Below are 115343 nucleotides of genomic sequence, written 5' to 3'. Positions count from 1 at the left end.
CCGAACTGCGCAGGGCCGAACTCCCGCTGGCCGCCCTCGGTCTGCTGACCAAGGCTGTCGACACCCGTTTCACCTTCCATTTCGCCAGCAACAGCGCGCTGGAGACCAACTGCGCGATAGCCGACGTACGGCAGGACTCGGCCGAGATATGGGCCGGCCTCAAGTCCCCGATCACCGCGCAGGAGCAGATCGCGGCGAAGCTGGGCCTGCCGGTGACCGCGGTCAAGGTCCACGTCACCGAAGGCGGTGGCTCCTTCGGCCGCAAGCTCTTCCACGACGCCGCCGCGGAGGCCGCCGAGATCTCCAAGGCGATGGGCAAGCCGGTCAAGCTGATGTGGCATCGCACCGACGACTTCCGGCAGGGCCGTACGCACCCCATGTCGACGTCGCGCGTGAGAGCCACCTACGCGCTCGGCCAGGTGCTGACCTACGACCAGCGCCACACCTCCGTGGCCACCGACTTCGGTCACGGCGTCGGGGAGATCATCACGTCCGAGGTGGCGCAACTGCCGGTCGGTGGCCTCACCTTCTCCGAGACGATCTTCACGCTGACCCAGCAGACGCCCTACAACTTCGGCGTCGTCACCCAGCTGCTCAGCGAGACCGACCAGGGCTTCAACACCGGCTCCATGCGCAACATCTACTCGCCCAACGTGCGGTGCGCGCAGGAGCTGGTGGTGGACGAGCTGGCGAAACGGCTGGGCAAGGACCCCTACGGCTTCCGCCGCGAATTCCTCAAGGACGACCGGGCCCGGGCCGTCCTCGACAAGGTCGCCGAGGTCGGCGACTGGGGCCGGAGCATGCCGGCGGGCACGGCCCAGGGCATCGCCGTCCACCCCGAGTACCACGCGTGCGTGGCGGTCCTCGCCGAGATCGACTGCCGCCCCGGGACCACCGGACGCAAGGTGCCCGACGCCTTCACCGGGCCCCGTGTCACCAAGGTCGTGTGTGCCGTCGACGTGGGCCTGGCCGTCAACCCCCGTGGACTGCAGGCCCAGATGATGGGCGGCATCATGGACGGCATCGCGATCACGCTCACCTCCGGACTCCACCTCGACAACGGGCACTTCTTGGAAGGCAGTTGGGACAACTACTTCTACACCCGGCAGTGGAACACGCCGCCGGAGCTGGAGATCGTCGTCATGCCGCCGACCACCGGCTCTCCGGGCGGCGCGGGGGAGCTGGCCGTTGCCGGCGCGATGGCCGCGGTGGCCTGTGCCTACGGCCGCGCCACCGGCACCATGCCGACGACCTTCCCGATCAACCACGGTGGACCGCTCGGCTTCGAACCGCTGCCCACCACACCGCCGATCCCCGCGTCCCCCACCGACGGTCTCAGCCGCGCCTTCTAGGAGTCCCCGTGCCCGAACACACCTTCATCCTCAACGGCAGAGCCGTGACCGTGGACATCGAGGACGACGTACGACTGCTGTGGGTGCTCCGGGACGTTCTGGGCGTGACCGGACCCAAGTACGGCTGCGGACTGGGCGTCTGCCAGGCCTGTACGAGTCACATCAACGGCAAGGCCTTCAACCCCTGCTCGGTTCCCGTGAAGGACCTGCGCCCGACGGACGAGGTGACGACCATCGAGGGGCTGCCCGGCACTGTCGGCAAGGAGCTCCATCCGATGCAGGAGGCGTGGCTGGAGTACGACGTCGCGCAGTGCGGCTACTGTCAGCCCGGCCAGATCATGGCCGCCGTCGCGAAGGTCCGGGCGGCGCGGGAGGAGGGCCGCGAGATCAGCGAGGCGGACCTGGACGAGATACGCAACGTCTGCCGGTGCGGCACGTATCACCGCATCCGTGAGGCCATCGAGGCGGGCGCGAAGATGTTCTGAGCCGAGGTCCGGTTCGTGCCGGCGAGCCGGGCCCGGGGCGGCACGGCGGATCTGGCTCGCCGGCGACCCGGTCCCGGTTCACAGGGCGAACAGACGGGCCGCGTTGTCGTGGCACACCGCCCGAAGCCAGTCGTCCCCCAGGTCGAGACGGGCCAGCCCCTCCAGGGCGTGGGCATAGGAGTAAGGGATGTTGGGGAAGTCGGTGCCGAGCAGGATCCGGTCGCCGAGGTCGGTCAACCGCGAGAGCTCGGCCGGGGGGAACGGCGCGACCTCCTCGCTGAAGTCGGTGAAGGCCATCGTGGTGTCCAGATGGACGTCGGGGTGGCGATCGGCCAGATCGAGGAAGTCCCCGTATTCGGGCATCCCCATGTGGGCGATGATCAGGCGCAGCTTCGGGTGGCGTGCGAGCAGCCGGCCGACGGGTTCGGGGCCGGTGTGCTTGCCCGGCACGGGCCCCGAACCGGAGTGGATGACGACGGGGATCCCGGCCTCCGCGAGCAGGCCCCAGACCGGCTCGAGCAGTTCGTCATTGGGGTCGTACGCCCCCACCTGGACGTGGGACTTGAAGACGCGGGCGCCGTTCTCCACGGCTTCGTGCACGTACCGCGCGGCCTCCGGCTCCGGGAAGAAGGTGGCGGTGTGCAGGCAGTCGGGGGTGCGGGCGGCGAACTGGGCGGCCCATGAGTTCAGCCACGCTGCCATCGCGGGTTTGTGCGGGTAGAGCATCGCGGTGAAGGAACGCGCGCCGAAGCCGCGCAGGGTCGCGATCCGCTCGTCCTCCTCGGCCCGGTAGGCGATGGGCCAGGGCCGGCCGACCAGGGGCCCCACGGAGTCGAAGTAGGCCCACACCTTGTCCATCACCCGGGTCGGCATGAAGTGGGTGTGCACGTCGATCAGGCCCGGCAGGCCGAGCTGTGACCAGAACGCCGTCACGCGCTCGGCATCGGTCATCGCCACATCGCTCCCTCCGCTCTCAGCCGGGACTGTACTCGCCCGGCGACCCGGGGCCCGCCGCGGTCTCCGGTCCGGGGGATCGACACGCCTCGGGTCTGGAGGGAAGCGGCTGTTCACACCAGATGGTCTTGCGGTCCCGGGCATGGCGGGTGCCCCATCGCTGGGTCAACTGCGCGACCAGCAGCAGACCTCGGCCGCCCTCGTCGAAGGTGCGGGCCCGTCGCAGATGGGGCGCGGTGTTGCTACTGTCGGAGACCTCGCAGATCAGGGCGCTGTCACGGACCAGCCGTAGATGGATGGGTGGGGCGCCGTAGCGGATCGCGTTGGTTATGAGTTCGCTGACCACCAGCTCGGTCACGAACGACGACTCCTCGAGCCGCCAGGCCTTGAGCTGCTCGGTCACGAGGGTGCGGGCATGTGCCACGTGCTCCGGCTCGGCAGGGATGACCCAGCTCGCGACCTGGTCGCGGGTGAGAGCCCGGGTCCGGGCGAGCAACAGCACGACGTCGTCCTCGGGAGGGCCGGTCAGCAGCGTGTCCATGACGCGGGAACAGGCGGCTTCCAGCGACTCCGCCGCGGGCGCCAGCGCTTGGCGCAACAGGGCGAGGCCCTCGCTGATGTCCCGCCTGCCGGAGTGCACCACGAGTCCGTCGCTGTACAGAGCAAGGGTGCTGCCCTCCGCCAGTTCGAGCTCGATGTTCTCGAAGGGCAGATCCGCCACCCCGACGGGTGGCCCGCTCTCCCCGGCGACGGGCTCCACCGTGCCGTCCTTGCCGATCAGGAAGGGCAGTGGGTGACCGGCGCTGGCCAGAGTGCAGTGACGGGAGACCGGGTCGTACACGGCGTACAGGCAGGTCGCGCCCCGCTCCCCGCTCGTGTCCCCGTCGCCCAGATGGACGACGAGGTCGTCGAGATGGGTGAGGAGCTCGTCGGGTGGCAGGTCGACGTCGGCGAGGGTGCGTACCGCCGTGCGCAGGCGCCCCATGGTGGCGGACGCCTGGATGCCGTGACCCACGATGTCGCCCACGACCAGCGCCACGCGCGTGCTGGACAAGGGGATGACATCGAACCAGTCCCCGCCCACGCCCGCTCGCGTGCCGGTGGGGAGATAGCGGTAGGCGACGTCCACGGCAGGCTGCTGGGGTGGTTGCTGCGGCAGCAGAGCGCGCTGCAGGGTGAGCGCGCTCTCGCGTTCGTGGGTGTACCGGCGGGCGTTGTCCATGGCGACGGCGGCTTTGACGGCCAGCCCTTCGGCGTCGGAGAGGTCCGGCGGGCCGAAGGGTGTGGAACGCGAACGCCAGAACGTGACCATCCCCAGCAGGGCGCCCTGCGTGACCAGAGGGACGATGATCATCGAATTGATCCCGGATCCGTGGAGCCTGCCCGCTTCCCGCGGCTGGTCGGAGCCGAGCGTGCAGGCGCTGAGATCGCCCACGAGTACCGCCTCCCGCAGGAAGCGGGGGCCTCGTACCGGCGGCTGGGGCCGTTGGAGCACGGTGCCGACAGGATCCAGCGGGACGTCGTCGTGGATGCCGCCGAGGGCCGCGCGTTGCAGGGGCGGTGAGTCGCCGACGGGCGCGGGTTCCGCGCTGCGCAGTACGGACACCACGAGGTCCACGGTGGCGAAGTCGGCGAAGCCCGGTACGGCCACATCGACCAGTTCCTGAGCGGTGCGCATCACGTCCAGGGTGGTACCGACCGCCATGCTCGCCTTGTAGAGCAGCTTGACGCGTCGGTACGCCTGCCGTGCGTGTCCAAGACTGGCCTCCAAGGAGTCGGCCATGGTGTTGAAGGCCGTCTCCAGCCGGCCGATCTCGTGCCTGCCGGTCATCGGCATGCGGGCGCTCAGGTCGCCCGAGGCGAGCCGTGTGGCCACGGTTGCCGCCTTGCGGACGGGCCGGACGACGACCCGGGTGACGTATCCGGAGTAGCCGGCGATGATGAGGATCGAGCATCCGGTACCCGCGGCCGCCACGGCTTTCGCCCGTCCCGCGCTCGCGTCGGCGGCGGCCTCGCGTGCCGTGACGTCGGACTGTTCCACCGCGACGTATCGGCGCAGAAGGTCCCGCAACGCGTCGATCCTGTGCTGGCCTTCGAGGGTTGCCTCCGGGCTGCCGGCCTTCGGGTCCCCGTGCCGCGCCTCGTCGATCAGAGGAGTCGAGTACTGGCCGATGAAGGACTGGCCGGCCCGGCTGATCTGCTGCGCCAGGTTCCGTTCGGCGAGGGTGCCGCTGGCGCGTACGAGGTCTTGGGCTTGCGTGGGGAAGCGGGCCTGCGCGGTCTTCCACATCTCGAGGAACTGGGGCTCTCTGGTGATGATGAAGCCGCGCTGGCTCGAGTCGACGTCGAAGATGAGGGAGGAGACCCGTCGGCTCTGGGCGAGAGCGGCATGGGACTGTCGTTCTGCCAGCCCCGTCTCGCGCAGGTTGTCACCCGACCAGATGAAGAGCGCGAAGATGGCACTGATCAGCACCGCGAGTAGCCCACTTGCGATGGCCGTCACCTTGGCGAGACCTCGTTGTGTTCGCCTGTCGTGCTTGTGCCTGGGCATCACATACGCCTCCTCTTCCCCGCTGCCGTGCCGTCCCTTGACTGGTCAGCGGTTGAGAAAGCTCGGAATGACGTTGTGCTACTGCTTGGTTCTGCGTCCCTTCGCTTCATCGGGCTGCGGGGTAAAGCCGCTGCCGGGTGCATCGTTCTCGCCTGTCTCCTTTGCTGCCTCTGCCGTTTGATGCCTCTGCCGTCCACGGGTCCTTCACGGGCGGGCGGCGGAGCGGTCCGCGGCTCCCGCTCCCCTGCCGAGGGAGGTCGCCGCCCGTCACGGACCTTCGGTCACAACGGCTCGTCTCTGCCCGCCGGGCGACCGGTTGGACGTCATCCATGTGTGCGGGGACTGCTGCGGCAGGGTCGGGGACGGTGAGGGCGTCTCCTGCTCGTGCTCGCCCGCCCTGAGACGGTGCACGACCAGGGCGGAGAGATCGTCGTCGTGGCTGTCGCTGTAGGTGGCCAGGTCGTGGTCGAGGCTCTCCAGGAGCTGGCGCGGCGGTTGTGAGGCCCACTGCCGGATTCGCTGTGTGAACGGGTAGAAGGTCCCGGTGCGGTCCCGGCTCTCGGTGATGCCGTCCGTGTAGAGGAGCAGGCGGTCCCCGACCGTGAAGGGAACGACGTCCACGTGGTAATCGCCGCCGAGGAGGCCCGCCATGTTGATCGGCGGTGACGGGGCACTGGGTTCCAGTTCGTGCATCTCGCCGTCGTGCAGCAGCAGCGGGGCAGGATGGCCGCAGTTGAGCAGTCTGACGACATACTCACTGGCGGGGATCTCCACGAGCAGCGCCGTGATGAAGTGCTCGCCGGCGTCCTGGCCGACGGAGTCCTCGTAGTAGTGGTTCATATGGGATTCCAGCTCTTGCGCCAGCGCGGGCAGATCCGGCGCCTGCCGGGCGTGCGACCGGAAGGACCCGAGGATGGCCGAAGCCGCGTCGACGGCCGGAAGTCCCTTGCCCTGCACGTCTCCGAAGAGCATCCGGACCCCGTGCGGGGTGCGGTACGCCTCGTAGAAGTCTCCGCCGATCCGGGCCTGTGCGGCGCTTGCCCGGTAGAGCCCGTCGATGGTGACCTCCGCCCAGTGCTGGGACATCGGCCCCAGCAGTGCCCGCTGTGCCGTGTCGGCCACAAGGCGGACCTGGGCGAGAGTGCGTTCCTGCTTCTGTCGCTCCCGGCTGGCGTGTACACCAGCCAGGGTGATCACCGCGAGCGCACCGAAGGTGACCATGCCCGGTGTCTCGAAAAGGGCATGGTCGGCGTCTACCAGGGCCACGCCGACGCCCACGGCCAGGATCCCGATCCCAAGGGTTCCGACGGCCGAGAAGGTGGCGGCGGCCAGCGCGGGGGCCGCTCCCAGCAAGCGGTAGACCATGATGTGGTCGTCGAGGGCATTGGCGACGACCACTGCCACTATGACCAAGGGAGGGTTCAGCAACGCCGGCCTGAACCGTCGGGCGGCCGTGTTCGGTGGACTCCTGAAGCGTGCGAGGTCTTGGCCGAGCGGGCGAGTCGCGCGTCTGATGGCCGCGAGGACCGCCTTGGTCTCAGGGACCATCGTTCATCCCCAGTTCGCCGGAGCCCCGTCGAAGGCGCGTCGGATTGGGGCGGGTCGGCGTCATGCATGCCGTCGGATCGCTCATGTCTGCACGTCCAATCCGGTGCGAGGGAGCCGCGCGGCAGCGGTCGCTCCTGGAGACCGGAGCTGAGTCTCACGAGCACTTGAAGACTTGTGTCCCTATTTGCCGTGCTGCTTCCCTGTTACGCTAATTTGGAGTGATTCAAGTGGCTAGAGAAGTTCACTCTATTTTAGGAATCTTTGGTGTTCTCTATGTGTAGTCTCTGGAATGACTCCAGAGCGGACGGACCTGAGAGGAACAGGACCGCAGCGATGCGGTCACCCAAGGTCGCCACCTCGGCGGAGATCATCATGAATCGCACCCCCCGGACCACAGTGGACGCGCCCACCACCACGGTCGACCCCATGGCCGACGCCGCGATCCGGCTGCAGCGGGCCCAGCTCCGGGTCACCGCTCCACGTATGGCCGTGCTGGCCGCCGTGGAGGAACTCGGCGGTCACTCCGATGTGGACTCGATCCGCAACCGAGCACAGGGCGTGCTCGGCCGTCTCTCCCTCCAGGCCACCTACGACGTCCTGCGCGTCCTCACCGAAGCCGCTCTGCTGCGCTGCACCCACATCGCCGGCCATCGCGCGCGCTATGAGGTCGACAGGCACGACAATCACCACCACTTCGTCTGCCGGACCTGCGGCTGCGTCGTCGACGTCGAGTGCGTGATCGGCGCCGCACCCTGTCTGGAGCCGCAGCTTCCCCCCACCTACCTGATCGGCGAGGCCGCGGTGACCTTCTGGGGCACCTGTCCCGACTGTTCCGCCCGGGCGGAAGGGGACGGTCCCGCGAATGACCTGCCTGAGGGCCCGGCCACCGGCTGAGGGGACCGGCGCGGCACCACGATCGAGGGCATCGCCGCCGGACCGCCTCCGGTGGCGATGCCCAGCCGCTGCGACCCCCGGCCGGCTCTGCCCGCTCGGTCGACGCAGCCGCGCGATGGCAGAGCGTGACCGCCCCTCAGATGGGCACGCCCCGACGCGAGAAACCGTGCACAGGGGACGTGCAGTGCTGCCAGGGTTTGGGCACTCGTCACGCTGAGAGGAAGAAAGCGCGGTCGACCACGGTCGTCACCGGTGCGCGAGCAGACGCCGTCGGGCGTCCAGTGGCCGACGGACGGCGACACCGGTGGATCAGGTCTGCTGACCGTGCGTGACGACACGGGGGTGATGACAATGCGGTCCGACCACCCCGACCAGCCCGGCGACCGCCGGCCGTCAGGGGCGGACGAACGACTGCGCATCACTGGGATCCTGCGGACCGCCGCCAGAGGTGTCGATGTACGACGGGTTCCCGCAGCCCTGTGCCACGCCTGTCTGGGGCTGCTGCCGATCAGCGGCGCCTCCGTGTCGATCGCCGGTGGACCAGGTGTGCGGGCCACCTGGTGTGCCAGTGACAGCACGGCCGCCCGGCTGGCCGAGGCCCAGTACACCCTGGGGGACGGCCCGTGCCAGACGGCGCTGGATCGTGCCGCCCCGGTGCTCGCCGCGGACCTGGGCCGGGGGCCGGATGCCCGCCGCTGGCCTTTCTTCGCCGATGAGGCGGTGCAACTGGGTGTGCGTGCGGTGTTCTCGCTGCCGCTCGGCGTCAGCGGCGCGGCGATCGGAACGCTCGACCTCTATCGCGAGACGGCCGGACCGCTGTCGGAACGTGAACTGAGGATCGCCCTGTGTACGCGGGACGCGGTGACGCTCGCGGTGCTGAACCTGCAGCCGGTGCATGAGAGCACCGGGCGGGGAGCCGAGGACGATGTCGCGTCGTGGGTGGATGCTTGTGAGGCCGACCACAGCGAGGTCCATCAGGCGGTCGGGATGGTGATGATGCAGCTCAATGCGGATCCCGGCCAGGCGCTGGACCGTATGCGGGCCCGTGCGTTCGTTCAGGGTCGTACGGTCAGTGAAGTGGCCCGGGACGTCGTCTCCCGCAGGCTCGGCTTCGGGCCGGAGCCGAAGGGCAGTCACGGCCAGGACAGCGGTCGGCGTGGCTGTGGTGGCGACGGACGGGGGCGGTGAACGGTGATCGCCTGAACCCGCCTCACGTGCTCGTCGACGTCACGGCTGTCGCCCTTGCCGTACGGGGCCTGCATCGAACGGCGGCAGAGCCCCTGTCCACAAATTGCGGTGGACAGAGGCCCGCCAGGCGCCAGTTCGTTCGTGAGGAAGGTCAGCTGTTCGCGTTCAGCGCGGGGTAGTAACCGCTCGAGTGGCCGGTCGCGGTCGGGTGGTACGACTCCCAGCTCGGTGAGACCACCAGGGAGTGCAGCCAGCCGTCGCCGGAGCACAGCTCATGCCCGCTGAAGCCGTTGCGTACGTCGCCGAAGACGAAGCCGTGCGCGGCCGCGCGGCTGGCGATGACGTTGTCGAGGACGTCGGCGGCCTCGTCGATCTTGCGGTGTTTGGTGTCGCTGAGACCGACGCAGAAGACGTTGAGGGTGTACATGTGCGGGTAGCCCAGCACGACCACCTTGGCGTTGGGCGCCTTGGCGCGGATGGCGTTGTAGGTGGCGTCCAGACGGGCGGGAAGCGTGTTCTGGGCGTAGCTCTCGGCCTGGCTGACCCGGTTGACGCAGTCGGAGTCGGAGCCGGCCACGCAGGTGGTCATGACATCCGAGAACCCGGCGTCATTGCCCCCGATGGTGAGGGAGACGAGTCCGGTGGAGGAGTTCAGCGGGCCGAGCTGATTGTTCGTCACATCGGTGGTGACTGCGCCCGAGCATGAGGTGTCGGCGAACGAGGACGGGGCGTGGGCGTTCTTCCACAGGTACGGGTAGGCGCTGAAGCTGCGGTGGCAGGAGCCGCTCGAACTGTCGTAGTTACCTGCGCCGTTACCGGCCGAGTACGAGTCTCCCAGGGCGACGTACGCGGGCCCGGCAGCGTAGGCCGGACCACCGATGACCAGGCTGAACATGATCGCGACGCTCAGCGTGGCAAGAGCTGACAGCGACTTGATGCGTCTCACGGAACCTCCCGGAGCGGGAATGCTGGCTCTCATTTGGTACAACCAGCAACGACTCAGCGGAAGTGTTCATGTCAAAGATTCTTTGCGCGTAGACACCCCGTTCATGCCAGATAGGCGTGTGATTCGGCCAACGGGCCTGAAGCGTACGGTTGAGATGTGCCCAGCTCGGAAGTGCAGCTCAACGAGGCCGAGTCGGGGACTGATTTGGCGTCAGTTGCGGAGTCCTTCCAGCGTGTCGCGCCAAGACTGCCGGGGCCGCCCGACGGGCTGCGCCGGGGCGCTCCTACCGCCGGGGCCCCGCGGTTCAGGTCGAACGGCGGCAAGCCGCAGGGCGTTTCAGGACGTGGACCTGGCCCTGCTGACCACGACCGGCGCCGGCATCGTTTCGGCTCGGCGCCTCGCGACGCTCGCACACCCTCAAGCTCCACTTGAGGCAGAGGCTTCACTCAAGAGGAGCAGCAGGGAGCGTGCGGTCGGGGAGCTGAGGCGCCGTCGGCCGCCCGGACGTGCGGAGCACGCCCGGACGTGCGGAGCGGCCATCGCCCGGCCTGGCTCGAGCCGGACCGGCCGGACGTCTCAGTCGGGCGCAGCGCGCGAAGCGTCACGGTCGGGCTTGCTCGGCTCCGACCCGGCGGTCGCCGGTGCCGGAAGCTTCTTGGCCGGACGGCGACTGCGGAGCAGCAGCCGTCTTGCGGGACGCTCCACCGCCTCGTACAGGACCCAGGACAGGCCGAGCGACACGGTGAACGCGACGGCGGTGGCGGCCAGGGCCCCGAGCAGGCCGAAGCGCGGCGAGGTGCCGAGCAGATCGGTGCCCGCCCGCAGAACCAGCAGGTGGACCATGTAGAAGGCGAACGAGAGTTCGCCCAGCCGTACCATCCGCCGATTGCGCCACAGCGAGGGCAGGTCGTGCAGGTCCGCGACCGCGGCTGCCGGGATGAGCAGAGCGAAGCCCACGATGGTGCAGGTCGTGGCCGGATACCCGGCGGTGACCTGCGGGACGAAGAAGTAGCCGATGAGGGCCAGCGCAAGAGAGGCCTCAAGGCCGGGTCCACGCCAGCGGCCGAGCAGCACCAGCCGGGCGAGGGCGGCACCGAGGACGAACTCGGGCAGTCGAGCGGCGGGGAAGGAATTGAGCGGCTGGCCCAGCGTGTCGTGCGCGTCCGCCCAGGCCAGGGCAAGTACCGCCAGCACCGATCCGCCGGCCACGGCCGCCGCTCCCCGGGTGCCGACGCGGCGCAGCAGAAGGACCAGCAGCGGGAAGGCCGCGTAGAAGAAGGCCTCGCAGGTCAGCGACCAGCTGACCGGGTTCAGCGTCTGCCACCACGGGCGCCACCAGGAATGCACCAGAAGCACATTGGCCAGTGCCTGGGTCGGTGTCGGTCTTGCCTGATGGGCCAGCGTGTAGGCCATGAACAGAGCGATCACGACGGTCGCCAGATGGACCGGGTAGATACGGGCGAAGCGCCGCCGCCAGAAGGCGAGGGCACGGTCGTTCGGCCGCACCGACCACATCAGTACGAATCCGGACAGCACGAAGAAGAACGACACACCGTTCGCTCCGGCCCCGAACGCCCACGTCATGATGTGGTCGCCGGTGCCTGAGAAGTAGCCGAAATTGCGCACGTGCAGTCCGAAGACCAGCAGCGCGGCCACCCACCGCAGTCCGGTGAGGGACGGCAACACGGGCACCGGCGGAGGAGCCTTGGCGCGGGTCGCGGTGGCCGACGGGTCGCGCACCGCCTTGGTCGCCGTCGTCATCGAGTCACCTGCCTGGGGGCGTTTGTACATGGCATGGAGGGGCACCTTGCCCGCTCGCCGTTTTTCAATCCGGTCCCGTAGGCAATGTCACACTGGCGTGGACGAGTACCGAAGCTGCACGTCGGCGTTTCTCCAAAGGTCCGAAAAGGGCCGGGCGGCCGGAGCCCGCTGTGGACCCGGTCCGGCCGGACCGCGCACGGGGCGCGTCCGGCACATGACCAGCGGCGGGGGAGTCTCGTGGGATTCCTTGCGGACGGACCGGGCCGCGCCTGTGACGAAACCGGTTCGGCGGAATCCGCTACTCCTCAGTTGGCGGCGGAGGCGAGCATGTCCAGGGAGACCTGCCACAGACGGGCGGCGCTCCGCTCGTCCAGGGCGTAGCCGGCCACGCCGCGGCGAAGACCGGGCTGGTGCGGACCGGCCTCGTTACAGTCCTCGAAGTACCTGCCGGTGACGCCTGCCACCAGTGGGGATGCGGCGAGCAGAACAGACGTGGCGGCGCCCTGCTCGATGTTCTTCACGGACACCCCGGAGTTCTTGCCGGGCTCGAAGGACGCCGGGGCGTTGGTCGGGGTGCCGATGTGCCGGGCGAGGTTGGTCTCGGCGATGCGCCCCGGGTTGAGCGCGTTGACGCTGATGCCGTCGTCGGCCCAGCGCTTCGCCGCCTCCACCGCGAACAGGATGTTCGCCGTCTTGGACTGGCTGTAGGCGGCCCAGGCGTCGTACGGGTCCCGTTCGAAATGGATGTCGTCGAAGCGGACGTCCCCGTTGATGTGCCCCACCGAACTGACGACGACGACGCGTGCGCCGTCGGCCGCCTTGAGTGCGTCGTGCAGACCGGTCGTCAGAGCGAAGTGCCCAAGGTGGTTGGTGGCGAACTGGAGTTCCCACCCCGCGGCGGTACGGGTCTCGGGGGAGGCCATCACTCCCGCGTTGTTCACCAGAATGTGCAGCGGGCCACGCCAGTCCGCGACGAATGCCCTGATCGACGACTGGTCGGCCAGGTCCAGCGGCGAGACCAGGACCCGGTCGTTGCCCGTGCCGGCGCTGATGTCCTCGGCGACCTTCTTACCCGCTTCGAGATCGCGTACGGCGAGGGTCACCTCGGCCCCCGCGGCCGCCAGGGCACGCGCGGTTTCCACGCCGATGCCCGAGGACCCTCCGGTCACGATCGCCCGGAGGCCGGTGAGATCGACACCTTTGACCACCTCGGCGGCGGTGGTCTGGGCGCCGAACGGTGTGGTGATGCGTCCGTCGTCGGTCATGAAGTTCAGCCTTTCCCTGTGTCCCGCCGCCTCGCGGCAGGGCCCGGAATCCTTCCGGGTGACTCCATGGAATCAGCCGAAATCGCTGGTCAGAGGGCCACAAGGGGCACGCTCCGACCGGGGGTCCAGCAGTACCCCTTTCGCCGGCCATCCGGGCGGTCCGGCGGCGTAGCGTGGCACGCATGAGTGCACACGATGCTGCGACCGGCGGCCACATGAGCGAGCTCGGGGAGTTCCTTCGCACCCGCCGGGCGAAGATCTCACCGGTGCAGGCCGGCCTGCCCCCCGCCTCCACGGTCCGTCGTGTGCCGGGGCTGCGTCGCGAGGAGGTCGCCCAGCTCGCCGGTGTCAGCGTCGACTACTACGTACGTCTGGAACGCGGACGCGGAACCAACGTCTCCGATGCCGTCCTCGACGCCGTCGCACGGGCGCTGGGACTGAGCGGCGACGAACGCAGTCATCTGTTCGCTCTGGCGAGGCCGACCCGGCGCCGGCCTCGTCCGCTGCCGCCGCAACGGGTGCGCCCCGCGCTGTACCGGCTCCTGGACAAGCTGACCGACGTACCGGCGCTGGTCATCGGCCGCCGCACCGACGTCCTGGCCACCAATCGCCTGTTCCGGGCCCTGTACACGGACTTCGACGCACTGCCCCGGCGAGAGCGCAACATGGCGCGGTTCATCTTCCTCGACGATGCCGCCCGCAGCCTCTACGACGACTGGGAGGGCATCGCCCGCTCGAGCGTCGCCGCCCTGCACCTCTACGCCGGTCAGCACCCGCACGACCCGCAGCTCGCCGAACTCGTCGGTGAACTGTCGCTGAAAGACACCGACTTCCGGACCTGGTGGGCCGATCACGACATCAAGCGCCGTACGTACGGAACCAAGCACTTCCACCATCCGCTGGTCGGCGACCTGACCCTGGACTACGAAGCGCTGGCCGTCACCGGCGACCCGGACCAGATCCTCGGCCTCTACACCGCTGAACCCGGCAGCGCGTCCGAAGAGGCTCTGGGCCTCCTCGCGAGCTGGACCGGCGAACCACTGGTGGACCCGCACCCGGCCGCCTGACGACCGCGCCCGTCGACGTGCAGAGGCGGCGGGGCCCCGAGCGCCGGTGGCGCCCGGGGCCGGGCGATGGCGCCTCCGGACGCCGAAGCGTCCGACTCGGCCTCGCCGACCGCGGTTCACAACACGCGTTGACGGCGCCCGAGCCAGGTCTGTGCGACGACCACGACCGCCAGGAACGCGCCGCTGACGACCTGTTGGTAGGCGGAGTCCAGGGAGCCGATCTGGTTGATCACGTTCTGGATCACCTTCAACAGGGCCACGCCGACGAGCGAGCCGCTGATGAAACCGAACCCGCCCGTGAGCCACGTGCTGGCCTGCCGTGGTGACAACCGCGCGGTGTACACGCAGATCTCGGACATCGAGGGCGAGCTCAACGGCCTGATGACGTACGACCGCAAGGTGATCAAGCCCGACGTGGGGCGCCTGAAGGCGGCCCACCAGGCGCTGATCGACGACGCGTCACGGGCGGTGCCGGCGGGCTGCGCCTGACGAGCGATGTCGGTGGGGTGCGTCTGACACCCAGGCAGGACCGGCCTGCGCCTCCCCGCTGGGCCCCCTGCCCCCGCCCCCAGGCGTGACGGTCCCGGGCCCGGCCGGCTCGCTGTTTCGACAGCGCGCCGGCCGGGCCCGGACGTTTCTCCGTCTTTCAACGATGTACAGATCGCCTCTCCGCGCCGTGCCCACGAGTGAACGCGCGGTGCAAGGAGGCGGTAGAGCCCTGCATCGTCATCTTGCTTCAAGGAGTGCGCGAGTTGCTCTCGCAGAGACGTGACCCTGCTTCACATCTTGACGCCTCTGGTTCAGACCTTTAGGTTCACAGGTCGCCAGCGACTCAGATATGCGCCTCGCGTTCAGCTGGCTGAACCGAGTTTCGCCGTTCCCCCCACCGTCAGTCGCTCGGGAAAGGCTGGAAACCCCCATGGTCGAACCAGAGCTTCCAGTTGACCGCGCAGTGACCCCGCTCTCCTCCCGACTCCTCGGAAGGCCCCCCACATGACCCGTTCCAAGATCCTCGCAGCGGCGACCGTCGCGTGTGTCGTCGGCGCGCTGGCGGTCTTCGGCGGTGGCAGCGCCGACGCCGCGGACCCGAACGTCGCGCCCGGCGGCAACTTCGACCTGTCGATCTGGCAGTTGCAGGAGCCGGTCGGCTCGCCGGGCTCCCCGACCACCATCCCGTCGTCCCGGCTCCAGGGACCCAACGGCTACCAGGACGCCTACTTCTACACCGACTCGCGCGACGGTGCGATGACCTTCTGGGCCCCGGAGAAGGGCGTCACCACGCCCAACTCCCACTACGCCCGCTCGGAACTCCGGGAGATGAACCGCGACGGCAGCGCCGCGAACTGGTCGCTCAGCGGCACCCACCGGTTGAACGCCACCCTGCGCGTGGTGTCGGTGACGTCCAACGTGTGCGTAGGGCAGATCCACCTCGGCACCGGGGGTTCGTCCACCAAGCCGCTCCTGGAGCTGTACTACCACTCCAACGGCGACATCGTGCTGGGCACCGAGAACTCCCCGTCCGGCGGCCAGACACTGCACACGGTGGGGCACGTGTCCATCGGCAAGACCTGGCGGTACACCATCGGCGTCTCCGGCGGGAACACCATCGACCTGACGGTCAACGGCAGTACCACCCACTACGCCATCCCGTCGTCCTTCAAGCCGTACAAGCAGTACTTCAAGGCCGGCTCCTACAACCAGTCGTCCTCGGACAGCACCACCAAGGGAGCCAGGGTCGCCTTCTACGGACTGACCGTCTCCCACAGCTGAATCGACCGCACGGACGGGGCCGTTCCCCACTGCCTGTGCGGCTCACACGCGGCAGTGGGGAGCGGTCCCGTCCGCCTGCCGCCTCACCGCACCGACGCGGCAGGCGGACGCTCGCGCAGAGCGCCGTAGCCGATGAAGTACGCCGGCACCCGTTTGACCCACGGTGACGTGGTGAGCAGGTCGCCCACCCGCTCCGCCCGCCTGGCGTTTCCGAGGGGCGGCCGTCCCGCGAACACGGGCGCGATGACCCGCGCGTGAGCGATCCGCTGCAGTGCCTGCGTCGCGGCCGTGGTCGCCCACCGGCGCCGCTGAACGCCGCGTACGTCTTTTACGCCGACCGCACCCCTGCGCAGCGGTTCGACCAGATACCGTGCGGCGGCCACCGCGTCCTCCACGGCGAGGTTGATGCCGATGCCGAAGACCGGTGACATCGCGTGGGCCGCGTCGCCGATGCACAGCAGGCCAGGGCGGTGCCAGCGCCGGAGGCGGTCGAGCCGTACGTCGAGCATCTTCACCTCGTCCCACGACCGCAGCGCATCCGTCCGGTCCGCCAGCCAGGGCACGGCTCCCGAGAACTCGGCCATGAACCGGTCGAGTCCGGCGGCGCGACGCTCGGCGTCGGTCCCCTTGGGGATCAGCACGGCACACTGCCAGTACTCCCCACGGTCGATCAGTGCGGTGAGGATCCGGTCACCGGCACCTCCCACCAGGCCCTGCGGGTCGCCTTCCCGTCGTGGCAGCCGGAACCACCAGGCGTCCATGGGACAGGTGAACTCCTGCAACCCCAGTTCGGGCCTGGACCTGGCCAGCGAGCCCCGGCCGTCGCAGGCCACCGTGAGAGTGGCCCGCAGTTCCCCGGTGCGGCCGTCCTGCGTGCGGTACCGCACGCCGGTGACCCGTCCGCGTTCCAGCAGGAAGGACGTCGCCTCGGTGTTCATGCGCAGAGAGAAGGACGGCTCCTTGCGTGCCTCGTCGGCGAGCAGGTCGAGCAGATCCCACTGCGGCACCATCGCCACGTAGTTGTACGGGCCCGGCAGGACGTTGATGTCCGAGACGGTGATCAGTGACCCTTCCGCGCCGAGCGGCAGTTGCACGGTGTCCACCCGACGTTGCGGCAGACGGGAGAAACGCTCGGCCAGACCGAGGTCGTCCAGCAGCGCCAGAGTCGAGGGATGGACGGTGTCACCGCGGAAGTCGCGCAGGAAGTCGCCGTGCTTCTCCAGGACCGTCACGGCGACGCCGGCCCGGGCCAGCAGCAGACCGAGGACCATTCCGGCGGGCCCGCCGCCCACCACACAGCACGTCGTCTGCTCCATCGCAGCCCTTCCCTTCGTTTCCGTTCGCTTCCCATTGCTTCGCTTCGGGGACATCCGCGTCGCACGCCGACACCAGGTGAATCCCCAGTCCGCGACGTGTCGTCACATACGACACTCTCGCGGCCCGGCGGCCCCGGCACTGGCCCATACGAGTGATCCACCGCGCGGCAGGGTGAACGACGTGTCCTTGCGCCCCGCGCCGACGGCGACCAGCCGCTCGCGACCACTAGCGTCCCCCCTGTGTCGCTGAGCTACGCCTTTGTGAATCTGAAGCCCGGAGTGGGAAAGACGACCAGCGCGGTCTGGTTGGCCCACGCACTTCACGAGTCCGGTATCTCACCCCTTCTGGTCGACAGTGACCCCGCCTCCTCGGCGTTGCGCTGGAGCGAGTTGGCGGGTGGCTTCCCGTTTCCTGTGATCGCCCTCCCGGTGGGTGATGTGCACCGGCGCGTGAACGACTTCCTCGGCCACCGGCAGGCCGTGGTGTTCGACGCCCCGCAGATGGAGGACCACGCGCACATCGCCCGCAGCATCATGAGATACGCGAGCGAGTGGATCGTGCCGGTGACCCCGGCCCCCATCGAGCTGGACCGCATGGCACCCATCGACGGTGAGATGGGCGACGTGCAGTCCCTGCGCGCCCGGCCGGCCCGTGCGGCCGTCCTGCTGAACCGCACGAATCGTGCCGACGCCACGCGCACCGGTCCCGATGCCGACGCGCGCGAGGCCCTCACCGAGCGGGGATTCGACGTGCTGTCCACCCATATTCCGCGGCTCGACCTGTACGCCCAGTCATTCGGCGGCCCCGTCGAGGTCAAGGGCTCGGCGTACATGGACCTCGCGGACGAACTCATCAAGCGTCAGGACAAGGCGTGAACCAGCGCAAGGACACCTACCGAGCCGCCCTGCAGCGCGAACCGGACGCTGCCGCACCGCGTCCCGCCAAGGTCACCCGCCTGCACACCCGATACGTGCGGGTGACCATCGAGCTCGACACCGCCCTGTCACGGGACCTGATCCAATGGGTGGGGGCTCCGGTGTCCGCGATCGCCCGCGCAGGTGCCGCGGTACTGCGACCTCTGCGCGGCACCACCTGACGGGGCAGGAACCGGGGCCGCACCCCGCTTGAGCAGGGCGTCATCGGGGCACGGGTCATGGCGCCCCTCCAGGGGGCGAGTCGGACCCGTGCCCGCGCGGCCCGTCCCCGTTCACAGTCACAGGGCCAGCAGGGCCTGTTCCACGACCTCGGTGAGTGCCGGGTGGATGTACAGCACGTCCCGGGCGATGCGGTCCACTGTCAGGTTCAGCGTCATCGCCTGGATCAGGGGCTGGATGAGTGTCGCGGCCTGTGTGCCGATGATGTGTGCGCCGAGGATCATGCGGTCGTGAGGGTTCGCCAGGACCTTCACGAAGCTGGTGGTGTCCTCCAGCGCCCATCCGTACGCGGTCGCCGCGTAGTCGTGGACACTCACCAGGTACTCGATCCCGCGACGGCGTGCCTCCTGCTCGGTCAGTCCGGCACTCGCGATCTGCGGGTCGGTGAAGACGGCATGCGGGGTGATCTTGTAGGGGAGCGTGTGGAGGTCCTGCGGATGGAGGACGTTGTGCCGCACGACACGCGACTCGGCATTCGCCATGTGCTTGAGCTGGAAGTGATTGGCCACGTCGCCGAGTGCCCAGACCCCCGGCACCGAGGTGCGGTAGGCGCTGTCGGTCGTGATGTGGCCCTGTTCGTCGAGTTCCAGGCCTCCGGCGGCCGCGTCCAGGCGGTCGGTGTTGGGCCGGCGGCCGACGCTGACCAGTAGCGCCGCGGCCCTGACGACATGCTCGCCGTCCGGACACGACACGGTGAGTGTCACGCCCTCCGGGCTCGGTTCGACGGAGGTGACCGCGGCGTCGAGAAGCACGCGGTGGCGCCGCGACGCGAGTTCGGTGAACCGCGCCGAGATCTGCTCGTCCTCCCCGGTCAGCAGGCGCGGCCCCCGCTGCACGATCGTGACATCGCTGCCGAACGCGCCGAAGACATGGCTGAACTCGGCCGCGATGAAACCGCCGCCGATGACGGCCAGGGATGCGGGCACCTCGTCGATCCGCATGATGGTGTCCGAGGTGTGGTAGGCCACGGAGTCGAGGCCGGGGATGTCCGGCACCACAGGTCGTGACCCGACGGAGATGACGAACGTGTCGGCGGTGATCCGCTCGTTTCCGACCTCGAGCACCTTCGGCGCGACAAAGCGTCCTTCCTCGGTGTAGACATCGATGCCGTTGTTCCTGCGATACGTCAGCGCGCTGTCATGCAGCGGATCGATGCGGTGGAAGATCCGGTCGCGGATGGCGGTCCAGTCCACGTGGTCGACGCTCGCGTGGACACCGAGCCGTGCTGACGCCCGCGCGCCCCTGGCCGCGTCGGCCGCGAGGACGAACATCTTGCTCGGAATGCAGCCTCTGTTGAGGCAGGTGCCGCCGAAACGGTCGGGTTCCACGACGGCGGTGCGCAGACGGGCGAGTTCATCGCCGAGCAGCATGTTGCCGGTGCCCGCCCCCACGACCACGAGATCGTAATGCCGCACGCCCGTCCACCTTCCGTCGGTGAGATGTGTGGCCTTGCAGCGCATGGCTGTCTGGCGGGACCGTGCATCATCTCGACCCGGGTTCCGGCCTCACCACAGCTTCCGAACACATACGTTTTGAGTATTTATCACGGAAAACGGTGCGTCTGTCGGCAATGCCGCGCGAAACATGGCCCGACCCCCGTGCTGGTGGCTGTGTCCGGCACACGGACGAGTCCCGGGCGTGGAGGAGATGCCGGCCGCCCAGGGCAGGCCGCGTTCCTCCGGGCCCGGACGCAAGCCGATGGCGTGACCGGAATCCGGCTTCAGGGCAGGGCGATGCCGTCCAGCTTTCCGGCCTTGGCGTCGTCGACGAGCGACGAGAACTGGTCGGCGCTCATCTGGACGCGCTGGCCGAAGTCATCGGTGAGCACGATCCGGCGGTCGGACGGTGCGTTCGGGTCGACGAACAACTGTGGACAGCCGCAGTTGCAGTTGCCGCAGAACGTGGCGACGGGCTCCAGCCCGCTGATGTCGGTCATGCTTGCTACCTCCGTGGGCGTGCCGTTGCGGCGCGCCGGTGTCCGGGACCGGCGGTCGCGGGGACTGCCCGAGGGATACCCGGAGTGACGTGGGAAGACGCGCGTGTCACCCGTGTGCCGGGGCGCCGCAGGAAGGGGGCGGCGTGCGCTCGCGCCCCCGGCCCTCGCACTGGCCCGCATCACGCCAGGTGGATTGAGTGCGACGCCGGGCGAGAAGTCGTACCCACGCATGACGACGGTCCGTTCCCGAGTGGCCCGCGCCCGGGCGACCCTGATGGATCTGCTGCACGAGGCGGACGAATTCGCCGCACCGGCGCGACCTGAGCCGGCTCGCGCGCGGCGTCGGAGCCGGACGGCCGGCACCGACACCCCGGGAGCGCCACTCCCGGAGCGACTGACGGGTGGCCTACTTGGCCGGAGCGAACACCCGCTGGGCCGCGACCGCGGCGCCGCCTCTGGCCCACTCCTCGAACGGCAGTGGCCGGACCACGAGGTCGCAGTCCGCGGCGGCGCCGAACGCATGGGCGGCGAAGGTCTGCCGGATCTGGTCGGCGAACAGGTCGTAGGAGGCCACGCCCTCACCGGAGATGATGATCCGTTCCGGGCCGATGAGGTTGGCGACCGAGGCCAGCGCCAGGCCCATGGCATGTCCGGCGCGGGCGAAGACCGCCCCGACGGCCGGGTCGCCGGCGTGCGCGCGTCGTACCGCCTCGTCCATGGTCAGTGCGGGGTCGACGGCGGCCTGGCGGGCCTGTTCGATGATCGCGTGTGTCGAGGCGACCGCCTCGACACAGCCGGTGTTGCCGCAGGTGCAGATGCGGTCGCTGCCGCCCACCGGGAGGTGGCCGACCTCGCCCGCCACTCCGTGCGCGCCCGACACCACCCGGCCGCCGATCGAGAGCCCGGCGCCGATGCCGGCGCCGACGGTGACCAGGGCGAAGGACGACAGGCCGGCGCCCGCGCCGAACCACTGTTCGGCCACGGTCAGGGCCCGTACGTCGTTCTCGATGACCGTCGCGATCCCGGTGGCCGATTCCACCAGCTGGGCCAGTGGCACCCGGCGCCAGTTCAGGAAGGGGGAGTACTGCACGGTGCCGGTCTGTCCGTCCACGTCGCCCGAGATGGTCACGCCGATGCTGTGGATCGCGTCGGCCTCCTCCAGGCCCGCCGCGGCCCGCAGTTGATCCACCAGCCCGGCGATCGCCAGCACCACGGTGCCCACGTCACGCGAACTCAGGGCGGTGCGCCGGGAGGTGAGCGGCTGGGCGGTCAGATCGGCCAGTACGCCGATGAGTTCGTCCCCGGTGACCTTCACCCCGGCGAAGCGGGCACGTTCCGCCCGTACGGCGATCGGCGTCGCCGGACGGCCGTTGGCCCGCTCCACGGGGCGGCCGGCCTCGGTGATCCAGCCGTCGGCGATCAGCGGAGTGGCCGCCTTGGTGACGGCTCCCGCCGACAACCCGGTCCGCCGTCCGATCTCGGCACGGCTGAGGGGGCCGTGCTGCAGCAGCGTCTGGAAGACCAGGACGGCGGCGGGCGGCTGGTCGGCAAGGGTCATGCCGTGACCATACATTTCTTGAGGAAACTAAGACAAGGGGCCAGTCATCCCATCTATACGCCATCGCGGTAGGGAAAATGCCTCGCTGTACAGACTTTCCGAAGAAGACATCGGATTTATTGGTGCCGACTATGTTGACGCTGGAAGGAAAGCCTGGCTACATTCGCCGCACTCCTCGCCGGAGCGGGCTGGACGGTGTCGCGCCGGGGAGGAGCGAGGCCACTCGTCCCTGACGGTCTCAGCTCTCCCTCGGTGGTGCTCCGGGACGACCACCGCCGAGGGGTTCCCGGCACCCCCGATCCCTCAGGCGGGAAGTCCGCCTGCAGTCGCGCCCAGACGGAGTACATCCATGGCTCGTCAAGCTCGACCCGCACGTCTCACGCTCGCCTGTGCCACCGCACTCGCGGTGGCTTTCGCCGTGCCCGCCGCCGCGCGGGCCGCCGATCCCGAAGTGTCTTCCGGCCCCCAGGCCTCCGCCGCCGCGCCCGTCGTGGCCGCCAAGCCGTACATGGGCTACAGCACTTGGAGCCTCGAATCGACCAACTTCCCCGGTTACGGCGGGGAGAACTGGCTCACCGAAGCCCATGTGCTGCAGCAGGCCGACGTCCTGGCATCGAAGCTGAAGTCCCACGGCTACGACCACGTGAACGTGGACGCCGGCTGGAACGTCGACAACGGCAAGAACGTCGGCGACGGCTACGCCCGTCCCACCGCGGATCTCAAGAAGTTCCCCCACGGCATGAAGTACGTCGGGGACTACCTGCACAAGAAGGGCCTGAAGTTCGGCCTCTACCTGGCGGTCGGCCTCTACCAGGACTACTACAACAACGGCAACACGCCGATCTACAACGCTCCCGGCTGCACCACCAAGGACATCGTCTACCCGGACCTGCGCAAGACCAGCGGCTGGGACAACGTCTCCTACCAGCTGAACTTCGCCAGCCCCTGCACCACCAAGTACATCCAGTCCGAAGCCGACGAACTGGCCAGCTGGGGCGTGGACTTCCTCAAGATCGACGGAGTCGGACCCGGCTCCAACCAGGGTGACGAGGCGCACAACAACGTCCCCGACATCAAGGCGTGGCACACCGCGCTGCAGAACACCGGCCGTCCCATCGAGTTCATCCTGTCCTGGTCGCTCAGCCACAACCAGGCGGACGTCTGGAAGGCGAACTCCAACGGGTGGCGGGTCGACACGGACGTCGAGTGCTACTGCGACACGCTGGTGACCTGGAACAACTCGGTGAAGCAGCGCTGGAACGACGTCGTGCAGTGGATACCCGACGCCGGTCCCGGGCACTGGAACAACCTCGACTCCCTCGACGTCGGCGCCGGTCCCCTCGACGGCATCAACGAGACCGAGCGGCAGAGCTACATGACGCTCTGGGCCATCGAGTCCGCCCCGCTGTACATCGGTGACGACCTCACCAAGCTCGACTCATACGGCCTCAAGCTGCTCACCAACGACGAGGTCATCGCGGTCGACCAGGCGGGCAACCCGGCCAAGCCGGTCAGCCAGGACACCCCGCAGCAGGTCTGGTACGCCCGTAACGCGGACGGCAGTTACACCGTGGCGCTGTTCAACCTCGGCGGCGGCTACTCGGACGTGACCGCCGACTGGAGCGACCTGGGCATCAGTGGCAAGGCCGCGGTCCGCGATCTGTGGAGCCACAAGAACCTGGGTTCGGTCGGCGGTTCCTTCACCGACAACCTGCCCCCGCACGGCTCGCGTCTGCTGCGGATCACGCCGCCCAGCACCGGCAAGAACCCCGCGGTCCCGCTCGCCGTGCACGGCACCGCCTCCACCGCGACCAGCGTCTCGCTCGCCTGGGACGCGGTGAACTCGGGCACCGCCAACACCGGTTACGACGTCTACGCCAACGGGTCGAAGGCCGCCACCGTCACCGGCACCTCCGCCACCCTCAGTGGCCTCAGCGCCGGCACCGGCTACTCCTTCACCGTGGTCGCCCACGATGCCAAGGGGCACGAGTCCTCGCCCAGCAAGGCCGTGGCGATCACCACGCCCGCGGCAGGCGGACCGGTCTCGTACGAGGCCGAGGCGCCCGGCAACACCCTCAGCGGCAACGCCTCCCTCTCGGACTGCTCCGAGTGCTCCGGCGGCAAGAAGGTCGGCAACCTCGGCTACACCGGATCGGTGGCCATCGGCAACGTGACCGCGCCCAAGGACGGCACGTACCTGATGAAGCTCGACTACACCGACGGCTCCTCCGGCCGCACCGTCGTCGTCACCGCCAACGGCAAGTCCTTCCAACTGCCGCTGCCCGGGAGCAACGACAACAACTGGGGCCGCCCGCAGTCGATCACCGTGCCCGTGCAGCTGAAGGCGGGCGCCAACACGATCACCTTCGGCAACCCCTCGGACTACGTGTCCGACGTGGACCGGATCACCCTCTGATCAGCCGTCCGGCTCCGACCCGTCTTCCATCCGTCTGACACCGAGGAGAGTGTGCCGTGGTGGTCACATCACAGGGCAACCCCACGACGCCGGCCACACCGTCGTCCGCCGCCGTGACCACCACGGCCGCCGCCTCGACGAAGCCCCGCAAGATCCGAATGACCCGTCAGGTCCGCAAGCCGCATTCCCCCACCACGACCCGGTCGGCGGCGGCCCGCCGCCGGGACCTGCCGGTCGCACTGCTGCTCATCCTCCCCGCCGTCGCCGGATTCGCGGTCTTCTTCGCCTATCCGACGCTGCGCGGCATCTACCTCAGCTTCACCGACTTCCACGTCCTCAGCCCGCCGCAGTGGGTGGGACTGGCCAACTTCCGCGAGATGTTCGGTGACGACGTCTTCTGGCACTCGCTGTTGGTCACCGTCTACTTCGTCGTGCTGTCCGTCGGCTTCGGCACCCTGGTCTCGCTGGCGACGGCGGTGGTGCTGCATCGGGTGACCCGGTCGTCAGCGCTGCGCGGCGTGATCCTGCTGCCGTTCCTGATCTCCAACGTCATCGCCGCCCTCGTGTGGCAGTGGATGCTCGACCCGACCCTCGGCATCATCAGCATTGTCATCAAGCATCTGACCGGCCACTCCATCCTCTTCTTCGGCAGCGGGGGATGGGCGATCCCCTCGCTCGCCGCGATCAGCGTCTGGAAGTGGATGGGCTACTACGCCCTGCTGATCTTCGCCGGTCTGCAGACGATCCCGCCGACCATCTACGAGGCCGGCCGGGTCGACGGAGCGAGCGAAGTGCAGATGTTCCGTCGGCTGACGGTCCCTCTGCTGCGGCCGATCCTGGTCATGGTGGTCGTCCTGACCGTGATCAACTCCTTCCAGGTGTTCGACATCGTCCAGGTCACCACCAAGGGTGGCCCGGCCAATGCCTCGAACGTGCTGCAGATGTACATCTACGACAAGGCCTTCCGGCAGTTCGACTTCGGTTACGCCGCCACCATGTCGCTGGCCCTGTTCGCGCTTCTCATCGCGGTCACCTTCACCCAGCTGCGGCTCGCCCGCGCCGACGAATCCGACCTGAACTGAAGGAGGCCGACATGGCTGTCAGCATCACTCCCGGCCAGGCGGCCGTCCTGCGCCGCCGGCCCCGGCAGGACACCCGCAGGCTCTCACCCGGCAGGATCGCTGCCTGGATCTACCTGGCCGTCGTCGTGGTGGTCACCCTTTTCCCGTTCTACTGGATTCTGCGCACCGCGCTGTCGAACAACTACCAGTTGGCGACCGACCCGTCCTCACCACTGCCCGTGGGCTTCACCTGGGGGGCGTTCGAACGGGCCCTGGGCATCGCCTCCACCGCGCAGGCCCAGGCCCAGGGTGGCTCCGGCGCCTCCCTCGACATCGCGCTCTACCTGCGCAACTCGTTGATCTACGCGTCCGTTCAGACGGCGCTGATCGTGCTGCTCTCCGCGGCAGCCGCCTATGCCTTCTCCCGCTTGCACTGGCGTGGCCGCAACCTGGTGTTCAACATTCTGATCAGCGCCCTGATGGTGCCCGGCGTGTTCACGCTGCTGCCCAACTTCGTCTTCGTGAAGGATCTCGGGCTGACCAACACCTTCGCCGGACTGATCCTGCCCGGCGGCCTCTTCCAGGCGTTCACGCTCTTCTTCCTGCGGCAGTTCATGCTGGGCCTGAGCAGCGAAGTCGAAGAGGCCGCGATCATCGACGGCGCCGGACCGCTGCGGATCTTCTTCCGGATCATCCTGCCGATGTCGTCCGCGCCCATAGCGACCGTGTCCCTGCTGATGTTCGTCAACGCCTGGAACGACTACTTCTGGCCGCTGCTCATCACCAACGGCCCGGACGTGCAGCCGCTCACCCTCGCGCTCGGTGTCTTCAAGCAGTCCTCGCCACAGGCGGCGCCGGACTGGGCGGGCCTGATGGCCGCCGCCCTCATCGCGGCCCTGCCGATGCTGCTGCTCTTCGTCGCCTTCGGCAAGCGCATCGTCAACTCCATCGGCTTCTCCGGCCTCAAGTAATCCACGGCAGCACACCTCGATAGGACGGCACAGCCATGCACCCCACCGACCTGGTGCTGAAGTGGCCCGCGCCCGCGGGCCGGTGGACCGAGGCCGCCCCCGTCGGCAACGGCCGGCTCGGCGCGATGGTCTTCGGCGGCGCCCACCGGGCCCGGATCCAGCTCAACGACTCCACCGTGTGGTCCGGCACCCCCGGCGGCCCGGCCGCCGCCCTCGCCGAGGTGCGCGCGGCCGGTGCCGGTCCCCAGCGGCTCGAAGAGGTCCGCGCCGCGATCCGCTCCGGCGACCAGGAGCGGGCCGAGGCGCTGCTGATGGCCTTCGAAGGGCCGTACAGCCAGGAGTACCTGCCCTACGCCGACCTCTGGCTGACGGTGGAGGGCGGCGAAGAGGCCGACTACCACGGCCGGACCCTCGACCTCGACTCCGCGGTCGCCGAGGACGGATTCGGCCTGGACGGCACGACCGTCCGCCGCCGGGTCTGGGCCGATGCCGTCGCCGGGACCCTGTGCACGGCGGTGGACGCGGACGGCGGCACCGTGGACCTGCGGGTGGAACTGTCCACGCCGCTGCGTGAGGTCCACCGTTCGTCCACCGTCCGTAGCCTGACCCTGGGCGTGGAGATACCGGTCGACGGAGCGCCCGCGCATGAACCCGGTGTCGCCGAACCACTGCGGTACGCGGACGGACCCGTCGACGGCTACGACCCCTTCGGTGCCCTCGCACTGGCTCTGACCACTGACGGCGAGGTGACCGCGGCAGACGGCAGCCTCCTCGTCCTCGGCGCCTCCCACCTCCTGATCACCCTCGCCAGCTCCACCAACGCCGCCCTCCACTGGAAGGGACAGGCCACCGTGGACCGCGCCACCCACCTGGCCACCGCGACCGCGGCGGCCGAGCGGGCCGCCGCCCAGGGCGCCGGCAGCCTGCTGAAGGCACACGAGGACGAAGTGCGCGCCCTGCTCGGCGGCACCGCCCTGCGCATCGGCTCGCGTCGCGCCGGCACCTACGACGTGGCACGCGACATCCTCAGCGGGGACGACGAACTCCTCACCGCCACCGTTCTGTTCCAGCTCGGCCGCTATCTGCTGGCCTGCGCCTCCCGCCCGCACGCCGGGCCTCCGGCCAACCTCCAGGGCATCTGGAACGCCGACCTGCGGCCGGCCTGGTCCTCCAACTACACCATCAACATCAACACCCAGATGAACTACTGGGGCGCGGAAGCGGCCGGTCTCGCCTCCTGCCACGAGCCGCTGTTCGATCTGCTCGACCGGCTCGCCGCGGGTGGCACCGAGGTCGCGCGAGAGGTCTACGGCACCCGTGGCTGGGTGGCACACCACAACACCGACATGTGGGGCTGGGCGCTGCCGGTCGGCATGGGCCACGGCAACCCCTCGTGGGCGATCTGGATGATGGGCGGCACCTGGCTGTCCCAGCACCTGTGGGACCACTACGAGTTCACACGCGACCTCGACTTCCTGCGGAACCGGGCCTGGCCGCTGCTCAGTGGCTGCGCCGAGTTCCTGCTGGACTGGCTCGTCGACGAGGGCACCGGTTTTCTGGACACTATCCCGTCCACCTCACCGGAGAACCTCTTCCTGGACGCCGACGGCACCCCCAGGTCCCTGACCCGCTCCTCGGCCATGGACATCGCGCTGATCCAGGCCACCTTCGACCGCACCCTGCAGGCAGCCGAGATCCTGGCCCTGGACAGCCCGCTGACAGCCGAGATCCGCGCCGCCCTGCCCCGCTTGCGGCCACCGCGGATCTCGGCCGGCGGCTGGCTGCAGGAGTGGGCCGACGACCTGCCCGAGGCCGACCCCCACCACCGTCACCTCTCCCAGCTGATCGCTCTGCACCCCCTCGGTCTCATCGATCCGGAGAGGACGCCCGAACTGGCCCGGGCCGCGCTGAAGCTGCTGGACCGGCGGGGCCCCGGCGCCATGGGCTGGTCCTGGGGGTGGAAGATCGCCCTGCGGGCTTGGCTGCGCGATGCCGCGACGGCCCGCTCCCTCCTGCTGGAGGCGAGTCGCCCGCTCGACGGCGATCCCGGCACCGATGCCCCGGTCGACGGCTCCCGCTGGGGCGGGCTGCTGCCCAACCTCTTCTCCACCCACCCGCCCTTCCAGATCGACGGCAACTTCGGCTTCATGGCCGCCCTCACCGAGATGGTGCTGCAGAGCCACACCGGCACCGTCCATCTGCTGCCCGCCCTGCCCGCGCAGTGGCCGGACGGCCAGGCCACGGACCTGCGCTGCCGCGGCGGTCTCGCCGTCGGCTTCACCTGGAGCGACGGCGCCCCGAACTCGGCCACCGTGCGCCGGATCGCCGGCGACGGCGCCGAGCCGGTCCGGATCCGCCACGGGGAGCGCGTCGCCGAGGTCCGTATCCCGCTCGGCACCCAGGTCACGCTCGACGCGGACCTGCGCCAGCGGGGGGAGCCGGTGCCGTGCTGACGGAGCAGGATGTGCCCGAGCTGTTCTCCTACCGCAGCACCTACCGCGAGCCGGCGGACTTCGACGTCTTCTGGAAAGCCACCCTCGCCGAGGCACGCGCCGATCAGGCAGCCGTGCTGGAGCTGACGTCCGTGGCGACCGGTCTGGAGACCGTGGACGTCTACGACGCGGTCTTTCCCGGCTTCGCCGGCCATCCGGTCCGCGGCTGGCTGCGCATGCCCCGGCAGCGGACCGGGCCACTCCCCGCCGTCGTGCAGTTCCACGGCTACGGCAGCGGACGCGGCGCACCGATTGACGATCTCCTGTGGGCCTCCGCCGGGTACGCCCACCTGCTGGTCGACACCCGGGGACAGGGAGGCGCATGGGCGGGCGGCGGCGCCACCCCCGACCCGGTCGGCAGCGGCCCCGCGTATCCCGGCTTCCTCACCCGCGGTATCGAGGACAAGGACACCTACGTCTATCGGCGGGTGTTCACCGATGCCGTCCGCGCCGTCGAGGCCCTGCGCAGCCGCTCCGACCTCGTCGACGCGGCCAGGGTCGCCGTCGTCGGCCCGAGCCAGGGCGGCGGCATCGCGCTCGCGGTCGCCGGACTCGTACCCGACCTGTCGGCCGCCCACTTCCAGGCGCCCTTCCTCTGCGACATCCGGCAGGCCACCCGGCTCACCGACGCGGATCCGTACGCCGAGCTCATCGGCTATCTGGGGGCCCGCCGCGACCGGGTCGAGCAGACGTTCCGCACGCTGAGCTACTTCGACGGACTGGGCTTCGCCCGCCGGGCCACCGCTCCGGCCTGGTTCTCCGCGGGGCTGCGCGACGAGGTGTGCCCGCCGGTCACCGCGATCGCCGCCTACCAGGCCTACTCCGGGCCCAAGCAGCTGCGTCTGTGGGAGTTCAACGGCCATGACGCCGGCGGCCCCGAAGACCTGGTCATGGCCCTGAGCGCGTTCGGCGCGCTCCTCAAATCGTCGTCCCGTCCGCAAGCGTCGCCGTCCCACGCACCCCCCGTGCCACCCCGAAAGAAGGAACGATGAAAAGAATCAAGGGCATACGAAAGGCCGTCGCCCTGGGCGCCACGCTCACTCTGGCGGCAGTGGTCTCCGGTTGTTCCTCCGGCTCCTCCAGCGCCGGCGGCTCCAAGACCGTCAACTGGTGGACCTGGGACGACAAGCAGGCCGCGGCCTACCAGGTGTGCGCCACGGACTTCGAGAAGGCCAATCCCGGTGTCACGGTGAAGATCTCCCAGTACAACGTGAACGACTACTTCACCAAGCTGACCGCCGGGTTCGTGGCCGGCAACGCACCCGACGCGTTCCAGAACAGCGTCCAGTTCTTCCAGGCCTACGCCTCCCAGCACCAGTTGATGCCGCTGGACAGCTTCATCTCCAAGGACAAGTTCGACCTGTCCCGTTTCTCGGTGGGCGTGGACGCCTGGAAGTTCACCGACAGCAAGCAGTACGCGCTCCCGCTGGACTGGGCGGCGACCGGCATCTACTACAACGCGGACGCGCTGACCAAGGCCGGGTACACCAAGCAGGACGTCGACTCGCTGAACTGGAACCCCGACAACGGCGGCACGCTCGGCAAGATGATCGCCCACATGACCATCGACTCCAAGGGCCGGCGCGGCGACCAGCCGGGCTTCGACAAGTCCCACATCAAGACCTACGGCTACGGACAGGTCGCGGCCAAGGACTTCATCGGCCAGACCACATGGAGCCCTCTGGTCGACACCACGGGCTGGCGCCTGGGTGACAAGCCCACCTGGCCGACGGTGTTCGACTACAGCGACCCGCGGTTCGTGAAGACCATGGACTGGATCCGCTCCCTGACGCAGAAGGGCTACGCGCCCAAGATCGGCGACTTCGCCAACAGCGTCAGCGACGTCGACCTCCTGGCGTCCGGTAAGGTCGCCATGGAAAGTGCCGGCTCGTGGGAGGCCGCGACCTTCGTGAAGCTCCCGGGCCTCAAGGTCGGCATCGCGCCCACCCCGTACGGCCCCGACGGCAAGACCCGGGCCGTACTGAGCAACTCCAACGGCAACAACATCTGGGCCGGGACGAAGAACCCGGACCTGGCCTGGAAGTGGATCTCCTTCATGGGCTCCGAGTCCTGCCAGTCGAAGGCGTCGCAGACCGGCACCTTCTTCCCCTCGATCCCGGCCGCCATGGACGCGTCGGCCAAGGCCCTGGCCGCCCACGGCGTGGATCTGTCCGTGTTCACGGACATGATGAAGAACAATGTCCTCTACCCGTCCCCGGTCTACGGCAACGGCGCCGCCATCCAGGACGCGTTGGAGCCGCTGTTCGAGGCGTACTTCGCCGGCCAGAAGAACGACTCCGTCTTCAACGACATGCAGGACAAGAGCAAGACGCTGCTCGCGCAGCACTGAACGTCCGACAGCAACTGGTGACCGGACGCCGGACGCGGCCCACGACCAGGGAGCGTCCGGCGGACCGGACAAAGGGAAAGGGCTCTGTATGTCCGACACCACCCCGGGGATCCTCGCCCTGCGCGCGGCCGGCACCTCACTCGTCGTGGAGCTCACCGAGCCGGTGCCAAGAGTTCTGCACTGGGGGGCCGACCTGGGCGAGCTGTCCGAGGAGGGACTGGCTGCCCTCGCGCTGACCGACGAGCCCGCCGTGCTCAACAACTCCATCGACATCCCGCGACGCTTCACCGTCTGGCCCACGGAGGCGGACGGCTGGTCCGGCACCCCGGCCCACGAGGGCCACCTGGCCGGCACCTCGGCCGCGCCCCGGCTGAGCCTCGCCGAAACCTCCTACCGACCCGAGGCCGAAGGCGGCGAGCTGTCCCTGCGGCTCACCGACCCCGGAGCCGGACTTGACGCCACCGTCACCTATCGGCTGGAGCCCTCCGGAGTGCTGGGCGTGCAGACCCGGATCACCCGGCGGCAGGACGCCGACCCGGCGCCCTACGACCTCGCGCAGGTCACCACCCTGCTTCCGCTGCCCCGCCGGGCCGGGGAGATCCTGGACTTCACCGGCAAGTGGAGCCGGGAGCGCTCCCCCCAGCGCCGCCCGCTGGCCTACGGCACCTACGCCCGGCAGGTGCGGCGGGGCAAGCCCGGCCTTGACTCGCCGTACCTCGTGGCGGTGGGCGTGCCCGGGTTCGGTTTCCGCGAGGGCGAGGTGTGGGGTGTGCACATCGCCTGGAGCGGCGACCAGCGGTATCTGGTCGAGCAACTGCCGGAGGGCGCCGGCGCCCACGCCGCGGTGCTCGGCGGGGGAGAGCTGCTGCGGGCCGGGGAGATCCGGCTCGCCCCGGGGGAGTCCTACACCACGCCGGTATGCCACTTCGCCTGGTCCGGCCAGGGGCTCGACGGACTCGCCGGCCGCTTCCACGCCCTGCTGCGCGCCCGGCCCGCCCACCCGCGCACCCCCCGCCCGGTGATCCTCAACAGCTGGGAGGCGGTCTACTTCGACCACGACCTGGACCGCCTGCTGCGGCTGGCCGACAAGGCCGCCGAGGTCGGTGTCGAGCGCTTCGTGCTGGACGACGGCTGGTTCCGCGGGCGCCGCTCGGACCACTCCGGGCTGGGCGACTGGACCGTGGACCCCGTGGTGTGGCCCGAGGGGCTGACCCCGCTGGTGGACCATGTGCGTTCGCTCGGCATGGAGTTCGGGCTGTGGGTCGAGCCGGAGATGGTCAACCTCAATTCGGACCTGGCCCGGGAACACCCCGAATGGGTGCTCGGTCCGGCCCGCGGAGTCGGCCCGTCCTCCCGTCATCAGCACGTCCTGGACCTCTCCAACCCCGCCGTGTGGGACTACCTGCTGGGTGCGCTGGACGCACTGGTGGAGAAGTACGGCATCGCCTACCTGAAGTGGGACCACAACCGGGAGCTGCACGAGGCCGTGCACGGTGACGCCGACCGCCCGGTCGCGCACGCCCAGGTGCTCGGGCTCTACCGGCTGCTCGACGCCCTCAAGGAGCGCCACCCCGGGCTGGAGATCGAGAGCTGCGCCAGCGGCGGCGGCCGGATCGACCTGGGGATCCTCGCCCGTACCGACCGGGTGTGGGCCTCGGACTGCAACGACCCGGTGGAGCGCCAGGCCATTCAGCGCTGGACCACCCAGCTTCTGCCGCCCGAGCTGATCGGCGCCCACGTCGGCGCGGCCACCAGCCACACCACCGCCCGGATCAGCTACGACAGCTTCCGGCTGGCCACAGCCCTGTTCGGGCACACGGGCATCGAGCAGGACATCACCCGGTGCACCCCCGAGGAACTCGCCAGGCTCACCGCCTGGACCGCGCTCTACCGGGAACTGCGGCCCCTGCTGCACGGAGGCCGCACCGTCCGCGCCGACCTCGCCGGCGACGCGACACTGCTGCACGGGGTGGTGGCGCACGACCAGTCCGCCGCGCTGTACTGCTGGGCGCGGGTGGCCACGTCCCCCGAAGGCCAGTCCGGCCGCGTACGCCTGCCCGGACTGGCCGCCGATGCGACCTACCACGTCAGGGTCCGTACGGAACTGGGTCTGCCGTCCCTGCATCAGACCTCGGGCCCGGCCTGGCTGCCCCAGGCACTCGAGGGCGGGCTGACCCTGCCCGGCGCGGTCCTCGCGGTCGCAGGACTGCCCATGCCGAATCTCAACCCCGACCAGGCGATGCTGCTGGAGGTCAGGCGGATCGGCGAGCCCGCCCAGGGCTGACGCCCACGGGCAGGGGACGGGAGCGGGGCAGGGCCTCTGCCGAGAGGCCTGCCTCGCGTACATCGGGCACAGTGATGAGCGGGCGATGTCTGTGTCGCGGCGATACCCGGCGGCGTGCCCGACGTCGTGCGGACGCCCACACCGGCCACCGTTTCGACGACTGCGGCCGCGGCGAGCCGGGGACCGCGGACAGCGGCAACCGGGAAGTCATGAGCCAGAACCGAAGCGGTCCCCCCGCCGGTCAGCCCGGCGACGGCCCTGACAGACGGCAGGGACGGCGGCGATCGGTCGCCCGGGTGACGCGGGTGCTCTCTCCCCGCGGTGCGCTGGCCCTGAAAGAGGTCGACGGAGCCTTCCTCTTCGCGCTGCGCGCGGCCCTGGCCATGGCCATGGTGGCGCTGCCGATCGTGCTGGCCGGGCGGCCGGATCTCGCTGTCTACGCCATGCTGGGCTCGTTCACCACCACGTTCGGGCGCAATCTGCCCTACCCTCGCCGGGCTCGCGTTATCGCGCTGGTCGGGGTGGCCATGACGGCATGCGTGGGCTGCGGTTCGGCGCTCGCCGCATCGCTCGATCCACGCGCGGGAGGAACCGGCGAGGTCGTGGTGGTGGCGGCTACGGCCCTGGTCGCCGGGCTGGCCAAGTTCGTCTGTGATGCGACGCGGTTGGGCGGCCTGGGCGCGGTTCTGCTGCTCTTCTCCTTCGCGGTGGCAGCCAACAGCTCGACCGCTCCGGCCGCCGTCCTCCCGCAGACCGGGCTGGCCGTGGCGGCATCGGCGGTGGCCTGGGCGCTGGCGATGGCAGGCCGGTTCGTCCATCCGGACCGCCCTCAACGACTCGCGGTCGCCGCGGCCCTGCGCGCCCTCGCGGAGCTGCTGGAAGCAGCCGACCGCGGGCTCGCGACCGGCCGCACGCGCCATCGAGCGACGGCGGCCGTTCTGCGGGCATACGACTCCCTCGGTCTCACGCCGCCGACGCACGCGCAGCAACCCGGCGGGACCGGGACCGTGATGACCCTGACCGACGTGTCCTGGTCGCTGCTGATCAGCTCCGCGCGCCGGTCCGCCGACGACTCCAGCGCCACGGCGCAGGCCCTGCGCCGGCAGGCCCGTCTCCTCGCGGACCGCCGCCGCCGATTCCCCCCGGTGCTGCCCGAGCTGGTGCGCCCGGCTCCAAAGGCACCGGACGACGCGGTCGCCCGCACGGCCGGGACAGCCGCGGCACGGTCCGATCCCGCCGCACGACGTGCCTCCGAACTGATGATGGGGCGCCCCCTCGGCGGCCCCGGCCGTGTCCCGGTCCGGATCGTTCCCGCGCTGCGGATGGTCCTCGGCACGGGGGTGGCAGGTGGGCTGGCCGCTCTGCTGGGGCTACGACACGGCTACTGGGCGGCGATCTCGGCGGCCGCCGTGCTGCACTCGGTCAACATCCGCACGACGGCACAGCGTGCGGCCCAGCGGACTCTGGGCACGGTCGTCGGACTGCTGCTCACCCTCGGTGTGCTGGCCGCACACCCCGGCCCCGTGGTCCTCGCCCTGGTGATCGTGCTCATGGAGTTCCTGCTGGAATACGTCGTGGTCCGCAACTACGGCCTCGGCGTCGTGTTCCTCACGCCGCTGGCCCTGCTGCTCAGCGACCTGGCCGCCCCGGTGTCCGCCGGCGAACTCGTCCGTGACCGGGGGCTGGCCAGCCTCCTGGGGATCGTCGTGGGACTGGTCTGCGCACTGGTGGTGGTCCACGACCATGCCGCGGTGCGGGTGGAGCGTGCGCACGCCGCGTGCGAGGGCGCGGCCGAACGCGCGGAGCGGGCGCTGGCCGCCCCTTCCGGGCCACCGCACCCGAACGTCTCGATGGATCTGGCGGCGGCGGTGGTGGAGTTGCGCGAGGCCGACGACGCCGCCGCCGGTGAGCTGTGGTCCGCGGGAATCGATCCCCCCGAGCTCGCCGCAGCGGAGCAACGGGCCTATCTGCTGCTCGACCAGCTCCTGCACCGTCGGTGGAACTGATCCCGGACCACCGGATCGTCCCCCGATCGTCGGCGACCGCCGGTCGTCATGGACCGCACAGCCTGACGCCGGCCGGAGCCGCAGGAGGCGGCCCCGACCGGCGGGTGAGCATGTCAGGCGACGTCAGCGCAGGCCGAAGGCCCGGGTGATCGTCTGCGAGACACTGTTGTCCGCACTGTCGCGCGCAGTGACCCGCAGGCTGACGAAGCCGGCGGACTTCGGCGCGCGCAGGGCCGTGGCCCAGCCGTCACCGTGGCCGGCCAGGTCGGCCCGCTGCCAGGTCGCCCCGTCGTCGTACGAGACCTCGAGGGACGGCTTCCCGATGCCGGCAGTCGTGCCGGGCAGGTGGGAAGCGGTGACCGTCAGCTGGGTGTGCCGGTCCGCCCGGCCCGCCTTGTCGGTGTCCACGCCGTAGTCGAGCTGGATCAGCGGCAGTGGCACGGTCGAATCGCTTCCGGTGACCTCGGAGGTGAAGTTCCACTCGGTCAGCGTGTGCGTCGAGTACGGGTTGGCCCAGGCCCCCCGGTCGTTGTCGACCACCAGCCGGTAGGGCAGCCGTTCCGCGGCGAGCGCGGGAACCTGCAGCCACTCGGCGTTGCCCCAGTCGAGCAGCTGGTCGCCCTGGTAGAGCCCGACCCAGTCCTTGACGTCGAAGTTGGCACCGGCTTCGCCCACGTGGCCGGCGCCGGAGTCACCCCAGCCGGGCGCGGTGATGTACATGGTGTCGAGGTACCGCACCGGCTGATAGCCCATCGGGCCCATCCGGGGCCGCTGGATCGGCCCGAACCAGGAGACCTTGCCGGTCGTCCGCGCCGGGTAGCGCAGAACGTCCAAGGAGTGCTGCCCTGTCTCGCCCTGGATGAAGGCGTCGTCCAGCCAGCCGGCGTCGGAGGTGACCCAGTCGGTCCGCTCGCCCTGGGCGGGAACGGTCAGCTGGTTGCCGACGGCCCAGCCGCGCCAGACGTCGGGGCGGAACTCCATCGCCTTGCCCTGGCGGTAGTTGCGGAAGGAGACGTCCACCCTGCCCAGGTCCTTGGACTCCTCCCGCCAGGTCGGGTCCGCCGGGACCGCGCCGGACCAGTGGTGCACCACGTCGTAGACGTAGTCGGTGGTCGGGTGCGAGGTGACCTTCAGCTTGACCGCTCCGTGCTGCAGCGCGTCGATCAGGTCGGCGCCCTGGTCCGCGTTGAGGGTCGCCACGGTGAGCGGGGCCGGGCTCTCCGGGCTCCAGGGAGTCTCGTCCCAGGGCTGCAGCCGGCCGATGCCGTCGTTGACGACCACGAGCACCTGCGCGCCCGCGGTCGCGGCGGCCTCCGCCTGCTCCTTGATCGCGGCCGGGTCGCTGCCCCGGACCACCACGGCCTTGCCGCGCACGTCCTGCCGCGCGAGCTCCTGGGCCGTGCCCTCGCCGGCGTAGACCGCCGTGAGCGTCCGGGTGCCGGCAGGCAGTGGCTTGGCCGCGCGCTTGACCAGCGGGTCGGCGTAGGTCGTACGCGAAGTGCCCAGCGTCAGCGCCGGCTGCTCGAGGCGGAAGCGGGCACCGAACTCGAACTCGCCGGTGGTGACCTTCTTGCCGGTCGGAAGTGCCCAGATGCTGTCGTAGGACGGGTCCGGCAGCATGGACGTCTCGACCAGGCTGTCGGTGAACGACCGGTGGACGTCCAGGCGCGGTGCGACAGCGGTGGTCTGCTGCGGCACACGGGCCAGGATCCGACGGGCCTTCCGGCCGTCCAGGGTGACGGTGCGGTCCTGGTCCAACTGCACGTCGTTGAAGGCGAGCAGGGCCATGCCCCGCGAGTGCGGCCCGTCGGCCCCCTGCACGTCGGCCGTGAGCCATCCGCTGTAGTTGCCGACGGGCAGCCGCAGCGTGCCGGTGCCGGACGCGTCGAGGTCCATCACCGTGAAGAGGTGCTCGGCGCTGAGGACGACCCTGCCCGCCAGCGGCTTGCCCGACCGGTCTTTTGCGACGACCGTCAGGTTCTGACGCTGACCCTCGCGGGCGCCGCCGATCAGGGTCCGGGCCCGCACGGTTCCGCTGCCGTCCGTACCGGTGATCATGGCGCTGATCGGCTGGTCGGCCGTCAACCGGTCCAGTTGAGTGGTCAGGTCGACCGAGGTGGTGCCGTGCGCGGGAACGGTGATCCGGTCGTCGGAGAGGGAGAACAACCCGGCCGGGACAGTGCCGTCGACCGCCAGGTCGAGGCTGACCGGAGCGTCGCCGACGTTGGTGTACGTCACCTTCTGCGCGTCGGTCTCTCCCGGCTTCGGCGGCCAGGTGTGGAACCCGGAGTAGGCGCTGGCGGTCGCGAAGACCGAGGCGTGCACCGCGGCCAGCGCGTCGAGCCGGCCGGCGCCCGCCTGGTACGGCGTGTACGACGGGGTCGCCTTCACGCTGCTGACCAGTGCTTCCTTCAGCTGCGAGCCGGTCCAGTCGGGGTGCTCCGAGGCCAGCAGCGCGGCTGCGCCGGCGACGTGCGGCGTCGCCATCGACGTACCGCTCATCGTGGTGTAGTAACCGGCACCCCGCTTGTAGTGCGAGCGGGCGGCGAGAATGTCGACGCCGGGTGCGGTGATCTCGGGCTTCAGTCCGGCGTCGCCGTCACGCGGGCCCTGGCTGGAGAAGTCGGCGAGATGGTCCGCGGAGTCGACGGCGCCGACGGTCAGCGCGGCGTCCGCGGCGCCGGGGCTGCTGATGGCGTGCGGGCCGCCGTTGCCCGCCGCGATGACGAACAACGCGCCGGTCTCGCGGCTGAGTTGATCGACCGTCTGGCTCATCGGGTCGGTGGCGTCACCGCCGCCGCCCAGGCTCATGCTGATGATCTTGGCGTGCTGGTCCCGGGCGGCCCACTCCATGCCCGCGATGATCCAGGACTCCTGTCCTCGGCCCTCGGAGTCCAGCACCTTGCCGACGGCCAGCTTGGCGCCGGGGGCGACGCCCCGCTCCTTGCCGTCGGAGGCGCTGCCGGTGCCGGCGATGGTCGAGGCGACGTGGGTGCCGTGACCGTTGAAGTCGGCGACGTCCTCCTCATAGGGGACGAAGCTGGCGCTGGTGTCGACCTGTCCGGTCAGGTCGGGGTGTTCGGTGTCCACACCGCTGTCGAGCACCGCGACCTTCACGCCCGTGCCGGTGTCGCCCTCCGCCCAGACCTGCTGCGCGCCGATCTGGGCGGTGGAGTCGGCCAGGTCGGCCTTCACCTTGCCGTCGAGCCAGACCTTGGCGATGCCGCCCGCGAACGCCGGGCTCGCCGAACGGGCCGCCGCACCGGAAGCGCCGGTGAGCGCGGACCAGAAGGCCGAGGCCTGCTTGCGGTTCTGTGCGACGGCCGCGCCCTGGATGCTGTCGAGGCGCCGGACGACGGTCGAGCCGGCCACCTTCGGCGTGGTCCGGGACTTGGCGGCGGCATCGGAGTAACGGACGATGAGCGGCAACCGGGCGGCGTGCGCGTCGTCGTACCCGTCCGCGATCAGCTGGGTCACGTTGAACAGCTGCTTGTCCAACTTCCCCGCGCTGACATAGGGAAGGACCTCGTCGGGGTAGACATACGTCGAGCCGTCGATGACGGCGCGGTGGAAGCCGGCGGTGCGCCCGTCCGGGCTTTCGAAGGAGCGGACGGTGCTGCCGTCGGCGGCGGTGCCGATCGTGACCTTGTCACCGGTGATCAGGGTGACGCTGTGCTGCTGGACCGCGTCGACGGCCGGTACCGGACCGGCCGCATCCCCCGAAAGCGCGGCGGTGGCCGGTATGCCGCCCGCCGCCAGGGCGGCTACGACGGCAAGCGCGAGCGGCCCTGTTCTGAGTCTGGGAACGATAGGCAAGGAGCACCCCTCAAGGAAGCGAAGATCGGAAGACCAACTGGAGGATCGGGTCGCTTCCTGCGCGGGGCAATGGTCGGGGGATGGCGCATCTGGCCATTACGCAACTGCGACACGGCCGGATCACCCGAGGAGCGGCTCCCCAACTGCCGCCCGTCACAGCACATTTCGTTCCGGCCGCACCTGCTGAGTGACACAGACCGTTGCTGACACCGCAACGGTGTTCGCCGTGACCGCCGTCCAGCCCGGCCCCTGCCACAGTCCGCGCCGTTCCGGCGGGGCCGGGGTGCGGGCCGATGCTTCCGTGGCGCGTGTAGGGGGCCGGTGGGTGCGGCTCAGCCGAGGTAGAAGTCCTTGCGCGCGGCCACGAACGCCTCGATCGTCTGGGCGGGTGCCCCCGTCACACGTTCGACGTCGTCGGACGCGCGGTCGTAGCGGTTCTCCCGGTGCAGCCGGGCCATGGTGGCGATGTGCTGTTCGGTGTGCGGTGGCAGGCCCACCTTCGAGAGCACCTGGGTGCGCCACTGGTCCAGGGGCACGTCCACATAGGACACCGGGCGACCCAGCGCCCGTGAGAACTCCTCGGCCAGTTCGCTCATGTCGACCGTGTGGGGCCCGGTGAGCTCGTAGACGTTGCCGACGTGCGGGGCCGGGTCGCGCAGCACGGTGGCGACCACCCGCGCGACGTCGTCCATGGCGACGGGCGAGGTGCGCCCGGTACCGAAGGGCAGCGCGATCGTGCCGTTCTCCCGGATCGACCGTGCCGCCAGTGTGGTGAACAGCGCGTTGTCCAGGAACGACGTGGGCCGGATGTGCACCACCGGCAGGCCCGACCAGTTCAGTACCTGCTCCGCCAGCCAGTGCAGCCGCTGCTGCTGCGACTCCGCGGTGCTGGTGGCGGTCATCTGCGACACGGTCATCTGGGACATGTCGACCAGAGCGTCGAGCCCCCCGTACTCGCGGGCCACGCTGGCCACCACGGTTGTCGCCAGCAGATGGTCCGGCGACACAGGCATCGCGAAGTACATCCGCCCGGCGCCCTCCAGCGCGGCCGCGACGCTCTCGGGCCGGGTCAGATCGCCGGTGACGACCTCCGCGCCGAGGGCACGCATCTCGGCCGCACGGTCGTCGTCGTGGCGGACCATCACCCGAACGGGCACGTCCTCTGCGCGAAGCCGGTCGAGGACCCTGCGGCCCACGCCACCTGCGTTGGAGATGAGGACAAGACTGCTGGCGACCATCGGTCGATCTCCTTGTGAGTGGGTGGGCAGGCCAGTAGCCGGCGGGACGACCAGAGGGAGAACGGATGGCCACGCCGCACCGACACGTCGGCTTCGTCACCTTGGACCCGCGGTTCGGCTGCCGTCCTGCCGAACGTGGACCCGACGGTCGTCGGCTCAGGCGTCGATCGGCTACGAGTTCTCGGTGTCGTCCGGTGGCGGAGGTCTCTGGTGGAAGTAGACCTTGATCTCCTCGAAACTCTTGTACTGCTCCGTGGTCGCGTAGGACTCGTAGGCCCGCCGGTCCGCCCAGGTGAGCTGTACATCGTCGGTGAAGGGAGTCATCAGGCTGCGGGGCCACAGCCGGTGCAGGCGCACCGCGCTCACTTCGGCTGCCACGACGAACACCAGAGCCGTGAGATAAATCCAGGCGACCAGACCCAGCACGATGCCGAACATGCCGTAGGTGGCGCTGGCACCCCGCAGCACATTGCTGACGTAGTACGTCCCGGCCCACTGCAGGCCCTGCCACGCGCAGGCCGCGCCGATCGAGGCTCCCAGAAGGCGCCGTGCCGGGATTTCGCGATGGGTGAGCATGCGGTAGGTCAGCAGCAGGACCAGCGCATTGAGCGCGATCGCCGCAACGGTGACAGCGAACCGCACCTCGACCCCGAGGTGGCTGCCGAAGACGCGACTGGCCGATGCCGCGACGGACAGACCGGTCGTGGCGGCCAGGCCTGCTGCCACAACGCCCAGGAACAGCATGCCCTTCAGCCGTGATCGCAGCGGATCGGAGCGCCGGTAGCGCGGGACGGCCCAGATCTTGTTCAGGGTGAGCTGTGCGGCCTGAGCGACGCCGAGCGCACCGTAGAGGCTGACCACCACGCCCACTCCCAGCGCGAAGCCGTTGCTGCGGAAGGAATGGATGTTGTGGCCCAGCTGCTCCCCGATCACCGGGAACTTGCTCAGCACCGAGTGCAGGACGCGTTCCTGCAGCTGCGGGTTGTCCTGGAGCAGCGCCCCGAGCGCCGAGACAAGGAGCAGAAGCAGAGGGAACAGCGACAGAAAGGCGTAGTAGGTCAGCAGAGCGACAAGGTACGTGCCCTGGTCGTCGAAGAACTTGTAGGCCACGGCAAGGGCAATACCCGCCGTCTTGTGACGCCGCTGGAAGGCGTCCATCCGCGCAGACAGTCCCATACAGGGCTCTCCCAGCAGCCTGCCGGTCTTTTCTTCACGATAGGGGAGACACGGACCGTTCGCAGGGAACGACAAGTCGTATCGAGGTCCTCTGGTGACGCCGAGGGCCGGCGGTTCAGGGCTGGTGGCGGCGAGGCGTGTCGATCGGTACGGCGGTTTCGATGGGGTCCGCCGCCCGCGACTGGACCACGAGCATGTCGTCGGGTGACATTTCCCTGCCGTCCTCGGCGGTGAGCGTCAGCGGCCGTGGCGGTTGTCCCGTGCGCGCGTCGATGACGCGGTTCATCGGCTCGTCGTCCTCGAACAGGTGCTTCTGCCCCCACTGGCGCAGAGCCGCGAGGACGGTGTGGAAATCCCGCCCCTTCTCGGTGAGGACGTACTCGTGGGAGTTGCCGAGTGCCGACTCGCGGATCTCGAGGATCCCGACCGCCACGAGCTTCTGCAGCCGGGCGGACAGGACGTTGGTGGCAAGGCCGATGTGCTTGTTGAAGTCCGTGAACCGTGTCACGCCGTGCAGGGCGTCGCGGAGGATCTGAAGCGTCCAGGTGTCGCCGACCTCCGACAGGGAGCGGTCGATCGGGCAGGGCGAATTGACCAGCTCTCGACGTTTCATCGGTGCCCCCAATCACAGGTTCCTTGCAATTGTAGAGCAAGGTGGTGATGCCCGGATTCCGGACCGGAGGCTGGGTGTCCGCAAGCCGGGGCATCGGGGCGCCGGGGCCGGCCTCTCTCAGGGCAGCCCGCCGCCCCGCGGGGGTGCACCCCGTCGCGTCACTTGGTCAGATGCGAGCCGAAGAAGCGCACGGCTGCACCCGTGCTCGCGTCGAGGCCGTCGAGGTACGGATCGAAGTGGCCGCCCGGCAGGAGGACGAGTTCCTTGGGCTCCAGCGCCCGCTCGTAGGCGCTCAGGGCCAGGTCGGTCGGGGCGACGTTGTCATGGGTGCCGACCAGCATCATGAGCGGGGTCGGGGAGATCTGGTCGATCCAGTTGCCGGGGTCGTAGGACCTGGCACGCCGGTTGGACTGGACCGTGACGCGGTTCTCCCAGACGCCCTCGGGAATGTCGTGGCCCAGGTAGAAGTTGATCGCGTCCTCGTTCCGGTAGGACGCGGTGACCGCCGGGTCGGCGTTCACGAACTCCTGCACGGCCGGGGCCTCGCCTCGGGCCTGTGCCAGCTCGTCCGCGGCGAAGGACTCCTCCAGCCCGCGGGTCAGGTGCGGCGGCACGCGTCGCTGCCCGCTTCGGGAGCCGCTGATGGTGGGCACCTGCGAGTAGACGGCCTTGATCCGCCGGTCGGTCGCTCCGAGGACGAGGGCGTGTCCGCCGGCGTAGCTCGTGCCCCACACGCCGATCCGGTCGGCGTCGATCACGTCGAGGGTCTGCAGGTGGGAGATGACCCGCCGCCAGTCCTCGATCTGCTGGTAGGGGTCAATGTCCTGGCGTGGCTCGCCGCCGCTCTCGCCGAAGCCGCGGTGGTCGTGGAGCGAGACGGCGAAGCCGGCCTCTGCGAGTCGGCGTGCGACCGGTTCGATGCCGTGGTACTTCGTGCCCCCGAAACCGTGCGCCATCGTGACGGCCGGGTGGGGTCCGGTGCCCTCCGGCAGGAACAGCCATGCGCTGAGCACGGTGCCGTCGGGCAGGTGAATGGACTCTTCTGTGCGCTCGACCATGCCGAGTCTCCTTGCGTGATGTCCGCACCGCGGTGCCGTTGGCGTTGACCTGCGGTCCTTTCGGACGCTTGCAAATCGCAAGCGACTCGGCCAAGGTAGTCATGCCACTTGCAAATCGCAAGCGACCACTGATGACGGAAAACAGCGAAGGAGTCGGAGCCGATGCCCTGGAACTACTCCACGATTCGGGCGGAACTGCGCAACGGGGTCCTGTGGGCCGCGATCGACAACCCTCCGATCAACCTGATCGACGAGCGGTTCGTGGCGGACCTGATCGCGTTGCTCGACGACACCGAGGCCGACGGCAGCGCTCGTGTCGTCGTCTTCCGCAGCGCGGATCAGGACTTCTTCATCCCGCACGTGGACGTGCAGCGGATCGCCCAGTACACGGCGACGGCGGCGACGTCCGGCGGACCGGACGACGTCAGCCTCGGCGCGCTGTACCGGCGGCTCAGTGAGGCGCGGCCCGTCACGATCGCCCTCCTCGAAGGCCGTGCGCGCGCCGCCGGCGGGGAGTTCCTGTACGCGTGCGACATGCGGTTCGCGTCGCTGGAGCGCGCGGTGATCGCCCAGCCCGAGGTGGGCCTGGGCACCTATCCCGGAGCGGGCGCGGTCCAGCACCTCGTGCGTCTCGTCGGCCGTGGCCGGGCCATGCAGATCATCCTCGCTGGTGAGGACCTCGACGCACGGGAGGCCGAGCGCATCGGCGTGGTCAACAAGGCCCTGCCGGACGAGGAGTTGGTCCCCTACGTCGAGCGTCTCGCCGAGCGCATCGCCGGCTTCCCGGAGGCCGCCGTGCGACTCGCCAAGCGCCGGATCAACGCGGCCGGCCTCGCGCCCAAGGAGGACGTCCAGGTCGACTCGGGCTTCTTCCAGATCCTGGCGCGCGACCCGTCGAGCACCGCCCGGCTCGGCGCCCTCATGCAGCGCGGATTGCAGGAGCGCTCCCGCACCGAACTCGAGTTGGGCGCAGCCATCGGGGAACTGTGAGCGCGATGGATCTTCGGGAACATCCGTCGAAGTGAGACGCATTCCGGGGCCGATGGGCTTCCGGCTGCCGGGCGACGCGCCTCTGCCGCGCTCGGCCGCAGCCGGTCGCCCGCGCCTGCCGTCCGGGTGCCGTTCAGTCGGCGAAGGCGTGGTCGGCAGGGCACTGGAGCTCCAGACAGGCAAGAGGGCCGGACCGCGAAGAGCGCAGATGCGTGTTCGACCGCGAGCGCATGGATCACAGGGCTAGAGGTCCAGGACGATTTCAGTGGCGGGTTCGCTGCAGCAGACCAGGACGGTGCCGGTCTCGGGGAGCTCCAGGGGCTGCAGGGTGTAGGTGATGTCGCCCGAGACGAGGTGGGTGACGCAGGTGTGGCACACGCCGGTGCGGCAGGACCAGCGGGTGGGAATGTCGCAGGCCTCGGCGAGCTCCAGGAGTGAAGCGTGGGCCGGCGACCAGGGGGTGGTGATGCCGCTGCGGGCGAAGGTGATGAGCGGGCCCGTGCCCCTCGGGCCGGGCGGCTGATGAGGTCTGACCGCGGCGGTGGGCGTGATGCCGGGGTTGATGGCGGGCAGGGCGCTGAACTGTTCCGTATGGATCCGCTCGGGGCGCAGACCGTGATCGCGCAGGTAGCCGCCGATGTCGTTCATGAAGGCAGAGGGCCCGCAGAGGTACGCGTCCGCGTCGGAGGGAAAGCCCATGGCCGCCAGCGAAGCTGCGGTCGGGCGGCCCTGGGTGACGTGGGGCTCGTCGGGGCCCGGGGCTTCGGCGGTGTAGTAGATGTGCTCGTGGGCGTCGGGGAGCTGGGCCAGGAGGGCGTGGGCCTCGGCCGCGAAGGCGTGGTGGGCACGGTCGTGGGCGGTGTGGATCCACCAGACGGGCCGCGGGTCTCGTGCGGCCGCGAGTTGCTGGAGCATGGCCAGCACGGGGGTGACGCCGATGCCCGCCGAGATGAGGACGACGGGGCCGGCTCCACCGCCGAGGACGAAGCTTCCACGGGGACTGGCGATCTCCACGAGGTCCCCGGGGTGGAGGCTCGTGTGGAGGTAGTGGCTCACCAGACCGTGAGGCTCGTGCTTGACGCTGATGCGGTACGTGCCGGCCTCGGGCGCGGAGGACAGGGAGTAGCTGCGCACTGCGGGGGAGCCTTCGCCGGTGGCGAGACGGATGGAGAGGTACTGGCCCGCTCGGGCCTCGGGCAGTGGGGTGTCGTCGGCGCTGTCGAGGTAGATCGAGGAGATGGTGGGGGTCTCACGGGCGATGCGGGCGACGCGCAGGCGCTTGAAGCCCGGCCACACCGGTTGTTGTCTCGGTTGCTGCGCGGCGGCGCGTTCGCCCGGCCATCCCGGTTCCTGGCAGGGCTGCTGAGCGGCAGCCAGTTCACGGAAGGACTGCTGCCATCCCGGGCTCAGGGCGGGGATGTTCAGGGCTCTGCACAGCTTCGCCGGATCGCGGTCGGGGAGGTAGAGCAGCGCGTCGATGTCGGCGACGCTGAGTTCCTCCGGGCCCTTGCGGGTGAGAGTGATCTCGTCGCCGGCCTGTACGCGTCCTTCGGTGATGACCCGCAGGTAGAAGCCGGGGCGGTGGTGGGCGACCAGGAGAGAGGCGAGGGACGGTTCACCGAAGCGCATGCCGACTCGGTAGCAGGTGACGCGCGGCTGGGTGACTTCGAACTCGGCCTCGCCGATGCGGTACCGGTCGCCGATGCACACCTCGTCGTCGGGCAGGCCGTCGACGGTGAAGTTCTCACCGAAGATCCCGAACGTCAGGTCGTCTCGGCCGAGCTGCTTCTGCCAGTACTGGTAGGACTGCACCTGGTAGACCAGCACCGCGCGCATCTCGCCGCCGTGCCCGGCCAGGTCTCCCTGTCCGTCTCCGTCGATGTTCAGCCGCCGCACCATCCGGGAGCCCTCTACGGGGGCCTTCCACGCTCCGGTGTGGACCGTCCTTCCCTGCCAGGAGACGTCTTTCGGCGTCCCGACGTTGACGGACAGCAGCGTCGCCATTGCGGTTCTCCCGTGTGGATGGCCGGCGGGGTGCGGCTCCTCTGACGGTCGGATCTGTGCGATATGACCGATCTTAGTGAGGTTCGGTGGGCAAGACCGCGCGTGCAGGGACGGGTCGATCGTCGAGTGGCGTGACCATGCCGGGAACCGGGGTGCGGGACGCACCGGGCCCCACTCCGAAAAGGGGCCCCATTGAGTCCGCCATGAAGCCTGTCGCGGGGTTGCTGCGAGGCTCCCGGGTCGGCCTCCGCTGCCAGGGCTCCCCTGATCGGCTGAGTCGGCTCATGACCGTCCACGGGCTGAGACTGGAACCAGGCCGCGGGTCCGATCCCGTCTTTCTCGGCCTCCGGTGACCGATCAGTGCGCTCCGTCCGGGCGCGGCGGCGCCCATCTCGGGACTCTCGATATAACCGCTAAAAGTGGATTGACAGGTTAGCGGGACCGTGGTCGACTGATTGAGTAACCACTCAAGCTCAATAGAAGGGTTAGGTCTATGGCTCCCACAGTCCACCACCGCACTGCCACCATCGACGGCCTCGAGGTCTTCTACCGGGAGGCCGGCGATCCGGAGGCACCCGCCGTGGTACTGCTCCACGGCTTCCCGACCAGCTCGCACATGTTCCGCCACCTGATCCCGGCGCTCGCCGACCGGTACCACGTCATCGCCCCCGACCACATCGGGTTCGGCCAGTCCGCGATGCCGTCGCCGCAGGATTTCCGCTACACCTTCGAGGCCCTCACCGAGGTCACCTCAGGGCTGCTCCAGCACCTCGGCGTCGACCGGTTCGCGATGTACGTACAGGACTACGGAGCCCCCATCGGCTGGCGGCTCGCACTCCAGGCCCCGGACCGCATCACCGCGATCGTCACCCAGAACGGCAACGCCTACGAGGAAGGCTTCGTCAAGCCCTTCTGGGACGGTGTGTTCGCCTACGCCAAGGACCCGCGACCGGACACCGAAGCCCCCATGCGCGGCGCCCTGACCGCCGAGGTCACCCGCTGGCAGTACCTCAACGGAGTCGCCGACCCCAGCCTCGTCAGCCCCGACAACTGGGTCCACGACCAGGCACTGCTGGACCGGCCCGGCAACCACGAGATCCAGCTCAAGCTCTTCCGCGACTATCCCACCAACGTGGACCTCTACCCGCAGGTCCACCAGTACTTCCGCGACTCCCAGGTCCCGCTGCTGGCGGTCTGGGGAGCAGGCGACGAGATCTTCGGCCCCGCAGGAGCGAAGGCGTTCGGCCAGGACCTGCCGAACGCCGAGATCCACCTGCTCGAGTCCGGGCACTTCGCCCTGGAGAGCCACCTCGAGACCATCACCGGGCACATCCGTGACTTCCTCGGCCGCGTCCTGGCCTGACGCACCCAGGGTCGAGGCGGCTGCGGTGGCCCTGACCGGGCACGACGCCCACCCGCACCCCGAGGTGCAGCCACCACGCCGCACCCCGCACCAGGAAGGAAAAGACCATGGGACTGTCCTGGCAGCAAGGCCCCCTCTCCCCGGGCGCGAACGGACACTTCCTCACCCCCGGACCCCCGCCGGAACGCATGCTGTTCGCCGAGCGGCTGCGTCGCCGCATGCGTGTGCGGTTCAACGACGCCTGGATCGCCGACAGCGAGAACGTGATCGTGCTGCACGAGCCGAGCCGGTACCCGGTGGCCTACTTCCCCCGCGAGGACGTGGATGAGCGGGCCCTGGTCGCGGGCGGCAAGGTGACCCAGCACAAGGACCTCGGTGACACCGCCTGGTACGCCGTCCACGTCGGCGACCGCACCACCGAACGTGCCGCATGGGAGTTCACCGCGCTGTCCAAACACGCCGCCGTACTCGAGGGCCATATCGCGTTCGCCTGGCGCGCGATGGACGCCTTCTACGAAGAGGACGAACGCATCCTGGGACACGCCGCGGACCAGTACCACCGTATCGACATCCGTGACACGTCCCGCACCCTGGAAGTCCGCCACGGCGACACCGTGGTGGCCCGCTCCGAACACCCCGTCGTGCTCTACGAGTCGGGATTCGCCCCGCGCTGGTACGTCCCGCGCGCCGATATCGACGAAACCCTGCTGCGCCCGGTGGAAGGCAAGACGTTCTGCCCCTACAAGGGCCTGTGCGACTACTACGACATCGGCGACGCCCGCCGTGCCGCCTGGTCGTACCCCGACGCCTACCGGGAGGTCGACCGGATCAACGACATGGTGTCGTTCGAGCCGGAACAGGTCGAGGTCTACCTCGACGGCGAGCGTCTCCATCTGGAGCCCGGCCAGACGGTCGTCCCCCATGGTGTCGACCGGGGGCTGGAGGCCGACGAGGGCAGGGCCGCCTGACGGCAACGGGAGGACCGACCGGAAACGGATCCCGACGACCGGAAACCCGGGCACCGCCCGCTCAGGGTGTCCGGTCGCCGCCGGTCAGGATCGTGGGCGGCGCGGGTCGGCGCCCATACCCGGCGGGGACGTGGCCGCCATCGGGGGGCGGCTGGGCGACCGCCTTGTCCTCGACCGGCACTGGCTCCACGGGACGCGTCGCGTCGCCCTGATCCAGATCCGAGCGTCTCTGACTGGCTTAGCAAGGCTGAGCGTTGCTCAGCCTTGGGAGCCAATCGCCTTCGTGCCCTGGTACTGAACGGCTGGAGCCGCCAGTCCGCGTGGCACGTCCCTGCGGACGCTGGTCGACCGGGCCGCAAGCCCCGACCGAGGAGGGTGCGGGCGTCGCCCGGGCGCCGGGCGTGCGCGCAGCACCCTGCCACAGGTTCGCTACGCTTCGCTAATCCAACTGGTGAGCCCGTTTCCACTCAATGCCACTCGACCGTGACCGTCTGTGATGGGGGACGGTCTTCCGCGGTAGCCCGGAAGGTGGCGTGACGCCGGTCCGACCTGGGGCGCCCCCGCGGCAGGCGGCAGCGCGTCTGATTGAGCGGTTCCATGGGGTCAGCGCTGTCTGCCGTTGGCGGTGGCCCGCCTGCGGAACCCACCATGGGGAGATGGGCGCGTTGCGTCGACCGGTGGCTGTTCGCGGCCCGGTGGCCCTGCCGCCCGGTGTGAGTGGGAGCGGAGGTGTGTGTTCCGTGTCCAGTAGTGACGTGCTCATGCGAATCGATGGCGCCGGCCGGGTGATCGAGTGGTCGCCCCTGGCGGCGGAGGCGTTCGGGTGGGCCGCGGAGGAGGTCATCGGCCGGACCGTGGGCGAACTGGTGCGTGAGGCCGGGATCGATGACGAATGGCTGCGGACTACATGCACGGCTATGCACGCTCTGGTGGTGATGCCGGTACTGACCGGATCTTCGGTGGTGTGGGAGCTGCGGGCCACCGCAGGTGCCTTTTCGCTGCGGGACCTGGCACTCCTGCGGGTCGTGTTCACCCAGTCGCCGGTGGGCGTGCACGTCCTTGACGACCAGCTGCGCATCGTCCGCGTGAACACGGCGGTGAGTGGTCTGCGTGGTTTCCCGGTCGACTCTCTGCAGGGCCAGGTGTTCAGCGAGGCCTACCGGATCACGGCGCCCGAGGAGGAGACGGCGGCGGCGCGCGGGGTGCTGGAGAGCGGCAAGCCGGCGCTGGACCGTCTGGTGCGATCCACGGTGGGCTCCACCGGCGGCAAGCCGAGGATCTACTCCGTCTCCTACGCACGTCTCGAGAGCGCGTGCGGTGACGTTGTGGGCCTCGCCGTCTCCACGCTGGACGTCACCGAACGGGAACGGGCACTGCAGCGTTTGAAGGTGCTGGAACAGGTCCGCAAACGGGTGGGGCAGCGGCTGGACGTCATGGGCGTGTGTGAGGAACTGGCCGACGCGGTCGTGCCCGCGGTCTCGGGCATCGTGGTGATCGAGGTGATCGAGGACGTGGTGCGCGGTGAGCAGCCACCGCTGGCCCCGGTCGATCCGGCCGTACCACTGCGCCGGGCCGCATTTCGGGGGCAGGCATCGGCGCATCCCGTGGGCGAGGTGCGGAAGCTGCCGGAGGGCACCCCCTTCTCGCGGGTACTGACCGATCTGCGGCCACGGCTCGTACAGGTGCAGGAGGACAGCGTCTGGCTTGCCGCCGACCCGGCTCGAGCAGAGGCCATCCGACGCTCCCACGCCCACTCCCTGATCGTCGCGCCGCTGTCCGTGCGGGGTGAGGCCCCGGGCGTGGTGAGCTTCTATCGCCACGGGCGGGAGGATCCGTTCGACGAAGAGGACATCGCGCTGACGTCCGACGTCTGCGCCCATACCGCGTTGTGCATCGACAATGCTCGCCGCTTCACCCAGGAGCGGACCATAGCCGCGACCGTGAAGCGCAAACTGCTTCCGCAGCGGCCGGCGAAGCCGTCCACCGTGGAGATCTCCCACCTGCACATTCCCGGACCCGGAGGCGGGGGTGCGTGGTACGACGTGATCGAGTTGGCGGGTGCGCGAACAGCGCTCATCGTCGGAGATGTCGCCGGACGGGGGATGGCCACGGCCACCACAATGGGGCAACTGCGGACGGCCCTGCACTCCCTGGCCGCCCTGGACCTGGAGCCGGACGAGTTGATGGCACGCCTGAGTGACACCGCCGCCCGTCTGGCCGCCGAACGAGCCGCGCTGCCGGCCGGCGACCCGCTGCACCGTGAGCCGCTCACGGCCGGCTGCCTGATCGTGGTCTACGACTCGGTGGAGCAGGAGTGCGCCATCGTCCGAGCCGGACTGCCGGAGCCTTTCGCCGTCGCCCCCGGCAGCAGCACGGTCAGAGTGCCCGTGGCGGCAGGCCCGCTGCTCGCCGGCACGGGCAGCGCTCCGTTCCCGGCCACCAAGATCACCGTCCCCGAGGGAAGCGTCCTGGCAGTGGTCAACGAGGAAATCCGCATGCCGTCCGCGTCGTTGGACTCTCTCCTGGAAAAGGGCGCGGCAAGGCCCATGGACGACCTGTGCGACACCATCGCCTACGCGCTCAGGGAGTGCGACGAGAGCGAGAAGCTCGTGCTGGTGGCCCGCACCAAAGCGCTGCCCCCGGATCGAGTCCTCACCTGCCCCTTGCCTTCCGACCCCGAGGCGGCGCCCCTCGCGCGTGCGGCGGTCCGCCGCCAGCTCAAGACCTGGCAGATCGACGAAGAGAGCGCCTTCACGACCGAGCTCATCGCCAGCGAACTCGTCGGCAACGCGGTCCGCTACGGCACCCCGCGCATCCGGCTGCGCCTCATCCTCGATCGGCTGCTGACATGCGAGGTCAGTGACTCCGCGACCAGCGCCCCGCACGTCAGACACGCCCGCACCGTCGACGAGACCGGACGGGGACTGTTCATCATCGCCAATGTCGCCGACAACTGGGGCACCCGCTTCAACTCACAGGGGAAGACCGTGTGGGCGCAGCAGCCCATCGGAGCGAGCCAGACCAGACCGCCCACGTACCAGCCGAGCTGACGCGCTGTTCCGCCGGAGCTCGCGGCACGCATGGTCTGATGGAGAAGGCGATGGTCGCCGGGAGGCGTTCCGCACGGCCGTGACGCCTCCTGTGGCACTTGCGCCGACGGCGCCCCAGGAGACGGGGCCGACGCGTGGGATCAACGGGTCATGTCGACTCCGGGGCGCACCACCCGTCGGCCTCACGGGCGTGCGGGCCCGGCCGTCCGAAGTCCCGCGGCGCGCACAGGCTCCGCCATGACGGAGAGCGGGACATCGGTCAGGCTTTGCGCCCCGGCCACAGGCTCCTTGCGCGGCTGGGCCGGCGGGACCGCCCGGGCCGGACGGACCGCAGCGTCTTCGCGTAACCGGACCAGCGGGAGTCGTGTCTTCTTCCTCGGCGCGGCAGGGCATGGGACACGCGCGCGGCCAGGTTCGAGAGGGTGGTCGGGTTGGACTTGGAACGCGAGATGGTCATGACCCGCCTCCGGGGCGTGTGGTGGAAGGGGTGCGCACCAGAAGAGGGTGCGTGTGCTGCCAGCGTCCCCCAGAAAGTCATACGGCGCATCTCTCCCGTGTGCGCTGCCGCCGCGGGGTGCCGGCGGCTCTGCTCGCCCAGGCGGAACCCGTGGTCGGCTCCTATGGTGGTGGAAAGGACCTTCATCGGGGCGGTCGCATCGAAGGAGGCCAGGATGGAAGAGAAGTACGTCTGGATCACCACGCGCCGCATCAAGCCGGGCAGCCTGGAGGAGTTCGAGCGGGCATGGCGTCCGCACTCGCACCCCGGCGGCATGAGCCGTGCCTTCGCCTACTGGTCCGACGACGGGCAGGAGATCATGGGCGTGTCCTTCTGGGAATCCCAGAAGTCGTGTGACGCATGGCGGTCCTCCGACGAAGAGGCACGCCGACGGGACGCCATGGCACCGTACGTCCTTCAGGAGGAAAACTCCTTCTACCGAGGCCGCGAACTGGCCGTCCCTCAGGGCTAGAACGGCAGTTCCGCCGCCTACGTCTCCGGTGGGGTGAGCGGCCCGTGGATGTCGTGTCCGGTAGGCCCGAGGATCTCGTGCGGGCCCTCAGAGCTGTCGGGGTCAGGGACGAGCGGCTGCTCGAGGCGGTGCGGATGACGCCCCGGGCGGAATTCGTGCCGGCCGCTCTGGCGGCCTCCGCCTACCAGGACAAGCCCCTGCCCATTGGACAAGGGCAGGTCACCACGCAGCCGTCGCTGTCCGCCATGATGATCGAGAGCCTTGACCTCGACGGGAGCGAGCACGTCCTCGAAGTCGGTACCGGTCTCGGCTACCAGACCGCCCTGCTCGCCCGGCTGGCCGCCGACGTGGTCACCATCGAGACCCGGCCCGGCATCGCACGGCAGGCCGACGAGAATCTCGCGCGACAGGGTGTACGGAACGTGGAGTTGAGGGTCGGAGACGGCACCGAAGGCGTTGCGGACCGCGCCCCGTTCGACGCGGTGGTCGTGTCGGCCGCGTTCCCGGAGGTACCCGCACCGCTGGTGGCGCAGATACGGCCGTCCGGCCGCCTCGTCCAGCCGATGGGCCCGGGCGGGGACGAGCAGGTGGTGTGCTTCGTGCGCACCGCTTCGGGACTGGAGCAGCGGCGTGTCCTGACCGCGGCGTGCTTCGTCCGGCTCCAAGGACGGTACGGCTTTCCACCGGACAATACGGAAGCCCCTGGGGAATAGCCGGACCCGCAAGCTGCCGGGGCTCCCAAGCAGGCAGTGTCGTCCGACGTTGCCCCACGGGGCTGTTGACCTGGAGGCGCTCCCGGCCGAGAGGCAAGCTGAGTCCTGCCTCGGCGTGGTCGTGGCCGGAGCGAGCGTGGCTTGGCGCGTGGGCCGTCATGCCATCGCGGTTGGTGGAGCGTCGTCGACGAATCCCAGTCGTCGGTTCATTCCGATGGCCGGCGCGTTGCCGGGGTGATGGAGCGTCCGCAGCCAGCGCACGCCGGCAGAGCGTGCGTAATCGATGGCCAGGAGCTTCATGGCCAGCGAGAGTCCCCTGCCGCGATGGCCGGCCAGGACTCCGGTCATCTCGCTGAAAGCGTGTCCTTCCGGGCGGATCGACGTCGCCGCCATGCCGACCCACGACCCACCGTTCACGGCGAGGACGACACCTCGGGGGTCATATGTGGGAGTCTCGATGCGCTGAGCGAGGTACTCGTCGAACGTGTAGAACTCGCCCCGCCCCGGGATGTCGGCGGAGCACGTCCTGTTCAGGTCATAGAGTGCGCGCCGATTCCTGGCCGCGTCGCCGACGGCCGCCATGGTCGTGAACTCGACGCCGGCCTGTCGGCAGCGACGAAGGTACGGCTCGAACCGAGCACCGTCGAACGCGTCCAGATCAAGCTTGAGCCGAACCCATTCAACGCCCACGAGTACCTCCAGTCCCGGGAACGCCCCGAGCCTACCTGGGGGAGCACGTATCGGGGCGCACGCTGGTTGATGCGCTTCACAGCCAGCCGCGGCGTGCCGCGGCGAGGCTCGCCTGGAAGCGTGTCGACGCCCCGAGGCGTTCCATCAGCCGCTGGATACGCCGCTGAGTCGTCCGCTCGCTCCAACCCTGGGCGCGGGCGATGGCGGAGTCGGTGAGACCCGAGGCGAGCAGGTTCAGCAGGGACTGGGTCTCCGGGTCGGGCTTCGACGTCTCGGAGGACAGGGAGTCTGCTTCGGGCCCAGCGGTGCCGGTCCCGTCGGTGTCCCGCAGCGGGACGGCCCGTTCCCACTCCGCCTCGAACAAGGCCTCCAAGGCCGCGAGAAGGGGGGAACGGTGGATGAGGTAGGCGGCCGACTGTCCCTGCGACGCGAGGCTGAAGGGGACGACGGCCACCTCACTGTCGCTGATCACGAGCTTCAGGGGCAGTTCGGGGCGTATCCGTGCCTTCTCGCCCGTTCTGATGCTGGAAAGTATGTCGCCCTGCATCCGCCCCGGCCAGGCGGCTGCTTCCCGGTCGTAGACGACCCGATGGGCGATTCCGGCCCGCTGGCGCTGCGTCTGCACGTCCAGGTTGGTGCCGGGCCGGTTGACGTACGGTGGCCGGTCGAACCCACGGACCTGCTCGCGGGCGTCGAGGATAAGCCTGCGGGCCACTCTGCTGAGCTCGTCCCGGTCGGTGAGGAGTTCGACGCCGAGATCCGGATGGGCGACCCGCGTGGCCTCGCGGTGCATGTCCATCAAGCGGTGCACCGCGGAGCGGGCCTCGTTGAGCTGCTCCTCCCGTTCCTGGATGAGTGTGGTCACGGCGACATCGGGGGCAGTGGCCGAATAGCGCGGCGGACGTACGGCCGCCTTGGTCGCCAATCTGTCGGCCACGAGCTTCGACAGCAGTCGCCCCACCTTGGCCGAAGGCAGCCCACAGGCCGCACCGAGCTCCGACGCGGTGCAGCGCGGATGTGCCACCAGAGCCACGTAGACGCGCTCTGTTTCCTCCGCAAGCCCCAGGACGTCAAGTCCCATTGATCCTCCGCCGTGCTCATGGCGGCCTTCGCCACATGGTGAACTTCGGCCGTCCACAGTCCCTTGTGCCAGCTGCGCTGCGCTGACATCTTCCACCACGGGGCTCCGCCGCCGTCAGGCGGTGGCAGCAGTTCGGACCGGCCGTGGACGGCGCCATCACCTCGCACGACGAGGCGCGCGTGAGTGGGACGGGCAGCGACGAGGCCGCCCGCCCCACCGTGATCAACGGTTCTTCCTACGGTGGCCCGTCAACCGTCAGCGGCTGCGCTCAGGCATTCGGGTCGAAGGGGATGCCGGACGGCATGGAGTGGGCGAGGTGGTAGTTGAAGTCGCTGTCCCTGATCTTGATGGTGGCCGCGCCGAAGTCGGCGCTCATGAGCTTGTCACGGAAGCCGCTCGGGTAGCCGTTCCAGCCCACGAGGCGGGGATAGAACCAACCGCCTGTGGCGTTCTCGGGCGGTTCGTCATTGTTGTTGGCGAAACGGAAGCAGTGCGTCGAAACGCCGTCCTTGTGATAGACGACCTTCGGATGGGTTCCGTCGAAGCGCACGGAGGAGCGCGGTTCCACCTGGTAGCCGCTGTGCTGGGAGACCGACACGTACTGCACTTCGTTGTTGTTGATCCAGACCACGACGTGCTCCCAGTCGTGGGTGTGGCCGATGGCGGCAGGACCGAGCGTGGCCTGGTCCTTTTCGAAGTAGCTGGCGTACATCACGGCGCACCAGCCGTTGTTGCACTTCTCGCGCGAGTAGGTGTTGGCGTTGGCGAGTTGGGCGTAGTCGTGGCAGTGCCCGTTGACGTCGCCGCCGAGCTTCAGGCCCGGGTTGATGGTGCCGTCGGCGCCGATGGCGGCTGTGGCGTAGCAGCCGTCCTTGTCGTAGTCGTAGGCGGGGGAGAAACTCTGCTCCAGGCCGTCGGCGTTCTGCGGCAGCAGAGTCAGGACGTTGGCGTTGGCGACAGTCGGAGTCGCAATGATCAGTGCTGCCGCGCCGAGGGCGCTCGCGAGCGCGGACCACCGCAGCCGCAGAGAGCGCAGTGCTCCGGACGACCTTCGTACCGGCCGTCTTCCAGAAGACTTCTGACGGTGCATCAGTGCTGAGAACATCGATCCTCGCTGGGATTCGTCCCCACTCGCCTCGGACTGTCTTGCTGTGCCGGACATCGCATAGACGGCACCGGCAGGTGCAACCGCATCTGCCCTGTGGTGCCGTTCGACGTCAAGTGGTCCAGTAGCGGCCGAAGTTGTTGCGGCGACTGCCGAGGCAGGAGTGCGGATGGATGGGAGGTGATCCTCCCCAGGAGGAGCGCGCGATACCCAAAGGGCGGCTGAACATTACTGCGAGCGCGACTGAACGTGGGGGAGCGGCCCATACCAGCAGGCTCGCGAGAGACTCTGGGTCTGCATTGGCGCTGACACGAGTTCGAGCCGGGTACCGGCTTGAGCCGGCCCCGGCTTACTGGTCGATGGTGCAGCGACGCTTACAACTCGGCTGCGGCGGACTCGATTTCACGGCGTGTGTGGTCCATGAGCTCACTCAGTTCGTCCATCTTGGAGTCGAGTTCCGCGGCGCGCGGCGCCACCTGCTGGAGCCACGCCACCGTGGCCAGAGCCAGCTCGACGGCCTTGTGTACCTGGCCGTCGCCGAGCAACTCCTCGATCTTGAAGGCGATGCCGCCGAGCGTCTCGTCGTCCGTCTCCGGTACCAGATAACCCTGGAGTCCCGGTGGGTAGGGTGTCCGTTCCCTGGATTCGCGCAGGGCGGTGACGACCGCCGACTCTTCGCTGAATTGGTCCAGGAGCCCGATGAAGACGTACAGCCGTGCCACCAGTCGCGGCCGGCCCGGGTACCGGTCCAGCCACGTCACCAGACCCTGATGACCCTCCAGGTAGTCGATGACCTGCGTCATCGCCCCGGCCAGTGTGTTGGGCAGGGACCAGTGGAACGGCAGCAGCCGTGCCACTTGGTCCGCGAGCGCCGCCTCACGCGGGGCATCCAGCGTGCCCGCGACGAAGTCACCGATCAGCGCGGTGTCCAAGCCGTAGCCGGTGGGCGTCGACCGGTCCTGCGAGCTGCGGGACGCGTCATGGCGCAGACGCAGGAGCTCGTCCGCGATCTTGCTCAGCAGTTTCTCGTGCATGAACCCTTCGAGCAGGTCATACGCTGCTCTTCCCTTCGCGTGGAAGTTCGTCCTGGCCGCAAGCTGCGCGGTGCGCGTTCGAGGCAAGCAGGTGCCCGGAGCCCGTACCTCTACGGTTCCACCCGATGCGGGGGAGTGCGTGCTGGCTGGTCCAAGCAGGTTACGAAGGATGCCCGTCCGCCGATGGCTGGCGCCTCCGTCGAGGCTCGGTTACCCCTGTCGAGGCTTCGCCGCGTGGTAGGTCGAGCGTCCCCACACCAGCAGTGCGGATGCCACGGCCCAGGCGGCGAGAGTCGCCAGGGGAGCGATGGCGTGGGCTCCGTCGAAGTAGCTCAGGTCGGTGATCGCGCGCACGGCCGCTCCTGGAGGCAGAACGGCTGAGACCGCGTGCGCGACGCTGGGGAGCAGATCCGCTCCGATGGTCGCCCCGCTCGTCGCGTTGCCGACCGTGAGCAGCAGAAGCGTGGCCACGGGGATACCCACCGGGCCGAGATAGGTCCCGAGGAGTTTGGTGGTGAAGGCCGCGGCAGCAGACAGCAGTGCCAGGGTCATCGCCAGCAGTGGGAAGGGAGCAGGTACAGCGCCCAGGACCGGCCCGGCCAGTGTGGCGGCGACGATGCCGGCGGCCACCGCGAAGCATGCCATCAGGGTGAAACGGTGCCGGAGATGCAGGAGCTGGGACAGCCCGAGGACACTTTGCGCCAGGGCGAAGCCGGAGAGGGTGACGCCGAAGGCGACGTAGAAACCTGCCAGGCCCCGGCTGTCGTAGCGGGCCAGCGGCACGGCATCGGTCATCTTCACGGTCTTGCCCGCACCGTGGGCATAGGCGGACACCAGACTCTCCACGGCGCTGGTGGTGGACAACCCGTTGGCTCCGGCGACCCTGAGGGACAGACCGCCTCCTCCCCGCTTGGTCACCACCGCGACGACGTCCCGGTGCTTCAGCGCATGGTCCGCCGCAGCGGTGTCCGGCTCCGGACGGATGTCGATGCTGTCGCCGAGGGCGTGCTGGATCTGCGTGGACAGGTGGCTGCCGACCACGGCGACCGGGAGGTGATGTGGCTTTGGAGCGCGCGCCAGCCCCACGTAGCAGCTGATGAAGGCCGAGACCACGATCAGCCCGATCAGAGACGGCTGCAACCAAGCCCGGACGGGTGTCCGCTTGGTCGGCGGCTCCTGGGGCGGGTGGACGGCCGTGCTGTCGTGCAGTTCAGCGGTGGAACCGGGCTGCATGGGGATTCCCTTGAGTCTCGAGGCTGGACCGGTGGTAGCGGGACACTCGACAGCTCACCTTTGAGCCCTGAGCAACATGACCATGCGACGTTAGCTTATGTCTGGCCGGTGCTCTGAACATGAGCCAGCAGAGTGATCGGCCGCAGCTCGGCGCGCGGAGTATGCAGAGGGGGCTGACCGAGTACACAGGCCATTTATGAGGCGAGCTGGAGACGAACGCGTCGCGCTCGGCCTTCTAAGCCAACATTGGCAATGTCTTAACGCTTATTTCGCCCATTCATCCGGACGAGGGACAGTCCGCCGACCCCGGACTGTTAGTGACGATCCGGGGCTCGGCGCCGATGTCGCAGTCGGCGGTGAGGGAGAGCGGCCTGGATCAATGGTCGTGGTGGTGGCCGTGGCCGTGATCGTCCCGGTGGTCATGGCCCGCGGGGCGTTCTGACAGGGCTTGGGTGCGTGCGGTGATCTCGTCCGTGGACACCGCGCACAGGCCGACGAGCACGTCCTCGAGGGCAGCCAGCCACAGCTGGTAGTAGTTGTAGGGCTCGTCCTGCGCCGCCGCGGTCTCCCATGCTCTGATCCGGGCGATCAGTGCGGCCTGGAAGTCCGGCCAGGTGAACGCTCCCGCCTCGTACAGGCTGACGGCCATGCCGAAGGCGCGGCTCTCCCAGGGTTCGGCGAACACCAGCTCGCCGTTGGCGCGGGGCGGTGCGGCGGGGCCCTCGATGTCCAGTGGCGCGCTCATGATGCTGTCACCTTGGCCACGCCGACCATCGCGTCCCGGGTCACCAGCGGCACGAGTTCTTCCTCGGTCAGGTGCTCGGTGCCGGCCGGACGCTCGGGCAGGACCAGCCAGCGCACCTCGCTGGTGGAGTCGTGGACGGTGATCCGTACGTCGTCGTCGAGTTCGAGTCCCATCTCGGACAAGACCGTGCGGGGTTCCCTGACCACGCGCGAGCGGTAGGCGGGGTCCTTGTACCAGCTCGGCGGCAGGCCGAGCACCGGCCACGGATAGCACGAGCACAGCGTGCAGACCACGACGTTGTGAGTGGTGGGGGTGTTCTCCACGACGACGATGTGCTCGCCCTGCGCACCGGAGAAGCCCAGTTCCTTGATGGCGGCGGTGCCGTCCTGGAGCAGCCGTCGCCGGTAGTCCGGGTCGGTCCAGGCCCTGGCGACGACCTTGGCGCCGTTGAGCGGGCCCACGTTGGTCTCGTACTCGGTGATGATCCCGTTCATCACCTTGGGGTCGATCAGGCCCCGCTCGGTGAGCAGTTGCTCGAGCGCCTCGGTGCGCAGTGCGACCGGAAGGCGCTCGCCGGATCCGGGGGTGGTGGTCATGAGGTGGTCTCCAGGTAGCTTTCGTACATTTCCGCGGTGATCGAGAAGGGTTCGACGTCGGCGCCCCACAGTTCGCGTGAGTCGAATCGCACCGAGTAGACGTGCTGCGGGTTCTCGCCCTGGAAGTGGGCGTTGGTGTCCGGCAGTACGGCGGCGGGCTGGACGGCGTCGACGACACCGATGTGTCCGCGCGCATAGCCGGGCAGCCGGGTGTGCCCGGGCGGCGACATGTCCTTGGCCCGTACACGCTCGCCGACGGCGAAGACCGGGGCGGTGTCCACGGTGCGCAGTGAGCCCTCGGCGGTCGGGGCGTAGTCGGGCCTGGCGGGCTCCGGGATCGGTGGCTCCTCGACGTGTTCGCCGCGCAGATTGCGGGCGCGGGCGTCGATCGCTCCCGGTGCCAGGATGGAGCGTTCGGTGAGCATCAGCTCCGCGCCGTTGAGCCAGCGCCCGTAATAGCCGTCCTCGAGGTAGGCAGCCCGGTCCAGGCGCTCGTGCGCGTGTCTGAAGGCGTCCGTGTTGACGCCGCCGCACGCAACGCGGCTGGAGAGGATCCCCAGCGCGAAGGCTCGGCGCTGCCACGGTTCCTCGAAGACCGGTTCATCAGGCCTCGGCGGGTGAACGGGGCCCCATCCCGGGGTTCCTCCCATGTCGGCAATACCATCCACGGCACAACCTCGCATATGAGATCAATACGGAATTGCTACTCGAATCGTATTCAGTCAGACGCATCCGTCTCCACGGCGGCGATCGTCCGCAAGCCCGCCGAACGGAGTGCCCTGCATCCAGGGATCCGCCGGTCCGCCGCCCTTGTGCCGGCGCCCGGAGGGGGACGTCAAGGCAGGGCGGACGCCTACGAGCATATGCGCGTATTGATGGGACGGCAAGGCCGGATCATTGAGGCGGCCACGCATTCGTCTCGGCCTCGCGCGGGGTGCTCGTGTCCGCAAGGGGTGATATCGCAGGTCCCGCCCATCGGCGGCATGCCGGCCGCCCCTTCAATTTGCGAGCACGTACTCCTATCATGGGTGCGAGAGCCCTGGAGGAGACCATGCCCACTACGCCGACGGACCTCGCCGACACCTGCAACAACCTGGCACTGCGCAAAGCGTCCCGATATCTCGGCGCGACCTATGACAAGGCCCTGGCGCCGGTCGGTCTTCGTGCGACGCAGTTCAGCATCCTGCAGAAGCTCAGTGCGGCGGGCGAAATGACGATCACCAGCCTCGCCGAGGGGATCGCCATGGACCGCACCACGATGGCCTCCAACCTCAAGCCGCTCGCGCGCGAGGGTCTGGTGACCGTCGAACCGTCGGCAGCCGACCGCCGCGCGCGGATCGTCACGATCACTCCGGACGGCGTCTCCCGCATGAAAGCGGCGCTGCCGCTGTGGCGCGCCGTCCAAGCCCGGTTCGAGGAGAGCTTCGGAGCCGGCGACGCAGCCCAGCTGCGCGCCTCTCTGGAAGCCGTCCTCGGCACCGGCTTCCAGCCCTGGGCCGAGTGACGACACGCTCGCTCCGAGCGGTACGGGGAGCAAGCCGGGGCCGTCCGGACGTCGCCGGGGCCCGAACACGTCCGATCGGCCGACAGTAGGCCCGACCGTCATGCGCCGACCGAGACCATCGGCCGCCCGGAGCGACGGTCTGGGCACAACGCGTGCCGGCGGGCACGGACGGGACGCGTCACGGCTCGTCCAGCGGGATGCGCATATCCAGTGACACCGTCTTGCCCCGCCCGTTGGGGGAGCTGTTCCACGGTCCGGCCAGGGCCTCGACGATGAGGAGACCGCGGCCGTGCTCGGCTGCCGCGTTCTCCCCTTCGGTCAGCGCCAGGTGCGAGGGTATGGGCGGGTTGCTGTCGGAGTCCCTCACCTCCAGCCGGACATGATCCGCGAAGGCCCGCAGCCGGACATCGACGTCGCTGTCCGCGTGGATGAGCGCGTTGGTGACGACCTCGGACGCGATGAGCTGAAGGTCGTCCGAGATGTCCGACAGCCCCCAGGAGGACAGCCGGTCGGCCACGAAGCCGCGGGCCGTCTTGACTCCCTGCAGGTCGCGGCGGGGGATCTGCAGATTCCCCGTTCGGGGCGCACCCTCGCCGACGGCACCTTCATAGCGGGCCAGGAGCAGCACCGCGTCGTCCCGGCGGTGCTGGGGGCCGGGATCCTCGGCGATGAGGTGGTCGGCCAGTTGTTCCAGATCGGCCCCAGCTGCGTGGCTGCCCGAGCGGAGCAGTGCTCGCGCACCGGATCCCGGGTCGCTCGCGTGCCAGTCGACCAGACCGTCGGAGTAGAGCATCACGACGGATCCGGGCTCAAGGACGTGCTCACGCCCCCAGTAGGCATCCGGCATCCTGACGCCCAGGGGCACGTTCGCGGGGGCCTCCAGGGTGCGGACACTCCCGTCGGGGCCGCGCACCAGCGGTTCGGGATGGCCGGCCAGGGCCACCTCGGCCATGCCGTCGGTCGTGTCCAGGGCGACGACGCAGCAGGTCACAAGCAGGTCCGTACCCAGTTCGGTGAGCAACCTGCCGGTACGGTCGATCACCGCCGCGGGGCGATGTCCTTCGGTCGCATAGGCGGCGACCGCGGTGCGCACCTGCCCCATCACGGCGGCGCTCTCCATGGCGTGGCCTTCCACGTCGCCGACGACCAGCACCATCCGTTCACCCGGCAGTTTGATCACGTCGTACCAGTCACCACCCACCATGGACGTGGCCGTGGCAGGTCGGTAACGCGCTGTGGTGGTCAGTCCGGGCAGCTCGGAGAGCGTGGAGGGGAGAAGCGTCCTTTGGAGGTATTCGGCGACTTCATGCTGCCTCTCACTCAGATCGACGCGTTCCAAGGCCGCGCCCAGCATTTCCGCCATTATGCTCAGGACCGCCCTTTCCTCGGGCGGAAAGCCGCGGGGTCCTTGGAACGTCAGACAGAAGGCGCCGACGACGTTCCTGCACCCGACGAGAGGGAGGTCGGTGGCCTTCCGGCATCCGATGAGAGGCAGGTACGCCTCGGATTGGACGTCGCTGTCGGACCTCCCGGAGTCGGCCGGCCGCGCACAGATGAACAGCGGGCGCCCTCGGACCGCCTCCGCTGCCGGGATACTGGAGTCCAACCGGGCGCCATGGAGGCTCTTGACCAGGCCGCACGAGGCCCCGCTGTGTCCGAGGACCCAGAGGCGGCCCTCGGACGCCGAGGTCAGGACCAAGGCCTGGGCGTCGAACGGGTCCATGACGCAGTACTGGGCTGCCGCGACGATGTCGTCCATGGTCGTGATCTGGTTCAGCAGGTCGGCGAGTCGCCGCACCGGATACATGAGGCTCATGCCCCCGGAGCCGGGGACGTCGGCCACTCCCCAGCCCGGTGTGCAGACGTTCGTGTCCGCATCCGTCCCGGCCGGTACGAGCACCGGCATGGGACCGGGCTTGATCTCCGCCCCGCTCGCGGCGAGCTTGGCGAGGGCCGTCGCAAGCTCGCTCCCTATCTGCTGCAAGCGCGATCGGTCATGCTCCTGGTAGTCGCCCTGTTCCTCCGTCCGAAGGACGGTGAGGGCACCGAAGCGCTGGTCGGCGGCGATGACGGGGGCCGCGAGGGCGACGTACGGATAGGGCGGCACATGCTGCTCATGGCCCGCTTCGGTCTGGTACGGATCGGCCAGGATCTCCACACGTCCCGAGGCCAGCGCGCGTGCCGAGGCGTAGGACGCGTCCAGCTCCATCCGTCCCGGAAGTGTGAACAAGGAGGGGAGACCGCCGACGATCAGCGCGACTCGGATCTCGGTGGCGTCCTCGTCGAGGAGGTACACGCCTGCCGCCACCGCGTTCAGTCGGCAGAGAGCCTCGCGGACGGCGCAGTGCAAGACCGCCGTGAGATCCGGGCTCAGAGTGGACCGGCATCTACGGCGGTGTTGTCCGACGGCACTGTTCGTCACAGAACGGCTCCCTCAAGCGCGAGTATAGGTTGAGCGGTGATCTGTCGCTTCCGCGCGCTGGGGCACTGTGCGGCGCAACCCGCGCGTGCTCTCAGCCCGTGCCGGCCCGGCCGGCCGCATGCTTCCAGCGGTGCTCGACCTTCGCGATGCGCCAGTAACCCACCGCGCATGTCCACACGAGCACGAAGACTCCGACGATCACGAAGCCGACATTGTTGAGATCGACCGCGGAGATCTCGCCGGTGATCGGGTCGGTCAAGCCGAGCTGGTCGTGCAGGGAGCCGATCAGCTCGATCGTGCCGATCAGAAACGCGACGGCGATGGACAGGCCGGTGATGGTGAGGTTGTAGTAGACCTTGCGGACCGGGTTCGAGAAAGCCCAGTGGTACGCGAAGTTCATGAACGTCCCGTCCAGGGTGTCGAACAAGCTCATCCCGGCGGCGAACAGCAGCGGCAGGCAGACGATCGCGTACCACGGCAGCCCGGCTGCGGCGCCGGAGCCGGCCATCACCATCAGCGTGACCTCGGTGGCGGTGTCGAACCCGATTCCGAAGAGCAGCCCTACCGGGTACATCTGACCAGGGTGGGAGACGGACCGGGTGAGCCGGCCCAGGACGCGGTTCATGAAGCCGCGGCTGTCCAGGTGCTTGGTCAGCTCGTGCTCGTCGAATTGGCCTGCGCGCATCGCCTTGAACACCCGCCAGATCCCGGCGAGGGCGAGCACATTGAGCGCGGCGATCAGGTACAGGAAGCCGCCCGAGGCCAGCGTGCCGACCACCCCCAGATGGCGGCGAGTGCTCGAGTCGTCGTTGGTCAGCGTCGTCGTCAGCCGTGCACCCGCGGCGATCCCGGCGGCCAGCAGTGCCACGACGGTGGAGTGGCCCAGCGCGAACCAGAAGCCGACGGAGACGGGGCGCTTGCCGTCGGCCATGAGCTTGCGGGTGGTGTTGTCGATCGCGGCGATGTGGTCGGCATCGAACGCATGCCGTACGCCGAGCGTGTAGGCGGTCACGCCGAGCCCGAGGCCGAAGACCTCACCGCCGACCTTGTAATGGTGTGGGGCCACGAGCGCGGCCAGGATGCCGAACGCCACCAGGTGCAGCACTGCGATCACTGCCAGCAGCCCGCCGGTGCGCAACCAGTCCCGGCGCTCCCAGCGAGGGATCGGCACGGCTGACATCGCGCGGGGAAGGACAGCGGTCGGGTAAGGGTTTTCGGGCAGAGTCATCTAGGGCCGGCCTCTCCAGCGCCTCATGGATGGATTTCGTGCGGTGCCGTGGCCGGTCTCCTGGCTGACGGGGAAGTCCTCTGCGCTGCCGGCCCGGCTCTCGGGGCCGCCCTGCCCCATTCCGCACTTAGGAGCATACGCTCCTAAGTGTCGACGAGCACAGACCGCGGTCCCCGGAGCTGAGTCACAGTGTCGAGTCCCGCGCCTTTCCTCCCGCGGGAAGGGAAGTCAGCGCTCGTCCAACTCCGGACCCTGGATGAGTCCGAGCTGCCCGAGGACGTACAGCCGTACTCCTCTGTGTGCGCGGCATGGCCACCGGCTGAGGCGCTCTCGGTGACTGCGCCGCCGTCACAGCGACGGCCGGCCCTGTCGTGCTGGGGAAGTCGCGTCTACGACGCGTTCTCGGCCCGCTGCCGTGCCCTGTAGGCCCGCGGATTTGCCGCGTCGCCGCAGACCTTGACGTCGTGCCGGACCCCGCTGTTGTTCCTCGACCGGTCGAAGAACGCGGTGCCGCACCGGTCGTTGCGGCACATCCTCAACCGCGGCCAGGTCCCGGCCTGTTGGGCCTCGGAGATCTCGATCAGGGCCAGGGCTGCGAGCCGCCGCCACCCGGTGCCACGCGGTTCCAGGTGGGCCTCTCCGTTCCCGCCGAGCTGCATGGCGATGGCCGCCGTGTGCAGCGGGGGAAGTGCGGCGTCGCGGCTCTGGCCGGTGGCCCGGCGCAGAGCGTCCCGGGAAGGCTCGCAGCTCCTCCTGGTCCTGAGGGGCGAGTTCTATGCCGGCCAGGGGATTGCCGGTGACCCGGCTCCACTCGGGCAGCGCCTGGTCGAGCCAGGCCTGAGCCGCGGCGGGATCCGCCAGCAGGCCGGCCGTGCGGGGCTTGCCGGCGGAGATCGTGGGCGAGGGCCCTTCGCCTGCGGTGACCGGACCGGTCAGAAATGGAGAAGCCAAGGTCACCCGGCCACGTCTAGCCTGACCGCCATGAGCATCACCGTTCACTGGACCTTCCTGCCGCATGACGACCCCGACGCATCCGCGGCCTTCCAGCGAGGGTGAAGGCGAAGTCCGCGAGATCGACGCGCTACCGGCAGGCGTTGGGGGGGAGGTCCGTGGCGCAATCCGTTGCGATGTGCGTGAGCCGGCCACGTGCCGCTGGTTCCGTCCGCATCTTCCCGCGCCGCATCCAGGCTGGGATGCCCGTCCGTCGGCTGAAACACGATGGCAGCCGGCCGGTCGGACGTCTGGCCGGCGCGCTCCGCACGGCCGCGGTCCAGAGGCTCGACGGGCCGAAGCCTCGATGCCGCCTGGGCGCCTTCGCCGGGCGCGACCCAGGACGACGTCAGCCGGTCGGAAGCCGCACCACGCCGGTCGACACCGCCGATAAGGTAGACAGCCGAAAGATGGAGACACGATGAGCATGGCCATGAGGACCGACACGCAATCGTCTGCGCCGTACGTTGCCGACAGTCACGATCTGATCCGCGTGCACGGCGCGCGCGAGAACAACCTCAAGGACGTCAGCATCGAGATCCCGAAGCGACGGCTGACGGTCTTCACCGGCGTCTCCGGTTCGGGCAAGAGCTCATTGGTGTTCGACACCATCGCCGCGGAGTCGCAGCGGCTGATCAACGAGACGTACAGCGCCTTTGTGCAGGGCTTCATGCCGACGCTGTCGCGACCCGAGGTGGACGTCCTCGACGGGCTGACGACCGCGATCATCGTCGACCAGCAGCGGATGGGGGCGGACCCGCGATCCACGGTCGGTACCGCCACCGACGCCAATGCCATGCTGCGCATCCTCTTCAGCCGGCTCGGACAGCCTCACATCGGCCCGCCCAGCGCCTACGCCTTCAACGTCCCCTCGGTCCGGGCCAGCGGTGCGATCACGGTCGAGCGTGGTGACAAGAAGGCGGTGAAGGCGACCTTCACCCGCACCGGCGGCATGTGTCCCCGTTGCGAGGGCCGGGGTTCGGTCACCGATCTCGACCTCACCCAGCTCTTCGACGACTCCAAGTCGCTCAACGAGGGCGCGATCACCGTCCCCGGCTACAAGTCGGGCGGCTGGAACTACCGGCTCTACAGCGAGTCGGGCCTCTACGACGCGGACAAGCCGATCCGCAAGTACACCAAGAAGGAACTCCACGACTTCCTCCACCGCGAGCCGACCAGGATGAAGATCGCGGGGATCAACATGACCTACGAGGGTCTGATCCCGCGGATCCAGAAGTCGATGCTCTCCAAGGACCGGGAGGCGATGCAGCCGCACATCCGGGAGTTCGTGGACCGGGCGGTCACGTTCACCACCTGCCCGGAGTGCGAGGGGACCCGGCTCAGCGAGGGAGCCCGGTCGTCGAAGATCAAGGGGATCAGCATCGCCGACGCGTGTGCGATGCAGATCAGCGACCTGGCCGAATGGGTCCGCGGGCTCGACGATCCGTCGGTGGCGCCGCTGCTCACCGCGCTGCAGCACACGCTCGAGTCGTTCGTGGAGATCGGGCTCGGCTACCTCTCGCTCGACCGGCCCGCGGGCACGCTGTCGGGCGGTGAGGCACAGCGCGTCAAGATGATCCGTCACCTCGGCTCCTCGCTCACCGACGTGACCTACGTCTTCGACGAGCCCACCACCGGCCTGCACCCCCATGACATCCAGCGGATGAACGACCTGCTGCTGCGGCTGCGGGACAAGGGCAACACGGTGCTCGTCGTGGAGCACAAGCCCGAGGTCATCGCGATCGCGGACCACGTCGTCGACCTCGGCCCCGGCGCCGGTACGGCGGGCGGCACCGTCTGCTTCGAAGGCACCGTCGAGGGCCTGAGGGTCGGTGGCACCATCACCGGCCGCCACTTCGACGACCGGGCCTCCCTCAAGGAGACGGTGCGCAAGTCCACCGGCACGCTGGAGATCCGCGGCGCGGCGACACACAACCTGCAAGGTGTCGACGTCGACATCCCGCTCGGGGTGCTGGCCGTCGTCACCGGTGTCGCCGGCTCCGGCAAGAGCTCGCTCGTCCATGGGTCCATCCCCGCCGGCGCGGGCGTGATCTCGGTCGACCAGAGCCCGATCCGGGGCTCCCGGCGGAGCAACCCGGCGACGTACACCGGACTGCTCGAACCGATCCGCAAGGCGTTCGCGAAGGCCAACGGCGTCAAGCCGGCGCTGTTCAGTGCCAACTCCGAGGGCGCCTGCCCCACGTGCAACGGCGCCGGTGTCGTCTACACCGACCTGGCGATGATGGCCGGTGTCGCCTCCACCTGCGAGGACTGTGAGGGGAAGCGCTTCGAGGCCTCGGTCCTCGACTACCACCTCGGCGGTCGCGACATCAGCGAGGTGCTGGCCATGTCGGTGACGGAGGCCGAGGAGTTCTTTCGCGCCGGCGAGGCACACACGCCGGCCGCGCACCGCATCCTCGAGCGACTCGTCGACGTCGGGCTCGGCTACCTCGCCATCGGCCAGCCGCTCACGACGCTGTCCGGCGGCGAGCGGCAGCGGCTCAAGCTGGCCACCCATATGGCCGACAAGGGCGGCGTCTACGTCCTCGACGAGCCGACCGCCGGTCTGCATCTCGCCGACGTCGAGCAGCTGCTCGGCCTGCTCGACCGGCTCGTCGACTCCGGCAAGTCGGTCATCGTCGTCGAACACCACCAGGCGGTCATGGCCCACGCCGACTGGATCATCGACCTCGGTCCCGGCGCAGGCCACGACGGCGGGCGGATCGTCTTCGAGGGCACACCCGCCGACCTCGTCGCCGCCCGCTCAACCCTCACGGGCGAGCACCTCGCGGCCTACGTCCGCGCCTGACCCGGTTCCTTGAGGACGCGGTGAGACGAGTCCGTTCATCCGCTCGGACTCGTCCCGCTCACGGAGCCGACACCCACTGCGGTGCGCCGGGCGCGGTGGCTCTGGATGCTGGTCACCGTTCGGCGGGCGTATCGTCCCTGTATGGGCGGCGCCGACGTGCCCGTAGTGGCTGACGCGGTGCTACGCAGCCGGGGCCGACGGGCCCTGGGCACCGGCGCCGGGCATGTGTCCCGGCAGGTCGGTAGGGTGCGCGGCTTCGGTGGCAGCCGGCCGCCCAGGTGCGTACGACGATGACGCAGGCCGCCGCAGATCCGGTGCAGAGAGGCAGGCCGCGGCGCTGCCGGCGTTCTGTCATAAGGCCGCAGCAGGCCGGGGAGGCTGCCGGCACATGGTTCCGCGCCGACCACGCGGCCGATGCCGACGGGTCGGCAGGGAGCCGACAGGGCGGAGTGCGACGCCGGTCCGGGCCTGAGCGCCCGACCGCCCTGGGGTTCAGTCCGGCCCAGGACCGTTCACGTTTCAGGAGGGCGGTGAAGAGGTGTGCAACGGCTTACCGCCCCTGGTTCCGTCTCGGGTTGGGCAGACCTGGACGGTCTCCTGCGCCGCCTCGTGCAGGATGCCGGTCCCTCGGGCGGCATGCTGTTCCTCCTGCCGCCGGGGGAGCGGGTGCTGCAGTTGGCGATGGTGTACGGGTCCTCCTGGCACATCGTCGCCCCCTGGGCGCGGATCGGGGTGGACGAGGCGATCCCGGCAGCCGAGGCGGTACGCGAGCGGCGTCTGGTGTGGGTAGGCAGCCCGGAGGAGCTGGCCACTCACTACCCGAGGCTCCGTTTCGTGGTGCCGCACGACCACGTGGTGGCGGCAGCGCCCATCATCACCGGCGATGCCGTGTGGGGTACGGCGTGTCTGCTGTGGCCCGCCTGGCACCCCCCGCGGCTGGGCCCGGACGAACGCGAGGCGCTCGATGTCTTCTGCCGCCAGGCGGGCCCGCTGCTTCAGCGGGCGGCCGCCCGCAGCTGCCCCCTTCTGCCGACGGCCGAGCCGCGGGTGCTGGAACCGGTGCGCTCCTGTATCCCGGACCGGGCCGAAGCCCTGGCCGCCCATGCCTTCGCCGCCCGCCTGCCCGGCGCGCTCTCGATGGATCTGGACGGCCGGATCACCTACCTCAGTGAGGCTGCCGCCGACCTGCTCGGTGACGGCGTCGCCTCCGGCCTGCTGGGCGTACGCCCGTGGGAGCGTCTTCGCTGGCTCAGCGATCCCACCTTCGAGGATCGTTTCCGTGCCGCGGTCATCAGCCGCCGGCCCACCGTCTTCACCGCCCTGCGCCCACCGGATCGGCGGTTGTCCTTCCACCTCTACCCCGACGCCTTCGGCGTCAGCATCGACATCGCTCCTCTCCCGCACGATCAGGCCGCCGCGTCCGAGACATCCACCCAGCCGCCCGCGGGACCGGCCGGGGCCGCAGCGCTGTACCACCTCATGCACCTGGCGGCGACCCTCACCGAGACGGTGGGGGTCAAGGACGTGGCCGACAGGGTCGCCGATCAGCTGGTGCCCGGATTCGGTGCTCAGGGCCTGGCCCTGATGACGGTGGACGACGGACGACTGCGGATCGCCAGCCACCGCGGATACAGCCGCGCGTTCGCGGCCCGCTTCGACGGCGAGCCGCTGACCTCGCACACACCACGCGTACGGGCACTGACGACAGGGACCCCGATCTTCTTCTCGAGCTTCGCCGAGTTCCAGCGCGTCTACCCCGGAGCCGTCCGCTACGGCGACAGGAACGCGTGGGCGTTTCTGCCGCTGATCACCTCCAGTCGTCCCATCGGCCTTTTGCTTCTGTCCTACGACCGGCCCCGGCACTTCCCTCCGGCCGAACGGACGATCCTGATCTCGCTGACCGGCCTGATCGCCCAGGCCCTGGACCGGGCCCGCCTCTACGACGCCAAGCACACGCTCGCCTGCACCCTGCAAAAGGGCCTGCTGCCGCAGAAACTGCCCCGGATCCCCGGTCTGCAGGTCGCCGCCCGCTACCTCGCCGCCGGCCAGGGCATGGACATCGGCGGCGACTTCTACGACCTGATACGTGGCGACGACACCAGCGCCTACGCGGTCATCGGCGACGTCCAGGGGCACGACGTGCAGGCCGCCGCCCTCATGGGGCAACTCCGCACCGCCGTCCATGCCCACGCCGCCGTCGGTATGGAGCCCGGCGCACTCATGACCAGTACGAACCGGCTCCTGTGCGATCTCAACCCAGGACTCTTCGCCAGCTGCTTGTACGCCCACCTCGACCTGACCCGGCACTGTGCCCGACTGGCCGTCGCCGGACACCCCCCGCCGCTGCTTCGCCACCCCGGCGGCCGCACCGAAACCCTCCTGCTGCAGCCCGGCCCGCTCCTCGGCATCACCCCGGATGCCGACTACCCCACTGCCGACATCCCGCTGCCCCCCGGCACCACCCTCACCATGTACACCGACGGTCTCATTGAGGCCCCGGGGATCGACATCGACCACGCCATCGCCGGCCTCGCCGATCAATTGGCCCGCGCCCGCGACGGCGACAGCATGGAGACTCTCATCGAGGCACTCCTCCATCGGGCGGCACAGACCATCACCCCCACCGACGACATCGCCCTGCTCCTCATACACACCACGACGTGATCCGCGGGCCGCGGAACTCGCCCCGTGTTCAAGTGAGTCTCATGCCGCCTCCCGGGCGGCGCGCGTGCGGTCCGCTGCACCATCCGGCGGCGGTCGTGGCCGTTCGCGGGGCGCCCGTTCGGAGTTGTCCGGGCGGGGGGGCTCCGATCGGCCGCCGCTGCGGCGTACCGTGCCCGCATGGAGCAGCGAGAGATCATGCAGCGAGTGGTCGGCATCCTGACGGAAGCGTTGGAGATGCGGCGCCAAGCCCGCGAGAATCCCGACGGTGGGCTGATGCAGAGCGAGGCGGTCTCTTTGCTGCTCGAGGAGATGCTGCCGAGGATCGAGGTGCCTGCCGACGCGAGCGCCCAGGAGGTCGCAGGGGCCGTCAGCCGGGAACTCGGGCCTGCCATCGTGCAGATCGCCTCGGCATTCGCGCTCGCTTTCGTGCAGCTCGCCGAGCTTCACGATCAAGGGCGTACGGACGTGAGTTCGGCGGACGTCCTGCAGTCGATCTCTCTGCACTTCGAGACCGGGGCGGACACGTAAAGCCGTCTGGCGGTGGGTCAGATGAGCGCGTCACCGGCGCCCGCTTCCACAGATTCTCCGGGGCACGCGGTCACTGGATCGTCGGAAACGCCGTCAGCTGATGCACGCGGGCTGGCCCGATCGGCTGACATCATCGCCGTCGGCCAAGCTGAGCCGATCGCCGTACTCCGTGATCCCCGGCCCCGCAACTCCCATTAGGCGGCGACGGTGCCGGGGAAGTGTCCGTAGCTGACATGAGGGCTTCACACGCCGACCGCGACCAGGTCGTGGAGATCCTCCGCGAAGCCGCGGGTGACGGTCGGCTGAGTCGGAGGAGCTCGACGAGCGCGTAGAGGCGGCGCTGAGCGCGCGCACCATCGGCGAACTGGCCGGGCTGACCCGCGATCTGCCGATCTCTCCTTCTCCGGCCGACTCGAGCACACGGTCGACGGACGTGGTGGAGATCGACCAGCGTTTCGGCACCCTTCACCGGACCGGCTCCTGGGTGGTCCCGCGCCGGATGGACATCCGGATGGTCGGAGGTGACGTCAAACTCGACTTCACCGAGGCGGTGATCGGTCAGGACACCCTCGATATCGATGTCGACCTGAGTATCGGCGGAGATCTGGTGATTGTGACCAAGCCGGGCATCGTGGTGGCGACCGATGAACTGAACGTACGCGTGGGCGAGGTCAAGGTCCGCACGACCAGTGCCGGAGCGGATGTGCCCGTCGTGCTCCGGGTGAACGTGACCGGCCGGCTGCGCGGCGGTGACGTGGTGGTCAGGTACCCGAGGCGGACGCTCGCGCAGTGGATGCGCGGAGAAAGCCCGGTATAGACGCCGCACAGGTGCGGTTCACCACCGCTCTCACCCTGGTGGGAGGCGTCGAAGGCGAGCGCGACAAAGCCCTGATCGGCCATCCTGCTCGCGTACAGGCCCGCGGTCTGCTCCTTCACGCCACCGCCGGGGTGGACGGTGACGATCGCGGCGTAACTGCCCTCGGGGTCGAAGTCCGCCGGAAGGTAGAGGCTGCCCGCCATGGTGATCGGGCCGTTGAGGAAGGTGACGGCGTCCACTGGTCGTTCCCTGCTGTCGTTGCGGTGATGGGCCCGGCCGGTCGGGTCGAGCCCGTACGTCCAGGCTGCGCCGCTTTCGCCGGTGTGGGAGAGCCAGCTTGTCGGGGGTACCAGCAGTACCCCCTTCACTCGGCGGAACGAACGCCACCAGTACGGCGCCGCAGGGCCGCCGAGCCAGGAACTCGGCTCCCGTTCCTTCTGCCGGCTGTTACGAAGCTGCTGGCCTTGCCGGGCAACTGCTACAATTCCCTCGTTGGCCTTCGGCGCTTCAGCGGGTGCGTCCGGAGGCTTTTTTCATGCCTCCAGACACGTCCGCGCACATCGCGCCTCCCACCACCGGCTACCGTGCCCTGCTCCAGAACCGTGAGTTCGCCGGCTTGTACGCCGGCTTCACACTGACGGTCGCCGCAAGCACGTTGTCGGGCTTCGCGCTCGGCACGCTGGTCGACCACCAGACGAAATCCCCGTTCCTGACGGCCATAAGCATGTACGGCGCCACGTTCGCGACGGTGCTCGGTGCCCTGACGCTGATGTCGGCCGCGGACGCGAGCCGTCCTCGCCGGACCCTGGTCGCACTCCAGTGGGTGTCGCTGGTGGGTATCGCTGCCCAGGCGACGCCGGGCCTGCCGCTGTCGGTCCGGTTCGGTCTGCTCCTGGTGCTGGGCCTGTTCCAGTCCCTGGCGACCGGAGCGCGGATGGGGCTGCTCGCCGAAGTCGTGCCGGTCTCGGCGTATGTGCCGGCCCGTTCGCTCATGAACGTCACCTCGGGCGGCATGTCCGTGCTTGGCTTCGCCATCGGGGCCGTACTCCTGCGGTATCTGAGCCCGCAAGGGGTCTTCGTCGTCGCAGCAGCCTTGACCGGCGTCGGGTTGGTCGTCGTCGCCACGGCAACCCGCGAACACTCGATCCGTACGACCCCTCGCCCCGGACTCCGTCAGACCTGGACAACGAACGTCGCGCTCTTCTCCCACCCCGGGCGGCGGGCGCTGCTGCTGAACCTGTGGGTCCCCAACGGCCTGATCGTAGGCTGCGAGGCGCTGTTCATCTCCTACGCCCCGGACCACGCCGGCGCCCTCCTGGCGGCCGGATCGGCAGGGATGCTTCTCGGGGACCTGAGTGTCGGACGGCTGCTCACCGCCGACCAGCGACGACGCTGCGCGTTCGCCCTGCGGCTGCTGCTCGCCGCGCCCTACCTGCTGTTCACCCTCCACCCGCCCCTGCTGGTGGTGACGGCCGCGGTGTTCATCGCCAGTGCGGGGTTCGCAGCCACCTTGCCGCTCCAGGAACGGCTTCTCGCGCTGACCCCCGAGGCGGTGCGCGGACAGGTCCAGGGCGTCGAGTCCGCAGGCCGCATGACTTGGCAGGGAATTGGCGCAGCAATCGCCGGCGGCATCGCACTACACCACTCCCCAGCGACGGCCATCGTCGTTCTGGCCGCGATCTCCGTCGCCATCACCGTCTTCTCCCGGCCGTTCGTGGTTCGCGCCCATGTGGTCCGGGTCGAGAAGGTCAGTGCGTGAACACCACGGTTGGCAGTGGTCTGCCCCGGCGTCCAGCGCCCTGAGGCGCGGGGGCGGTGGCCCAGGACACCTGCGGTGCCGCCTGGTCGCCGAAGCTGGTGAAGGTCAGGGGCGCCCGGCCGCGGGGGGGGTCCGGAAGCTGCCGCTGTCCGGCGTGGCGCCCTCGTGCGCGGCGAGGTAGATGTAGTCGGTGCCGGGCTTCAGCCGTGACAGCGACGCGTGATGAACGTACACGGTGCGCCCGGACTTGCCGTCGACGTACGTGCGGGTCTGTGCCTCGGCGCTGTTGCCCAGCCCGTGCTCCAGCTCCCGTACATGACGCGCGGGCGCTGCACCGGACCGTCGGTGATCCAGGAGACCACGATCTGAGTGGAGGAGTCCGCACCGAAGGTGAGGTGCAGGCTCTGTACGGGGGTGCCCCGGCTCTACCGGGGTTGATGTGAACCGCGGGTGCCGACAGCGGCGTTGCCGCGGCAGCCGGGCTCGCGCCCAGGAGTAGCCTTGTCTCACGAGTCAGCCCGCAGCTTGCGGAGTTCACCACGAGGACGCACCTCATCGACGACCGGCCGGCGCGGAGCGTGGACGCTGCGGGCGGCTATCTGCCCTCGGCCGACGACCTCGTGACCGAGTTCGAGGCGTGGATCCGGGCCAACCTGGAGCGGGACATCGGCGTGGCGGACGCGGCAGCCGCGCTGGGCACCACGCGGCGCACGCTGGAGCGCCGTGTCCGGGACCGGTTGGGCCTTTCCCCGTATGCCTTGGTCCGGCGGCCACCCACCGATCAGCCGCGTCAACAACGCCTCAGGTCAATACAGCTGGGGCCTGTCCGGCGGATCTGCCGGACAGGCCCCAGTCCTGAGGAGGGCTCAGCGTTTGAGCGTGAAGGTGAAGTCGCCGGAGAGCTTGCCGCTCAGCCGGACTGCCGAAACGAGTTTCCCCTCCGTGATCAGTCTCTCGACCTCGGCCCGTGAAAGACCGCAACCTTCCGCGATCAGTCGGACCGGCCGGACAGGAATCCGCGCCGCGAAGCGGACCGAGACGTCGATCACCTCGCGGTCCAGGTGATCCGATCCGCCGGTGTCGAGGCGCCAGGCGTTGTCCCAGTCGAGAGCGATGTGATTACGGCGCCGCACGACCGGATCCTGGAGCAGCTCAGCTGTCAGGCCAAGGTCGTTGTCATGCAGCCGGTCCAGCAGCTCGGGTCGTACCGAGCGCACATTCATTCGTTCCAGGACCGTGAGCTTCGCAGTTTCCCCGCAAGAGGTACAGAGCGCGAGGAGCCAGGCGTCGATGAGCTTGTGGTTTGCGTTGACGCGAAATTTATCGCTTGCCCGGAAGCGCTCGGACGCGCACGCGTGGCAACGGCGGAGAACGAGCGGCAGGCAGGTGGGCATGACCACCCAGTCTTCGAGCACAGAAGTACACCGATTTCAGTGAGAAGTCCGCAGCAAAAAGCAGCGCGGCGCACATGTGCGACGCGCGACAAATCAGCGCTTGGGAGGTCTCACAGGGTGTACAACGGCACGTCCTTGACCAGACGACTTGGTCCGGCAGCACGGTAACGGCGCACAGCGGCGCTGCTCCACTGGTTTTCGAGCGCCCCACCGTCAGTTTGACGACGGTGAACCGCGATCAACCTGACGCGGAGTCGGACGGGCCTCCGCGCTGTCGCGTGGAGCTCGCCTTGCGCCTCAGCCCGCCGAGCGGGTGACCACGGCACCCTGGCGCAGGGCGCGGGGGATCTCGGCGACCTCGTCGACGGTTGCGATCAGTGCCGCGATGGCCGCCTGTGGCGCGTCGCTGTCGACCTCGACGGCGTAGGAGATGCCGGTCGACTCCCATCTGGAGGTGTCAAAGCCGCCCTCCGCCCGCACCCGGACACCCCGCAGTTCCACCCCGCCGGTCGCGGCCTCGCGGTAGAGGTCGTTGAGCACGCACGCCGCCACCGCCAGGTTCAGCACGTGGCCACCGGTGAACGCCGACCGTACCCCGACGCCGCCGGGCGTCCATCGGTGCGGGAGCCGGACGTCGTCGCCGTCCTCCTTCAGAAATGACCCCGCACTTGCCACCACCGCGAATTGCTCATTCATGAACTGCCTCCCGTGGCCGCTTGCGTAGCTGCATCCCAACCCGGATCCGTCCACGCATCATGGCGCAACCCGGGGCGACAGGTGGGGACTTCGGATGCCCGGCGTCTACCCCGGCACGATGCTCCTTGAGCTCGCACCGCCGACCATCACCCTGCCGGGAGTTGCGATCACACGACCGGGGAAAAGGGTTGGACGGGCTGATGATCGGGCTTGTAGTGTCCGGGACACCGTGACAGAGGCGGGGAGGTGAGACCCATGAACGCTGTATCGATGTGGGTGCTCCCCCTTCCCATCACGGCCGGGCGATTGACGTAGGTGTCGCCGGGAGCGCCTCGACAACAGGGCACTCCCGAAGGGCAACACCTATGTACTCTCTGCAGTTCACCGCGGAATCATCGGCAAACGGCATGGTCGAACGTGACTTCACCGTGGGCGAGATCCCCGGCGTCCTCTGGTCGCCGGCCGGCGCCGGTCGCGCACCCCTGGTGCTGATGGGGCACGGCGGCGGTACGCACAAGAAGGCCCCGGCCATGGCGGGCCGGGCCCACCTCCTCGTGACCGGCTGCGGCTTCCACGTCGCCGTCATCGATGCACCCGGTCACGGCGACCGGTCGCGCACGGCGCACGACGAGCAGGAGACCGCCGCGCTGTTCCGGGCGAGGGCGGCGGGCGAGCCGGAAGGCCCGATCGTCGTCCGTTACAACGCGCACCTGGCGGAACTCGCCGTGCCGGAGTGGCGGGCGACCCTGGACGCCCTCCAGGAACTTCCAGAGATCGGCACCGATGGGCCGGTCGGCTACTTCGGCATCAACATGGGCACCGCGATCGGGGTGCCGTTTGTGGCAGGCGAACCCAGGATCACGGCCGCCGTCTTCGGTCAGCACTGGCCCGATGTCCTGGCCGAGAAGGCGAAGCAGATCACCATCCCGATCGAGTTCGACATGCAGTGGGATGACGAGCACATCCCGCGGGAGGCCGGTCTCGCACTGTTCGACGCCTTCGCCTCGAAGGAGAAGACGTTGCACGCCAACGCAGGCAGGCACAAGGAGTTGCCCAGGTTCGAGGCCGACAGCGCGGTCCGGTTCTTCGCCCGGCACTTCGGCCGAGCGGTCACGTCGCCGGCCTGACGTGTGCGGTTGCGGCGCCTGGCCAGCCGGCCGGGCGCCGCGACCGCGGCACCGGGTTGAGACTGCGATGCCAACCGTGGCGTGATGCACGCCGTCGACTTATGAGCGGCAGTCGCGAAGGATCTATGTCTGGTGCGAGTCCATGGACGCGGCCAGGGCCTTCCTTCGTCATGTTCTCGGTGGCTTCGACGGCCTCATCGACACCAGCCACTTCGAGATCCTGCCGGCGAATAAGTTCCTCGCACTGGTGGACCGGCACCCGGGATGGGATTGACGTCGCCGACCAAGCACAGACCTTCGGTAGAGCGTCTCAGGAAAACTAATCGGAGTTCTCCCAGACGAGAACTCCGGGACCATCCGGTGTCACCACTGGAACCCACGCCTCGTCGACCTCAGCGAGGCGGGACTCGTCGAGCTCCAGCGCGGTGGGGAACAGGTCTTCGCGGTTCGCCGAGCCGTAGACATGGAACGCCACTGCAGCCCTGAGCCGATCCAGCAGGTCGGTCGGCCAGTCCAGCCGGCGTGCTCCCCACCCTTTGAACTCTTCGACGAAGATCGCCTTGAGCTCCTCGTCCAGCGCCCGCCCGAGTACCGGGAGCAGGTAACCCTCCTGTGCGTACGGAATGCAGCGAAGGCCACCGCCTTGAACCTCGTAGACCACTCCCGTCGGCGCCGCCACGATGACGAACACCCACCCCTGACCGGAGCCCGTCCCGTCAGGATCGAGAGAGATGTACCGCTTGCCGTCGACTCCGCCAGCCACGACCGGCAGCGTCGCACAGAACCAGACCCGGCGCACACCAGTGCCGTGTCAGGCAACGTTCGGCCTTGTCGACCCGGTGCCCCTACGGATGATCCGCAGCAGGCGCTGCCCCCTCGTCGTCATCGATCTCATGGATGCACACCGGTTCGGCCATGGCGTAACTCTCCGGCCCGAGCACGCCGGCAACGGGCCGTACCCGATGGGCCGCGGCCCCGAAGGCAGTTGCGACCGGGGCGGGCTCAGTCCCGCTGTTCGTCGGCCGGTTCCTTCAGCAGTCGGTTCAGTTCGTTCCCGGCGTCGTCGTACCCGGCGTCGCAGATCCGCTGAAGCTCGCGCAGGTCGCCGGTCGCGGCCGCGCGTCGAGTGAGGAGGAACCCAGCTCGCATGGACCCCTCGTCCAGCAGTTCGCTCAGTTCCTCAAGGTCGCCGGCTGCGTCGGCGAGGTCGGCCAGCCGGTCCAGAGCGGATTCGTTGCCCTCGTCGGCCAGCTCGCGCAGGATCTCCCGATCGATGTTCATGCTCACCATGACGTCATCGTGCAACCCTGCCCTTAGGGAAAGGTCAAGTGAGACGATGTCCAGGTGATCACCATCGGGCAGCTGGCCAGGTATGTCGGGGTGTCGACCAAGACCGTTCGCGTCTACCACGACAGGGGGCTCCTTCCCGAGCCCGACCGCGATGCGTCCGGCTACAGGCGGTACAACGCGAACGACGTCGTCGACCTGATCAAGATCCGCACCCTCGCTGAGGCCGGCGTTCCCCTGGCCCGGATCAGGGACCTGAGGTCAGCGACCGACGCAGAGTTCCAGCAGGCGCTACGGGAGATCGACGACGAGCTCACCGCCCGCATCCATGGCCTGCGGGTGACGCAAGGGCGTCTGCGTCAGCTCGCCGCCGGGAACCTCGCACCTCTGCCCGCCGCGGTCGGCACGTATCTGGAGCGCCTGGTCCACTGGGGATTCACCCCTCGGTGGGTAGATCTGCAACGCGACCTGTGGATTCTCGTGTTCGCCACCCACCCAGACCAAGCGATCACGCTGTTTCAGGAGCAAGCGGAGATGGTGGCCGAACCCGCGCTGCGGCAGTTCTTCCTTGACTACGACCGCGCTTACGACCTCGACGCCGACGATCCCCGCATCGACGACCTCGCCCGCCGGATCGCCGATGCGACCCGAGAACGCTACGGCGCCAACTATCGACCCGAGCTGGACGCAGCATCCGAGATCCCTGCCCTGATTCAGGGCACGGTCAATGCCGCGTCCCCGGCATGGCGGCGGATCGACCTGCTCGTCCGCGCACAACTGGACGCGTGACTCTACGTCACGGGCACATGGTTCCGGCCGTGCGCGGAGAACAGCCAGCGCGCAGCGACCTGCAGGGCGAACGGTGCCTGATGCGGCACTGGATCCATAAGAGGAGCTCCAGGGGCCGTTCAGTCGTGTGTGCCGGAAGCATGCGCTCCGCCGGGCTTCACGATGGTTCGTCCAGCGCCTTCTCCAGGCTCAGCATGGACTGACCGGGGACCCGACTGCCCGGCATCGATCGACCCGGCCCGAGCTGCGGTGGTGCCGATGTGACCACGGTGGCCGTTGCGGGTGTTCACCGGCCAAGTACGCGCGGCACAGGCCCCGTTGGGGAGTCGCCGTCGCTTCTCGACCACCAGGGTGAGCGCAACCGGCCGTGATGCACCGGGCCGCGGCGTGCACCGCTCGAGATTTGACTGGAACAGCCTTGTAGAGAAAACAACAGCGTTCTAGTCTCTTCTCAAGGCACCAAGGGGGAGGGCGAGATGGGAACGGGTTCGACCCAGGCCGACACGCGGATGATGGGGATCGTGCACGGCGCGCTGCGCCGCGATCTGGACCGCGTACGTGCGGTCCTGACATCCGAGCCGTATCCGGAGCACGAGCGGCGGCGCGCGCTCGGAGAACACGTCGTGTGGATGATGGAGTTCCTGCGCGCGCACCACACCGGCGAGGACGAGGGCCTGTGGCCGCTGGTACGCGAGCGCGACCCGGCTGCGGGGCCGCTCCTCGACTCGCTGGATGCGGACCACCGCCGGATCACCCCGGCGGCCGTGGCCCTGACAGCCGCCGGCCGGCGGTACGCGAGCACGGCAACCGACGAGGTACGCGTCGAACTCCTCGCGGCACTGGACACGTTGACGGGCGTGCTGGTGCCGCATCTGGAACGCGAGGTCGATGAGGCCATGCCGGTCGTGGCGGCGGCCCTCACGAATGTCGAATGGGACGCCTGGGGCCAGAAGTACAACGTGAAGCCCAAGTCTCTGAAGCAGCTCGGGATGGAGGGGCACTGGCTGCTCGACGGCATCGACCCCGAGGGCTACCAGATCGTGGTCCATCTGGTGCCCCCGGTGCCACGGTTCATCCTGCTGCGCGGTTTCGCCCGCGCCTACCGGCGTCGGACCGCGGCATGGTGGCAGCCGCAGACCCCCGCGCAGAGCGTGGTCCAGCACTGATGGCATCTGGAGAGGCGCCGCACACCCGACGTCAGTACCGGTCACCGCGACGCGAGCAGCAGGCCGGGGAGACGAGGGCCGCGGTGCTCGCCGCGGCCGTCCGGTTGTTCGGGGAGCGGGGCTGGGCCGCGACGGGGATGCGTGAGGTCGCCCGGGAGGCGGGCGTGTCGGTCGAGACGGTGTACGCGGGGTTCCGGTCGAAGAGCGATCTGCTGGCGGCGGCGCTCGACGTCGCCGTGGTCGGCGACGCGGAACCGCAAGCGCTCGCTGAACGACCGGAGTTCGTCCTGCTCGGATCCGGGACACGGCAGGAGCGGATCGCAGCCGCCGCCCGGCTGGTCACCGTCATCCACCAGCGCACCGCGGGTGTGCATCTCGCGCTCCGCGAGGCGGCGGCCTCGAACAGCGACTTGGCTGCGAAGTTGCGGGACGACCAGCACCGCCGGCGGACCAGCATCGAGCAAGGCATCACCTATGTCACGGGTCGTGCCGTGACCCGCGAGGAACTCGACGGGCTGTGGGCCGTCCTCGCCGTCGAGGTCTACCAGTTGCTCACCGACATCTCCGGCTGGACACCGCAGCAGTACGAAGAGTGGGCGGCCGGTGTCATCGACCGGCTGCTCGACGCATGACACCCATGGATGCGATCTCGAGGGGGAGAGAGAATTGGTCAGCAAAGAGAGTCGGAGCGTCGCCCCGTCATGCCGTACCGAGGTGATTGTCGACGCGTCGGTCGAGGCCGTGTGGCGCGTCGTCGCAGACATCACTCGGACCAGTGAATGGAGCCATGAATGCCACCGGATCACGTGGCTCCGCGGCGCGACCACGGCGGCGCCCGGCGCGCGGTTCCGTGGGCACAACCGATCAGGCCGGCTGCGGTGGAGCCGGGACTGCGAGATCGTGGCCTTCGAGGCACCCCACCGGATCACCTGGCGCACCATCGCCACCACGGTGTTCCCCGACAGCACCGACTGGACCATCGAACTGGAGCCGGTCGGCAGCAGGACACGGGTGGTGCAGACCTACCAGATGAGGGACACGCCTCGCTGGTTCCGGTGGATCGCAGGGGTCATGGTGCCGATGCATCTCGACCGCGGCGACGCCCTCGCCGACGACCTGCGTCGGATCGGTATGATCGCGGCCCGCGACGCGGAGGGCGCCGCGACGCGACAATGACATTGAGCGTTGAGGGGCAGAGGTGACGACACCGCGGGCGAATGACAGGCGCGTCGACGAGCAGACCGGTGAGCGGTTGTGGGCCGTCGACGCACCCCGCCCCGTCGCCGTTCTTCACGCCGGAGCCCGCTCCGCATGCGGCCATCGCTTCGAACGCCCTGAGGCGGTGGCCGCATGAGCGCTCTCGCCGCCCAGGCCATCAGCACCAGGCGGCTGGACCTGTTGCCGCTGGACGTCGAGCACGCCGAGGAAATGGCGGCGGTGCTGTCCGATCCGGCCCTGCACGCCTTCATCGGCGGCACTCCGCACACGCCGCAAGCCCTGCGCAAGCGCTACCAGCGCCTGACGGCAGGCTCGCCCGATCCGGACGTCTCATGGCTGAACTGGGTGATCCGGCTCCGTGACGAGTCCTGCCTGACGGGCACGGTGCAGGCGACGGTCGACTCCTCCGGCGACGAGACCGTCGCCGAGATCGCCTGGGTGGTGGGGGTTCCGTGGCAAGGGCGGGGCATCGCCACCGAAGCAACCAGAGGACTCGTCGACTGGCTCAGCCGGCAGCCGGTGGAGACCGTCATGGCCCACATCCACCCCGGCCACGGGGCATCGTCCGCCGTCGCCGCTGCCGCCGGACTCACGCCGACCGACGAATGGCACGACGGCGAGATCCGATGGCGCCTGAGTACCAGGCGATGACGATCCCCGGGTTTTCGCCGTCCTGCAGCTGAGCGGGCGGAACACCCACTCACGGTGCCGGCGGGCGGGATGGGGGCTCAGCGCCGCGGCGATGACCTGGTGCAGCCGCCTCACCAGGCCGTTCCCATTCTGCTCCGGCAACTGCGGCCGAGTGGAACGCACAGCCTGGGAGGGGCAGGCTGTACCCATGGGGTCGCTCTTCCGTTCATCTGGCCCCTCGGCGGCCGGCGGTCATAGCCGGACCCTCTTCAGGGTCGCGCAGGGTGTGCCGTTCATGGTCATACTGATCGCCGTGGGCATCGAGCTCTAGCCCGCACACGCGGTCTGTACCGGTCCTGTCCTCGCCGCAATGCCGGCCTTGGCCTCGCTGGTGATGGGTCCGAGAGGCACCATCCTGGCAGCGACGGGAGCTCTGGCCGTCACCGCGCTCACGGGCGCTCCGCACCACACCTGGGGTGGCCTCGTCTACAGCAATCTCCTGGCTGCCCTTCTGGTGTCGATCGCCAGTGTCACCATGAGCAGCCTCATGCGTACGCGGAGGCAGACCGAGTTCGACCAGGTCCGCCGGATCGCCGCCGCAACCCAACGGGTTCTCCTGCGACCGGTACCGGCCCGGGTGGGGCCGGTGCGGATGGCGTGCATGTACCTCGCGGCGGAGACGGGAGCGCAGATCGGCGGCGATCTCTACGAGGCTGTGCCGACCCGGTACGGCGTGCGGGTGATCATGGGGGATGTCCGTGGCAAGGGGCTGCCCGCAGTGCGCTCGGCCGCAGCGCTGCTGGGGGCGTTCCGGGAGGCCGCGCACTATGAGGGTGAGCTGGAAGAGGTGATGAACCACTGCGCGGCGGCGCTCAACCGGGAGTGTGCGATGCATTGTGTGTGCGATGAGAACGGTGACGAGGAGCGGCCCGGTGAGGGGAGGGAGGAGGACGAGGCGGAGGAGTTCGCCACCGCGCTCGTGGTCCAGGTCGGCGACGAATTCGTCGTCCAAGTGGTCAATCGCGGCCACCCGCCGCCGCTACTGCTGCGCGGGGGAAGATGCAGCACCTGACGCCCACCTCGCCCCTGCCGCCGTTGGGCATGGAAGACCTGATGACTGAACCTCCGGTCAAGGCCGAGAGCTGTTCCTTCCGACCCGGCGACCGTCTGCTGCTGCACACCGACGGCGTGATCGAAGCCCGCAACCCTGACAACGATTTCTTCCCTCTGCCCGAGGCTGTGGAGGCGGCGGCCGCCTGCACCCCGCCGGAATTCCTCCAGCACCTGCACCTGGGACTGCTCCGCCACACCGAGGGCTCTCTGGCGGACGATGTGGCGATGCTCGTCGTTGATCGGCTGGACGAAGAAGCAAGCGAACCGGTGGTCGGTCGAGCGGTCGGTGCCACTACCGGTCAAAGACGGCATTGAGCACCTTCCGTAACCCGGTCGCCCCTGGCTTCCGCGGGCGTCGACTTCAGCGCTCCGGCGGTGCCGTGGTCTCCGAACCGGCGGTCGGGGGTACGGGATCCTGTCCGGGCAGCGCCTCCCAGTGGACCTGGCGCACCCGCAGGTCGGCGCGGATACGCCGGGCGAGCCTTGTGGTGTCGTAGCGGTTCAGCGAGGCGCCGATGGCAGCGCCGACCATGAAGGGCGCCAGCGTGGGAATCCGGCGGACGGCGAGACGGACAAGTCGCCGGCGGAGCTCCCGTTTCACTCGAACGCTGAGCATGAGACTGACCGCGGAGGCAGCTTTCGTGACGTTCAGGCCGCGCCCCTCCGTCCACTCCGCGAGATACAGCGCGGCCCGCTGCCGTGACGTGCCAGGCGCAGGCAGGCCGTACACCTCGTGAAGTTCGGCGATGAGCTTGAACTCGACGGCTGTCGTCCCGAGGATGCCCGCGGCCAGCTCGGCGGGCATCGCCGGCGGAGTGGGCAGGGCCGCGGCCGATCCCACGCCGGCTCCCACGGCCTCGGAACTGTGCACCGCCCCGGTGACGAGGCGATCGGCGATCTCCTCCGGGCCCAGGCCGGGGAAGTGGCGACGCAATGTGTTCAGATCGCGGACCTGGACGTGCGAAGCCGCCTCGATCAGCTGCTCCGCTAGAGAGGGGGAGGCCAGCGACTCTTCATGGGTCCGCGTCTCGGGGGACATGGAGCACCCTCCAATTCCCGGCGGCACCGTTCCGCCGACCGAGCCCGTGACCGCCGATAGTCCAGTGGTTCGTGTTACGTGACAGACCAGGCCGAGCAATTGCCGTCCTTCGTAGCCGAGTGCCCTGTCCAGCGCCGATGGAGCAGGATCCGATGGATCGCTCCGAGCAGGCGGCTGCCTGCGACCCTTCGACCCGGGACACGTCGGCAGGGCCGGTCCTGGGAGAACCGGCCCCGCCGTCTGCAGGCGGTGATGCGCGCGGATGCGCCTGGACTGTCGTCGGCCGTCGTCTCAGTCGTTGTCGTTGTAGAGGGCGGAGGGCCGGGTGACGCAGCCGATCGGCAGGAAACCCCAGCCGAGGTCGGAGTCGGGGACTACCGCGGCCTGGCCGTCGCGGGTGGTGAAGCGGTACATGACCGTGCCGGACGGGGGGCCCGCGGGATCCGCCCAGTGTCCGCCGTTGGAGGTGGAGTCGGTGCCGCTTCGGCCGGTCGGTGCGCCCCGCGTCGTCAGCAGAACCAGCCGTCCTGAACCCAGCCATGGCGGTTGATGTCGCCGTAGGCGAAGCCGTATGCCCAGCCGCTCTGCTTGCTCTCCACGAGGAAGGTCTGGCCCTTGTGGAGGGTGCCCATCCAGGCGCCGCCCGGGTCGGTGCGGACGTACAGGTCGTTGGCGCACACGGTCTCTCGGACGCCGACAGTGCCGGGGGAGTAGGCGAGTGCCGGCCCGGCGCCGAGCAGGAGTACGGCGCTGACCGCGGCGGCGACGGCGGCCGCACGGCCGGAACGGAATTACGGACATCGGGATCTTTTCAGTGCTGTTGTGTGGGGGAAGCCGGCGGCCGGATCACCAGGAGTTGTAGCCGCCGATGCACTCGATGCGCACGTAACCCCAGTCGTCGGGGCCGTAGTCCGCCCTACCGAGTCGGTGACGACGACGCCGACACCGCTGAGGGCGTGTGGGCTGGGCCGCCTGGTCTCGGCGCAGGCCACCTGAGGCGGGGCGGGGGAGGGGTGCCGAAGAACGATGAGGGCAAGACCGTCCGCGTCGTATCGGTCCGCAACCGACCAGTCCGCACACAGCAGTTCGAGTTCGTCCTCGTCAAGAGCGATGTCTCGCTTGTCCTTCGGTACGGCGTCGGCGACGGGCGTGATGACGCAGAGAGCACCGCCGGGGCGCAGCCGCTCGCGCACGCGGTTCATGACACGGGTGCGGTCGCGGATGAAGGCCCAGCTGAGGCGGAAGGTGATCAAGTCGTAGGCCGCATGGGGCAGGCTGCCGAGACTGTCTCGTTCCGTGTCGAACAGCCGGTACGTCACCGCGGCGGAGGGGTCCTGTGCTTCTGCGAGGGTGAGTGAGGAGGGTGCGTAGTCGACGGCGTCGACCTGATAGCCGAGGTGGGCGAGGTGGCGGGCGAGTGCGCCCAGCCCGCAGCCGATGTCGAGGGCGAGGCCGTCCTGTGGGGGCGGGGTGTGCTCTGCGAGCAGGCGTCGCTCGGCGTCACCGAGGTCGCGGAAGGTGTTGCCGCCGGCGTAGTGAGCGTCCCACTCGCCGGGCGTTGTGTATCCCACCGGTAAGGCTCCTTGTCTGGCCCAGGGGTGATCAGGGGAAGGTGTGGGTGCGCAGGGCGCGCGGGGTGCTTTCGACGAGTTCCAGGTGGGCTGTGCTTCTCGCGCGGTGTGGCGACGGGGAGCGTGCCGGATCGCGGTATCGGTGGCGGCTGCCGTGCTGTCACAGAGCGGTGCACTATCCGGTCGAGGGTGCAAAAGGTGCAAATCGATTCGGTTCGATACCTGCACCTGCTTCCGGAACCGAGCGCGGAGACGAGGCACGTGTTGCCGCAGGTGTTCGCCTCGCCGTGATTCTGGTGGCCGCAGTCGTCTGCGGCTCGGCTGCCCGTACCTCATATCACTCCTTTCCCTCGCCTGAGTGAGGAGGGCAGTCCGATGACCACGACCAGCATCGACAATCTGACGCTTGGTGACCGTGCGGACACGGGTGAGACGTCCGAGTCGGTTGTCGCGATGATCGACGAGCAAGGGACGGTGGTCGCGTGGACGCAGGCCGCCCAGCAGCTGCTCGGCTACTCCGCCGGGGACGTGGTGGGCCGGTCTGTGGCACTTGTACTGCCCCGTCCCGGGGGAGCGCCGACGACATCGGCGTTCGTCGGGCGATGTCGTGCCCGACATGGCAGGTCGGGCACGACGGCGGTGCGCCACCGGGACGGCCGCATGATCAACGTCAGCCTCAGGGTCTCGATGCTGCGGGGGCGGGACGAGGCAGTGCAGTGGCTCATGACCGTGGCCGGCGTCGATACACCGCTCAGGGCAGCGGGGAACGGATCGGTGCGGGAGTCGCTTCTTTCCCGTGTGCCGATCGGCATCGTCGTTCGTGACCTGCAGCTGCGCTGTGCCTGGGTGAACGACGGCGTGGAGAGCCATGAAGGTGTTTCGCACGACCGGCTGCTCGGTCGTCGATTCACCGATGCGCTGCCCGGTCTCAAGGCCGGAGCGCTCGAGGCGATGATGCGGCAGGTGCTGGAGAGCGGCGCCACCGGGGTTCACGAGTACCGGACGTGGCCGATGACGGGTCCGGGTCGGGAGCACACATTCGCGGCTTCGTTCGTCCGTCTCCAAGGAGCCGACGGCCAAGCACTGGGCGTATGCGCTGTCAGCGTCGATGTCACTGCGAGAAGGCGGGCCGTCGAGCGTCTCGTCCTCCTCTGCGAGGCCGGTACGCGCCGGGGCGGCACCCCTGATGTGATGCAGACCAGCCAGCAGTTGGCGGAGCTTGCCGTGCCCCTGTTCGCCGACTTCGCGGCCGTCGATCTGGAGCAGTCGGTCCCGTTCGGCGAGGGGCGCCAGGGCCGCCCCGGCCCGATGGGCGAGCGCCTCCCGGTGTTCCGGCGTGCCGGTGCGGCCTCGATCCACCAAGGGGTCTCCGAATCCCCGTGGATGCGTGGTGAGCAGGTCCTCGTGCCGTCCGCTCCACCCTTCACCGATGTCCTGCGCACGGGGCGGTCCCACCTGGTGCCGATCCTGGACACCGTTCCCGGCACGCGGATCGACCGGGACCCGGCGCGCGCGCAGAAGATCCATGAGAACGGCATGCACTCCCTGATGGTCGTACCCATCCGGGTGCGGGGTGCCCTGCTGGGCGTGGCGCTGTTCATCCGCACCCAGAACCCGGTCCCGTTCCAGGACGTCGATCTCCTACTGGCCGAAGAACTCGTCAGTCGCGCCGCGCGCTCGTTGGACAACGCCTGCCAGGACGCCCGTGAACGCAGGGCGGCCCTCGCGCTCCAACGCATGCTGCTGCCGCACCGCTTGATGGGCGGCACGGCGGTCGAGGCCGCCGCGCGCTACCGGCCCGCCGACCTGCGGCACGGTGTCGGAGGCGACTGGTTCGATGTGATCCCGCTGTCGGGTGCCCGGGTGGCGCTCGTCGTCGGCGATGTGGTCGGCCACGGTCTCCACGCCGCCGTGACCATGGGCCGGCTCCGCACCGCAGTCCGCACGCTCGCCGACATGGAACTGCCCCCCGACGAACTGCTGACCCGTCTCGACGACACGGTCCAGCGACTGGCCGAGGAAGACGTCGACGCCCCGGACCGGACGTCCGCGCAAGCAGGCGCCACCTGCCTGTACGCCGTCTACGACCCGGTCACCCGGAAGTGCACCATGGCACGGGCCGGGCACCCCCCGCCCGTGATCGTCGATCCGGAGGGACGCGCGGTCCTCCCCGAGCTTCCCAGCGGAACACCACTGGGCATCGGCCTGGGCGGTGAGTTCGAGGCCGTGGAGCTGGAACTGCCGGAGGGAAGTCTGCTGGCCCTGTACACCGACGGCCTGATCGAGACCGGCGGCAACGACACCGACGCGGGTATGCGCCGTCTGGGGACCGCCCTGTCGCAGCCGGGTCGCTCCCTGGAAGAGCTCTGCACCCGCGTGACGCAGACCCTTCCGAGGCGGGCGCCGTCCGACGACGGCACCCTGCTCCTGGTCCGGACCCGCTCACTCGGCACGAACCAGGTTGCCTCATGGATACTGCCGGGTGACCAGACCTCCGTCCGCAGTGCCCGGCACTTGGCGGCCCGCCAGCTGACCGAATGGGGTCTGGACGGTCTCGAGGACGCCACGAATCTGATCATCAGTGAACTGGTCGGCAACGCCGTCCGCCACAGTACCGGTCCCATCGGTCTGCGTCTGATCCAGCATGAAGCCCTGACCTGCGAAGTGTTCGATACGAGCGCCCGCTGCCCGCGTCTGCGCAGCGCACGCACCGTCGACGAGAGCGGCCGCGGTCTCTTCCTGGTGGCCCAGCTGTCCCGCAGGTGGGGATTCCGCTCCGTACCCGGCGGCAAGGTGGTCTGGGCCGAAGAGGACCTGGCCGGCACACCCCCGACCGAACCGGCCCCCGGCACGCCGTCCGCATTCGAGGAGCGAGCGGCCCACGCCTCCCTGTCGCGATCGCACGCAGCCGCGCGACGGCCCTCTCCAGGTCCGGCGAAGTCGCCCGGCAGCGGATCCGACACGGCGCCGAGCGGGCGCGGCGGCCATGTCGCCTCGTCCGACCCGAAGCGTCGCTGCGGCCCGGGTCCGACGTGCATCGCGGCACCCGCTCTGCGTACCTACCCGGCCGGCTTGGTCGCCGCGATGCGCTCCACGGTGCCGGCCTTGAGCCGTTGGGTCTCCACGACCTCTAGACCGGCGGCTTCGACGAGCGGACGCTGACGGCGGGTGAAGTGCTCGCCGGCGGCACGGATCGTGATCTGCTCCAGCAGCCACTGGACGGCGTAGAGAGGCGGCCAACTGCTGCCGATGTGATCGAGCAGCAGAAGGGTGCCCCCGGGCTTGAGCACGCGGGCCATCTCACCGACCGCCCTGGCCGGATCGGGGATGGTGCACAGCGAGAGCGCACAGACGACCGTGTCGAATGTGCCGGCCTCGAAAGGAAGCGCTTCCGCGTTGCCCTCACGGAGTTCGGCGTCGACACCGAGATCGGCTGCGCGCTGAGAGGCAATGGCCAGCATGGCCGGGCTCAGCTCGATCCCCGTGATGTGCGCGTCGGCCGGATAGAAGGGGAGGTTGCGGCCGGTCCCAATGGCCACCTCGAGGACGCGGCCGTGCGCGCGGGAGCCGATCCACTCCCGTCCACCGCCGAACTGGATGCGTTCGAAGAAGGCGATCTGCTTGTCGTAGACGGGCGCGGCCTTGTCCCAGACCCTGCGCTGCCTGGCGGCGGGGGTCTCAGATGCCTTGGGGTTGGTTCCGCCGCTGGTCATCGGGGCGATTTCTCCTCTGCTGCGAGGCTGGGAAGGTAACAGTTCACATCGCACGCGACAGCGGCTGTGATCACACCCATGACGGCCTGGCGAACACGTGCGGCTGCCAGGGCGGGCTCGGGCTGACCCGCGTCGAGCCACGCGATGATCGCCTCGATCGCGACAACCGGAGTCAGTTGCGCCGCCCACCGGGCCACGGCCCGGTCAGGAACGAACGCGGAGACCTGCTCCAGGACGGCGGCGGTGATGTCGGCGCGGAAGTCCTGGATGCGCTCCTTGAACTCCGGTTCGCGCAGGGCGGGTTGGAACAGGGGACGAAATCCCGCCGGTGACTCGGCCGCGGCGGTCAGCGGCCCGTCGGCGCTGGCGTCGCCGAAGCCGCCGACCGGCTCGCCGACGTGTGCGTCCAGGCGGTCGCACATGCGGTCCAGCACCCCCTCCCCTGGTACAGGTCGGTCTCGGAGTCGAAATGCCGGTAGAGGATCGACCGGGTGATGCCTGCCTGTGCCGCGATGTCGTCCAGGCTCGTCGCCGCGAACCCGGACCGGGCGAACGCCTCCGCCGCTGCCTCGAGGATCTGCTCGCGGGGCTCGGCCCGAGGCAGCCGCTGCACCGGCCTGGGCATCCGCGGGTCGGACACGCCGGCGCTCCTTCACTCCTGGTCGTCGACTCCGGAATGTACTACCGCAGGTCTACAAGAGGGAACCTCCGGCCCTCCGGGCCGAAGCCGAGCAAATCAAGGACGTCGAAGCCCCGCGGACCCCTACCCGCCCGCAGCCGTGCGGGATCGGGCTCAGGAGGCCATGCCGGCGAGCTTCGAAGGATTCATGATCCACATCAGCCGGTCGATGCCTTCATCAGTGACGTTCACCGTCATGACGGCGATCACGTTTCCCTCGCGGGACAGGCGCATCGCAGCCTGGCCGTTGACCGTCACCGGCTCCACCGTGACCCCGACCCAGAAGCGGTCGGCGAACGCGTGGTAATACCTCGCCACACGATGACGGCCTTCGACGGGGAACTTCGACGCACGAACGGCGCCTCCACCGTCGGAGTACGAGACGACGTCCTGTGCGAACAGCTCCTCGAGAGCGGCCACATCGCCCACCTTCGCGGCCGCGATGAACGCGGTCAGGAACCGCTGATGCTCGGCGGTCGCGACCGTCGCACGTTTCCCCGCGGCCAGCAGCTTCCGCGCCCGGCTCACCAGCTGGCGCACGTTCGCCGTCGTCTGACCGATGATCTCTGCGATCGCCTCATACGGGTAGTCGAACGCCTCCCGAAGAACGTATGCCGCCCGTTGCGTGGGAGTGAGCTTCTCCAGCAGCATCAGCACCGCGACCTCCAGAGCTTCCCCGCGCTCGGCGCCCAGAGCCGGGTCACTGCTGGTGTCGACCGGCTCGGGCAGCCACGGACCGACATAGGTCTCACGGCGGACCCTCGCGGACTGCAGGGCGTTGATCGCGAGCCTTGTCGTGGTCGTCGTGAGAAACGCATGCGCGTTGTGCACCTTGGACCGGTCGTAGGTCTGCCAGCGGATCCAGACGTCCTGAAGGATGTCCTCCGCCTCGCTGACAGTGCCCAGCATGCGGTAGGCGATCCCGAACAGACGACGGCGGATGGCGTAGAACACAGCCGCTGCCTCTTCGAGGCTCTCGGCGTCTTTCGCTGGATCATTGTTCGACGGCACTGTTTGAAACCTTTGCTCCTCGACGAGTTGGCCGACGGCCTGATCTCGCGCACGGGTGCTGTGATGGTGTCAGGGATCGGCGGGACGAGCTGTCGTTGTCCAGTCCCGGACCGACCTGCGAGGGTGACCCGCAGCGATGGGCCGAGCTCTGGGCAGCCCGACCGGGTGAGGCAGCGGCGGGTCTCGCGACGCTTGAGTGAGGCCTCGATCATCGCGCGCGCTGCGGTGCCGCGTGTGAGCGAGGCTGATTGCGGCGAGGAGGACCTCGTCGGCGCGGACGGCGACGCGGCTGCCTCCCTTGAGGCCGCAGCCGTAGGCGCCGAAGACCAGGTGCGCGTCCACGATCAGCCCCGTGACATACGTGCCGGCGAGGGTCCGGACGCCGAGGGGGGTGGCGCGCCTCGCAACGGTGTGCGGGGTCTCGGCGGCGTGCACCGCGAGGGCCGTGCAGGGGCGGGGGCGCTCCCCGAAGAACCACTGGGATCTGGGGCACTGCTCATCGCGGGCGAAGGGCATGCCGGAGAGCTCGCGGACGGACAGGGCGATCCGCCGTTCACGGGCGTGCATGTGTGCTCCTCGGCCGGTACGAGACGTGCCCCTCATAGCTAGGACCGCGTAGCCCGTCGAGGGGTGCCTCGACCGTGCCGAGGCGGCGACACAGCACCCGAACGGACGACAGGAGCCGTGAGAACCGGACGGCGGCCGAGCCGGTGCCGGGGAGGCCGTCCGGGAGCGGTAACCGCTTGAGCGGTCGGGCGATGGCCCATCGGAATCCGTGCACGCCGAACAGGCGGCAGGTGTGCTGCCGCCCGTTCGGCGTACGACCGTGCCGGCGATGGCCAAGTCGTCCGACCGTGGGCCGCCGTTAGTTCTGGGACAGCCAGTCGGTGTAGTGGGTGGCGGCAATGCGGGCTTCGTTCGTGGCGGTGAGGACGTCACCGTGTGCGGCGGCGAACATTCCGGCGGTGTCATCGGTGACGACGCGGCGTCCGTCGCCTTTGGCGGTGATCGTGAGACGGCCGAGTTCGTCGAGGGGATAGACGTCGGGCCCTGCGATGTCGAGGACGCCGTTGATCGGGGTGCCGGTGGCGACCTCGGCGACAGTTCGGGAGACGTCGGCGGCGGCGATCGGCTGCAGCGGTGTACGCGGCAGGCGGACGGTATCGCCCTCGGTGGTCATGGCCAGGGTCGCTTCCATGAACTCCATGAACTGCGTGGCACGGACGATGGAGTAGGGGATCGGGCCGGCCTTGAGGATGTCTTCCTGGAGTACCTTCGCCTGGTAGTAGTCCAGGTCGGGCACCTGGTCCACGCCGACGATGGAGAGGATGACGAAGTGCCCGACGCCCGCCTTCTCGCTCGCGGCGAGGAGGTTGTCCATCGAGGTGCGGAAGAAGGCGGCCGAGGTCTCGTCGAAGGCCGGGGAGTTCGTCAGGTTGATGACGGTGTCGGTGCCCGCCACGGCCTCGTCCAGGCCCTGGCCGGTGATGATGTCCACGCCGGTGGACTGGGAATGCGGGACAGCGTGATGGCCTGCCGAGTTCAGGTTCTTGACGACCTGCGACCCGATCAGCCCGGTGCCGCCGATGACTGCGAGCTTCATGGCATGGTCCTCCTTGCGAGAATTTTGTCCGATATGTGTACGCGTGGCATTCTTTCGCCGGGCCTCCCGGTGGCGGCGTGCAGGCACCGCACCAGCCGAGCGTGTACGGTGCCTGTCCGCGAAGCGTTCGTCTGTGCCACCGGTGGTGATCCCGCTGGTTCGACGGCCGGGAAGCGTGGCCCTCAGCGCTGTCAGAGGTGAGAGAGGCGGCCGGTCCGGGCGAGGATCTTTTCGCGGTCACCGACTCGTGCGGTGCGGGACACCGGTTTGGCCTGCGGATCCTCTTCGTGCAGTCGGGGACGTACGACCAGATCGTCGCCGCCGCGGTCCAGAGTCACCCGCACCTGCGCACCTGACTCACGCATGGCACGCACGGCTCTCGCCGCACTCCACACGCCGGTGAATCCTCCACTGATGACAAGGACGTCCTTCGTGCGCTCTCCAGCGCCGTATTGATCCACGCACCCTCGACAACACGGCCAGGCGCCGTGTGACAAGAGGAGAACGTGACGTACGTCTCCCCGGGGCGATCACACCGATGCGCTGCACGTCATGGCCGGCGACAGGCCGGGCCGGCCGGTCGGGCGGCGGCCCACACCACCGGGGACCGGAAACGGTCCGTCCGTTCTACGGTGCCATCCGCGCCGGAGGGCCCCTCGTCGCTCGCATCCCGGACCGGTCGCATGGCCCTTTGGACCCGTTCACTCTTTTTCCACCGGCCGGGCCGGTGCTTTCACCGCGCGGCTACCGGGGACGGCGCCAGGCTGCGTACGTGGCAGATATCTGGGTTGTGATCGGAATCGTCGGTTTCCTGGCCGCCATGCTCGGCCTGATTCGGTGCTTGGAGCGAGTGTGAGCGCGACTGACGTCCTGCTGTTGGTTTTGTCGTTCGTCATGTTCATCTATCTGGGCGTGGCGCTGTTCAAGGCGGAGCGATTCTGATGGCGTTCGCATTGACCATCGTCGTGATGGTCGTCGTCCTGGGGCTGTGTTGGCGGTTCCTGGGGTCGTACATGGTCGCGGTGTACGAGGGGCGTTCGCGCTGGCTCTTGTGGCTGGAGCGGCCGATCTACCGTGCGCTGAAGGTGTCACCGGAGTCGGAGCAGACGTGGCAGCGCTATGCCGCGTCCGTGGTCGGCTTCACGGCCGTGGCGCTGCTGGTCACCTACGGCATCTTCCGGCTTCAGGGGTCTCTCCCGTTCAACCCGCAGCACTTCGGTGCGGTGCGGGCGGACACGGCGTGGAACACGTCCGTGTCGTTCGTGACCAACACGAACTGGCAGTCGTACTCGGGTGAGACGACCATGTCCTATCTGTCGCAGATGGGATCACTGGCGGTACAGAACTTCCTGTCCGCCGCGGTCGGAATGGCGGTCGCGATCGCGCTGGTGCGCGGTTTCGCCCGCAAGGGATCGCCGACGATCGGCAACTTCTGGGTCGACTTCGTCCGCGGCACGGTCTACGTGCTGCTGCCGATCTCGTTTGTGGCGGCGCTCGTGTTCATCGGACAGGGTGCGGTGGAGACGCTGGCCGGTGCGGCGCCGATCCACAACGAACTCAACGGTGTCAGCCAGGTGTTGGGCCGCGGCCCGATGGCCTCGCAGGAGGTCATCAAGCAGCTCGGTACGAACGGCGGTGGCTTCTTCAACGCCAACGCTGCCAGCCCGCTGGAGAACCCGACCGGTCTGACGAACCTGATGTCGGTGCTGCTGATCCTGTGCATCCCGGTCGCGTTCACCTACGTGTTCGGCAAGATGGTGTTCAGCACCCGCCAGGGTCTGGCGATCCTCGCCGTCATGACGGTGCTGTTCGCCGGCTGGCTGACGATGGCCGCGGTGGCCGAGCACCAGGGCAGCCCGGCCATGGCCGCTGCCGGTATCAGCGACGCCGGCATCGGAAACATGGAGGGCAAGGAGACCCGGTTCGGGGTGCTGTCCTCGTCGCTCTACAACGTGACGTCGACGCAGACCTCCACGGGTTCGGTGGACTCGGCGGCGGACTCGTACACGCCGATCGGCGGGTTCGCGATGCTGACCGGCATGATGCTCGGCGAGGTCAGCCCCGGCGGTGTCGGGACCGGGCTGTACGGCATCCTGCTGTTCGCGGTGATCACCGTGTTCATCGGCGGCCTGATGGTCGGACGGACACCGGAGTACCTGGGCAAGAAGATCCAGGGCAAGGAAGTGAAACTCGCCGCCCTCGGTGTGCTGGTCATGCCGATCACGGTGCTGGTGCTGACCGCGATCGCTGCCGCGATCGGTGTCGGACGGGCCGGTCCGCTCAATGCCGGGCCACACGGGTTCTCCGAGATCCTCTACGCCTACACGTCGCAGACCAACAACAACGGTTCCGGGTTCGGTGGTATCAGCGCGAACACCCCCTTCTACAACATCACCGGCACCATCGGGCTGTTGCTGGGCAGGTTCGGGATGATCATCCCGGTGCTGGCGCTGGCCGGCAGCCTGGCCGCGAAGAAGCCCGTCGCCGCGGGGCTCGGGACCTTCCGCACCGACAAGCCGATGTTCGTGGGCCTGCTCACCGGTGTGGTCCTCATCGTGGGCGCGCTGACCTTCCTCCCGGCCCTGGCCCTCGGCCCGCTGGTGGAGCAGGTCAGCCACGGATTCTTCTGAGGCGTGTGATCCGGTGCGTGCTGAATGCGTAAACCCCCTGTCACCGCGGTCGTTGCGCGTGTGGAAAGGAATGCTGTGATGCAGGACGTTCGTGTCCTTGACAAGTTGGCTGCGGGGCCAGGTGCACCCGACGGGCCGCGCGGCGTGGTGAACCGGCGCAGCCTGTTCGACCGACAGATCCTGCGGCAGGCCGCGGTGGACTCGGTCCGCAAGCTCGACCCACGCGTGCAGATCAAGAACCCGGTCATGTTCGTGGTGCTGATCGGCACCGTGGTCACCCTGATCGAATCGATCGCGCACCCCAGCGTGTTCACCTGGCTGGTGACCGTATGGCTGGCGCTGACGGTGCTCTTCGCCAACTTCGCCGAGGCGATGGCCGAGGGCCGCGGCAAGGCGCAGGCCGACACCCTGCGTCGCACCCGAACGGAGACCGACGCCCGCCGGCTGACGGCCGACGGTACCGAGGAGCGTGTCGCGGCCGGAGACCTGACCACGGGTGATGTCGTGGTGTGCGAGGCCGGGGACGTCATCCCCTCCGACGGCGAGATCATCGAGGGCGCGGCGTCGGTCGACGAGTCGGCGATCACCGGCGAGTCCGCCCCGACGATCCGCGAGTCCGGCGGCGACCGTTCCGCGGTCACCGGCGGAACCCGGGTGCTCTCGGACCGCATCGTCGTGCGCATCACCGCCGAGCCGGGACAGACGTTCCTGGACCGGATGATCCACCTGGTCGAAGGGGCCAAGCGGCAGAAGACCCCGAACGAGATCGCGCTGGCGATCCTGCTCGCCGCGCTCACGATCATCTTCATCCCGGTCGTGGTCACGCTGCAGCCGATGGCCAGCTTCTTCGGCACGCAGGTGTCGGTGGTCATCCTCATCGCGCTGCTGGTCTGCCTGATCCCGACCACGATCGGTGCGCTGCTGTCCGCGATCGGTATCGCCGGCATGGACCGGCTGGTTCAGCGCAACGTGCTCGCGATGAGCGGCCGGGCCGTCGAGGCCGCCGGTGACGTGCAGACCCTGCTGCTGGACAAGACCGGCACCATCACCCTCGGCAACCGGATGGCGTCCGCGTTCCACCCGGTCGGCGACCACAGTGAGGCCGATCTGGCCGAGGCCGCACAGCTGGCGTCGCTGGCCGACGAGACGCCGGAAGGACGATCCATCGTCGTCCTCGCGAAGGAGCGCTGCGGGCTGCGCGAGCGTGACCTGGGCCCGTCCCACACGTTCGTCCCGTTCACCGCGACCACCCGGATGTCCGGGCTGGACATCGCCGGCCGGTTCATCCGCAAGGGCGCCGCGGACGCCGTCAAGCGCTGGGTCGGTGAGCAGGGCGGAACCCTGCCGTCGGAGCTGGACCCGATCGTCGAACGGGTCGCCAAGGCCGGTGCCACCCCTCTGGTGGTCGCCGACGGCCCCGAGGTGCTCGGCGTGATCGAACTCAAGGACGTGGTCAAGCAGGGCATCGCCGAACGGTTCGCCGAGTTGCGCGCCATCGGTATCCGCACCGTGATGATCACGGGTGACAACCCGCTCACCGCAGCCGCGATCGCCCAGGAGGCGGGCGTGGACGACTACCTGGCCGAGGCGACTCCGGACAGGAAGATGCAGCTGATAAAGGCCGAACAGGAAGGCGGGAAGCTGGTCGCGATGACCGGCGACGGCACCAACGACGCCCCCGCCCTCGCACAGGCCGACGTCGGCGTGGCGATGAACACGGGCACCACGGCCGCGAAAGAGGCCGGCAACATGGTCGACCTCGACTCCAACCCGACCAAGCTCATCGAGATCGTCGAGATCGGCAAGCAGTTGCTGATCACCCGCGGTGCCCTGACGACGTTCTCCATCGCCAACGACATCGCGAAGTACTTCGCGATCATCCCGGCGCTGTTCCTCACGACGTTCCCGCAGCTGCACGCGTACAACATCATGGGCCTGCACAGCCCGACCTCGGCGGTACTGTCCGCGGTCATCTTCAACGCGCTGGTGATCGTCGCACTGATCCCGCTGGCCCTGCGCGGCGTGCGGTTCCGGGCGGTCGGCGCGACGGCGATCCTCCGCCGCAACGTACTCATCTACGGCGTCGGCGGGCTGATCGTCCCGTTCATCGGGATCAAGCTCATCGACCTGATCCTGACCGCCCTGCATGCCTACTGAGACCCGCATGCCTAGCAACAACCGCACCTCAAGAACTGCATTGCCCAAGTCGCGCGCGGCGCGGCACCGGATGGGATTCGTCATGGAGTTGTCATGCTGTGGGTGAACTTGCGGCGGGGCCTGATCGTCTCGGCCATCTTCTTCGTCCTGCTCGGACTGGCCTATCCACTGGCCACGACCGGCGTCGGACAGGCACTGTTCCACGACCAGGCCAACGGCTCGCTCGGCAAGAGCGGATCGGCCCTGGTCGGCCAGCAGTGGAAGGGCGCGCAGTGGTTCCAGGGCCGCCCCGACGGTGACGACCCGACCGCGACCGGAGGGTCCAACCTCGGTCCCCGCTCCAAGGAACTGGTCGACACCTACAAGAAGCGGGCCGACGCCCTGGAGAAGCAGGGCGTCACACCCTCTGCTCACCTGGTCACCGCGTCGGGCAGCGGGATCGACCCCGACATCAGCCCCGAGGCCGCCTACGCCCAGGTGGACACGGTCGCGGCGGCTCGCCACCTGTCCGACGACCAGGTGCACGCTCTGGTCGCCGCGCATGTGCAGGGGCCCCAGTGGGGCTTCCTCGGCGCGTCCCACGTCAACGTCCTCGAACTCAACGAGGCGCTGGCCGGGCTGCGGTAGAGCCGCATGCCCATGTCCGCAGACAGCCCGCAGCGGGCCGCACCCTCCGGAGACCACATCTCCCACCTGGCTGAAGCGTCGACGCCGCAGCGAGGCAGGGACGTTCCGGTCGCTGCCGCGGGACGGTTCCGCGTCTATCTGGGCATGGCGTCCGGGGTCGGCAAGACCTACGCGATGCTCGACGAGGCCGCCCGCCGGGCTGCCCGCGGATGTGACGTCGTGGCCGGGATCGTGGAGACCCACGACCGCCCGGCCACGACGGCCAAGCTCGAGGGCCTGGAGGTGGTTCCGCCGAAGGCGGTCACCTACCGGGGCGCCCAATTCGCCGAGATGGACCTCGACGCGATCCTCGCTCGCAGGCCGGAGTTGGTGCTCGTCGACGAGCTCGCCCATTCGAACGTGCCCGGCTCCGGGCGGCACGAGAAGCGCTGGCAGGACGTCCTCGAACTGCTCGACGCCGACATCAGTGTGATCGGCACACTCAACACCCAGCACATCGAGAGCCTGGCCGACGCCGTCGAGGCGATCACCGGCACCCGCGTGCGCGAACGCATCCCCGACGCGGTGCTGGCCAGAGCCGACCAGATCGAGCTGGTCGATTCATCGCCCGAACAACTGCGCAGGCGGATGCTGCACGGCAACATCTACCCGGCCGAACGCATCCGCCCGGCCCTCAACGGCTTCTTCCAGACCGAGAATCTCACCGCTCTGCGCGATCTGACCCTGCGCTTCCTGGGCGGTGAGACCGACGACGAGCCACTCGCTCAGCTGCGCCGCACCGCGGCCGGCCGTTTTGGGGGCGCGGTGGAACGGGTCCTGGTCGGGGTCACCGACGAACCCGGCACGGAGACGGTGTGGCGCCGGGCCTGCCGAATAGCCGCCGGCCTCGCGGCCGACCTGTACGTGGTGCATGTCCACCCGAGCGACGTCCTCGGGCGCCCGCGGACGGTGGCGCTCCAGCCGATCAGGCAGCTGACCGAGCAGTCCGGCGGCACCTGGATCGAGATCGAGGACGACGATCCGGCACGGGCGCTCATGCGAGCCGCCGCCGAGCACAGCGCCACGCACATCGTGCTCGGACCCAGCCGCCGCAGCCGCTGGCTGCATCTGCTCGCCGGAGGTTCCACCGTCCGGCGTCTCACGCGCCTGGCGGGCGACGCAGGTATCGACGTGCACATCATCGCCCGCCCCACGATCTCGGCGGCGGGCGACCCGCACTTCGGCCAGGCGTGGCCGGAGGGGAGCGTCGACCCGACGACCGCGCCTGACCAGGGCAAACCAGCGGCGACGATCTGGTGGCAGGATGGCTGGTGGAAAAAATGTCGATGATCGGTCACCGAATGCAGCACCCGCGAGGAGCCCACACGACCGAGACCGCGCGCCGCAAACTGGCAGGGTCGCTGGCCGCCCTGGCCTGCATGGCCGTGCTCACCCTCGCCATGTTGCCGCTGCGGCCGCATCTGAGCATCGCCACCACGGCTCTGGTGCTGGTCGTGCCGGTCGTCGTCGGCGTGACCATAGGCGGTTTCTTCGCGGGTGCGCTCAGTACCGTCTGCGGCTTCCTGGTCTACGACTTCTTCTTCATCCCGCCCTATCTGACGCTGGATGTCGGCGCGAGCGAGAACTGGATCGCGCTCGGCATCTACGTGGCGGTCATGCTGCCCGTAGCCCGGGTGGTGGCCGGCATGAACGCCGCCAGGGCGGCCGCCCGCCAGCGCGGTCTGCTGGTGCGGCGGCTGTTCGACCTGTCCACCCAGCTCGTCCAGGACCGGCCGCTGCCCGAACTGCTCAGCGTCATCGTGACCGCCCTGGCCGACGTCCTCGACGCCGGCCATGTGGCGCTGCTGCTCCCCGACGGCGACCAGCTCCGAGTCGCGGCCACCGCAGGCGAGGACCTCGACCCGGCCGAGCTACAGCGACTTCACCCCAAGCCCGGACAGGTCACCAATCTCGACATGCTCGCCGCACCCACCGGCCAGGCGCGCAGAGGCGAGCCCGTACAGCTGGCCCTTGTGGCGGCCGGGCGCCCCATCGGCATGCTGGCGATCACCGGCGTCACGATCACCGAGCAGCAACGCGAGCCGCTGCTGCTGTTCGCCAACCAGATCGCCCTGGCCGTCGAACGAGCCCAGCTGCGTGAAGAGGCGCTGCGCGCACAGCTGACCCACGAGGTGGAGCACCTCGCCCGCACCCTGGTCGCCGCCGTCTCCCACGACCTGCGCAGCCCCCTGGCCTCGATCAAGGCATCGTCCTCGGTGCTCGCCGACGCCCATCTCGCCCCGGCGCTGACCGACGCCGCCCGCGGAGAGCTGGCCCAGCTCATCGATGCCCAGACCGATCGGCTCGCGGCCCTGGTCACCAACCTGCTCGACATGAGCCGGGTCCAAGCCGGTGTCCTGCGGCCGCGCACCAGCCTGACCACGGCGAGCGCTCTCATCACCGCCGTCCTGCGGGACCTGCCCGGCCCTCCGCCGCGGCAGATCATCACCGACATCGACGCCGACCTGCCGCTCGTCGACGTCGACACCGTGCTCATCGGCCGGGTGCTCGCCAACCTGCTGGACAACGCCGCCCGCTACGCCCCGCCCGGCACATCCATCACCATCCGCGCCTACCAGGACAACCAGGCCACGGTGACCGTCTCGGTCGCCGACCACGGCCCCGGTATCCCGCCCGGTCAACGGGAACAGGTCTTCGGCTTCTTCTTCCGTCGCGAAGCCGACACCGGAACCGGACTCGGACTGACCATCGCCAAAATCTTCATCGAAGCCCACCACCAACGCATCTGGGCCGACCAGAACCCCGGCGGCGGCGCTCGCTTCACCTTCACCCTGCCGGTCGCGGCCGGCCTGTCCGAGGAGCACCCACCGTGGCCACTGTCCTCATCGTCGATGACGACATCGCGCTGCTCGCCGCCTGCCGAGTCGGCCTCGAAGCCCTCGGCCACCAGGTCCGCACCGTCGAAACCGGCCAAGCCGGCCTCGCCGACGCCGCCGTCCACGCCCCCGATGTGATCGTGCTCGACCTCGGCCTGCCCGACTTCGACGGAATCGACGTCTGCACCCGGATCCGCACCTGGACCGACCGGCCCATCATCATCCTGTCCGCGGACAGCTCCGAAGACCGAAAAGTCGACGCCCTCGACAACGGCGCCGACGACTACATGACCAAACCCTTCGGCATGCGTGAACTCGACGCCCGGCTCCGGGTCGCGCTGCGCCACCACGCTGCCGACGCCGGCCACCCGACCGAACTGGTCGCCGGCCCGCTCACCCTCGACCTGGTCCACTACCAGGCCACCTACGATGGCCGGCCGCTCGACCTCACCCCCAAGGAATTCGACATACTCGCGTACCTCGCACGCCACGTCGGCAAGGTCTGCACCCGGCGCATGATCCTGGAGCATGTCTGGGGCCCCGCGTACGCCAACGAACAGCACTACCTCAAGGTCTACGCCTACCGCATCCGCAAGAAACTGCACGACGAAACCGGCCGGTTCCTGCAGAACGACCCCTCCGTCGGCTACCGACTCACCGTCGAACCCGCTCCCACGGCCCGCTGATCAGCTCGGGTCTTCAGAACGCTCGCCTCCGAGGGGGCCCGCAGACGAAAGGGCACCACGATGCCCCGCATTCTGGTCGTCGACGACGAACCGCACATGCTCAGGGCCCTGGAGATCAGCCTCCAGGTCGACTACACGGTCGACACCGCGGCCGACGGCCGTCAGGCACTGGCGGAGGCCATCTCGAACCCGCCGGACGCCGTCCTCCTCGACCTCGGGCTGCCGCAGATCGGAGGCCACCAGGTGATCCAGGCCCTGCGCGCCTGGAGCCAGGTGCCGATCATCGTCCTCTCCGGGCGGTCCGAGGCCGACGAGAAGGTGGCCGCCCTCGACGCGGGTGCCGACGACTACGTCACCAAGCCCTTCGCGATGAACGAACTCCTCGCCCGCTTGCGGGCGGTGCTGCGCCGACCGGCCAGGGAGGAGCCCTCTCAGACGGTCGCGCACATCGGCGAGTGGACGATCGACCTCAACACCGCCACCGTGCGCCGCGGGGACGGTGACGGCGAGCGACTGCGCCTCACCCCGACCGAATGGGGCATCCTCGACGCACTGCTTCGCCACCGCCCGGGGGAGCTGGTGACCAGCCGGCAGATCCTGCGGCAGGTCTGGGGACCGGGACACGACGACAAGACCCACTACCTTCGTGTCTACTTCCAGAGCCTGCGGCGGAAGTTGGAGCCCGACCCGACGAGCCCCCGGCACCTCCTCACCGAGCCCGGCATGGGCTACCGCTTCGTACCTTGATCTCCGATGAGATCGGCGCCGCTTCGACGGCGGCGTGATCTACCTGCGCTACCGGAATCAGGGGTGAGGTACAGGGCCGGCGCAGTCACCGAGGTCTTCCCAGGACGACCGGTGTCATGGGCCGGCTCCCGGCGGCTTGACGGGTTGCTCGGCCCAGACGGTCTTCCCGTCCGCCTGGAAGCGGGTGCCCCACCGCTCGCCCAAGCTGGCGATGATGAACAGCCCGCGGCCGGTCTCGTCCAGGGTGCGGGCGTGCTTCACATGCGGGGCGCTGGGTGCGGCGTCGCTGACCTCGCAGGTCAGCATGCGGTCCAGGATCAGACGCAGTTGCAGAGGCGGGGCTCCATAGCGGACGGCGTTGCCGACGAACTCGCTGACGATGAGCTCGGTGGTGAACGCCGTCTCCTCGTCCATGCCCCACGCCTCCAGCCGGCGACGGGTCTCCGCTCGGGCGATCGGTGCGGCCTCGGGACCCTCCGGCAGCGCGCGGGTGAGGACCCGGTCCGCCGGCAGTGCCTTGGTACGGGCGAGGAGCAGCATGGATTCGCCGAGCCGGTGGTCCTCGGGGCACGCGTCGGCAATGGCGTCCCGCAGATCGGACAGCGGCCTGGAACTGGCGCCGTCCAGCAGGGGGCGCAGCGGACCCGATGGCGCCAGCACGCGGTCGGCGAGCGCAGCCGTGCCCATGGCGAGCGTGGTTCCCTCGGGGAGGACGACGGTGGTTGCGGGAAAGGGGGCGTTGTCCGCCCCGGTGAGCAAGGGGCCCGGGGGGACGGAGAGCGTCACCGTCGAGCCGTCGGGAAGGACGGCGACCGGCTTCGCGAGGCCGGCGCGTGCGATGGTGCAGGTGAGTTCGACCGGGTCGTAGACCGCGATGACGCAGCCGATGGCGAGCGGCGTGGGCTCGGGATCCGCGACAGGCAGCGCGGCGTAGGCGGGCGCCAAGCGAGCGGCGGAGTCGCTCAGTCGGGCCAGGAGTTCGTCGGGCGGCAGGTCCAGGGCGGCGAGTGTGTGGATGGCCGTCCGCACCAGTCCCATCATCACGGCTGCGAGCATGCCCTCACCTGCCACGTCGCCGACGATCAGAGCGGTCCGTGCGCCGGGCAGCGCAATCGCGTCGGACCATGCGCCGCCGCCCTCGGGGCCCGGCAGGTGGAGTTGCGAGACCTCCACGGTGGTCTGTGCGGGGGAGCCCTGGGGGAGGAGTCGGTGCTGGACGGTGGAGGCGATGATCCACTCGCGCATGTACCGGCGGGCGTTCTCGATGCACAGTGCGGCGTGCGCGCACACGGCGGACGCAAGCGCGACGTCCTCCTCGGCGAACGGGTCTTGGTCCTGGCAGCGGTACAAGCTCACCACGCCCAGGGCCTGACCTCTCAGCGCCAGCGGTGCCACGATCAGGGAGTGGGCTCCGGACCGCCGGATGGCCTCGGCCCGGGCGGGGTCGGCGGCCGGCCACGAGCTGTTCTCCTCGATCGGGACCAGACGTGGTTGAAGGTCGGACAGGACGAACGAGAAGGGGGTGCCGGGCGGGAGCGGGCGGACCTCTCCGAGCGGGTATGCCGGGGTGACGCCACCGCGAAAGGCAGCCCGGCGCAGGGGCACGTCCTGGCCTACGGGTACCTGCGGAGGGTCCTCGCCGCGGACGACGTCGTTGACCACCTCGACGACGGCCACGTCCGCGAAGGCGGGCACAACCGCGTCCACCAGCTCCTGGCAGATCACGCCCACGTTCGGCACGTGCCCCACTCGTGAGCGGACCTGTTCCAGCAGGGCCAGGCGGCCGGCCGCGCTCTCCCGCTCCGTGACGTCCACCGCGGTGGCCACCAGCCCGAGCACATGGCCGCGGGAGTCCTCCAGACGGAAGTACGAGACGGACTGGATATGACGCCCGGGCCGGCCGGACGCCCGTGCGCCTCGCACGAGCCGGTTCAGCACCGGGCATCCGCTGTCCAGGACGCCCTGCGCCACGGCGGTCTCCGCCACGGCGTCCTCGAGTGCCCAGGCCTCAGTGAAGGGTCTGCCCAGCAGGTGCCCAGCCGGCGTGTCGCTCGGCCCCTCGGAAGCGGTGTTCGTGCGGACCACGCGCAGCCGGTCGTCCAGTACATGGAAAGCCACCGGGGAATGGGCGAACAGCGCCTTCAGGATCGCCAGGTCCTGCGCGGCCGGCATGTCCCCCGGCGTGAGCACCTGCCACACCACGGAAGTGCCGCGCAGCAGCGGCTTGACCAGTAGGGCGTCCGACTCGAGGAGTCCCTCCCACCGCCCTGGGCGGTCCGCGGAGATCCCCTGCGTCAGCGAGGTCACCGACCGGCCGACGGCCTCCTCGGCGGACCACTCGAACAGCTCCTCGGCCGGACGCCCCCACTCGACCACCCGGCCGCCCTCATCAATGAGAACGAACACGTCACCGCTGGGCATTCGACAGCACCTCCGCCTTCATCCCTGCCCGCTCCGTACGGTCGGTAGGACTGCCCGCCCGATAGCTGCACCGATCGGCGGCAGGGTTGCCGGACGTCGCGGGCGTCGTCCGGCGCCGACGACCTTCCGTGCCGTGCCGAGCACCGGTCATGTGGGTGACCCAATGCCGTTGCGCAAGTGCAATGCAAGTGCGAATCCAGCGAAGGACCCCAGCGTCACGGGTCTGGCGAAGCGCTCATGCAGGGCCCTGAACGTGCCGAGCGCCCCAGCGCGACGCATGGCCTGTGCAGGTCACCGTTGCATCCCGCAATGTCGGGGTACACGGCGACTCGTACCGCACGGTGCACAGGGACCGGAGGTCGATCGTGAGTGAGAAGGCCCGCAGGACACACCGCGCCGTCAGCCATGGCCACGAGCAGAGGTCCGAGCGCCTGAGCAGGAGCGCGCCACCACCCACGCCATGCTCGCGACACATCGGCCGGTTTCCCCGATGATGGGCGGGCCTCTGCCGAGGGCGGCCACCGACACGGACGTGGCCGGTCTGCAAGCTGCCTTGTCCGCCGAGGTCGATGCCGAAGTCCGCTTCGACTCGGGCAGCAGGGGCGCATACGCGACGGACGGTTCCAATTACCGGCAGGTGCCCATCGGCGTCGTCGTGCCGCGCACCGTGGAGGCCGGTGCGCACGCGGTTGAGGTCTGTGCGCGCTTCGGTGCCCCCGTCCTGTCACGTGGCGGCGGCACCAGCCTGGCGGGTCAGTCGACGAACACCGCCGTGGTGATCGACTGGAGCAAGTACTGCCACGCCCTGCTGTCCGTGGATCCCGAGGCGCGTACCTGTGTGGTCGAGCCGGGAATCGTCCTGGACGAACTTAACAAACGGCTCTCTGGCCATCGCCTGCAGTTCGGGCCGAAACCCTCCACCCATACCCACTGTGCTCTGGGCGGCATGATCGGCAACAACTCGTGCGGCGCCTCCGCGCAGGCGTACGGCAAGACCGTCGACAACGTACGACGCCTCGAGGTCCTCACCTATGACGGCGTGCGCATGTGGGTGGGGCCGACCTCGACGACGGAGCGGACAACGATCAGCGCCGAGGGTGGTCGCAAGGCCGAGATCTACGACGGTATGGACCGCATCGTCACCGAGTACCTGGCGGACATCCGTCGCGGATACCCGAAGATCCCCCGCCGGGTCTCCGGCTACAACCTGGACTCGCTGCTGCCGGAGAACGGCTTCGACGTCGCCCGGGCCCTGGTCGGCAGCGAGGGCACCCTGGTGACGGTACTGCGCGCCGAACTCGATCTGGTGCCGGTGCCGCCCTACCAGTCGCTGCTCGTCCTCGGCTACGACGACATCTGCCGGGCCGGCGACGACGTGTCCCGCCTGCTGGAGCACTGTTCGCCCAGCCAGCTGGAGGCGCTGGACGGACGGATGGCGCAACTGATGCGCGAGGAGGGCGCCTACCTGGACTCGCTCGGCGTCCTCCCCGAGGGCGACAGCTGGCTGCTCGTGCAGTACAGCGGCGACAGCCGGGAGGCCGCCGACGAACAGGCGTACGCGCTGCTGCGCGCGATCGGCCGCGGCGCGAAGGACCCCGACGTGGCCTTCTCCGACAATCCGGAGCGCGAGCAGAAAATGCTCAGGGCCCGCGAGGCCGGGCTCGGCGTGACCGCGCGGCCGCCGGACGACCGGGAGACCTGGGAGGGCTGGGAGGACTCAGCCGTCCCGCCGGAGCGGCTCGGCGACTATCTGCGCGACCTCAAGCACCTGTTCGACGAGTTCGGCTACGACCACCCCTCGCTGTACGGGCACTTCGGGCAGGGCTGCGTGCACACCCGTATCCCCTTCGGGCTGAAGACCGCCGAGGGCGTGGCCGACTTCCGCCGCTTCGTCGAGCGGGCCGCCGACCTCGTGGCCTCCTACGGCGGTTCCCTGTCGGGCGAGCACGGTGACGGTCAAGCGCGGGCAGAGCTGCTGCACCGGATGTTCGGCGAGCGGCTCGTGGCCGCGTTCGGTGAGCTGAAGGCGCTGTTCGACCCCGCCGACAGAATGAACCCGGGCAAGATCGTCGATCCGAACCCGGTCGACGGGCAGCTCCGGCTCGGCCCCGGCTGGCGGCCGGCCACGCCCGACACGCATTTCGGCTACCCGGAGGACGAGCACTCCTTCACCCGTGCGGTGATGCGCTGCGTCGGCATCGGCAACTGCCGCGGCCACGAAGGCGGGGTGATGTGCCCCTCCTACCGGGCCACGATGGAGGAGGAGCATTCGACGCGGGGCCGGGCTCGGCTGTTGTTCGAGATGCTCGGCGGCCACGCCGACTCGGCCGTCACCGACGGCTGGCGCTCCACCGAGGTGCGGGACGCGCTCGATCTGTGCCTGGCCTGCAAGGGGTGCAAGTCGGACTGCCCGGTGGGCGTCGACATGGCCACCTACAAAGCCGAGTTCCTCGCTCACCACTACGAGGGACGCCTGCGCCCCGCCGCCCACTACTCCATGGGCTGGCTGCCGCTGTGGGCCCGCCTGTCCCGCCTCGCGCCGTCCCTGGTGAACAACCTGCTGCGGGCTCCCGGCGTGGCCCGGGTGGGCAAGGCCCTGGCCGGCGTGGCCGAGTCCCGGCAAGCTCCGGTGTTCGCCCAGCGGTCCTTCCTGCAGTGGTGGAAGGAGCGGGATGCCGAGGAACCCGATCCGGCCGACCCGCGGACCGTGGTGCTGTGGCCCGACACCTTCAGCACCTACTTCCATCCGTCGATCGCGATCTCCGCCGTCCGCGTCCTGGAGGACGCCGGATTCCGGGTCGCCGTGCCGACCAGGCCCGTTTGCTGCGGACTGACCTGGATCTCCACCGGCCAGCTGACCACCGCGGAGAAGGTGCTGCGGCATACCGTGAACGTCCTGCGGCCCTACCTCGAGTCGAGCACCCCGATCATCGGCCTCGAACCCTCCTGCACAGCGGTGTTCCGAGCCGACGCGCTCGAGCTGATGCCCGCCGGCCAGGACGTCAAGCGGCTGGCGGGGCAGGTCCGCACCTTCAGCGAGCAGCTCGTGCACCATGCGCCTGACGGCTGGCGTCCGCCGCAGCTCGCCCGCCAGGCGCTCGTGCAGACCCACTGCCACCAGCACGCGATCATGAAGTTCGACGCCGACCGGGAACTGATGCGCCGCTCCCACCTTGACGCCGAGGTGCTGGACGAGGGCTGCTGCGGCCTGGCCGGCAACTTCGGTTTCGAACAAGGCCACTACGACGTCTCCATGGCCGTCGGGGAAGAGGGGGTCCTGCCCGCCGTACGCCAGGCCGCCCCGGGTGCTCTGGTGCTCGCCGACGGCTTCAGCTGCCGCACCCAGATCGAACAGGGCGCGACCGGCCGCCGTGCCCTGCACCTCGCCGAGGTCCTCGCCCTCGGCCTCGACGGCAACCTTCCGAGCGAGCAGCCCGAACGCCTGGCCCAGCGACCTCCTCACCCCTCTCGCGCGGCCCAGTGGGCGACCACCGCGGGCGTCGCGGCCCTCACGGCGACGGCCGCGACCGCGGCCGGGCGGGGAGCCGTGCGGTACCTGCGCCGCCCATGACCGCGGCCCCGAGAGCAACTGCGGAAAGGTCAGGAACATGTCGACGAAGGTCTCTGAGCACGTCCTGGGGCCTCTGCGTGACTGGGGAATGGAGCACGTCTTCGCCGGCCCCGGCGATGGGCACGGTGTCTGGGAGGCCGCGCCGGTGGCCGACAAGCCCTGGGTGTTCGACTTCATGACCGGCCCCGCTGCACCGCCCATCTCGCCACACGTGACTCCGGACCAGATCGAGGCCGTTGCTTGCGTCTCCCTCAAGGGCGACGGCGATCGCGTCGCCCTGGTCCGGCAGGGACCCAAACCTGAGGGCCAGGAGCTTCCGCCCGGCAGCCGCCATCGCCGGGAGCGGCCCGGTACGGAGGACGACCAGTGAGCGACACCCCGGTCGTGGAGCGCTTGGACAGCGCCGTGTTCACCATTCCCACCGACGCGCCCGAAGCCGACGGCACCCTCAGCTGGGACAGCACCACACTCGTGCTGGCCACCGTCCGGTGCGGTGATGTCAGCGGCCTCGGCTACACCTACGCGCCCGCCGCGACGGCACGTGCCGTCGACGACCTCCTCGCCGGAGTGGTCACCGGGTCACCGGCGCTCGACGTGCCGCGCCTGAACGAGGCCATGCTTCGCGCGGTGCGCAACGCCGGTCTGCCCGGCGTGGCCGCCCAGGCCATCGCGGCCGTCGACATCGCCCTGTGGGATCTGAAGGCGCGGCTGCTCGGACTGCCGCTGGTGCGGCTGCTGGGCGCCGCCCGCGACGCCGTGCCGGTCTACGGCAGCGGCGGATTCACCACGTACGACGACCAGCAGCAAGAGCGTCAACTGCGCGGCTGGGTCGAGGAGGAGGGCATCCCCCGGGTCAAGATCAAGATTGCCGAGTCCTGGGGGCGCCGGGAGGACCGCGACCGACGACGCGTCGCCGGGGCTCGCGCCTGCATAGGTGACAGCACCGACCTGTTCGTCGACGCCAACGGCGGCTACGGCGCCAAGCAGGCGGTGCGTATGGGAAGGGAACTCGCCGACGAAGGCGTGACCTGGTTCGAGGAGCCGGTCTCCTCCGACCACCTCACCATTCTCGCCATGATCCGCGACCGGCTCACCTCGGAGGTCGCCGCCGGCGAATACGGCTACACACTTCCGTATTTCGAGCACATGCTCGCCGCCGGTGCCGTGGACTGCCTGCAGGCCGACGTGACCCGCTGCGGCGGCATCACCGTCTGGCTGCGCGCGGCCGCGCTCGCCCAGGCCCGCGGGATCGACATCTCCGGGCACTGCGCCCCACACGCCCACGCGCACGTCGCCGCAGCGGTGCCCAACCTGCGGCACCTGGAGTGGTTCCACGACCACGTCCGCATCGAGCGCATCCTCTTCGACGGGGTCCTCGACGCCACCGGCGGCACCATCGCACCGGGTGCCGACGGCACACCGGGGCTGGGACTGACCTTGAACACCGAGCGCGCACAGCCCTACCGAGTGGTCTGACTGCAGGAGGCCGCACCATGAGCACCACATCCTTCCCGCCGCACGCGCTGCACGACTACGCACTGCTGGCCGACGGGGAACGCGGCGCGCTCATCGGACCGGACGGCGCTCTCACCTGGCTGTGTGCCCCGACCTGGCACGACGACGCCGTCTTCGCCTCTCTGATCGGTGGTGGTGGCGTCTACGCCGTGACCCCGCGCGCCGACTGGGTCCCCGGCGGCTACTACGAGGACGGGACCTTGATCTGGCGCAGCCGCTGGGTCACCACCGAGGGCGTCATCGAGTGCCGTGAGTGCCTGGCCCTGCCCGGCGAGGAGGACCGTCTGGTCCTGCTGCGGCAGGTGCTCGCCGTCGACCGCCCGGCCCGTCTCCGGGTCGTGCTCGACCCGCGTGCCGATTACGGCCGTGCCCCACTGACGTCCCCGCACCGCGACGACGACGGCGTCTGGCACCTGAACACCGGCCGTCGGCACCTGCGCTGGCAGGGCGCCCCGTCCGCCACCGCCGGCGAGCAGGGCCTGACCGCCGATCTGGTGCTGAGGCCCGGCGAAAGCCACGACCTGGTTCTGGAATGCTCCCGCTCCCCGCTGCCGCACGCCCTTCCGCGGGCCGCGGAGACCTGGGCCGCCACCGAGCGGGCCTGGCGGCAGGCTGTGCCCGCGCTGGAGCAGACCATCGCGCCCGGCGACGCCAGACGCGCCTACGCCGTGCTGCGCGGGCTGACCACACACGGCGGCGGAATGGTCGCCGCGGCCACCACCAGCCTGCCCGAACGCGCCCAGGCGGGACGCAACTACGACTACCGGTATGTGTGGATCCGGGACCAGAGCTACGCGGGACAGGCGGCGGCCGCCGCGAACGCCCCCGAACTCCTCGACGACGCCGTCCGTTTCGTGAGCGAGCGGCTGCTGGCCGACGGCCCACACCTCGCTCCCGCCTACACCGTGCACGGCACGGCCGTCCCCGGCCAGCAAGACCTCGCCCTGTCCGGCTACCCCGGCGGCTCCAGCCGGATCGGCAACCACGTGCGCAAGCAGTTCCAGCTGGACTGTTTCGGCGAGGCGTTGTTGCTGTTCGCGGCGGCCGAGCGGGGGGACCGGCTGGACTCCGACGCCTGGAAGGCGGCAGACCTCGCAGTGCGGGCCATCGCCGAGCGATGGCGGGAGCCCGACGCGGGGATCTGGGAACTGGACGCCCGGCAGTGGACCCACAGTCGGCTCATCTGCGCCGCCGGGCTGTGCGCCCTGGCCGCCGCGGCACCCCACCGCCCACTCGCCGGCACCTGCACCGACCTCGCCGACACCCTGGTAGCCGCCACCTCAGCGGGCGGCGTGCATCCCGACGGCCACTGGCAGCGCACGCCCGACGACCCCTCGGTCGACGCCGCGCTGCTGCTGCCCCCCGTGCGCGGGGCGCTGCCCGCCGACGACGTGCGCACGCGCGCCACCCTGCGTGCCTGCCGTGAGCAACTGACCCAAGACCACTTCATCTACCGCTTCCGTCACGACGAGCGGCCTCTGGAGGAGGCCGAGGGGGCGTTCCTGCTGTGCGGGTTCGTCATGGCGCTCGCCGAACACCAGCAGGGTCACGCGGTCGACGCGCACCGCTGGTTCGAACGAAACCGTGGCGCCTGCGGCGCGTCGGGTCTGTACGCGGAGGAGTTCGACATCGCCCAGCGTCAGTTGCGCGGCAACATCCCCCAGGCCTTCGTCCACGCGTTGCTGCTGGAGACAGCGGCCCGCCTCGCCGAACCGCCTGATCCGTACGACACACGCCGATCTGGGGGCTGACCTGCGGCTGGGGGCGGAGCCGCAGCGCCGCAGGTTCTCCGGCTCAGAGGGCGGTCGCGACCCGGCGAGATGCCGTGCTCATTCTTGGGACCGCCCCCTGTGTTCCCTGGATCAGGATGCGTGCGTTCCCCGGCCGAAGAGTCGTCCGGCGAGGTCGATGCCCGTGACCGCGCCGGTCTCGTCGCGGGTGAAGAAGCCTCGCTGTCCCTTCAGGCCGCCCTCGGTGATGATGTATTCGTCGCCCGGCCCGGGCAGGAACCCCATCGTGGCCGCCGGGTAGTCCGGGGGCATCTCGACGTCCGATGCCTGGCGGATCTCCGGCTTGATCCCGACTGCGAGCGTGAGGAGGGCCCCGTCGGTGGCGATGTCGAGGTTCATGGCGTCGATCTCGTAGCGGCCGGCGACCTCCCGCGCCTGCCCCTCGTCGTACGGGACCGGCTCCGGGTCACGTTCGACCACGCCGAGACAGTGCTCAAGTGCCCAGCGGACGACGGCCTGGTTGAACTGGTAGCCGTCCGGGCCGGCGTTGGCCAGGGAGACCACGGCGAAGTCCCGTTCGGGTACGACGAGCAACTCGGAGAACTGGCCGTTGCCCGACCCGCCGTGCCCGATCGTGCGGACACCGTCCACATCGCGCAGGAACCAGCAGATACCGAAGGCGTCTCCGAGGGTGCTGCCGCGCAGTTCGACCGTCTGCTCCTTCATGCGAGCCAGCGCCTCGGCGGGCAGAACAGCGTCGCCGGTGCCGAGATGGAACCGGGCCCAGCGCAGCAGGTCGTCGACCGAGGACACGATGCCTCCGCCGGGATTGTTGCCGTGGTCACCGGCCCGGAACGCCTTCCACGGCTGGGCGCGCCGCAGCGTCCCGTCCTCGCCGCGGTTGTAACCCACGGCGAAGCGACGGACGATGACGTCGTCCACGTCGAAGAAGGTGTTGGACAGCCCCAGGGGTTCCAGCACCAGCGAGGCGACGGCCTTCTCGAAGGCCAGGCCCGTGACCTTCTCGACGATGCGCCCGGCGAGGTTGTAGCCGGCCTGGCTGTACGAGGCACGGGTGCCGGGCGGTGCGATCATGGCCAGCTCGGCGAGCTTCGCCACGAACGCCGCCAGGGACCTGTCCCCGTCCTCGGTCTCGATCAGGTTCCAGTCCAGCCCCGCGGTGTGGTTGAGCAGGTTGAGCACGGTGATCCGCTCCGCCGCCTGCTCGTCGGCGAGCTTGAGCTCGGGGATGTACCGGCGCACCGGCGCCTCCAGCTCGACCCGTCCCTCGGCGGCCAGGCGCATCAGCGTGGTCGCCGTGAAGGTCTTGCTCACCGAGCCCAGGGGGAACAGCGTCTTCTCGTCGACCGGCAGCGGATCGTCGATGCTCGTCACACCGTGGGACGCGTAGACCTCCTGACCGTCCACGAGCACCCCGACGGCGACGCCGGGAATGCCGAACTCCTTGGCCGTCGCCTCGACGAAATCGGACAGCGTCTCCTGTGTCATTGCTCCTGCCCCTCCCGCACGTAGGCACTTGAACCAAGTGCAATTCTGAACCTAGGCCCTTCTTGAACAAAGTGCAAGAGGTTCTGAACTAAGTTCAAGTATGATGGTGGTCATGCCGCGAGACACGCTGACCGCAGACCAGATCGTCCGTGCCGCCATCGAGTTGCTGGACGACGAGGGACTGGACGGCCTGAACATGCGCAGCCTGGGCAGACGACTCGGCTCGGCCGCCACGGCGATCTACTGGCACATCAAGACCAAGGACGACCTCGTCCGGCTCGCCGGTGACGCGATCTGGGACGAGGTCGAACTGCCCGACCTCGATGTCACCGACTGGCGCACCGCCGCCACCGCCTTCGCCACCGGCATGCACGCCATGCTCACCAGGCACCCCTGGTACGGGCAGGCGTTCGGCAGCCACCTCCTCTACGGCCCCGGCAAGGCCCGCCACGACGACTACAGCCTCGCCGTCTACGAGAAGGCGGGATTCGTGGCCGCCGACGCGGACCGGGCGGCCGCCACAGTCTTCATCTTCGTGCTCGGCAGCGCCCTCGGGGCCGCTGCGCAGGTGTCGCTGACCCGCAGGCTGAGCAAGAACGGCCAAGATGCCGGGCAACTGCTGGCCGACACCATGGCACGGGCCACCGAGATCGCCGCGCGATTCCCGCGACTGCGCGAGCGCCTCGGCACCCCGGCCGCCGACGACTACGCCAATGCACCCGACAACAGCTTCGAGTTCGGCCTTCAGGCCATCCTCGACGGCTTCCAGGGTCGCATCGACGCCGACCGCCGGGCCGGCGACGCGTAGTCCTCACCGGCCGGCACCCGTCGGACGGCGCGCGCCGGCGTAGACACATCATCTGTCCCTCCCCGGAGGCCTGGTGAGACCGCTGGCCCACCTGCTCGGCGGGGGTCAGGAGCAGGACCTGTCCGAGGCGAGCGCGGGCGCCGCCACGTTGCCCACGGCCCGCTTGAAGTCAGGGCAGTCGACGATCGGCTCGTGGTCGCACACGGCCGCGTGCCGCAGGCTGTCGCGGAGCCGTGTGAGCCGGCCGATCTGCTCGTCGAGGTCGTGCGCCTTGGTGGCCATACGGGATCGCAGGTCCACGTCGGACGGACGCGCCGCCAGGAAGCGTTCGATCTCGGCGATGGAGAATCCGGCGCTGCGCGCGCATGTGATCAGCGCGAGGCGTTCCAGCACGTCCGGGTGGTAGGTGCGGCGAAGGCCGTTGCGGCCGGCGGCGGCGATCAGGCCCTTCTTCTCGTAGAACCGCAGCGCCGAAGGCGCCAGACCGAAGTGCTCCGCGACCTCCGCGATGTCCAGCAACGATGCTTCCATTCCGCCTCCTT

The 115343-nt window shown here is 69.4% G+C and carries 95 protein-coding genes and 5 pseudogenes (1 of these 100 only partly in view); 52 read left to right on the top strand and 48 right to left on the bottom strand.

Features of this window, described 5'->3' with window-relative positions:
• Positions 1 to 1352 carry the 3' portion of a molybdopterin cofactor-binding domain-containing protein gene (locus tag ABZ904_RS10590; protein ID WP_360992184.1) on the top strand. 985 nt of this gene lie to the left of the window's left edge, so the window shows 1352 of its 2337 coding nt (coding positions 986-2337); the start codon falls outside the window, past its left edge; it ends in the stop codon at positions 1350 to 1352.
• An 8-nt stretch (positions 1353 to 1360) separates the two neighbouring features.
• The gene (locus ABZ904_RS10585) at positions 1361 to 1837 is read left to right on the top strand and encodes a (2Fe-2S)-binding protein (RefSeq protein ID WP_360992187.1); all 477 of its coding nucleotides are present in this window, start codon (positions 1361 to 1363) and stop codon (positions 1835 to 1837) included.
• Positions 1838 to 1915: 78 nt separating this feature from the next.
• Here the strand turns inward: ABZ904_RS10585 and ABZ904_RS10580 are convergent, their stop codons facing one another.
• The 3 genes from ABZ904_RS10580 to ABZ904_RS10570 all read right to left on the bottom strand — a co-directional run bounded on the left by ABZ904_RS10580 (position 1916) and on the right by ABZ904_RS10570 (position 6746).
• Entirely contained in the window at positions 1916 to 2788 is an 873-nt protein-coding gene (locus ABZ904_RS10580) for an amidohydrolase family protein (protein ID WP_361822440.1), read from the bottom strand.
• 22 nt (positions 2789 to 2810) lie between these two features.
• On the bottom strand, positions 2811 to 5342 hold the full coding sequence (locus ABZ904_RS10575; protein ID WP_361822438.1) for a SpoIIE family protein phosphatase: 2532 nt from the start codon (positions 5340 to 5342) through the stop codon (positions 2811 to 2813).
• Between the two features lie 267 nt (positions 5343 to 5609).
• Positions 5610 to 6746: a PP2C family protein-serine/threonine phosphatase gene (locus tag ABZ904_RS10570; RefSeq protein ID WP_361822435.1), complete on the bottom strand. Its 1137-nt coding sequence runs from the start codon at positions 6744 to 6746 to the stop codon at positions 5610 to 5612.
• A 477-nt stretch (positions 6747 to 7223) separates the two neighbouring features.
• On the opposite strand from ABZ904_RS10570, the gene ABZ904_RS10565 reads away from it, so the two are divergent.
• Complete coding sequence (locus ABZ904_RS10565) at positions 7224 to 7784, top strand: Fur family transcriptional regulator (RefSeq protein WP_359400293.1); 561 nt, start codon at positions 7224 to 7226, stop codon at positions 7782 to 7784.
• 252 nt (positions 7785 to 8036) lie between these two features.
• Complete coding sequence (locus tag ABZ904_RS10560) at positions 8037 to 8972, top strand: GAF and ANTAR domain-containing protein (RefSeq protein ID WP_359400291.1); 936 nt, start codon at positions 8037 to 8039, stop codon at positions 8970 to 8972.
• Positions 8973 to 9123: 151 nt separating this feature from the next.
• Here ABZ904_RS10560 and ABZ904_RS10555 read toward each other — a convergent pair whose 3' ends face one another.
• From ABZ904_RS10555 to ABZ904_RS10545, 3 genes are all read right to left on the bottom strand, one after another.
• Positions 9124 to 9867: an SGNH/GDSL hydrolase family protein gene (locus ABZ904_RS10555; RefSeq protein WP_359400305.1), complete on the bottom strand. Its 744-nt coding sequence runs from the start codon at positions 9865 to 9867 to the stop codon at positions 9124 to 9126.
• Positions 9868 to 10494: 627 nt separating this feature from the next.
• Positions 10495 to 11709 (bottom strand): acyltransferase, encoded by a 1215-nt coding sequence (locus ABZ904_RS10550; RefSeq protein WP_359400289.1) that lies wholly within the window; start codon positions 11707 to 11709, stop codon positions 10495 to 10497.
• 275 nt (positions 11710 to 11984) lie between these two features.
• The gene (locus ABZ904_RS10545) at positions 11985 to 12944 is read right to left on the bottom strand and encodes an SDR family NAD(P)-dependent oxidoreductase (RefSeq protein ID WP_359400287.1); all 960 of its coding nucleotides are present in this window, start codon (positions 12942 to 12944) and stop codon (positions 11985 to 11987) included.
• 182 nt (positions 12945 to 13126) lie between these two features.
• On the opposite strand from ABZ904_RS10545, the gene ABZ904_RS10540 reads away from it, so the two are divergent.
• Positions 13127 to 14011, top strand: a complete 885-nt coding sequence (locus ABZ904_RS10540; protein ID WP_360992204.1) for a helix-turn-helix transcriptional regulator — start codon at positions 13127 to 13129, stop codon at positions 14009 to 14011.
• A gap of 116 nt (positions 14012 to 14127) precedes the next feature.
• On the opposite strand, the pseudogene ABZ904_RS10535 reads toward ABZ904_RS10540, so the two are convergent.
• Positions 14128 to 14313: pseudogene (locus ABZ904_RS10535) on the bottom strand (ABC transporter permease); the annotation flags it as partial.
• Between the two features lie 7 nt (positions 14314 to 14320).
• Between ABZ904_RS10535 and ABZ904_RS10530 the strand changes: the two are divergent.
• Positions 14321 to 14500, top strand: a pseudogene (locus ABZ904_RS10530) (hypothetical protein); the annotation flags it as partial.
• Between the two features lie 504 nt (positions 14501 to 15004).
• On the top strand, positions 15005 to 15781 hold the full coding sequence (locus ABZ904_RS10525; protein WP_359400281.1) for a polysaccharide lyase family 7 protein: 777 nt from the start codon (positions 15005 to 15007) through the stop codon (positions 15779 to 15781).
• Between the two features lie 83 nt (positions 15782 to 15864).
• On the opposite strand, the gene ABZ904_RS10520 is transcribed toward ABZ904_RS10525, so the two are convergent.
• Positions 15865 to 17097 (bottom strand): FAD-dependent oxidoreductase, encoded by a 1233-nt coding sequence (locus ABZ904_RS10520; protein ID WP_360992210.1) that lies wholly within the window; start codon positions 17095 to 17097, stop codon positions 15865 to 15867.
• Between the two features lie 240 nt (positions 17098 to 17337).
• Between ABZ904_RS10520 and ABZ904_RS10515 the strand changes: the two genes are divergently transcribed.
• A complete protein-coding gene (locus ABZ904_RS10515) occupies positions 17338 to 17973 on the top strand; it encodes a ParA family protein (RefSeq protein ID WP_359400275.1) in 636 nt (211 codons plus the stop codon).
• Complete coding sequence (locus ABZ904_RS10510) at positions 17970 to 18194, top strand: hypothetical protein (protein WP_359400271.1); 225 nt, start codon at positions 17970 to 17972, stop codon at positions 18192 to 18194. The genes ABZ904_RS10515 and ABZ904_RS10510 overlap by 4 nt, the downstream gene beginning before the upstream one ends.
• Before the next feature lie 117 nt (positions 18195 to 18311).
• On the opposite strand, the gene ABZ904_RS10505 is transcribed toward ABZ904_RS10510, so the two are convergent.
• The 3 genes from ABZ904_RS10505 to ABZ904_RS10495 form a co-directional block, all read right to left on the bottom strand.
• Positions 18312 to 19667, bottom strand: coding sequence for a mycothione reductase (locus tag ABZ904_RS10505; RefSeq protein ID WP_361822427.1), 1356 nt, complete (start codon positions 19665 to 19667; stop codon positions 18312 to 18314).
• A 305-nt stretch (positions 19668 to 19972) separates the two neighbouring features.
• Positions 19973 to 20188 carry a hypothetical protein gene (locus ABZ904_RS10500; protein ID WP_360992218.1) on the bottom strand — a complete coding sequence of 72 codons (216 nt, stop codon included), beginning with the start codon at positions 20186 to 20188 and terminating at the stop codon, positions 19973 to 19975.
• Between the two features lie 406 nt (positions 20189 to 20594).
• Entirely contained in the window at positions 20595 to 21746 is a 1152-nt protein-coding gene (locus ABZ904_RS10495) for an ROK family transcriptional regulator (protein ID WP_359400262.1), read from the bottom strand.
• A gap of 349 nt (positions 21747 to 22095) precedes the next feature.
• Here ABZ904_RS10495 and ABZ904_RS10490 point away from each other — a divergent pair, with 349 nt between their 5' ends.
• The 8 genes from ABZ904_RS10490 to ABZ904_RS10455 all read left to right on the top strand — a co-directional run bounded on the left by ABZ904_RS10490 (position 22096) and on the right by ABZ904_RS10455 (position 35326).
• Positions 22096 to 24162, top strand: coding sequence for a fibronectin type III domain-containing protein (locus ABZ904_RS10490; RefSeq protein ID WP_361822422.1), 2067 nt, complete (start codon positions 22096 to 22098; stop codon positions 24160 to 24162).
• Positions 24163 to 24218: 56 nt separating this feature from the next.
• Complete coding sequence (locus ABZ904_RS10485; protein ID WP_360992225.1) at positions 24219 to 25244, top strand: sugar ABC transporter permease; 1026 nt, start codon at positions 24219 to 24221, stop codon at positions 25242 to 25244.
• Between the two features lie 11 nt (positions 25245 to 25255).
• A complete protein-coding gene (locus ABZ904_RS10480) occupies positions 25256 to 26194 on the top strand; it encodes a carbohydrate ABC transporter permease (protein WP_359400253.1) in 939 nt (312 codons plus the stop codon).
• A 35-nt stretch (positions 26195 to 26229) separates the two neighbouring features.
• Positions 26230 to 28647, top strand: coding sequence for a glycoside hydrolase family 95 protein (locus tag ABZ904_RS10475; protein WP_361822418.1), 2418 nt, complete (start codon positions 26230 to 26232; stop codon positions 28645 to 28647).
• Complete coding sequence (locus tag ABZ904_RS10470) at positions 28641 to 29678, top strand: acetylxylan esterase (RefSeq protein WP_359400247.1); 1038 nt, start codon at positions 28641 to 28643, stop codon at positions 29676 to 29678. Before ABZ904_RS10475 ends, ABZ904_RS10470 begins: the two co-directional genes overlap by 7 nt.
• A complete protein-coding gene (locus tag ABZ904_RS10465) occupies positions 29675 to 31036 on the top strand; it encodes a sugar ABC transporter substrate-binding protein (RefSeq protein ID WP_361822415.1) in 1362 nt (453 codons plus the stop codon). The genes ABZ904_RS10470 and ABZ904_RS10465 overlap by 4 nt, the downstream gene beginning before the upstream one ends.
• 88 nt (positions 31037 to 31124) lie before the next feature.
• A complete protein-coding gene (locus ABZ904_RS10460; protein WP_359400241.1) occupies positions 31125 to 33320 on the top strand; it encodes an alpha-galactosidase in 2196 nt (731 codons plus the stop codon).
• Between the two features lie 296 nt (positions 33321 to 33616).
• A complete protein-coding gene (locus tag ABZ904_RS10455; protein WP_360992568.1) occupies positions 33617 to 35326 on the top strand; it encodes an FUSC family protein in 1710 nt (569 codons plus the stop codon).
• Positions 35327 to 35449: 123 nt separating this feature from the next.
• Here the strand turns inward: ABZ904_RS10455 and ABZ904_RS10450 are convergent, their stop codons facing one another.
• From ABZ904_RS10450 to ABZ904_RS10430, 5 genes are all read right to left on the bottom strand, one after another.
• Positions 35450 to 39142: a S8 family serine peptidase gene (locus ABZ904_RS10450; protein ID WP_361822412.1), complete on the bottom strand. Its 3693-nt coding sequence runs from the start codon at positions 39140 to 39142 to the stop codon at positions 35450 to 35452.
• Between the two features lie 332 nt (positions 39143 to 39474).
• Positions 39475 to 40380 (bottom strand): NmrA family NAD(P)-binding protein, encoded by a 906-nt coding sequence (locus ABZ904_RS10445; RefSeq protein WP_359400235.1) that lies wholly within the window; start codon positions 40378 to 40380, stop codon positions 39475 to 39477.
• Positions 40381 to 40551: 171 nt separating this feature from the next.
• Complete coding sequence (locus tag ABZ904_RS10440) at positions 40552 to 41556, bottom strand: YihY/virulence factor BrkB family protein (RefSeq protein ID WP_359400232.1); 1005 nt, start codon at positions 41554 to 41556, stop codon at positions 40552 to 40554.
• Between the two features lie 115 nt (positions 41557 to 41671).
• A complete protein-coding gene (locus tag ABZ904_RS10435) occupies positions 41672 to 42169 on the bottom strand; it encodes a helix-turn-helix domain-containing protein (RefSeq protein ID WP_359400229.1) in 498 nt (165 codons plus the stop codon).
• A gap of 158 nt (positions 42170 to 42327) precedes the next feature.
• On the bottom strand, positions 42328 to 43227 hold the full coding sequence (locus tag ABZ904_RS10430; RefSeq protein WP_360992241.1) for an alpha/beta hydrolase: 900 nt from the start codon (positions 43225 to 43227) through the stop codon (positions 42328 to 42330).
• 162 nt (positions 43228 to 43389) lie between these two features.
• On the opposite strand from ABZ904_RS10430, the gene ABZ904_RS10425 reads away from it, so the two are divergent.
• Positions 43390 to 44217, top strand: a complete 828-nt coding sequence (locus tag ABZ904_RS10425) for an enoyl-CoA hydratase/isomerase family protein (RefSeq protein WP_359400223.1) — start codon at positions 43390 to 43392, stop codon at positions 44215 to 44217.
• Positions 44218 to 44460: 243 nt separating this feature from the next.
• Here ABZ904_RS10425 and ABZ904_RS10420 read toward each other — a convergent pair whose 3' ends face one another.
• The gene (locus tag ABZ904_RS10420) at positions 44461 to 46221 is read right to left on the bottom strand and encodes an MOSC and FAD-binding oxidoreductase domain-containing protein (RefSeq protein ID WP_360992245.1); all 1761 of its coding nucleotides are present in this window, start codon (positions 46219 to 46221) and stop codon (positions 44461 to 44463) included.
• Positions 46222 to 46714: 493 nt separating this feature from the next.
• Between ABZ904_RS10420 and ABZ904_RS10415 the strand changes: the two genes are divergently transcribed.
• The 5 genes from ABZ904_RS10415 to ABZ904_RS10395 all read left to right on the top strand — a co-directional run bounded on the left by ABZ904_RS10415 (position 46715) and on the right by ABZ904_RS10395 (position 53283).
• Complete coding sequence (locus ABZ904_RS10415; RefSeq protein ID WP_360992248.1) at positions 46715 to 47584, top strand: alpha/beta hydrolase; 870 nt, start codon at positions 46715 to 46717, stop codon at positions 47582 to 47584.
• Positions 47585 to 47691: 107 nt separating this feature from the next.
• Positions 47692 to 48552, top strand: coding sequence for a DUF427 domain-containing protein (locus ABZ904_RS10410; protein ID WP_360992251.1), 861 nt, complete (start codon positions 47692 to 47694; stop codon positions 48550 to 48552).
• Positions 48553 to 49292: 740 nt separating this feature from the next.
• A complete protein-coding gene (locus ABZ904_RS10405) occupies positions 49293 to 51602 on the top strand; it encodes a SpoIIE family protein phosphatase (RefSeq protein ID WP_361822406.1) in 2310 nt (769 codons plus the stop codon).
• Positions 51603 to 52273: 671 nt separating this feature from the next.
• On the top strand, positions 52274 to 52570 hold the full coding sequence (locus tag ABZ904_RS10400; protein ID WP_360992257.1) for an antibiotic biosynthesis monooxygenase: 297 nt from the start codon (positions 52274 to 52276) through the stop codon (positions 52568 to 52570).
• Between the two features lie 77 nt (positions 52571 to 52647).
• A complete protein-coding gene (locus tag ABZ904_RS10395) occupies positions 52648 to 53283 on the top strand; it encodes a protein-L-isoaspartate(D-aspartate) O-methyltransferase (RefSeq protein WP_360992260.1) in 636 nt (211 codons plus the stop codon).
• A 156-nt stretch (positions 53284 to 53439) separates the two neighbouring features.
• On the opposite strand, the gene ABZ904_RS10390 is transcribed toward ABZ904_RS10395, so the two are convergent.
• From ABZ904_RS10390 to nthB, 8 genes are all read right to left on the bottom strand, one after another.
• Positions 53440 to 53973, bottom strand: a complete 534-nt coding sequence (locus ABZ904_RS10390; protein WP_360992263.1) for a GNAT family N-acetyltransferase — start codon at positions 53971 to 53973, stop codon at positions 53440 to 53442.
• Between the two features lie 76 nt (positions 53974 to 54049).
• Positions 54050 to 55054: a helix-turn-helix domain-containing protein gene (locus ABZ904_RS10385; RefSeq protein WP_360992266.1), complete on the bottom strand. Its 1005-nt coding sequence runs from the start codon at positions 55052 to 55054 to the stop codon at positions 54050 to 54052.
• Between the two features lie 268 nt (positions 55055 to 55322).
• Positions 55323 to 56081 (bottom strand): NPP1 family protein, encoded by a 759-nt coding sequence (locus tag ABZ904_RS10380; protein WP_359400299.1) that lies wholly within the window; start codon positions 56079 to 56081, stop codon positions 55323 to 55325.
• Between the two features lie 452 nt (positions 56082 to 56533).
• Positions 56534 to 57193, bottom strand: coding sequence for a hypothetical protein (locus ABZ904_RS10375; protein WP_359400196.1), 660 nt, complete (start codon positions 57191 to 57193; stop codon positions 56534 to 56536).
• Positions 57194 to 57403: 210 nt separating this feature from the next.
• Positions 57404 to 58426, bottom strand: a complete 1023-nt coding sequence (locus ABZ904_RS10370) for a hypothetical protein (RefSeq protein WP_360992269.1) — start codon at positions 58424 to 58426, stop codon at positions 57404 to 57406.
• Positions 58427 to 58802: 376 nt separating this feature from the next.
• The gene (locus ABZ904_RS10365; RefSeq protein ID WP_359400190.1) at positions 58803 to 59171 is read right to left on the bottom strand and encodes a nitrile hydratase accessory protein; all 369 of its coding nucleotides are present in this window, start codon (positions 59169 to 59171) and stop codon (positions 58803 to 58805) included.
• Complete coding sequence (nthA, locus tag ABZ904_RS10360) at positions 59168 to 59767, bottom strand: nitrile hydratase subunit alpha (protein WP_359400187.1); 600 nt, start codon at positions 59765 to 59767, stop codon at positions 59168 to 59170. Before nthA ends, ABZ904_RS10365 begins: the two co-directional genes overlap by 4 nt.
• Positions 59764 to 60450: a nitrile hydratase subunit beta gene (gene nthB / locus ABZ904_RS10355; RefSeq protein WP_360992274.1), complete on the bottom strand. Its 687-nt coding sequence runs from the start codon at positions 60448 to 60450 to the stop codon at positions 59764 to 59766. The genes nthA and nthB overlap by 4 nt, the downstream gene beginning before the upstream one ends.
• Positions 60451 to 60791: 341 nt before the next feature.
• Here nthB and ABZ904_RS10350 point away from each other — a divergent pair, with 341 nt between their 5' ends.
• Positions 60792 to 61271 carry a MarR family winged helix-turn-helix transcriptional regulator gene (locus ABZ904_RS10350; RefSeq protein WP_359400181.1) on the top strand — a complete coding sequence of 160 codons (480 nt, stop codon included), beginning with the start codon at positions 60792 to 60794 and terminating at the stop codon, positions 61269 to 61271.
• Between the two features lie 178 nt (positions 61272 to 61449).
• On the opposite strand, the gene ABZ904_RS10345 is transcribed toward ABZ904_RS10350, so the two are convergent.
• From ABZ904_RS10345 to ABZ904_RS10335, 3 genes are all read right to left on the bottom strand, one after another.
• A complete protein-coding gene (locus ABZ904_RS10345; RefSeq protein ID WP_360992278.1) occupies positions 61450 to 63693 on the bottom strand; it encodes a SpoIIE family protein phosphatase in 2244 nt (747 codons plus the stop codon).
• A 91-nt stretch (positions 63694 to 63784) separates the two neighbouring features.
• A complete protein-coding gene (locus ABZ904_RS10340) occupies positions 63785 to 64873 on the bottom strand; it encodes a HoxN/HupN/NixA family nickel/cobalt transporter (RefSeq protein WP_360992572.1) in 1089 nt (362 codons plus the stop codon).
• Positions 64874 to 65310: 437 nt separating this feature from the next.
• Complete coding sequence (locus tag ABZ904_RS10335; protein WP_359400172.1) at positions 65311 to 65580, bottom strand: CGNR zinc finger domain-containing protein; 270 nt, start codon at positions 65578 to 65580, stop codon at positions 65311 to 65313.
• Between the two features lie 752 nt (positions 65581 to 66332).
• Here ABZ904_RS10335 and ABZ904_RS10330 point away from each other — a divergent pair.
• The 5 genes and pseudogenes from ABZ904_RS10330 (at position 66333) to ABZ904_RS10310 (ending at position 72729) form a co-directional block, all read left to right on the top strand.
• Positions 66333 to 68720, top strand: coding sequence for an excinuclease ABC subunit UvrA (locus ABZ904_RS10330; RefSeq protein ID WP_359400169.1), 2388 nt, complete (start codon positions 66333 to 66335; stop codon positions 68718 to 68720).
• Between the two features lie 540 nt (positions 68721 to 69260).
• The gene (locus ABZ904_RS10325) at positions 69261 to 71384 is read left to right on the top strand and encodes a SpoIIE family protein phosphatase (protein WP_359400166.1); all 2124 of its coding nucleotides are present in this window, start codon (positions 69261 to 69263) and stop codon (positions 71382 to 71384) included.
• A 177-nt stretch (positions 71385 to 71561) separates the two neighbouring features.
• Complete coding sequence (locus ABZ904_RS10320; protein ID WP_359400163.1) at positions 71562 to 71912, top strand: hypothetical protein; 351 nt, start codon at positions 71562 to 71564, stop codon at positions 71910 to 71912.
• Between the two features lie 233 nt (positions 71913 to 72145).
• Positions 72146 to 72291, top strand: a pseudogene (locus tag ABZ904_RS10315) (DUF1707 domain-containing protein); the annotation flags it as partial.
• A gap of 54 nt (positions 72292 to 72345) precedes the next feature.
• On the top strand, positions 72346 to 72729 hold the full coding sequence (locus ABZ904_RS10310; RefSeq protein WP_360992591.1) for a hypothetical protein: 384 nt from the start codon (positions 72346 to 72348) through the stop codon (positions 72727 to 72729).
• A 14-nt stretch (positions 72730 to 72743) separates the two neighbouring features.
• Here ABZ904_RS10310 and ABZ904_RS10305 read toward each other — a convergent pair.
• Positions 72744 to 72932: pseudogene (locus ABZ904_RS10305) on the bottom strand (alpha/beta hydrolase); the annotation flags it as partial.
• 332 nt (positions 72933 to 73264) lie between these two features.
• Here ABZ904_RS10305 and ABZ904_RS10300 point away from each other — a divergent pair.
• On the top strand, positions 73265 to 74488 hold the full coding sequence (locus ABZ904_RS10300) for an MFS transporter (RefSeq protein ID WP_360992284.1): 1224 nt from the start codon (positions 73265 to 73267) through the stop codon (positions 74486 to 74488).
• 105 nt (positions 74489 to 74593) lie between these two features.
• On the opposite strand, the gene ABZ904_RS10295 is transcribed toward ABZ904_RS10300, so the two are convergent.
• From ABZ904_RS10295 to ABZ904_RS10285, 3 genes are all read right to left on the bottom strand, one after another.
• Positions 74594 to 74998, bottom strand: coding sequence for a fibronectin type III domain-containing protein (locus tag ABZ904_RS10295; protein WP_360992287.1), 405 nt, complete (start codon positions 74996 to 74998; stop codon positions 74594 to 74596).
• A gap of 356 nt (positions 74999 to 75354) precedes the next feature.
• On the bottom strand, positions 75355 to 75903 hold the full coding sequence (locus ABZ904_RS10290; RefSeq protein ID WP_360992290.1) for a DUF1062 domain-containing protein: 549 nt from the start codon (positions 75901 to 75903) through the stop codon (positions 75355 to 75357).
• A gap of 276 nt (positions 75904 to 76179) precedes the next feature.
• Positions 76180 to 76578 carry an OsmC family protein gene (locus ABZ904_RS10285; protein ID WP_359391769.1) on the bottom strand — a complete coding sequence of 133 codons (399 nt, stop codon included), beginning with the start codon at positions 76576 to 76578 and terminating at the stop codon, positions 76180 to 76182.
• Positions 76579 to 76943: 365 nt separating this feature from the next.
• Here ABZ904_RS10285 and ABZ904_RS10280 point away from each other — a divergent pair, with 365 nt between their 5' ends.
• On the top strand, positions 76944 to 77705 hold the full coding sequence (locus ABZ904_RS10280) for an alpha/beta hydrolase (protein WP_359391770.1): 762 nt from the start codon (positions 76944 to 76946) through the stop codon (positions 77703 to 77705).
• Between the two features lie 142 nt (positions 77706 to 77847).
• Complete coding sequence (locus ABZ904_RS10275) at positions 77848 to 77979, top strand: hypothetical protein (RefSeq protein WP_359391771.1); 132 nt, start codon at positions 77848 to 77850, stop codon at positions 77977 to 77979.
• Between the two features lie 45 nt (positions 77980 to 78024).
• On the opposite strand, the gene ABZ904_RS10270 is transcribed toward ABZ904_RS10275, so the two are convergent.
• Together ABZ904_RS10270 and ABZ904_RS10265 are read right to left on the bottom strand one after the other, a co-directional pair.
• Entirely contained in the window at positions 78025 to 78504 is a 480-nt protein-coding gene (locus ABZ904_RS10270) for a DUF6210 family protein (RefSeq protein WP_360992295.1), read from the bottom strand.
• Between the two features lie 203 nt (positions 78505 to 78707).
• Entirely contained in the window at positions 78708 to 78995 is a 288-nt protein-coding gene (locus ABZ904_RS10265) for a hypothetical protein (protein WP_359391773.1), read from the bottom strand.
• A 54-nt stretch (positions 78996 to 79049) separates the two neighbouring features.
• Here ABZ904_RS10265 and ABZ904_RS10260 point away from each other — a divergent pair, with 54 nt between their 5' ends.
• From ABZ904_RS10260 to ABZ904_RS10235, 6 genes and pseudogenes are all read left to right on the top strand, one after another.
• Positions 79050 to 79781, top strand: a complete 732-nt coding sequence (locus ABZ904_RS10260) for a MerR family transcriptional regulator (protein WP_360992298.1) — start codon at positions 79050 to 79052, stop codon at positions 79779 to 79781.
• 476 nt (positions 79782 to 80257) lie between these two features.
• Positions 80258 to 80947 (top strand): hemerythrin domain-containing protein, encoded by a 690-nt coding sequence (locus tag ABZ904_RS10255; RefSeq protein ID WP_360992301.1) that lies wholly within the window; start codon positions 80258 to 80260, stop codon positions 80945 to 80947.
• Positions 80947 to 81579 carry a helix-turn-helix domain-containing protein gene (locus ABZ904_RS10250; RefSeq protein WP_360992304.1) on the top strand — a complete coding sequence of 211 codons (633 nt, stop codon included), beginning with the start codon at positions 80947 to 80949 and terminating at the stop codon, positions 81577 to 81579. Before ABZ904_RS10255 ends, ABZ904_RS10250 begins: the two co-directional genes overlap by 1 nt.
• Before the next feature lie 82 nt (positions 81580 to 81661).
• The gene (locus ABZ904_RS10245) at positions 81662 to 82123 is read left to right on the top strand and encodes an SRPBCC family protein (protein WP_360992307.1); all 462 of its coding nucleotides are present in this window, start codon (positions 81662 to 81664) and stop codon (positions 82121 to 82123) included.
• Positions 82124 to 82297: 174 nt separating this feature from the next.
• Positions 82298 to 82816: a GNAT family N-acetyltransferase gene (locus ABZ904_RS10240; protein ID WP_359391778.1), complete on the top strand. Its 519-nt coding sequence runs from the start codon at positions 82298 to 82300 to the stop codon at positions 82814 to 82816.
• 349 nt (positions 82817 to 83165) lie between these two features.
• Positions 83166 to 84223, top strand: a pseudogene (locus ABZ904_RS10235) (PP2C family protein-serine/threonine phosphatase).
• A 46-nt stretch (positions 84224 to 84269) separates the two neighbouring features.
• Here the strand turns inward: ABZ904_RS10235 and ABZ904_RS10230 are convergent.
• The 4 genes from ABZ904_RS10230 to ABZ904_RS10215 form a co-directional block, all read right to left on the bottom strand.
• Positions 84270 to 84947 (bottom strand): hypothetical protein, encoded by a 678-nt coding sequence (locus ABZ904_RS10230; protein WP_361822390.1) that lies wholly within the window; start codon positions 84945 to 84947, stop codon positions 84270 to 84272.
• Between the two features lie 291 nt (positions 84948 to 85238).
• Entirely contained in the window at positions 85239 to 85361 is a 123-nt protein-coding gene (locus ABZ904_RS10225; protein ID WP_359391781.1) for a hypothetical protein, read from the bottom strand.
• Positions 85362 to 85456: 95 nt separating this feature from the next.
• A complete protein-coding gene (locus ABZ904_RS10220; RefSeq protein ID WP_359391782.1) occupies positions 85457 to 85627 on the bottom strand; it encodes a hypothetical protein in 171 nt (56 codons plus the stop codon).
• A gap of 111 nt (positions 85628 to 85738) precedes the next feature.
• The gene (locus tag ABZ904_RS10215; RefSeq protein WP_361822385.1) at positions 85739 to 86518 is read right to left on the bottom strand and encodes a class I SAM-dependent methyltransferase; all 780 of its coding nucleotides are present in this window, start codon (positions 86516 to 86518) and stop codon (positions 85739 to 85741) included.
• Positions 86519 to 86893: 375 nt separating this feature from the next.
• Here ABZ904_RS10215 and ABZ904_RS10210 point away from each other — a divergent pair, with 375 nt between their 5' ends.
• Positions 86894 to 89680, top strand: coding sequence for a SpoIIE family protein phosphatase (locus ABZ904_RS10210; protein WP_361822382.1), 2787 nt, complete (start codon positions 86894 to 86896; stop codon positions 89678 to 89680).
• Here the strand turns inward: ABZ904_RS10210 and ABZ904_RS10205 are convergent.
• From ABZ904_RS10205 to ABZ904_RS10175, 7 genes are all read right to left on the bottom strand, one after another.
• Positions 89578 to 90231, bottom strand: coding sequence for a class I SAM-dependent methyltransferase (locus tag ABZ904_RS10205; RefSeq protein WP_359391788.1), 654 nt, complete (start codon positions 90229 to 90231; stop codon positions 89578 to 89580). The two genes, ABZ904_RS10210 and ABZ904_RS10205, sit on opposite strands and share 103 nt — an antisense overlap.
• Positions 90228 to 90653 carry a hypothetical protein gene (locus tag ABZ904_RS10200; protein ID WP_361822379.1) on the bottom strand — a complete coding sequence of 142 codons (426 nt, stop codon included), beginning with the start codon at positions 90651 to 90653 and terminating at the stop codon, positions 90228 to 90230. Before ABZ904_RS10200 ends, ABZ904_RS10205 begins: the two co-directional genes overlap by 4 nt.
• A complete protein-coding gene (locus ABZ904_RS10195; protein WP_361822377.1) occupies positions 90578 to 90871 on the bottom strand; it encodes a helix-turn-helix domain-containing protein in 294 nt (97 codons plus the stop codon). The genes ABZ904_RS10200 and ABZ904_RS10195 overlap by 76 nt, the downstream gene beginning before the upstream one ends.
• A gap of 153 nt (positions 90872 to 91024) precedes the next feature.
• Positions 91025 to 91921 (bottom strand): RNA polymerase sigma-70 factor, encoded by an 897-nt coding sequence (locus tag ABZ904_RS10190; protein WP_359391791.1) that lies wholly within the window; start codon positions 91919 to 91921, stop codon positions 91025 to 91027.
• Positions 91922 to 91990: 69 nt separating this feature from the next.
• Positions 91991 to 92488 (bottom strand): hypothetical protein, encoded by a 498-nt coding sequence (locus ABZ904_RS10185; RefSeq protein ID WP_360992334.1) that lies wholly within the window; start codon positions 92486 to 92488, stop codon positions 91991 to 91993.
• A gap of 298 nt (positions 92489 to 92786) precedes the next feature.
• Complete coding sequence (locus tag ABZ904_RS10180; RefSeq protein WP_359391793.1) at positions 92787 to 93524, bottom strand: NAD(P)H-binding protein; 738 nt, start codon at positions 93522 to 93524, stop codon at positions 92787 to 92789.
• A gap of 191 nt (positions 93525 to 93715) precedes the next feature.
• Complete coding sequence (locus tag ABZ904_RS10175) at positions 93716 to 93889, bottom strand: hypothetical protein (protein ID WP_360992338.1); 174 nt, start codon at positions 93887 to 93889, stop codon at positions 93716 to 93718.
• Between the two features lie 487 nt (positions 93890 to 94376).
• On the opposite strand from ABZ904_RS10175, the gene ABZ904_RS10170 reads away from it, so the two are divergent.
• The 8 genes from ABZ904_RS10170 to ABZ904_RS10135 all read left to right on the top strand — a co-directional run bounded on the left by ABZ904_RS10170 (position 94377) and on the right by ABZ904_RS10135 (position 103247).
• Positions 94377 to 94466, top strand: a complete 90-nt coding sequence (locus ABZ904_RS10170; RefSeq protein WP_189308987.1) for a potassium-transporting ATPase subunit F — start codon at positions 94377 to 94379, stop codon at positions 94464 to 94466.
• Positions 94466 to 96154, top strand: a complete 1689-nt coding sequence (kdpA, locus tag ABZ904_RS10165) for a potassium-transporting ATPase subunit KdpA (RefSeq protein WP_361822372.1) — start codon at positions 94466 to 94468, stop codon at positions 96152 to 96154. The genes ABZ904_RS10170 and kdpA overlap by 1 nt, the downstream gene beginning before the upstream one ends.
• 78 nt (positions 96155 to 96232) lie before the next feature.
• Positions 96233 to 98311: a potassium-transporting ATPase subunit KdpB gene (kdpB, locus tag ABZ904_RS10160; protein ID WP_359391796.1), complete on the top strand. Its 2079-nt coding sequence runs from the start codon at positions 96233 to 96235 to the stop codon at positions 98309 to 98311.
• 93 nt (positions 98312 to 98404) lie between these two features.
• Positions 98405 to 98938 carry a potassium-transporting ATPase subunit C gene (locus ABZ904_RS10155; protein ID WP_360992345.1) on the top strand — a complete coding sequence of 178 codons (534 nt, stop codon included), beginning with the start codon at positions 98405 to 98407 and terminating at the stop codon, positions 98936 to 98938.
• 12 nt (positions 98939 to 98950) lie between these two features.
• A complete protein-coding gene (locus ABZ904_RS10150; protein WP_361822368.1) occupies positions 98951 to 100267 on the top strand; it encodes a universal stress protein in 1317 nt (438 codons plus the stop codon).
• The gene (locus ABZ904_RS10145; protein ID WP_361822365.1) at positions 100264 to 101952 is read left to right on the top strand and encodes an ATP-binding protein; all 1689 of its coding nucleotides are present in this window, start codon (positions 100264 to 100266) and stop codon (positions 101950 to 101952) included. Before ABZ904_RS10150 ends, ABZ904_RS10145 begins: the two co-directional genes overlap by 4 nt.
• Positions 101838 to 102500, top strand: a complete 663-nt coding sequence (locus ABZ904_RS10140) for a response regulator transcription factor (protein WP_361822448.1) — start codon at positions 101838 to 101840, stop codon at positions 102498 to 102500. Before ABZ904_RS10145 ends, ABZ904_RS10140 begins: the two co-directional genes overlap by 115 nt.
• Positions 102501 to 102560: 60 nt before the next feature.
• Complete coding sequence (locus tag ABZ904_RS10135) at positions 102561 to 103247, top strand: response regulator transcription factor (protein ID WP_359391800.1); 687 nt, start codon at positions 102561 to 102563, stop codon at positions 103245 to 103247.
• Positions 103248 to 103361: 114 nt separating this feature from the next.
• Here the strand turns inward: ABZ904_RS10135 and ABZ904_RS10130 are convergent, their stop codons facing one another.
• Entirely contained in the window at positions 103362 to 105668 is a 2307-nt protein-coding gene (locus tag ABZ904_RS10130; RefSeq protein ID WP_361822361.1) for a SpoIIE family protein phosphatase, read from the bottom strand.
• A 493-nt stretch (positions 105669 to 106161) separates the two neighbouring features.
• On the opposite strand from ABZ904_RS10130, the gene ABZ904_RS10125 reads away from it, so the two are divergent.
• The 4 genes from ABZ904_RS10125 to ABZ904_RS10110 are packed head-to-tail and all read left to right on the top strand — an operon-like array spanning position 106162 to position 112505.
• Complete coding sequence (locus ABZ904_RS10125) at positions 106162 to 109239, top strand: FAD-linked oxidase C-terminal domain-containing protein (RefSeq protein WP_361822445.1); 3078 nt, start codon at positions 106162 to 106164, stop codon at positions 109237 to 109239.
• 37 nt (positions 109240 to 109276) lie between these two features.
• Entirely contained in the window at positions 109277 to 109609 is a 333-nt protein-coding gene (locus tag ABZ904_RS10120; protein ID WP_359391802.1) for a pyruvate decarboxylase, read from the top strand.
• Entirely contained in the window at positions 109606 to 110715 is a 1110-nt protein-coding gene (locus ABZ904_RS10115; RefSeq protein WP_360992358.1) for an enolase C-terminal domain-like protein, read from the top strand. The genes ABZ904_RS10120 and ABZ904_RS10115 overlap by 4 nt, the downstream gene beginning before the upstream one ends.
• A 17-nt stretch (positions 110716 to 110732) precedes the next feature.
• A complete protein-coding gene (locus tag ABZ904_RS10110; RefSeq protein ID WP_359391804.1) occupies positions 110733 to 112505 on the top strand; it encodes a glycoside hydrolase family 15 protein in 1773 nt (590 codons plus the stop codon).
• Positions 112506 to 112616: 111 nt separating this feature from the next.
• Here the strand turns inward: ABZ904_RS10110 and ABZ904_RS10105 are convergent, their stop codons facing one another.
• Positions 112617 to 113993 (bottom strand): serine hydrolase domain-containing protein, encoded by a 1377-nt coding sequence (locus tag ABZ904_RS10105; RefSeq protein ID WP_360992362.1) that lies wholly within the window; start codon positions 113991 to 113993, stop codon positions 112617 to 112619.
• A gap of 112 nt (positions 113994 to 114105) precedes the next feature.
• On the opposite strand from ABZ904_RS10105, the gene ABZ904_RS10100 reads away from it, so the two are divergent.
• Positions 114106 to 114801 carry a TetR/AcrR family transcriptional regulator C-terminal domain-containing protein gene (locus tag ABZ904_RS10100; protein WP_359391806.1) on the top strand — a complete coding sequence of 232 codons (696 nt, stop codon included), beginning with the start codon at positions 114106 to 114108 and terminating at the stop codon, positions 114799 to 114801.
• A gap of 105 nt (positions 114802 to 114906) precedes the next feature.
• Here ABZ904_RS10100 and ABZ904_RS10095 read toward each other — a convergent pair whose 3' ends face one another.
• On the bottom strand, positions 114907 to 115332 hold the full coding sequence (locus ABZ904_RS10095) for a MerR family transcriptional regulator (RefSeq protein ID WP_359391807.1): 426 nt from the start codon (positions 115330 to 115332) through the stop codon (positions 114907 to 114909).
• Positions 115333 to 115343: the final 11 nt, after the last annotated feature.

The organism is Streptomyces sp. NPDC046900 (assembly GCF_040644975.1).
Lineage (GTDB): Bacteria > Actinomycetota > Actinomycetes > Streptomycetales > Streptomycetaceae > Streptomyces.
This window is presented reverse-complemented; position numbering and strand designations above follow the sequence as displayed.

What these genes read in the sequence shown, in the direction of transcription:
- ABZ904_RS10125 (WP_361822445.1), top strand. Translation starts at nt 106,162, where the DNA reads ATGGGCGGGCCTCTGCCGAGGGCGGCCACCGACACGGACGTGGCCGGT.
- ABZ904_RS10200 (WP_361822379.1), bottom strand. Translation starts at nt 90,653, where the DNA reads ATGTGCGACCGCCTGGACGCACACGTCGGCGAGCCGGTCGGCGGCTTC.
- kdpA (WP_361822372.1), top strand. Translation starts at nt 94,466, where the DNA reads ATGGCGTTCGCATTGACCATCGTCGTGATGGTCGTCGTCCTGGGGCTG.
- ABZ904_RS10340 (WP_360992572.1), bottom strand. Translation starts at nt 64,873, where the DNA reads ATGTCAGCCGTGCCGATCCCTCGCTGGGAGCGCCGGGACTGGTTGCGC.
- nthA (WP_359400187.1), bottom strand. Translation starts at nt 59,767, where the DNA reads ATGACCACCACCCCCGGATCCGGCGAGCGCCTTCCGGTCGCACTGCGC.
- ABZ904_RS10130 (WP_361822361.1), bottom strand. Translation starts at nt 105,668, where the DNA reads ATGCCCAGCGGTGACGTGTTCGTTCTCATTGATGAGGGCGGCCGGGTG.
- ABZ904_RS10420 (WP_360992245.1), bottom strand. Translation starts at nt 46,221, where the DNA reads ATGGCGACGCTGCTGTCCGTCAACGTCGGGACGCCGAAAGACGTCTCC.
- ABZ904_RS10175 (WP_360992338.1), bottom strand. Translation starts at nt 93,889, where the DNA reads ATGCGTGAGTCAGGTGCGCAGGTGCGGGTGACTCTGGACCGCGGCGGC.
- ABZ904_RS10550 (WP_359400289.1), bottom strand. Translation starts at nt 11,709, where the DNA reads ATGTACAAACGCCCCCAGGCAGGTGACTCGATGACGACGGCGACCAAG.
- ABZ904_RS10580 (WP_361822440.1), bottom strand. Translation starts at nt 2,788, where the DNA reads ATGACCGATGCCGAGCGCGTGACGGCGTTCTGGTCACAGCTCGGCCTG.
- ABZ904_RS10480 (WP_359400253.1), top strand. Translation starts at nt 25,256, where the DNA reads ATGGCTGTCAGCATCACTCCCGGCCAGGCGGCCGTCCTGCGCCGCCGG.
- ABZ904_RS10120 (WP_359391802.1), top strand. Translation starts at nt 109,277, where the DNA reads ATGTCGACGAAGGTCTCTGAGCACGTCCTGGGGCCTCTGCGTGACTGG.
- ABZ904_RS10135 (WP_359391800.1), top strand. Translation starts at nt 102,561, where the DNA reads ATGCCCCGCATTCTGGTCGTCGACGACGAACCGCACATGCTCAGGGCC.
- ABZ904_RS10540 (WP_360992204.1), top strand. Translation starts at nt 13,127, where the DNA reads ATGAGTGCACACGATGCTGCGACCGGCGGCCACATGAGCGAGCTCGGG.
- ABZ904_RS10280 (WP_359391770.1), top strand. Translation starts at nt 76,944, where the DNA reads ATGTACTCTCTGCAGTTCACCGCGGAATCATCGGCAAACGGCATGGTC.
- ABZ904_RS10520 (WP_360992210.1), bottom strand. Translation starts at nt 17,097, where the DNA reads ATGGAGCAGACGACGTGCTGTGTGGTGGGCGGCGGGCCCGCCGGAATG.
- ABZ904_RS10150 (WP_361822368.1), top strand. Translation starts at nt 98,951, where the DNA reads ATGTCCGCAGACAGCCCGCAGCGGGCCGCACCCTCCGGAGACCACATC.
- ABZ904_RS10300 (WP_360992284.1), top strand. Translation starts at nt 73,265, where the DNA reads ATGCCTCCAGACACGTCCGCGCACATCGCGCCTCCCACCACCGGCTAC.
- ABZ904_RS10410 (WP_360992251.1), top strand. Translation starts at nt 47,692, where the DNA reads ATGGGACTGTCCTGGCAGCAAGGCCCCCTCTCCCCGGGCGCGAACGGA.
- ABZ904_RS10210 (WP_361822382.1), top strand. Translation starts at nt 86,894, where the DNA reads ATGACCACGACCAGCATCGACAATCTGACGCTTGGTGACCGTGCGGAC.
- ABZ904_RS10565 (WP_359400293.1), top strand. Translation starts at nt 7,224, where the DNA reads ATGCGGTCACCCAAGGTCGCCACCTCGGCGGAGATCATCATGAATCGC.
- ABZ904_RS10555 (WP_359400305.1), bottom strand. Translation starts at nt 9,867, where the DNA reads ATGTTCAGCCTGGTCATCGGTGGTCCGGCCTACGCTGCCGGGCCCGCG.
- ABZ904_RS10350 (WP_359400181.1), top strand. Translation starts at nt 60,792, where the DNA reads ATGGGTGCGAGAGCCCTGGAGGAGACCATGCCCACTACGCCGACGGAC.
- ABZ904_RS10425 (WP_359400223.1), top strand. Translation starts at nt 43,390, where the DNA reads ATGCCCTGGAACTACTCCACGATTCGGGCGGAACTGCGCAACGGGGTC.
- ABZ904_RS10275 (WP_359391771.1), top strand. Translation starts at nt 77,848, where the DNA reads ATGGACGCGGCCAGGGCCTTCCTTCGTCATGTTCTCGGTGGCTTCGAC.
- kdpB (WP_359391796.1), top strand. Translation starts at nt 96,233, where the DNA reads ATGCAGGACGTTCGTGTCCTTGACAAGTTGGCTGCGGGGCCAGGTGCA.
- ABZ904_RS10365 (WP_359400190.1), bottom strand. Translation starts at nt 59,171, where the DNA reads ATGAGCGCGCCACTGGACATCGAGGGCCCCGCCGCACCGCCCCGCGCC.
- ABZ904_RS10440 (WP_359400232.1), bottom strand. Translation starts at nt 41,556, where the DNA reads ATGGGACTGTCTGCGCGGATGGACGCCTTCCAGCGGCGTCACAAGACG.
- ABZ904_RS10385 (WP_360992266.1), bottom strand. Translation starts at nt 55,054, where the DNA reads ATGGGACTTGACGTCCTGGGGCTTGCGGAGGAAACAGAGCGCGTCTAC.
- ABZ904_RS10370 (WP_360992269.1), bottom strand. Translation starts at nt 58,426, where the DNA reads ATGCAGCCCGGTTCCACCGCTGAACTGCACGACAGCACGGCCGTCCAC.
- ABZ904_RS10250 (WP_360992304.1), top strand. Translation starts at nt 80,947, where the DNA reads ATGGCATCTGGAGAGGCGCCGCACACCCGACGTCAGTACCGGTCACCG.
- ABZ904_RS10255 (WP_360992301.1), top strand. Translation starts at nt 80,258, where the DNA reads ATGGGAACGGGTTCGACCCAGGCCGACACGCGGATGATGGGGATCGTG.
- ABZ904_RS10475 (WP_361822418.1), top strand. Translation starts at nt 26,230, where the DNA reads ATGCACCCCACCGACCTGGTGCTGAAGTGGCCCGCGCCCGCGGGCCGG.
- ABZ904_RS10320 (WP_359400163.1), top strand. Translation starts at nt 71,562, where the DNA reads ATGGAGCAGCGAGAGATCATGCAGCGAGTGGTCGGCATCCTGACGGAA.
- ABZ904_RS10415 (WP_360992248.1), top strand. Translation starts at nt 46,715, where the DNA reads ATGGCTCCCACAGTCCACCACCGCACTGCCACCATCGACGGCCTCGAG.
- ABZ904_RS10430 (WP_360992241.1), bottom strand. Translation starts at nt 43,227, where the DNA reads ATGGTCGAGCGCACAGAAGAGTCCATTCACCTGCCCGACGGCACCGTG.
- ABZ904_RS10180 (WP_359391793.1), bottom strand. Translation starts at nt 93,524, where the DNA reads ATGAAGCTCGCAGTCATCGGCGGCACCGGGCTGATCGGGTCGCAGGTC.
- ABZ904_RS10155 (WP_360992345.1), top strand. Translation starts at nt 98,405, where the DNA reads ATGCTGTGGGTGAACTTGCGGCGGGGCCTGATCGTCTCGGCCATCTTC.
- ABZ904_RS10375 (WP_359400196.1), bottom strand. Translation starts at nt 57,193, where the DNA reads ATGCACGAGAAACTGCTGAGCAAGATCGCGGACGAGCTCCTGCGTCTG.
- ABZ904_RS10500 (WP_360992218.1), bottom strand. Translation starts at nt 20,188, where the DNA reads ATGACCGACATCAGCGGGCTGGAGCCCGTCGCCACGTTCTGCGGCAAC.
- ABZ904_RS10445 (WP_359400235.1), bottom strand. Translation starts at nt 40,380, where the DNA reads ATGGTCGCCAGCAGTCTTGTCCTCATCTCCAACGCAGGTGGCGTGGGC.
- ABZ904_RS10225 (WP_359391781.1), bottom strand. Translation starts at nt 85,361, where the DNA reads ATGTACCGCTTCACCACCCGCGACGGCCAGGCCGCGGTAGTCCCCGAC.
- ABZ904_RS10285 (WP_359391769.1), bottom strand. Translation starts at nt 76,578, where the DNA reads ATGAATGAGCAATTCGCGGTGGTGGCAAGTGCGGGGTCATTTCTGAAG.
- ABZ904_RS10230 (WP_361822390.1), bottom strand. Translation starts at nt 84,947, where the DNA reads ATGTCCCCCGAGACGCGGACCCATGAAGAGTCGCTGGCCTCCCCCTCT.
- ABZ904_RS10105 (WP_360992362.1), bottom strand. Translation starts at nt 113,993, where the DNA reads ATGACACAGGAGACGCTGTCCGATTTCGTCGAGGCGACGGCCAAGGAG.
- ABZ904_RS10545 (WP_359400287.1), bottom strand. Translation starts at nt 12,944, where the DNA reads ATGACCGACGACGGACGCATCACCACACCGTTCGGCGCCCAGACCACC.
- ABZ904_RS10465 (WP_361822415.1), top strand. Translation starts at nt 29,675, where the DNA reads ATGAAAAGAATCAAGGGCATACGAAAGGCCGTCGCCCTGGGCGCCACG.
- ABZ904_RS10525 (WP_359400281.1), top strand. Translation starts at nt 15,005, where the DNA reads ATGACCCGTTCCAAGATCCTCGCAGCGGCGACCGTCGCGTGTGTCGTC.
- ABZ904_RS10575 (WP_361822438.1), bottom strand. Translation starts at nt 5,342, where the DNA reads ATGCCCAGGCACAAGCACGACAGGCGAACACAACGAGGTCTCGCCAAG.
- ABZ904_RS10205 (WP_359391788.1), bottom strand. Translation starts at nt 90,231, where the DNA reads ATGACCAGCGGCGGAACCAACCCCAAGGCATCTGAGACCCCCGCCGCC.
- ABZ904_RS10185 (WP_360992334.1), bottom strand. Translation starts at nt 92,488, where the DNA reads ATGCACGCCCGTGAACGGCGGATCGCCCTGTCCGTCCGCGAGCTCTCC.
- ABZ904_RS10460 (WP_359400241.1), top strand. Translation starts at nt 31,125, where the DNA reads ATGTCCGACACCACCCCGGGGATCCTCGCCCTGCGCGCGGCCGGCACC.
- ABZ904_RS10330 (WP_359400169.1), top strand. Translation starts at nt 66,333, where the DNA reads ATGAGCATGGCCATGAGGACCGACACGCAATCGTCTGCGCCGTACGTT.
- ABZ904_RS10435 (WP_359400229.1), bottom strand. Translation starts at nt 42,169, where the DNA reads ATGAAACGTCGAGAGCTGGTCAATTCGCCCTGCCCGATCGACCGCTCC.
- ABZ904_RS10490 (WP_361822422.1), top strand. Translation starts at nt 22,096, where the DNA reads ATGGCTCGTCAAGCTCGACCCGCACGTCTCACGCTCGCCTGTGCCACC.
- ABZ904_RS10400 (WP_360992257.1), top strand. Translation starts at nt 52,274, where the DNA reads ATGGAAGAGAAGTACGTCTGGATCACCACGCGCCGCATCAAGCCGGGC.
- ABZ904_RS10495 (WP_359400262.1), bottom strand. Translation starts at nt 21,746, where the DNA reads ATGACCCTTGCCGACCAGCCGCCCGCCGCCGTCCTGGTCTTCCAGACG.
- nthB (WP_360992274.1), bottom strand. Translation starts at nt 60,450, where the DNA reads ATGCGAGGTTGTGCCGTGGATGGTATTGCCGACATGGGAGGAACCCCG.
- ABZ904_RS10335 (WP_359400172.1), bottom strand. Translation starts at nt 65,580, where the DNA reads ATGCAGCTCGGCGGGAACGGAGAGGCCCACCTGGAACCGCGTGGCACC.
- ABZ904_RS10110 (WP_359391804.1), top strand. Translation starts at nt 110,733, where the DNA reads ATGAGCACCACATCCTTCCCGCCGCACGCGCTGCACGACTACGCACTG.
- ABZ904_RS10240 (WP_359391778.1), top strand. Translation starts at nt 82,298, where the DNA reads ATGAGCGCTCTCGCCGCCCAGGCCATCAGCACCAGGCGGCTGGACCTG.
- ABZ904_RS10145 (WP_361822365.1), top strand. Translation starts at nt 100,264, where the DNA reads ATGATCGGTCACCGAATGCAGCACCCGCGAGGAGCCCACACGACCGAG.
- ABZ904_RS10100 (WP_359391806.1), top strand. Translation starts at nt 114,106, where the DNA reads ATGCCGCGAGACACGCTGACCGCAGACCAGATCGTCCGTGCCGCCATC.
- ABZ904_RS10095 (WP_359391807.1), bottom strand. Translation starts at nt 115,332, where the DNA reads ATGGAAGCATCGTTGCTGGACATCGCGGAGGTCGCGGAGCACTTCGGT.
- ABZ904_RS10265 (WP_359391773.1), bottom strand. Translation starts at nt 78,995, where the DNA reads ATGGTGAGCATGAACATCGATCGGGAGATCCTGCGCGAGCTGGCCGAC.